At 67.8% G+C, this 113,507-nt stretch carries 106 protein-coding genes and 2 pseudogenes (2 of these 108 only partly in view); 56 read left to right on the forward strand and 52 right to left on the reverse strand.

Features of this window, described 5'->3' with window-relative positions; all coding sequences use genetic code 11:
* Both CKW34_RS11540 and CKW34_RS24295 read left to right on the forward strand, forming a co-directional pair.
* On the forward strand, window positions 1-482 hold the 3' end of the coding sequence (locus tag CKW34_RS11540) for a vWA domain-containing protein (protein ID WP_059383555.1). Its footprint begins 757 nt before the window's first position; only the last 482 of its 1,239 coding nucleotides appear in the window; the start codon falls outside the window, past its left edge; the stop codon is at window positions 480-482.
* A 299-nt stretch (window positions 483-781) separates the two neighbouring features.
* The gene (locus CKW34_RS24295) at window positions 782-1,018 is read left to right on the forward strand and encodes a hypothetical protein (protein ID WP_145964793.1); all 237 of its coding nucleotides are present in this window, start codon (window positions 782-784) and stop codon (window positions 1,016-1,018) included.
* Window positions 1,019-1,252: 234 nt separating this feature from the next.
* Here the strand turns inward: CKW34_RS24295 and CKW34_RS11550 are convergent, their stop codons facing one another.
* Window positions 1,253-1,648 (reverse strand): VOC family protein, encoded by a 396-nt coding sequence (locus CKW34_RS11550; protein ID WP_059383553.1) that lies wholly within the window; start codon window positions 1,646-1,648, stop codon window positions 1,253-1,255.
* Between the two features lie 154 nt (window positions 1,649-1,802).
* On the opposite strand from CKW34_RS11550, the gene CKW34_RS11555 reads away from it, so the two are divergent.
* Window positions 1,803-3,392: an alkaline phosphatase D family protein gene (locus CKW34_RS11555; RefSeq protein ID WP_059383552.1), complete on the forward strand. Its 1,590-nt coding sequence runs from the start codon at window positions 1,803-1,805 to the stop codon at window positions 3,390-3,392.
* A gap of 22 nt (window positions 3,393-3,414) precedes the next feature.
* Window positions 3,415-3,552 carry a hypothetical protein gene (locus CKW34_RS24300; protein WP_155418960.1) on the forward strand — a complete coding sequence of 46 codons (138 nt, stop codon included), beginning with the start codon at window positions 3,415-3,417 and terminating at the stop codon, window positions 3,550-3,552.
* A gap of 16 nt (window positions 3,553-3,568) precedes the next feature.
* On the opposite strand, the gene CKW34_RS11560 is transcribed toward CKW34_RS24300, so the two are convergent.
* Window positions 3,569-5,104: a Mur ligase family protein gene (locus tag CKW34_RS11560; RefSeq protein WP_080968348.1), complete on the reverse strand. Its 1,536-nt coding sequence runs from the start codon at window positions 5,102-5,104 to the stop codon at window positions 3,569-3,571.
* A 110-nt stretch (window positions 5,105-5,214) separates the two neighbouring features.
* Here CKW34_RS11560 and CKW34_RS11565 point away from each other — a divergent pair, with 110 nt between their 5' ends.
* A complete protein-coding gene (locus CKW34_RS11565; protein WP_059383551.1) occupies window positions 5,215-6,723 on the forward strand; it encodes a protein adenylyltransferase SelO in 1,509 nt (502 codons plus the stop codon).
* 296 nt (window positions 6,724-7,019) lie between these two features.
* Here CKW34_RS11565 and CKW34_RS11570 read toward each other — a convergent pair whose 3' ends face one another.
* Window positions 7,020-7,313 carry a type II toxin-antitoxin system Phd/YefM family antitoxin gene (locus tag CKW34_RS11570; protein WP_231921885.1) on the reverse strand — a complete coding sequence of 98 codons (294 nt, stop codon included), beginning with the start codon at window positions 7,311-7,313 and terminating at the stop codon, window positions 7,020-7,022.
* Window positions 7,285-8,085 carry a pyridoxamine 5'-phosphate oxidase family protein gene (locus CKW34_RS11575; RefSeq protein ID WP_231921887.1) on the reverse strand — a complete coding sequence of 267 codons (801 nt, stop codon included), beginning with the start codon at window positions 8,083-8,085 and terminating at the stop codon, window positions 7,285-7,287. The genes CKW34_RS11570 and CKW34_RS11575 overlap by 29 nt, the downstream gene beginning before the upstream one ends.
* 146 nt (window positions 8,086-8,231) lie before the next feature.
* Between CKW34_RS11575 and CKW34_RS11580 the strand changes: the two genes are divergently transcribed.
* Window positions 8,232-9,500, forward strand: a complete 1,269-nt coding sequence (locus CKW34_RS11580) for an NAD(P)/FAD-dependent oxidoreductase (RefSeq protein ID WP_064059930.1) — start codon at window positions 8,232-8,234, stop codon at window positions 9,498-9,500.
* A 52-nt stretch (window positions 9,501-9,552) separates the two neighbouring features.
* On the forward strand, window positions 9,553-9,948 hold the full coding sequence (locus CKW34_RS11585) for a tautomerase family protein (RefSeq protein ID WP_059383549.1): 396 nt from the start codon (window positions 9,553-9,555) through the stop codon (window positions 9,946-9,948).
* A gap of 9 nt (window positions 9,949-9,957) precedes the next feature.
* On the opposite strand, the gene CKW34_RS11590 is transcribed toward CKW34_RS11585, so the two are convergent.
* The 4 genes from CKW34_RS11590 to CKW34_RS11605 form a co-directional block, all read right to left on the reverse strand.
* A complete protein-coding gene (locus CKW34_RS11590) occupies window positions 9,958-11,106 on the reverse strand; it encodes a glycoside hydrolase 5 family protein (RefSeq protein ID WP_059383548.1) in 1,149 nt (382 codons plus the stop codon).
* 76 nt (window positions 11,107-11,182) lie between these two features.
* Window positions 11,183-15,337 (reverse strand): TIGR02680 family protein, encoded by a 4,155-nt coding sequence (locus CKW34_RS11595; protein WP_059383547.1) that lies wholly within the window; start codon window positions 15,335-15,337, stop codon window positions 11,183-11,185.
* Window positions 15,334-16,728, reverse strand: a complete 1,395-nt coding sequence (locus CKW34_RS11600; protein ID WP_059383546.1) for a TIGR02678 family protein — start codon at window positions 16,726-16,728, stop codon at window positions 15,334-15,336. The genes CKW34_RS11595 and CKW34_RS11600 overlap by 4 nt, the downstream gene beginning before the upstream one ends.
* Window positions 16,725-18,215 (reverse strand): TIGR02677 family protein, encoded by a 1,491-nt coding sequence (locus CKW34_RS11605; RefSeq protein ID WP_059383545.1) that lies wholly within the window; start codon window positions 18,213-18,215, stop codon window positions 16,725-16,727. Before CKW34_RS11605 ends, CKW34_RS11600 begins: the two co-directional genes overlap by 4 nt.
* A 219-nt stretch (window positions 18,216-18,434) precedes the next feature.
* Here CKW34_RS11605 and CKW34_RS11610 point away from each other — a divergent pair, with 219 nt between their 5' ends.
* Window positions 18,435-19,763 (forward strand): PucR family transcriptional regulator, encoded by a 1,329-nt coding sequence (locus tag CKW34_RS11610; RefSeq protein WP_059383544.1) that lies wholly within the window; start codon window positions 18,435-18,437, stop codon window positions 19,761-19,763.
* Window positions 19,764-19,770: 7 nt separating this feature from the next.
* On the opposite strand, the gene CKW34_RS11615 is transcribed toward CKW34_RS11610, so the two are convergent.
* Complete coding sequence (locus CKW34_RS11615; RefSeq protein WP_231921889.1) at window positions 19,771-20,793, reverse strand: alpha/beta hydrolase; 1,023 nt, start codon at window positions 20,791-20,793, stop codon at window positions 19,771-19,773.
* A 522-nt stretch (window positions 20,794-21,315) separates the two neighbouring features.
* Here CKW34_RS11615 and CKW34_RS11620 point away from each other — a divergent pair.
* A complete protein-coding gene (locus CKW34_RS11620; RefSeq protein ID WP_059383543.1) occupies window positions 21,316-21,669 on the forward strand; it encodes a Zn-ribbon domain-containing OB-fold protein in 354 nt (117 codons plus the stop codon).
* Between the two features lie 10 nt (window positions 21,670-21,679).
* On the opposite strand, the gene CKW34_RS11625 is transcribed toward CKW34_RS11620, so the two are convergent.
* Window positions 21,680-22,090, reverse strand: a complete 411-nt coding sequence (locus CKW34_RS11625) for a RidA family protein (protein ID WP_059383542.1) — start codon at window positions 22,088-22,090, stop codon at window positions 21,680-21,682.
* A gap of 80 nt (window positions 22,091-22,170) precedes the next feature.
* On the opposite strand from CKW34_RS11625, the gene CKW34_RS11630 reads away from it, so the two are divergent.
* On the forward strand, window positions 22,171-22,542 hold the full coding sequence (locus CKW34_RS11630; RefSeq protein WP_016692746.1) for a winged helix-turn-helix transcriptional regulator: 372 nt from the start codon (window positions 22,171-22,173) through the stop codon (window positions 22,540-22,542).
* Window positions 22,543-22,547: 5 nt separating this feature from the next.
* Here CKW34_RS11630 and CKW34_RS11635 read toward each other — a convergent pair whose 3' ends face one another.
* The 5 genes from CKW34_RS11635 to CKW34_RS11655 all read right to left on the reverse strand — a co-directional run bounded on the left by CKW34_RS11635 (window position 22,548) and on the right by CKW34_RS11655 (window position 25,235).
* On the reverse strand, window positions 22,548-22,844 hold the full coding sequence (locus CKW34_RS11635; protein WP_080968346.1) for a nucleotidyltransferase family protein: 297 nt from the start codon (window positions 22,842-22,844) through the stop codon (window positions 22,548-22,550).
* Entirely contained in the window at window positions 22,808-23,071 is a 264-nt protein-coding gene (locus CKW34_RS11640) for a GlsB/YeaQ/YmgE family stress response membrane protein (RefSeq protein ID WP_059383541.1), read from the reverse strand. The genes CKW34_RS11635 and CKW34_RS11640 overlap by 37 nt, the downstream gene beginning before the upstream one ends.
* A gap of 107 nt (window positions 23,072-23,178) precedes the next feature.
* Window positions 23,179-23,553 (reverse strand): WhiB family transcriptional regulator, encoded by a 375-nt coding sequence (locus CKW34_RS24845; protein ID WP_331717192.1) that lies wholly within the window; start codon window positions 23,551-23,553, stop codon window positions 23,179-23,181.
* Window positions 23,554-23,585: 32 nt separating this feature from the next.
* Window positions 23,586-24,359: an SDR family NAD(P)-dependent oxidoreductase gene (locus tag CKW34_RS11650; protein ID WP_059383540.1), complete on the reverse strand. Its 774-nt coding sequence runs from the start codon at window positions 24,357-24,359 to the stop codon at window positions 23,586-23,588.
* Between the two features lie 21 nt (window positions 24,360-24,380).
* Complete coding sequence (locus tag CKW34_RS11655; protein WP_231921891.1) at window positions 24,381-25,235, reverse strand: sugar phosphate isomerase/epimerase family protein; 855 nt, start codon at window positions 25,233-25,235, stop codon at window positions 24,381-24,383.
* A 152-nt stretch (window positions 25,236-25,387) separates the two neighbouring features.
* Between CKW34_RS11655 and CKW34_RS11660 the strand changes: the two genes are divergently transcribed.
* The 6 genes from CKW34_RS11660 (at window position 25,388) to CKW34_RS11685 (ending at window position 31,533) form a co-directional block, all read left to right on the forward strand.
* Window positions 25,388-26,788, forward strand: a complete 1,401-nt coding sequence (locus CKW34_RS11660; protein ID WP_059383539.1) for an MFS transporter — start codon at window positions 25,388-25,390, stop codon at window positions 26,786-26,788.
* Window positions 26,785-27,678: a transketolase gene (locus CKW34_RS11665; RefSeq protein WP_059383538.1), complete on the forward strand. Its 894-nt coding sequence runs from the start codon at window positions 26,785-26,787 to the stop codon at window positions 27,676-27,678. The genes CKW34_RS11660 and CKW34_RS11665 overlap by 4 nt, the downstream gene beginning before the upstream one ends.
* Window positions 27,675-28,664 (forward strand): transketolase family protein, encoded by a 990-nt coding sequence (locus CKW34_RS11670; RefSeq protein WP_016692754.1) that lies wholly within the window; start codon window positions 27,675-27,677, stop codon window positions 28,662-28,664. The genes CKW34_RS11665 and CKW34_RS11670 overlap by 4 nt, the downstream gene beginning before the upstream one ends.
* Before the next feature lie 101 nt (window positions 28,665-28,765).
* Window positions 28,766-29,422, forward strand: coding sequence for a GntR family transcriptional regulator (locus tag CKW34_RS11675; RefSeq protein WP_016692755.1), 657 nt, complete (start codon window positions 28,766-28,768; stop codon window positions 29,420-29,422).
* A gap of 51 nt (window positions 29,423-29,473) precedes the next feature.
* A complete protein-coding gene (locus CKW34_RS11680) occupies window positions 29,474-29,950 on the forward strand; it encodes an SRPBCC family protein (protein WP_051033005.1) in 477 nt (158 codons plus the stop codon).
* Between the two features lie 113 nt (window positions 29,951-30,063).
* The gene (locus CKW34_RS11685; RefSeq protein WP_037190433.1) at window positions 30,064-31,533 is read left to right on the forward strand and encodes an FAD-dependent monooxygenase; all 1,470 of its coding nucleotides are present in this window, start codon (window positions 30,064-30,066) and stop codon (window positions 31,531-31,533) included.
* A gap of 130 nt (window positions 31,534-31,663) precedes the next feature.
* Here CKW34_RS11685 and CKW34_RS11690 read toward each other — a convergent pair whose 3' ends face one another.
* The 4 genes from CKW34_RS11690 to CKW34_RS11705 form a co-directional block, all read right to left on the reverse strand.
* Window positions 31,664-33,151, reverse strand: a complete 1,488-nt coding sequence (locus CKW34_RS11690; RefSeq protein ID WP_051033003.1) for an NAD-dependent succinate-semialdehyde dehydrogenase — start codon at window positions 33,149-33,151, stop codon at window positions 31,664-31,666.
* Complete coding sequence (locus tag CKW34_RS11695; RefSeq protein ID WP_231921892.1) at window positions 33,148-36,153, reverse strand: FAD-binding and (Fe-S)-binding domain-containing protein; 3,006 nt, start codon at window positions 36,151-36,153, stop codon at window positions 33,148-33,150. The genes CKW34_RS11690 and CKW34_RS11695 overlap by 4 nt, the downstream gene beginning before the upstream one ends.
* A 189-nt stretch (window positions 36,154-36,342) precedes the next feature.
* Window positions 36,343-37,848: a PucR family transcriptional regulator gene (locus CKW34_RS11700; protein ID WP_059383584.1), complete on the reverse strand. Its 1,506-nt coding sequence runs from the start codon at window positions 37,846-37,848 to the stop codon at window positions 36,343-36,345.
* A 187-nt stretch (window positions 37,849-38,035) separates the two neighbouring features.
* Window positions 38,036-39,238 (reverse strand): IS110 family RNA-guided transposase, encoded by a 1,203-nt coding sequence (locus CKW34_RS11705; RefSeq protein ID WP_059383537.1) that lies wholly within the window; start codon window positions 39,236-39,238, stop codon window positions 38,036-38,038.
* 248 nt (window positions 39,239-39,486) lie between these two features.
* Here CKW34_RS11705 and gabT point away from each other — a divergent pair, with 248 nt between their 5' ends.
* Together gabT and CKW34_RS11715 are read left to right on the forward strand one after the other, a co-directional pair.
* Window positions 39,487-40,872 (forward strand): 4-aminobutyrate--2-oxoglutarate transaminase, encoded by a 1,386-nt coding sequence (gabT, locus tag CKW34_RS11710; protein ID WP_016694783.1) that lies wholly within the window; start codon window positions 39,487-39,489, stop codon window positions 40,870-40,872.
* Window positions 40,869-42,314 carry an NAD-dependent succinate-semialdehyde dehydrogenase gene (locus CKW34_RS11715; protein WP_016694784.1) on the forward strand — a complete coding sequence of 482 codons (1,446 nt, stop codon included), beginning with the start codon at window positions 40,869-40,871 and terminating at the stop codon, window positions 42,312-42,314. The genes gabT and CKW34_RS11715 overlap by 4 nt, the downstream gene beginning before the upstream one ends.
* Before the next feature lie 75 nt (window positions 42,315-42,389).
* On the opposite strand, the gene CKW34_RS11720 is transcribed toward CKW34_RS11715, so the two are convergent.
* Complete coding sequence (locus CKW34_RS11720) at window positions 42,390-43,868, reverse strand: aldehyde dehydrogenase family protein (RefSeq protein WP_059383536.1); 1,479 nt, start codon at window positions 43,866-43,868, stop codon at window positions 42,390-42,392.
* 333 nt (window positions 43,869-44,201) lie between these two features.
* Complete coding sequence (locus tag CKW34_RS11730) at window positions 44,202-45,119, reverse strand: LysR substrate-binding domain-containing protein (protein WP_306303679.1); 918 nt, start codon at window positions 45,117-45,119, stop codon at window positions 44,202-44,204.
* A gap of 87 nt (window positions 45,120-45,206) precedes the next feature.
* Between CKW34_RS11730 and mqo the strand changes: the two genes are divergently transcribed.
* A complete protein-coding gene (gene mqo, locus CKW34_RS11735) occupies window positions 45,207-46,712 on the forward strand; it encodes a malate dehydrogenase (quinone) (RefSeq protein WP_059383534.1) in 1,506 nt (501 codons plus the stop codon).
* 9 nt (window positions 46,713-46,721) lie between these two features.
* On the opposite strand, the gene CKW34_RS11740 is transcribed toward mqo, so the two are convergent.
* Both CKW34_RS11740 and CKW34_RS11745 read right to left on the reverse strand, forming a co-directional pair.
* Complete coding sequence (locus CKW34_RS11740) at window positions 46,722-47,798, reverse strand: alkene reductase (RefSeq protein ID WP_059383533.1); 1,077 nt, start codon at window positions 47,796-47,798, stop codon at window positions 46,722-46,724.
* 81 nt (window positions 47,799-47,879) lie between these two features.
* The gene (locus tag CKW34_RS11745; RefSeq protein WP_059383532.1) at window positions 47,880-48,842 is read right to left on the reverse strand and encodes a helix-turn-helix transcriptional regulator; all 963 of its coding nucleotides are present in this window, start codon (window positions 48,840-48,842) and stop codon (window positions 47,880-47,882) included.
* Window positions 48,843-48,942: 100 nt separating this feature from the next.
* On the opposite strand from CKW34_RS11745, the gene CKW34_RS11750 reads away from it, so the two are divergent.
* Window positions 48,943-49,491: a DinB family protein gene (locus CKW34_RS11750; protein WP_174479656.1), complete on the forward strand. Its 549-nt coding sequence runs from the start codon at window positions 48,943-48,945 to the stop codon at window positions 49,489-49,491.
* Window positions 49,492-49,504: 13 nt separating this feature from the next.
* Here CKW34_RS11750 and CKW34_RS11755 read toward each other — a convergent pair whose 3' ends face one another.
* Window positions 49,505-51,103, reverse strand: a complete 1,599-nt coding sequence (locus CKW34_RS11755) for a helix-turn-helix transcriptional regulator (RefSeq protein ID WP_174479655.1) — start codon at window positions 51,101-51,103, stop codon at window positions 49,505-49,507.
* Between the two features lie 19 nt (window positions 51,104-51,122).
* Window positions 51,123-52,049, reverse strand: a pseudogene (locus CKW34_RS11760) (Hsp70 family protein); the annotation flags it as partial.
* Window positions 52,050-52,265: 216 nt separating this feature from the next.
* On the opposite strand from CKW34_RS11760, the gene CKW34_RS11765 reads away from it, so the two are divergent.
* Window positions 52,266-53,072 carry a crotonase/enoyl-CoA hydratase family protein gene (locus CKW34_RS11765; RefSeq protein ID WP_059383530.1) on the forward strand — a complete coding sequence of 269 codons (807 nt, stop codon included), beginning with the start codon at window positions 52,266-52,268 and terminating at the stop codon, window positions 53,070-53,072.
* Between the two features lie 6 nt (window positions 53,073-53,078).
* Here the strand turns inward: CKW34_RS11765 and CKW34_RS11770 are convergent, their stop codons facing one another.
* From CKW34_RS11770 to gvpJ, 3 genes are read right to left on the reverse strand one after another with little or no spacing between them, the layout of a single operon-like run.
* Entirely contained in the window at window positions 53,079-53,282 is a 204-nt protein-coding gene (locus CKW34_RS11770; protein ID WP_016694796.1) for a zinc-ribbon domain-containing protein, read from the reverse strand.
* 32 nt (window positions 53,283-53,314) lie between these two features.
* Window positions 53,315-53,938, reverse strand: coding sequence for a maleylpyruvate isomerase N-terminal domain-containing protein (locus CKW34_RS11775; RefSeq protein WP_174479654.1), 624 nt, complete (start codon window positions 53,936-53,938; stop codon window positions 53,315-53,317).
* Between the two features lie 22 nt (window positions 53,939-53,960).
* Entirely contained in the window at window positions 53,961-54,335 is a 375-nt protein-coding gene (gvpJ, locus tag CKW34_RS11780; protein ID WP_059383529.1) for a gas vesicle protein GvpJ, read from the reverse strand.
* A gap of 225 nt (window positions 54,336-54,560) precedes the next feature.
* Between gvpJ and CKW34_RS24535 the strand changes: the two genes are divergently transcribed.
* Window positions 54,561-54,914 (forward strand): DUF6191 domain-containing protein, encoded by a 354-nt coding sequence (locus CKW34_RS24535; protein ID WP_095092022.1) that lies wholly within the window; start codon window positions 54,561-54,563, stop codon window positions 54,912-54,914.
* Here CKW34_RS24535 and CKW34_RS11790 read toward each other — a convergent pair.
* The 3 genes from CKW34_RS11790 to CKW34_RS11800 all read right to left on the reverse strand — a co-directional run bounded on the left by CKW34_RS11790 (window position 54,888) and on the right by CKW34_RS11800 (window position 58,482).
* Window positions 54,888-56,294 carry a cytochrome P450 gene (locus CKW34_RS11790; protein WP_059383527.1) on the reverse strand — a complete coding sequence of 469 codons (1,407 nt, stop codon included), beginning with the start codon at window positions 56,292-56,294 and terminating at the stop codon, window positions 54,888-54,890. The two genes, CKW34_RS24535 and CKW34_RS11790, sit on opposite strands and share 27 nt — an antisense overlap.
* A 64-nt stretch (window positions 56,295-56,358) precedes the next feature.
* Window positions 56,359-57,129 carry an 8-oxoguanine DNA glycosylase OGG fold protein gene (locus CKW34_RS11795; protein WP_059383526.1) on the reverse strand — a complete coding sequence of 257 codons (771 nt, stop codon included), beginning with the start codon at window positions 57,127-57,129 and terminating at the stop codon, window positions 56,359-56,361.
* A 162-nt stretch (window positions 57,130-57,291) separates the two neighbouring features.
* Window positions 57,292-58,482: an aromatic ring-hydroxylating oxygenase subunit alpha gene (locus CKW34_RS11800; RefSeq protein WP_059383525.1), complete on the reverse strand. Its 1,191-nt coding sequence runs from the start codon at window positions 58,480-58,482 to the stop codon at window positions 57,292-57,294.
* A gap of 155 nt (window positions 58,483-58,637) precedes the next feature.
* Between CKW34_RS11800 and CKW34_RS11805 the strand changes: the two genes are divergently transcribed.
* The gene (locus tag CKW34_RS11805) at window positions 58,638-58,907 is read left to right on the forward strand and encodes a TetR/AcrR family transcriptional regulator (protein WP_059383524.1); all 270 of its coding nucleotides are present in this window, start codon (window positions 58,638-58,640) and stop codon (window positions 58,905-58,907) included.
* 11 nt (window positions 58,908-58,918) lie between these two features.
* Here the strand turns inward: CKW34_RS11805 and CKW34_RS11810 are convergent, their stop codons facing one another.
* Window positions 58,919-59,176, reverse strand: a complete 258-nt coding sequence (locus CKW34_RS11810) for a hypothetical protein (RefSeq protein ID WP_080968344.1) — start codon at window positions 59,174-59,176, stop codon at window positions 58,919-58,921.
* Between the two features lie 146 nt (window positions 59,177-59,322).
* Window positions 59,323-60,123 (reverse strand): HugZ family pyridoxamine 5'-phosphate oxidase, encoded by an 801-nt coding sequence (locus CKW34_RS11820; RefSeq protein ID WP_016694803.1) that lies wholly within the window; start codon window positions 60,121-60,123, stop codon window positions 59,323-59,325.
* 148 nt (window positions 60,124-60,271) lie between these two features.
* On the opposite strand from CKW34_RS11820, the gene CKW34_RS11825 reads away from it, so the two are divergent.
* On the forward strand, window positions 60,272-60,721 hold the full coding sequence (locus tag CKW34_RS11825; protein ID WP_026061701.1) for a cupin domain-containing protein: 450 nt from the start codon (window positions 60,272-60,274) through the stop codon (window positions 60,719-60,721).
* A gap of 562 nt (window positions 60,722-61,283) precedes the next feature.
* Window positions 61,284-63,542: an NADP-dependent isocitrate dehydrogenase gene (locus CKW34_RS11830; RefSeq protein ID WP_059383522.1), complete on the forward strand. Its 2,259-nt coding sequence runs from the start codon at window positions 61,284-61,286 to the stop codon at window positions 63,540-63,542.
* A gap of 169 nt (window positions 63,543-63,711) precedes the next feature.
* On the opposite strand, the gene CKW34_RS11835 is transcribed toward CKW34_RS11830, so the two are convergent.
* The 3 genes from CKW34_RS11835 to CKW34_RS11845 all read right to left on the reverse strand — a co-directional run bounded on the left by CKW34_RS11835 (window position 63,712) and on the right by CKW34_RS11845 (window position 66,801).
* Window positions 63,712-64,296: a PadR family transcriptional regulator gene (locus CKW34_RS11835; RefSeq protein WP_059383521.1), complete on the reverse strand. Its 585-nt coding sequence runs from the start codon at window positions 64,294-64,296 to the stop codon at window positions 63,712-63,714.
* A gap of 19 nt (window positions 64,297-64,315) precedes the next feature.
* A complete protein-coding gene (locus tag CKW34_RS11840; protein WP_059383520.1) occupies window positions 64,316-65,305 on the reverse strand; it encodes an NAD(P)H-dependent flavin oxidoreductase in 990 nt (329 codons plus the stop codon).
* Between the two features lie 212 nt (window positions 65,306-65,517).
* Complete coding sequence (locus tag CKW34_RS11845) at window positions 65,518-66,801, reverse strand: TetR/AcrR family transcriptional regulator (protein WP_064059864.1); 1,284 nt, start codon at window positions 66,799-66,801, stop codon at window positions 65,518-65,520.
* 324 nt (window positions 66,802-67,125) lie between these two features.
* On the opposite strand from CKW34_RS11845, the gene CKW34_RS11850 reads away from it, so the two are divergent.
* From CKW34_RS11850 to CKW34_RS11915, 14 genes are all read left to right on the forward strand, one after another.
* Window positions 67,126-67,350: a hypothetical protein gene (locus CKW34_RS11850; protein ID WP_059383518.1), complete on the forward strand. Its 225-nt coding sequence runs from the start codon at window positions 67,126-67,128 to the stop codon at window positions 67,348-67,350.
* A gap of 169 nt (window positions 67,351-67,519) precedes the next feature.
* Window positions 67,520-68,332: an MlaE family ABC transporter permease gene (locus CKW34_RS11855; protein WP_016696353.1), complete on the forward strand. Its 813-nt coding sequence runs from the start codon at window positions 67,520-67,522 to the stop codon at window positions 68,330-68,332.
* Window positions 68,329-69,183 carry an MlaE family ABC transporter permease gene (locus CKW34_RS11860; RefSeq protein WP_059383517.1) on the forward strand — a complete coding sequence of 285 codons (855 nt, stop codon included), beginning with the start codon at window positions 68,329-68,331 and terminating at the stop codon, window positions 69,181-69,183. The genes CKW34_RS11855 and CKW34_RS11860 overlap by 4 nt, the downstream gene beginning before the upstream one ends.
* A 3-nt stretch (window positions 69,184-69,186) precedes the next feature.
* Complete coding sequence (locus CKW34_RS11865) at window positions 69,187-70,461, forward strand: MlaD family protein (protein ID WP_064059860.1); 1,275 nt, start codon at window positions 69,187-69,189, stop codon at window positions 70,459-70,461.
* A complete protein-coding gene (locus tag CKW34_RS11870) occupies window positions 70,458-71,531 on the forward strand; it encodes an MlaD family protein (RefSeq protein WP_059383515.1) in 1,074 nt (357 codons plus the stop codon). Before CKW34_RS11865 ends, CKW34_RS11870 begins: the two co-directional genes overlap by 4 nt.
* On the forward strand, window positions 71,528-71,752 hold the full coding sequence (locus CKW34_RS11875) for a hypothetical protein (protein WP_143533332.1): 225 nt from the start codon (window positions 71,528-71,530) through the stop codon (window positions 71,750-71,752). The genes CKW34_RS11870 and CKW34_RS11875 overlap by 4 nt, the downstream gene beginning before the upstream one ends.
* Window positions 71,752-72,801, forward strand: a complete 1,050-nt coding sequence (locus CKW34_RS11880) for an MCE family protein (RefSeq protein ID WP_059383513.1) — start codon at window positions 71,752-71,754, stop codon at window positions 72,799-72,801. The genes CKW34_RS11875 and CKW34_RS11880 overlap by 1 nt, the downstream gene beginning before the upstream one ends.
* Window positions 72,792-73,916, forward strand: a complete 1,125-nt coding sequence (locus CKW34_RS11885) for an MCE family protein (protein ID WP_059383512.1) — start codon at window positions 72,792-72,794, stop codon at window positions 73,914-73,916. The genes CKW34_RS11880 and CKW34_RS11885 overlap by 10 nt, the downstream gene beginning before the upstream one ends.
* The gene (locus CKW34_RS11890) at window positions 73,913-75,007 is read left to right on the forward strand and encodes an MlaD family protein (RefSeq protein ID WP_157742105.1); all 1,095 of its coding nucleotides are present in this window, start codon (window positions 73,913-73,915) and stop codon (window positions 75,005-75,007) included. Before CKW34_RS11885 ends, CKW34_RS11890 begins: the two co-directional genes overlap by 4 nt.
* The gene (locus CKW34_RS11895; RefSeq protein WP_059383510.1) at window positions 75,004-76,221 is read left to right on the forward strand and encodes an MlaD family protein; all 1,218 of its coding nucleotides are present in this window, start codon (window positions 75,004-75,006) and stop codon (window positions 76,219-76,221) included. The genes CKW34_RS11890 and CKW34_RS11895 overlap by 4 nt, the downstream gene beginning before the upstream one ends.
* A complete protein-coding gene (locus CKW34_RS11900; RefSeq protein WP_059383509.1) occupies window positions 76,208-76,762 on the forward strand; it encodes a hypothetical protein in 555 nt (184 codons plus the stop codon). The genes CKW34_RS11895 and CKW34_RS11900 overlap by 14 nt, the downstream gene beginning before the upstream one ends.
* A 23-nt stretch (window positions 76,763-76,785) precedes the next feature.
* A complete protein-coding gene (locus CKW34_RS11905; RefSeq protein WP_059383508.1) occupies window positions 76,786-77,691 on the forward strand; it encodes an oxygenase MpaB family protein in 906 nt (301 codons plus the stop codon).
* Between the two features lie 7 nt (window positions 77,692-77,698).
* Window positions 77,699-78,418, forward strand: a complete 720-nt coding sequence (locus CKW34_RS11910; RefSeq protein WP_059383507.1) for an oxygenase MpaB family protein — start codon at window positions 77,699-77,701, stop codon at window positions 78,416-78,418.
* Between the two features lie 65 nt (window positions 78,419-78,483).
* Complete coding sequence (locus tag CKW34_RS11915) at window positions 78,484-79,527, forward strand: ABC transporter ATP-binding protein (protein ID WP_064059861.1); 1,044 nt, start codon at window positions 78,484-78,486, stop codon at window positions 79,525-79,527.
* Here CKW34_RS11915 and CKW34_RS11920 read toward each other — a convergent pair.
* A complete protein-coding gene (locus tag CKW34_RS11920) occupies window positions 79,524-80,588 on the reverse strand; it encodes a helix-turn-helix transcriptional regulator (RefSeq protein ID WP_059383506.1) in 1,065 nt (354 codons plus the stop codon). The genes CKW34_RS11915 and CKW34_RS11920 overlap by 4 nt on opposite strands.
* A gap of 88 nt (window positions 80,589-80,676) precedes the next feature.
* Between CKW34_RS11920 and CKW34_RS11925 the strand changes: the two genes are divergently transcribed.
* From CKW34_RS11925 to CKW34_RS11935, 3 genes and pseudogenes are all read left to right on the forward strand, one after another.
* The gene (locus tag CKW34_RS11925; protein WP_059383505.1) at window positions 80,677-81,135 is read left to right on the forward strand and encodes a cupin domain-containing protein; all 459 of its coding nucleotides are present in this window, start codon (window positions 80,677-80,679) and stop codon (window positions 81,133-81,135) included.
* A complete protein-coding gene (locus tag CKW34_RS11930) occupies window positions 81,132-81,536 on the forward strand; it encodes a DUF1304 domain-containing protein (protein WP_059383504.1) in 405 nt (134 codons plus the stop codon). The genes CKW34_RS11925 and CKW34_RS11930 overlap by 4 nt, the downstream gene beginning before the upstream one ends.
* A gap of 69 nt (window positions 81,537-81,605) precedes the next feature.
* Window positions 81,606-82,172 (forward strand): annotated as a pseudogene (locus tag CKW34_RS11935) (2-phosphosulfolactate phosphatase); the annotation flags it as partial.
* 266 nt (window positions 82,173-82,438) lie between these two features.
* Here CKW34_RS11935 and CKW34_RS11940 read toward each other — a convergent pair.
* Window positions 82,439-83,419 (reverse strand): pirin family protein, encoded by a 981-nt coding sequence (locus CKW34_RS11940; protein WP_059383503.1) that lies wholly within the window; start codon window positions 83,417-83,419, stop codon window positions 82,439-82,441.
* A gap of 140 nt (window positions 83,420-83,559) precedes the next feature.
* Between CKW34_RS11940 and CKW34_RS11945 the strand changes: the two genes are divergently transcribed.
* The 8 genes from CKW34_RS11945 to CKW34_RS11980 all read left to right on the forward strand — a co-directional run bounded on the left by CKW34_RS11945 (window position 83,560) and on the right by CKW34_RS11980 (window position 93,862).
* A complete protein-coding gene (locus CKW34_RS11945; protein WP_059383502.1) occupies window positions 83,560-84,399 on the forward strand; it encodes a MerR family transcriptional regulator in 840 nt (279 codons plus the stop codon).
* Window positions 84,396-85,232 (forward strand): hypothetical protein, encoded by an 837-nt coding sequence (locus CKW34_RS11950; protein WP_059383501.1) that lies wholly within the window; start codon window positions 84,396-84,398, stop codon window positions 85,230-85,232. The genes CKW34_RS11945 and CKW34_RS11950 overlap by 4 nt, the downstream gene beginning before the upstream one ends.
* A gap of 137 nt (window positions 85,233-85,369) precedes the next feature.
* A complete protein-coding gene (locus tag CKW34_RS11955; RefSeq protein ID WP_370670866.1) occupies window positions 85,370-86,581 on the forward strand; it encodes a hypothetical protein in 1,212 nt (403 codons plus the stop codon).
* A 90-nt stretch (window positions 86,582-86,671) separates the two neighbouring features.
* On the forward strand, window positions 86,672-87,985 hold the full coding sequence (locus CKW34_RS11960) for a PucR family transcriptional regulator (RefSeq protein ID WP_059383500.1): 1,314 nt from the start codon (window positions 86,672-86,674) through the stop codon (window positions 87,983-87,985).
* Window positions 87,986-88,116: 131 nt separating this feature from the next.
* Window positions 88,117-89,580, forward strand: coding sequence for a class I adenylate-forming enzyme family protein (locus CKW34_RS11965; RefSeq protein WP_059383499.1), 1,464 nt, complete (start codon window positions 88,117-88,119; stop codon window positions 89,578-89,580).
* A gap of 72 nt (window positions 89,581-89,652) precedes the next feature.
* The gene (locus CKW34_RS11970) at window positions 89,653-91,470 is read left to right on the forward strand and encodes a DUF3556 domain-containing protein (RefSeq protein WP_059383498.1); all 1,818 of its coding nucleotides are present in this window, start codon (window positions 89,653-89,655) and stop codon (window positions 91,468-91,470) included.
* Window positions 91,467-92,882, forward strand: coding sequence for a phytoene desaturase family protein (locus CKW34_RS11975; RefSeq protein WP_059383497.1), 1,416 nt, complete (start codon window positions 91,467-91,469; stop codon window positions 92,880-92,882). The genes CKW34_RS11970 and CKW34_RS11975 overlap by 4 nt, the downstream gene beginning before the upstream one ends.
* A 116-nt stretch (window positions 92,883-92,998) precedes the next feature.
* Window positions 92,999-93,862: an oxygenase MpaB family protein gene (locus CKW34_RS11980; RefSeq protein ID WP_059383496.1), complete on the forward strand. Its 864-nt coding sequence runs from the start codon at window positions 92,999-93,001 to the stop codon at window positions 93,860-93,862.
* 7 nt (window positions 93,863-93,869) lie between these two features.
* On the opposite strand, the gene CKW34_RS11985 is transcribed toward CKW34_RS11980, so the two are convergent.
* Window positions 93,870-95,177 (reverse strand): alpha-hydroxy-acid oxidizing protein, encoded by a 1,308-nt coding sequence (locus tag CKW34_RS11985; RefSeq protein ID WP_059383495.1) that lies wholly within the window; start codon window positions 95,175-95,177, stop codon window positions 93,870-93,872.
* A gap of 129 nt (window positions 95,178-95,306) precedes the next feature.
* Between CKW34_RS11985 and CKW34_RS11990 the strand changes: the two genes are divergently transcribed.
* The 4 genes from CKW34_RS11990 (at window position 95,307) to CKW34_RS12005 (ending at window position 99,266) form a co-directional block, all read left to right on the forward strand.
* On the forward strand, window positions 95,307-95,972 hold the full coding sequence (locus tag CKW34_RS11990; RefSeq protein ID WP_059383494.1) for a class I SAM-dependent methyltransferase: 666 nt from the start codon (window positions 95,307-95,309) through the stop codon (window positions 95,970-95,972).
* A 100-nt stretch (window positions 95,973-96,072) separates the two neighbouring features.
* Window positions 96,073-97,122 (forward strand): ribosome small subunit-dependent GTPase A, encoded by a 1,050-nt coding sequence (gene rsgA, locus CKW34_RS11995; protein ID WP_059383493.1) that lies wholly within the window; start codon window positions 96,073-96,075, stop codon window positions 97,120-97,122.
* A gap of 727 nt (window positions 97,123-97,849) precedes the next feature.
* Window positions 97,850-98,656: a glycoside hydrolase family 19 protein gene (locus CKW34_RS12000; protein WP_059383492.1), complete on the forward strand. Its 807-nt coding sequence runs from the start codon at window positions 97,850-97,852 to the stop codon at window positions 98,654-98,656.
* A 58-nt stretch (window positions 98,657-98,714) separates the two neighbouring features.
* Window positions 98,715-99,266 carry a dihydrofolate reductase family protein gene (locus CKW34_RS12005; RefSeq protein WP_059383580.1) on the forward strand — a complete coding sequence of 184 codons (552 nt, stop codon included), beginning with the start codon at window positions 98,715-98,717 and terminating at the stop codon, window positions 99,264-99,266.
* A gap of 18 nt (window positions 99,267-99,284) precedes the next feature.
* Here the strand turns inward: CKW34_RS12005 and CKW34_RS12010 are convergent, their stop codons facing one another.
* Window positions 99,285-100,133 carry an alpha/beta fold hydrolase gene (locus tag CKW34_RS12010; protein ID WP_059383491.1) on the reverse strand — a complete coding sequence of 283 codons (849 nt, stop codon included), beginning with the start codon at window positions 100,131-100,133 and terminating at the stop codon, window positions 99,285-99,287.
* Between the two features lie 12 nt (window positions 100,134-100,145).
* Complete coding sequence (locus CKW34_RS12015) at window positions 100,146-100,850, reverse strand: DUF899 domain-containing protein (protein WP_059383490.1); 705 nt, start codon at window positions 100,848-100,850, stop codon at window positions 100,146-100,148.
* Window positions 100,851-100,987: 137 nt separating this feature from the next.
* Between CKW34_RS12015 and CKW34_RS12020 the strand changes: the two genes are divergently transcribed.
* Together CKW34_RS12020 and CKW34_RS12025 are read left to right on the forward strand one after the other, a co-directional pair.
* Window positions 100,988-102,760 carry a dynamin family protein gene (locus CKW34_RS12020; RefSeq protein WP_229580664.1) on the forward strand — a complete coding sequence of 591 codons (1,773 nt, stop codon included), beginning with the start codon at window positions 100,988-100,990 and terminating at the stop codon, window positions 102,758-102,760.
* A complete protein-coding gene (locus CKW34_RS12025; protein ID WP_059383488.1) occupies window positions 102,757-104,199 on the forward strand; it encodes a GTPase in 1,443 nt (480 codons plus the stop codon). Before CKW34_RS12020 ends, CKW34_RS12025 begins: the two co-directional genes overlap by 4 nt.
* Window positions 104,200-104,212: 13 nt before the next feature.
* On the opposite strand, the gene CKW34_RS12030 is transcribed toward CKW34_RS12025, so the two are convergent.
* From CKW34_RS12030 to CKW34_RS12080, 11 genes are all read right to left on the reverse strand, one after another.
* A complete protein-coding gene (locus CKW34_RS12030) occupies window positions 104,213-104,563 on the reverse strand; it encodes a hypothetical protein (RefSeq protein ID WP_059383487.1) in 351 nt (116 codons plus the stop codon).
* Between the two features lie 89 nt (window positions 104,564-104,652).
* Window positions 104,653-105,198: an RNA polymerase sigma factor gene (locus CKW34_RS12035; protein WP_059383486.1), complete on the reverse strand. Its 546-nt coding sequence runs from the start codon at window positions 105,196-105,198 to the stop codon at window positions 104,653-104,655.
* 105 nt (window positions 105,199-105,303) lie between these two features.
* Window positions 105,304-106,596 carry a DUF7373 family lipoprotein gene (locus CKW34_RS12040; RefSeq protein WP_059383485.1) on the reverse strand — a complete coding sequence of 431 codons (1,293 nt, stop codon included), beginning with the start codon at window positions 106,594-106,596 and terminating at the stop codon, window positions 105,304-105,306.
* 43 nt (window positions 106,597-106,639) lie between these two features.
* Window positions 106,640-108,466, reverse strand: coding sequence for an Hsp70 family protein (locus tag CKW34_RS12045; RefSeq protein WP_059383484.1), 1,827 nt, complete (start codon window positions 108,464-108,466; stop codon window positions 106,640-106,642).
* Window positions 108,467-108,569: 103 nt separating this feature from the next.
* On the reverse strand, window positions 108,570-108,887 hold the full coding sequence (gene grpE / locus CKW34_RS12050) for a nucleotide exchange factor GrpE (RefSeq protein WP_059383483.1): 318 nt from the start codon (window positions 108,885-108,887) through the stop codon (window positions 108,570-108,572).
* A gap of 41 nt (window positions 108,888-108,928) precedes the next feature.
* On the reverse strand, window positions 108,929-109,684 hold the full coding sequence (locus CKW34_RS12055; RefSeq protein WP_059383482.1) for a VCBS repeat-containing protein: 756 nt from the start codon (window positions 109,682-109,684) through the stop codon (window positions 108,929-108,931).
* Between the two features lie 220 nt (window positions 109,685-109,904).
* Window positions 109,905-110,840 (reverse strand): energy-coupling factor ABC transporter permease, encoded by a 936-nt coding sequence (locus CKW34_RS12060; protein WP_059383481.1) that lies wholly within the window; start codon window positions 110,838-110,840, stop codon window positions 109,905-109,907.
* Window positions 110,827-111,558, reverse strand: a complete 732-nt coding sequence (locus CKW34_RS12065) for an urease accessory protein UreD (RefSeq protein ID WP_059383480.1) — start codon at window positions 111,556-111,558, stop codon at window positions 110,827-110,829. The genes CKW34_RS12060 and CKW34_RS12065 overlap by 14 nt, the downstream gene beginning before the upstream one ends.
* A 2-nt stretch (window positions 111,559-111,560) precedes the next feature.
* Window positions 111,561-112,343 (reverse strand): urease accessory protein UreG, encoded by a 783-nt coding sequence (ureG, locus tag CKW34_RS12070; protein ID WP_059383479.1) that lies wholly within the window; start codon window positions 112,341-112,343, stop codon window positions 111,561-111,563.
* Window positions 112,336-113,031, reverse strand: a complete 696-nt coding sequence (locus tag CKW34_RS12075) for an urease accessory protein UreF (protein ID WP_059383478.1) — start codon at window positions 113,029-113,031, stop codon at window positions 112,336-112,338. Before CKW34_RS12075 ends, ureG begins: the two co-directional genes overlap by 8 nt.
* On the reverse strand, window positions 113,031-113,507 hold the end of the coding sequence (locus CKW34_RS12080; RefSeq protein WP_059383477.1) for an urease subunit alpha. It continues 1,224 nt past the right edge of the window; the window shows 477 of its 1,701 coding nt (coding positions 1,225-1,701); its start codon lies off the right edge, out of view — the gene reads right to left on this strand; its stop codon occupies window positions 113,031-113,033. The genes CKW34_RS12075 and CKW34_RS12080 overlap by 1 nt, the downstream gene beginning before the upstream one ends.

The raw sequence follows: 113,507 nt of genomic DNA on the forward strand, positions 1-113,507 counted from the left end.
GCTCTGCTGCCGTGCCCGGAGCGGTGCTGCCGAGCCTGCGGCGAACCCCGCCGCGGGTCGGTGTCATCGTCGACACCTCCGGGTCGGTGAGCGACGCGGATCTGGGCAGTGCACTGCTCGAGGTCGCCGCTATCGCGCGGGCCGTGGGAGGGCGTCGTGACCTGGTCACGGTGCTGTCCTGTGACGCGGCCGCGCGGATCGTGCACCCGCTGTGTCAGGCCGAGGACATTCCGCTGGTCGGAGGCGGTGGCACGGATCTGCGCGCCGGATTCGCCCGGATGCTGCGTCTTCGGCCCCGGCCGGATGTAATGGTGGTGCTCACCGACGGGGAAACCCCCTGGCCCAGCAGCCGTCCGGGGTGCCGGACGATCGTCGGCCTGTTCCCCCGCATTGCGACCCGCAGCGAATCGAACCCCGACTTCGTTCCGGACAGTCCGCCGGAATGGGCGCATGTGGTGGAGATCGGCACACCTGCGATCTGAAGGGCACCGGAACGAAGCCATGAGGAAGGAGACGTGGGGCGCTCGCCGGTGCTCTTGGGCGGGAAGGCCATCGAGGCCGCGTGGTTGTCGGATGGTTGGGCCGCGGAATTTACCCGGGCGCAGCGCGCTGCGTTGAAGCAGTGTCAGCGATCAGATCGATTCTACGAGCGGATTCAGCGGATCCTCCGGTACCGATGCGAGCTACTGCCCGGCCCAGGTCGCTCCCTTCGTGTGGGCCGGATCAGTCATTCCGACTACTTTGGTGTTGTCCTGCCGGTTCTGGAAGCAGAGGTGATCTGATGTCCAACTTCAGTGGTCGCCTGTGGGACGATAGAGGCTTTCATCCGCCTGAGACTCAGCGTCCGGAGCCGCAGGCAGTCGGCCGGTTGATCAACAACCTCGGTCTGAGTCGATCCTCGAAGTCGGATCAAGAGAAGGCGATCAAGCGCTGGCTCGCGTCGAATCGTCCGAGTCCACGCTTGAAGAAGTCGCTGGTCCGTGCCGGTTACGAGGCTTTGCTTGCCGAATCCGTCTGACTTCTCCAGCTTCGAATGCTTCTGGTGCTCGGGGCAGTCATTTCCACTTACGTCGGACCCGCCAACGGTTACTGCCCGTGCGAGCCAGTGGAGCCGGAGATCGACGAAGTGTTCGAGATGAGCGAGCGGCAACTGAAGGACGCCATTCGGTGGGCAACGTCGATCTACCGTCCGTGGAGATGATGTTGCACGGCACGCGCTCGCGCTGACTCGCCACCAGGCGTGCAGGGTGGATCAGCTCGGCGGCGCGAAGAATTCGAGCGCGATGTTGTCGGGATCGCGGAACGACAGCCCGGAACCGTACGAGGCGTTCTTGATGTCCCCGTGTCGGATACCCAGACTGTCGAGCCGGTCGCGCCACTTCCCGAGCTCGTCGGCGGTGCAACCGAACGCGATGTGGTCGAGCCCGGTGTTCCGTTCGTCGAAGGACGTCTGCGCCGGCGAACCGGGGTGGGTGTGCAGCCCGAACAACGTGCCACCGTCGAGTGCGAAGACCGCGTGGTGGAAGGTGCCCGATTCGTCGTCCTCGTCGAGGACGGGCATGGCGTCGAAGAGGTTCGAGTACCAGGCCGTGCTTGCAGCCAGATCCGAGATGGTGACGACGACGTGGGTGAGTGCGGGAAAAACCATGACAGTCTCCTCCGTTCGAGGCCCCTCCTCATCGTAGACCTCGAGGCGGTGCTGCCGACCCTTGTCGGCGTATCCCCAAATGTTTCCGAGTGTTCTTCCTACGTTCGGTAACGTAGTCCGTGCGAAGGAGATTCGGCCACTACCTTCCGTGGCCATGCCTTTGTCACGTAGATCGTTCCTTTCGGCCGGACTCGGAATCACTGTCGTCACCGCAGCCACCTCCGTCGGTGTCACCGGATACGCGCGCGCCGACGCGCCGGGAGCGAAGGGCGACCCCTTCCTGCTGGGTGTTGCCTCGGGCGACCCGGTGCCGGACGGATTCGTGATCTGGACCCGCCTTGCCCTCGACCCGCTCGCCGAGGACGGACTCGGCGGCATGCCCAACCGGAATGTTCCGGTGCAATGGGAGGTCGCGGAGGACGAGAAGATGACCCGCGTCGTCGCACGCGGCACCGAACACGCCGTCCCCGACAGCGCCCACTCCGTGCACGTCGAACTGTTCGGGCTGCGTCCCGGTCGCGAGTACTTCTACCGGTTCCGTACCGGCGACCACATGAGTGCGGTGGGGCGGGCACTGACGACACCGTCGCCCACCGAGACCGCGGCGGCTCTCACGATGGCGTTCGCGAGCTGTGCGCAGTACGAACACGGCTGGTTCACCGCCTACCGGCACATGGCGGAGGACAACCCGGATCTCGTTCTGCACCTGGGGGATTACCAATACGAGTACACCAGCGGCGGTTACACCAGCGACACCGGTCTCGTCCGCTCGCTCGACGGACCCGAGACGGTCACCCTGGCGAACTACCGGCAACGTCACGCCCAGTACAAAGCCGATACCGATCTGCAGGCCGCGCACGCGATCGCACCGTGGCTGGTGGTGTGGGACGACCACGAGGTCGACAACAACTGGGCCGGAACGATTCCGGAGAACACCGACGCCACTCAGGGCAACGACACCACCGAGAACTTCCTCGCCCGCCGCGCCGCCGCCTTCCAGGCCTACTACGAGAACATGCCGCTGCGACCCTCGTCGGCACCGGCGGGGCACGACATGAAGATCTTCCGGCGGATCCGGTGGGGGACTCTCGCGAACTTCCACATGCTCGACACCCGTCAGTACCGCGACGACCAGGCCGCCGGCGATGGGTGGAAGAAGAACGTCGCCGAACGTCACGACGAGGCACGAACACTCACCGGAACCGAACAGGAACAGTGGCTGCTCGACGGTTTCCGCACCTCCACCGCACAGTGGGACTTCCTCGGCCAGCAGGTGTTCTTCGCCGAACAGGACAAGGACCCGAGCCCCGACACCGATGAGGTGAGAATGGACGGCTGGGGCGGGTACGCGGCCTCGCGGCGGCGGATCACACAGGGCTGGGTGGATTCGCCGGTACGCAACGCCGTCGTGCTCACCGGCGACGTGCACCGGCACTGGGCCAACGACATCAAGGTCGACTTCACCGATCCCGACGCGCCGGTAGTGGGTTCGGAACTGGTGTGCACGTCGATCACGTCGAACGGCAACGGAACCGGCGCGACGCAGGTCGACCACATGCCGGCGAACCCGCACCTGAAGTTCCACAACGACCGGCGCGGTTACGTGCGTACCACGATCACCCCGGACGCCGTGCACGCCGACTTCCGGGTGCTCGACACGGTCACCGAACCGGACGCGCCGGTGTCGACGGTGGCGTCGTTCGTCATCGTGTCCGGTCAGCCGGGTCTGCAGCCGCGTTCGTAACATCCTGGACGGTCGGTACTCGGTGACCGTCGCCGGTGGCCGCACCAGCACGATCATCAATCCCGGTGCGGGTGTGAGCCTGCTCGTCTCCGTCCCGAACACCGGCGCCATGAGAGTTCCGAGCTGGGGCACCAGCGGCTACATGTGGCTGCAGCCGTAGCCACCGGGCGGATGACTCAGGGGCGGGGGACGCGCGAGACGGACCGGTGTTGCGCACGGTGCAGTGCGCGCCGCAGTTCGTCCCGGTCGTCGAACACCTGCACCGTGTCCCCGGAGACCAGGCGTGGCTCGCATCCGCGTCCGGCCACGACGACGACGTCTCCGGGGCCGGTGTGGGCGACGGCGATATCGAACGCGCGACGTCGGTCGGCCTCGACGACGACGCGGGCGCTGCGCGCTGCGAAGGCACCTTCGGCGACCGCATCCCTGAGCACACGCGGGTCCTCCGAGAGGGGACTGTCGTCGGTCACGACCACCACGTCGGCGTAGGTCGCGGCGGTGTGCCCGAGCGGAAATCGCTTGCCGGGATCGCGTTCTCCGGTCGCGCTGATCACGAGGACCAGTCGCCGCTCGGGGGCGAGCGACCGGAGGAAGGGCAACAGTTCGCGTTGCCCGGACGTGTTGTGCATGTAGTCCACGAGCGCGAGAACACCCTCACCGGCGTCGACGCGTTCGAGCCGGCCGGGCACACCCGCGAGGGTCTCCAGACCCGCTGCGGCCTGCAGGACGTCGCCGTCGACGGCGGCCACCGAGGTGAGCGCCGTCAGCGCATTGGCCACCTGGTGTGGTCCGAGCAGCGACAGTCGCACCGGCGCACTCCCGGCCGGCGTGTGCACGGTGAAGCAGGTGCCGTGGAGATCGCACCGGATCGAGTCCGCGTACACGTCGGCGCGGGCATCGCAGGTCGAGTGCGTCCACAGCGGCACGTCGACGGAGGCCGCCAGACGTCGCCCGTACTCGTCGTCGATGTTCACCACGGCCGTCTGCGTGCGGTCGGCGGTGAACAGTGCCGCCTTGGCAGCGAAGTACTGCTCCATCGTGTGGTGGAAGTCGAGGTGGTCGGGCCCGAGATTGGTGAAGGCGACGGTACGGAACCGCACACCGTCGACGCGGCCCTGACTGATGCCGTGCGAGGACACCTCGAGCGTCACCGCCTGCACGCCCTGGTCACGGAACTCGGCAAGCGTGCGGTGCACGACCGAGGCCTCGGGAGTGGTACGGGTCGCGGGTCGTGTGCCGGCCGGACCGCGCACGACGACCCCGCCGATCATGCCGGTCACCACGCCGGTGGCCGCGAGTGCGGTGTCGAGGAGATAGGTCGCGCTCGTCTTGCCGTTGGTGCCGGTGATGCCGTGGACCTGCAGGTCGTGGGAGGGATGCCCGAGGATCCACGACGCCAACGGGCCGACCACGTCGCGCGGTCGATCGACCACGAAGGCGGGCAGCAGGCGCGACGGCCGGTCGCTGAGCACCGCGACCGCGCCATGGGTGGCGGCTTCGGCTTCGAAGTCCAGGCCGTGGGCGTGGTGTCCGGGTAGCGCTACGTACAGATCGCCGGGGCGCACCGTCCGGGAATCGTCGCTGATGCCGGTGATCACATGGTCGTGCCGGTCCGCTGGTCCGGATCGCAGGACATCGCGGAGGTGCTCGGCGACGTCGCGGACCTGGATCCGCCGGATGGGACGGCGAGGATCGTCCGGGTCGGTGTGCACGGGGGCGGATACCCGGTCCGGGACGGAATGATGCGCCGCCGGTGACCGGGCTCCACCGGCGTGCTCCTCGCCCGCGACATGCGTCGGTCTCACACGGTGACCCTCGAAGGATGACTGCGATTCCGGATTTCCCCGTCGGCACGAACACCACGATATCCGGTCTCGGCAGTTCCTTCGCCGACGAATTGAGCGGATTGTCGGTGCCGTGGCAGGGCGCCGAGGCCCCCGACCCGGAACTGCTCGCGCTCAACGAGGACCTCGCGGTGTCGCTGGGACTGGACGTGGCGGCGTTGCGCAGCGCCGACGGCGTCGCCGTCCTGGCCGGCGCGGAGGTGCCGGCGGGTGCCAAGCCGGTCGCGATGGCCTATGCCGGACATCAGTTCGGCGGATACGCTCCGCTGCTCGGCGACGGTCGGGCGTTGTTGCTCGGTGAACTCGTCGACGCGGACGGTGGCCGCGTCGATCTGCATCTCAAGGGTTCGGGTCCCACTCCCTTCTCCCGGGGTGGGGACGGCTTCGCGGTCGTCGGGCCGATGCTGCGCGAGTATCTGGTGAGCGAGGCCATGCACGCGCTCGGCATTCCGACCACCCGTTCGTTGTCGGTGGTGGCGACCGGTCGGCCGGTCTACCGCGAGGGCGCCGAACCCGGCGCGGTGCTGGCGCGTGTCGCAGCCAGCCACCTCCGGGTAGGGACCTTCGAGTTCGCGGCGCGGCAGGGCGAGGTCGTGCGCGCACTGGCGGACCACGCGATCGCCCGGCACTATCCGGATCTGCTCGACCTGCCGGAGACCGGTGAGAACAACCGCTACCTCGGCTTGTTCACCGCCGTGGTCGAGGCGCAGGCGTCGCTGGTGGCGCAGTGGATGCTCGTCGGTTTCGTCCACGGGGTGATGAACACCGACAACACCACGATCTCGGGGCAGACCATCGACTATGGTCCGTGCGCCTTCGTCGACGCCTTCGATCCGGCGGCGGTGTTCAGTTCCATCGACCACAGCGGGCGCTATGCGTTCGGCAACCAGCCCGCCGTCCTGAAGTGGAATCTGGCGCGTTTCGCCGAAACCCTGCTCAGACTCGTCGATTCGACTCCGGATGCGGCGATCGCCGCGGTCACCGCTGTTCTGGACAGTTTCGACACCCGCTACGAGCGTCACTACCGGTCCGGTCTGGCCGCCAAACTCGGTCTCCCGGAGGACTCTCTCGATCAGGAACTGGTCGACGATCTGTTGACGCTGCTGGAAGAGCACCGCGCCGACTGGACGGTGACCTTCCGTGCCCTCGCCGACGAACTGCGCGGCAATCCGGCACCCCTCGACGGACTCGTGCCGCGTGAGCGCTCGGCGCCGTGGCTCGAACGCTGGCACGCGGCTGCCGCGAGCGACGCCCGTGGAGCGGGGGAGCGGGCGGATGCGATGGACCGCGTCAACCCGCTGTACATCCCGCGCAATCATCATGTCGACGCCGCGCTGAAGGCGGCGACCGGCGGCGACCTCGAGCCGTTCGCGAAGCTGCTCGAGGTCGTCACACATCCCTTCGAGGCGCGTGCCGAGTGGAACGAATACGTCTCGCCCGCACCGCGTTCGTTCGCCGAGTCCTTCCGGACCTTCTGCGGCACCTGACCGCCCGATACTGACGAATCGAGACCGGTGTTGTTCGCGAGTTCCCAACGGATTTCGCGAACAATACCGGTCTCGGTCGATTCTGGACCAGTCGGGTGCGGGTCGGATCGCGCGGCCGGTTACGCACGAACTCGACTCCGGTCGGGTACTTACAGGTGGCGAGTTCGCGTCGGAGGCGGCCGCGGGATCGGCGAGCTGGACGACCGCTTTCACCGCCTCGCGGCGAGACTTCCGGCATCTGCACCGCCCGGCCGCAGTGCTCGGCGGCGGTGTGCAGATGTACGGGATGGAGACGGTCAACGGGCGCGACGCCGTTTCTTGCGCTTCTTCTTGTTCTTCGCGCGCCGGCGAGCAGCCAGCGGCTGCCGCCGGCCCGTCGACGCGGCGGCCTCGAGCGAACGTTGCATCTCCCGGCGCAGGCTGTCCATTAGTTCGGGGGAGCGGAGCAGGAAGGTTGCCTCCTGCAGCGCCGCATAGCGGTCCTTGGAGATCAGGACGCCCGTGCCGCGTTTGCCGACGATCTCGACGGCGACGGTCTCGTCGTTGACCTCCCGGACCAGCTCACCGAGCCGCTTGCGTGCGGCTTTCACGGACACGGACGTTGATGGCACTCGCGGCGACTCCGATCTGTTCCTTCGACGCGGGCATCCTTTCATCACCGATGTCGGATTCGGGGGCGGACACGACGGAAAGCCCCTTCGATGTCACAACGGACAGCCCGTTCGATGTCACAGAAATGCGCGCACGGAGCGTGGCAACGCGGTCGAGGACCCGGTGATCGGTGACGGGATCGGATCGTCGGCGACGGTCCGCAACGGCACCACTCCCGCCCACAACGGAGTGGTCTTCACCGTCCCCGGCGTCCTCTCCCGGTCCGGCCGCCCGGACCTTTACGCTCACCTCGGTGAGCGGCACTTCCAGGACCGTGGTGGCGGCCAGTTCCTTCGGTGTCGGCGACCGGACCTCGTCCCACCGACCGGGAATCAGATGCTCCGTCACCACCTTCAATGCGTGTTCCTTCTCGCCCGGCGCGACCGGTGTGGCCACACCGAACAACACCGCACTGCGGTAGTTCATGCTGTGGTCGGAGGCCGACCGGGCGAAGACGAGCCCGTCGAGATGCGTCACCGCGACCGACACCTCGATCCCGGACCGCGCGTCGAGAAACATGCCGGCGCCGGTCGAGCCGTGCAGCAGTAACCGGTCCCCGTCGCGGCCCATCGCCATCGGCAGCACCACAGGCGATCCTTCGCGGACGAAACCCACGTGCGCGATGCGGGCCTCGTCGAGAAGCCGGTGCAGCACCGCCGGATCGTCGGTGCCGCGTTCGGGTTTGCGGGTCAGGCGCGTGCGGTCGCTCATGGCACCGATCGAAGCAGTGCCGCCGCGGCCGGTCAACCGGATTCCGAATCGAGTAGTGCGCTACTCGCGACCCTCGGCGATCGCCACCACAGACTTCGTGTACAGGCACGGAGTGCGACAGTCGACCGGACGACGGAGATGACGAGATGGACAAGATCGGGGACCATGCAATCGTTCTGGGCGCGAGCGTCGGTGGTCTGCTCGCGGCCCGTGCGCCGGCAGAGTCCTACGACGCGGTGACGGTCGTCGAACGCGACGTCCTCCCGTCCGGTGCAGAGAACCGTCGCTTCCGCGACCGTCGAGCCACCTACGTGCCGAGTCGGCCGCTGCTCGAACACCATGTCCGGCGACGCGTGCGCGCCATCCCGAACATCACCCTCCTCGACGGACACAACGTCGGCGCCCTGACGACGACACCCGACCGCCGCCGGGGCACCGGGGTCCAGGTGGGCAGCCGCGACGGTGTTCGGATCATGACGGCGGATCTGGTGGTCGACGCGATGGGACGGGGCGCCCGCACCCCGGCGGGTCTAGAGAAACTCGGCTACCGACGACCGGTCGAAGAGCACGTCGTCGTCCACGTCGTGTACCGCAGCCGGCTGCTACGACTCGCGCCGGGCACACCGATGGAGAAGATGGTGTTGATCGGTGTTGTGTCGGGACGTCCGGCGGGCATGGCGCTGTTCGGCTACAAGAACGATATGTGGCTGTTCACGGTCGCTGCGAGGGCCGGTCGCGAACCGCCACCGAGCCTGGGCGGCATGATCTTCGCCGTGGAGGCGTACGCACCCGACCACGTGGTGGCCGCGCTCCGGACCGCCGAACCCCTCGACGAGGACGACCTGTCCCGCAGGTTCTTCCGGGCCGCGAAGAAACTGATCGGTGTTGCGTGGCAGCTCGCGATCGGCTCCGACCTCGCGCTGCCCGAAGTCGAAGGACCCCGCAGCGTGCAGACGCGACTCGGCAACGCGTACGTGGCGCGGGTCCTGGCCGCGGCCGAGAACGATCCCGTGGTCGTCGACCGTTTCCTTCGGGTCAGCAGCCTGATGGATCCGCCCGGACATCTGATGCATCCCGCGCTCGTGGGCCGGGTGTGCGTGGGCAACCTGCGGCGACACCGGAGAATCGCCGGCATGCCTGCTGGGGCCGCCGATCGTCGGACGACATTCGTGCCCGCACACCGATGTCGCGGACGACGACCTCGACGATCACATGGCCCACGTCCTCGCCGGCATCGACGGCATGTTCTTCGGCCGTGTGGCCTACGAACTGCTCGCCCAGCACTGGCCCGCCACGGAACACTCGATCAGAGCGGTCGAGGCACGGCAGGCACGGCTGATGAACGCATTGCCGAACTACGTGCGCTCCCGATCCGCGACGGCGACCGATTGGGGACCGGCGCGGCGGATCGGTGACGACCTGCCCCACGAGGTTGCACAGGGGTTCTCCGACGGGTAGAAGTGTCGGATGCCCAGCACGCTCATCGAGGTTCGCACCCGCCACGACCGCGAGGTCGAGACCGGCATGATCGACGCCGTCCACGACGCGCTCGTCGCCGCCTTCCGGATTCCGGAGGCCGACAAGCACATCCGGCTCGTGGTTCATGAACCCGAACGCTTCGCGGTGCCGCCGACCCTGACATCGCCCGAGCTCTACACCCTCGTGATCGTCGACTGCTTCGCCGGGCGCAGCGTGGACGCCAAGCGGCGCCTCTACCGCGAGATCACCGAGCAGCTCGGCGCGTTCGCGATTCCTGCCGACCACGTGACCGTGATCGTGCGCGACATCCCGACCGAGAGCTGGGGGATCCGCGCCGGGCAGGCCGCGTGCGATGTGGATCTCGGATTCACCGTCGATGTGTGAGGACTGCTCTTACGGAGAGAACTGCGCGTTCGGGAGGGTGGAGGGTTCGAGGGATCCGAGGTTCTCGACCATATCCCACAACGGGTCGTCGAAGCCGATGTCGTAGGTACAGTCGGCTTCCCGCGGGTCGGGCACGAACGCCCACAACAGTGCACCTGCGGTGCCGGCGGCGCGTTGGCCCTCGATCTTTGTGGTGATGTGGTCGGCGCGGTCACCGAGCGACCCGCAGGACCCGGCGAGCTCACCGATCTCCGCCACGAGCAACGGCTTTCCGACGGCTGCGGCTTGCGCGACCCGCCGGGCGAGACCGTTCCACTGATCGCCGGGCAACAGCAGGCCGTCGGCGCCGTAGTCGTGGTACTGCACGGCATCGACATAGGGGGAGGCGCTGACGAACTGGTACTCGTCACCTTGGGTGCCGCACTGACCGCCCCCGGTGTAACCGGCCGTGATCAGGGTGTGTGGGTCGACGGCGCGCAGTTCGGCTCCGGCCGTGTCGAAGAAGGCGCGCAGCACCTGCGCGGCGCCGGGCTCGCACGACCGGGTCCACCACTGGCACGCGGCGTCGATGCACGAACTGGTCTCCGGCTCCCCGACCAGCTCCCACGCTGCGAGGGACGGGGAGTTCCGGTAACGGGCGACGGCGGTGTGCATCCAGTCCCGGTAGCTCATCACCACCCGCTCGTGACCCGGGGTGAATTCGGTCCACCCGTCGACGTACCACTGCCGGCTCTTGAAGACCTCGTCCTCGCACGCGCCGTCCTGGGGTGCCAGAACCGGCAGCAGCATCTGATCATGCGCTTCGGCTGCCGCGAAGACCGCGTCCATCGGTCCGAAGTCGAGTTGCCCGGTGAACCGGTTGACGGCCAGCGCCTGGAAGAGGTTGAAGCGGGTGAGCGAATTCGGCGGCAGCGCACCGAAATAGGCGTCGAGGTCGACCATTGCTCCGCATCCCCAGTTCGCCGACCAGTCGGTGGCGAGCTGGTAGGCGTTGAACCCGGTCGGCCACCAGGCCCGACCGTCGAGCGCGAAACCGTCCGGCGACGCGGTCACCCGTGCACCGGGCGCCGGTGCCGCCGCCGCGAGGCTCGTGCCCAGCAGCAACCCGACCACGGTCGCGGCGCCGACGATGAGTCTGGATACCCGAAGCCTCGTCATCTTCCGGATCGTAGGACCGCGACGCAGATGAGAGCCCCGATCGGGGCGGAACACGCCGCAGTGACCGTCGTCACGATCAGACGAACTCGAGCGCTCCCTCCACCGGGTGCGTGACCCGCCGGGTCCGCGGAGATCCGAGCGCGCTCTCCAGATCCGACCCGTCGTGCTCGGCGAGCAGTTCGCCACCCGACCACACCAGCAGCGTGGTGGCGACGGTGTGCTCGGCCACCGAATGTGACAGATCGTAGTGCGCACAACCCGGCACGCCGGCGTAGGTGATCCACAGGTCGAAACCGGTCATGAACAGATCGAGGTCGAATTGCACGGACAGACCGAGCAATTCGCTGCGGCCGGTGTCGTCGACGCCGGCGAAGGCCTCGTCCAGGGCGAGCAGACGCGGCGCGTGCGGGTCGGCCGAGTCGAGCATCACGTGCGCGGCAGCGAACAACGGCAGGTGCAGAGAGACGGACTGCTCGCCACCGGACAGCGCCGAATGTCGCGCCGGGGTGAGCCGGTCCTCGCTGCCGTCCGCACCGACGAGACTGAACGAGAACACCCGCCACCGGCGATAATCCAGCGTCGCGGCGAGGATCTCCGGGTACGACCGTTCCGGATGCGCGGCCCGCTCCGCGCGGATCCGCGACGCGAAATGCGCACGGATCCCCGCCAGATCCTCCGGCGCCAGCATCGACGCGTCGCGGTCGAGGAGCTTGCACACCGCGCGGGCCGGCTCGTCGAGATGGTCGGCGAGCACCCAGTGCACCCCGATGGTGTTGCCCGAGGACATGTGCCGTTGCCGCATCTCGGTGCCCATCCGGGCGATGAGGTCGCGGGCGTCGACGGTGCGCTCGTGGATCTGCTGCGCGAGACCGGTGAGCAGGGCGTCCTCGAGGATGCGCCGTTCGGAGTCGGTGAGCAGGGTTTCCTGTTCCTGCCGCGCCCGGGCGATGCGCTGCGCGAACGCCGCGACGGACGTGTAGCCCTGTTCGTCCTGAACCTGCACGACGGTGATGCCGTCGGCGGCGTCCCAGTGCAGCCGGTAGTCGCGGCCCCGGGCGAGTTCGGCGTCGAACTCCTGCAGCGCGGAGGTCAGTGCCGAGGCCGTGGACTTGCGGGTCGACTCGGAGGCCGTGACCGATTCCGTGGCGGCGTCGAGGGCCCGGAACAGTGCGAGCACCTCGGCGGGCAGCACGTCGACCGCGTCGTCGGGGGACTGCCGGATCCGATAGGCCAGCTGATCGGCGTCGAGCCACGCGGCCGCGCTGGACGGCCACACGTGCTCGCTCTCCACCCCGAGCAGGGTCAGCAGGTCGCGGCGGGCGAAGGGTGCCAGGGCGTCGGCGTCGGCGCGGGCCTCGGTGAGCGCCGACCGCAGCGTCTGCTCGGCGCCCGTGTGGGCGGCCTCGGCCTTGCCGATCCGTTCCAGCGCCGACTCGTGGGCCTTGCGTGCGGTCCGCTCGGCGGCCTTCGCCGCCTCGATCCGGCGCCGGGCCTCGTCGAGCTGGGCATCGATCCGGTCGGCGCTCGCCCCGATCGACTCGCGCAGCGTCTCGAGCTTCTGCTGCTCGTTGGCCAACGTCTCGGAGTTCTCCGCCGCGAGTTCGGCCGCGTTCTCGGCAGAAACCCGCGCCTCGTCGAGCCGAACATCGGTGTCGCGGAGTCGATCACTGCAGGTGACCTGCTCGCGCAGGGCGCGCTGCAGAGCCTGGCCCTGCGAACGGAAGTGCCGCACGGCTGCGTCGAGACTGTCGAGTTCCGTCGCGGTGAGCGGCGCCCGGTGCCGGCCGCCGGTCGACCGCAGATGCTGTTCCTTGGTGGCGACCGCAGCGATCGCCTGATCCAGGTCGCGGTCGGCGGCGGCCGCGGATTCGGATGCGGTCCGCAACGCGCCGGCGCATTCGGTGACCTTGCGCAACGCCGCGAGAACGGATCCGGTGCGCGGCAACGACTTCACGGCGTCGTCGAGAGCGGTGAGCCGGTCGCCGATCTCACGATTCTGTTCGCGCAGCGACTCCACGTCGGCGCGGCACTCGGCGATGGTGGTCTCGAGTTCGACGATGCGACGCTGCCGACGCCGGGCACGAGCGGTGGCCCCGATGAACTCGGCCTGTTCCTTGACGTGGCGACCGAACTGCACTCCCTGCCGGAACCGGCCGTGCGCATCGACCGACACCCGCGCGTCCGGACCGGGATCGGTGGCCCACGCGATCGACGACAGCACCGCGGCGACCCGTTCCTCGGGCACGGCCGTGTCGGGTTCGGGAACGAGTACATCCGCGAGCGTGGGGCCGCTCGGCCGGTGTTCGGGCGCCAACGGCACCAGCAATTGCTCCGACTCGATGTCCGGCAGGTCGCCGTCGGTGATCCATCCGTCGAGCAGGTTCGCGGCCTGCAATGCCGCTTCGATACCGGCGGCGTCCTGTGCCGACACGTCGTCGCGGAACCGGACGAGCTGCCACAGCGGGGCGCCGGCGAGATCGTCACGGTTGCCGGTGCGGGCCGGGAACACCGGGGGAGCGTCGTCGCGTTCGGCGGCGACGGCGGCGCGTTCGGTCTCGAGTTCGGTGATGCGGTTGCCGAGCGACTCGATCTCCGAGCCGCACACGCGACGCCGGAACCGCAGGTCGTCGAGCACCGGACCGGTGTGCTCGGCGAACACCGCCGCCGGGGACGGCGCATCGTCCTGACCGACGGTGCCGAAGGCGGTGTCGAGCGCTTCGAAGACCGGAGAGGACAGACCCACGGCCGCGAAGGTCTCGGCGCGATCGGACCACCACCGGCCCAGCTCGGCGGCGACCTCGCTGCGGGACAGCTCGACCATGGTCTCGGCGGCCTCCACCGCGGCCGAGGCGGTGTCGCGTTGCGCGCGGGCACGCACCGCGGCGGCCTCGGCCCGCGACCGCGCGGCGGCCGCACCGTCGAGCTGGGACAGTGCGCTGCGCACCGCGCGCACGTCGGCGTCACGTTCCTCGGCGAGCGCGTCGATCGCGGCGTTGAGCTGCTCGGTCCGTTCGATGCCATCGAGACCGGTCCACGTGATGCCGGCGTCCTCGGCGGCCGCACTCAGCCCGTCCTCGGTGCGACGACGCGCCGCCGTCGCCGTCTCCAGCGCGTCGCGGGCACTGTCGTGATCGCGGAGCCGGTCGGCCACGACGGCCTGGGCGCGGTTCGCCTGCTCGGCCTGCGCGGCGGTGGTGCGCTCGAGGTTCTTCACCGCCGAGGCGAGGTCGTCGAGTTGCTGTTTGCCCTCGTAGGCGCTGGAGCGGTGCAGTGCCTCGAGGGTGGTGCGTGCTTGTTCGTGGTCGCGTTCGGCGACCAGGAGCTGTTCCTCGGAGGCCGTGCGTGCGGCGGCGGCTTCGGTGCGGGCCTCGGCCGCCGCACGCAGCGACCGGACCGCGGTGTCCACCACACCGAGACGGGTGGCGACCTTGTCGACGGCGGTGCGGGCCTGCTGGCGGATGTACTTCGAATACACCTTGACGAACTGTTGTGCCGCGTCGTCGGCGGCCGCGAGGGATTCGAGGGTGCGCTCGACCTCCTCGATCGCGGAGAACGAGCGGGCGGCCTCGACGATGAGATCGTCGTCGAGGGGGCGAAGTCCGTCGGTCAGCGCCTGCGACAGGCCCTTCGGATCGAGGTTCTTGGCGAGCTGGGGGCGGCGCAGCGTGAGGATCAGGTTGATCAGCTGGTCGTAGCGTTGCGCGCCCAGCCCGAACATGCGCGCGTCGATCGCCGCCCGGTAGTCGACCGGACGATCGGTGATCGCGTCGGCCCCGATCTGGTCGACCAGTTGCTTGCGGGTGAGCGGCCGGTCCTCGTCGTCGAGCAGCGAGAAGTCCACTCCCACACGGCCGTCGACGACGAAATGCCAACGGGTGACCTTGTCGTTGCCGCGGGTGGCACGCATCCCGATACCGACGGTGACGGCCTCCGGGTCATCGGCGCGGCCGCGGCAGAACTCCATCCACACGTACGAGTGGGCGCTGTCCTGCCCGCGGTACAGCAGGTTCGAGCGCATGGTGCGCTCCTCGCCGGCGAACGGATTCAGGCGTCGCGGTTCGATCCGGCCGTCGAGCACGAACGGGAACAGCACCTCGAGCGCCTTGGTCTTGCCCGACCCATTCGGTCCGCGCAGCACCAGTCGTCCGTCGGCGAACGAGAACTCCTGGTCGCGGTAGTCCCACAGGTTGATGATCCCGGCACGCGTGGGGCGGAATCGGGCGCTGCTCATGAGATCTCCGTCGGGGTCGTATCGGGGGCGGGGGCTGTCGGTGGGGTGGTCTCGGGGAACAGGTCGATCTCCGGATCCCGTTCGCGCACACTGACCGTCACGCCGCGGAAGCGGGCGATGGCGGGCAGGACCAACACTCCGCCCGGTACGCGGGCCACCAGGCGCAGCCTGTCGAGCATGTCCACCGCGGCCTCGGCCAGTCCCGCGGGGTCGGCCTGCCACTGCGCGGCGAAGGTCCGGCCGTAGATGTCGACGAGACGACCGACCGTGCCCGCCAGCCACGAATCCTCGAGCAAGGGATGCTCGAGCGGGGCACGAGCGTCGTCGTCCTGCTCCTGCTCGTCGGGGATCGTAATGTCGGACGTCGCGAGAGGGGTGAACACCGTCGATCGCGGGATCGCGGAATCGACCGCCGCGACGAGGACGTCCTGCGTTTCTGCGGGCACCGGCATCCGTGGCGGGACAGGGGCGTCGGGATCGAGGACGCGATCGCACATCTCCCCGGCCAGCAGCAGCGCGACCTGCGCGACCGTCCCCGTGTTCGGGAACCGCATATCCGACAACCGTCCCGAGGTGTCCACCAGCGCAACGCCTTCGGCGCGACGCTCACAGACCAGGCCGGTGAGCAGCTCCACCTCGTCGGTGGTGCGCGGCAACGCCAACTGCAGCGCTTCGTCGTTGTCGAGATCGTCCGCGTACACCACGGGACGCTGCACCAGTGCGCGTCGAACCCGCCTCCGGACCTCCGCCGTATCCGAGTGCGGGGCACCGGCATTGCCGAGCAGACCGCGCACCGATTCGAGGTGCTGCAACGCCCGCGGTGGCCGGAACAGGGCGTGCACGACCGCGCGGTCGACGTCGTAGAGCGCCTCACCGCTGTCGGGATCGCTCGCCCACCTGCCGGCGTCACCGTCAGCGAGGGTGATCGCGCCGCGCACGCCGAGCCAGGTCACGGCATCGACGAAGGCATCGCGGTCGGCGGCACGTTCGGTGTCGAGCTCGACACCGTCCACCCGGCTCGCCTCGGAGGCGACGTGCTCGGCGAGTTCGGACAGCGTGATCTGCCCGGCGCCGCGACCGAGCGCCGCGATCGCCAACGCGAGATAGGCATAGCGGCGCCGGTCGAACGGCCGGCCGGTGTGCGTCGACGTGCCCGCCCCCGCGTCGAGGCGATCGGCGACGGTGAACAGCCGCGCGGTGGTCTCGGTGACCTCGAGCCGGTACCCGAAGGTGGCGAGCAGATCCTCGCGCAGCTCGGTGGTCCAGCGGCGCACCGTCGCCAGCGCCGACCGGTCGGGAAAGGTCGCGGTGACGAGATGGTGGGCGAGCACCAGTCGCGCGGCGCGCTGATACGAATCCAGCTCGATGGACGGAATCGAACGCGCCCTCATCGAACCTCCACCGACAGACCGTCGAGATACAGGCGCCCGCGCGCGGTGTGCACCACCGTCGACTCGCCGCTCGGTCGGAGGGTGAGCTTGACGCCGTTCTGCGTACCGGAGGAGGCATCGTCGCTGCGCACCCGCCCGCTCACGGGCACCCGGGCCGACAGTGCGGCGTCGAGCAGGCTCAACAGCACCTCCGCTTCCGGTTCGCTCAGCTTCCGTTCGCGCACACCTCCGGCGGCGAGGGAGCGCGCCGCTTCGGCCCGGCGACGCTGCTTCTCGAGCTGCGCCTCGCGCAGCCGCCGTACCCCGGCGTCGTTGCGCTGGATCCGCCCCGGCGCTCCCGCTGCGGGGCGCCGGCCGGTCTCGGCGAGGGTGCGGGCGATCTCCACGGGAGGCGCTTCCCACCACGACCGGGTGACCGGCACGATGTCGGCATCGGGATGGGCGACGGAGAAGTGTCGGGGCCGGCCCAGGTCGAACACCGCATCGAACAGCGCGTGCGCGGCCTCCTCGGACGGCGCGGCAGCGAACCAGCCCGCGAGATGCCGCAACTGCGACTCGCGGCTGACACCCCCACGACGCTGCTCGGTGAGCCGGCGCAGCAGCCCGAGCACCGCGGAGATCGCGTTGATGGTCGCGCCGCGCAGGCGTTCGGATTCGCTCGGTTCGGAACCCACACCGACGAACCAATGTTCGATGCCCCACCAGCGCTGCGCCCAGTCCGCTTCGCGTTCCTCGAACGAGAGCAGCACCCGCTCGTCGTGCCGGGCCGCCGCCGCGGTGAGCTTCTGGACTCCGGTGGCCTGCACCCGGTCGAGCGCCGCGGAGAGCTTCGGGGCGTAACGGGCCAGGTCGGTGCTGAACTCGCGCATGTGGGTGAGCAGCGCGTCCTTGTGGGCGAGAAAGGTCTCCGGGGTGACCTCGGTGGTGCGCACCAGCTCGCCGAGGACGAGATAGAAACGGGCGGCGCGCTCGGCCATGTCCGACAACGTCGCGTCGAGGCGGCTCAACTTCCGGTAGACCAGCTCGCCGTCGCCGGCGGCGTTCGCGTCGGCGAGATCGTTCAGGTCGGCGAGCAGATCGGGAAGGGCCAGACGCGACAGCGAGACGTCCTCCCCGCGGGAGGACAGCACGTCCTCCACGGCGCGGAACACCCGGTAGCCCGCCTGCCCGAACTGATAGACGTAGTGACGGTTGCGGTACTCGGCGAGCGTCGCCGCCCGGGACCCGTCGTAGCTGCGTTCGAGCACACCCCACGCGTGCAGCTGCTCGAGCAGCGCCGGGATCTCGGAGGAATCGGGCACGTCGTCGCCGCTCGCCCCGGGCAGCCGGGTGAGGACGTTCTCGACGTCGCCGGCGTGCAACAGCACCGAGTAGTTGCCGCGCGCATGATCGAATGCGCGCAGAACCCACAGGTAGTGCACCCTTTTCTCGGCCGTCGCGAACGAGAACAGGCGCAGGCGGTCGTCCCGCACCAACGCGTCCTCCATCGCGCCGAACCGTGCTCGGCCTGATTCACTCACCGTGACAGGTTAGGCGGCGCAACCGACGGGTCCGGACAACACCCGGCGTGAGTGTCGGCACGATCGTTGCCCGATGGACGCCCCGATCCGCGGTGGCGGCCCGCCCCGAGCCGTTACGGTCGAGGCGGTGCGCTCGGCAAGGGCAGTGCACCCGCACAGACGCCGTAGCCTCCGGAATCGGACACGATGAATCCTCACGAGATCGGACAGGACACCCACAGAGTGGGCGATCCCGGACCCGCCACGCGTGCACTGATCGAGGCGGTCGCCGACCTGTCGACGACGCGGCACGCCGAGATCACGCAGTACATGACCGAGCGGATCTCGTCCGAGATCGAGGCGATGTCCACCGACCGCCACACCCGCCGCTCGCTCGCCCAGGCCGCGGAGGAGGGCGTCGCAGCCATCACCCGGTTCCTGCGGGACGACCTTGCCGAGATCGAGATCCCCGCGGCGTCCTATTCACTGGTGCGCATGCTGGCCCGGCAGGGATTCCCGGTCTCGGTGGTCGACCGCAGCAACCGGCTCGCGCAGGACAGCATCATGCGCTGGTGCCTCGAGGTGCTGGCGGGACTCAGCGACGACGCCGCGGCAGTGATGCAGGCGGGCGTGGAGATCCTGATGAAACTCTCCGCCGGGATCGACGGGGTGTCGCAGAAGTTGCTCGGGGTCTACGAGGCCGAGCGCGACACCTGGCTGCTCAACCGCAACGCCTCCCGGACCGCCCGCATCCAGGACATCCTGGCCGGACGACCGATCGAGGTGGGGGACGCCGAGCGCACCCTCGGCTACCGGCTGGGCCAGCACCACCTCGGGGTGATCGTCTGGACGGACGACATCGAAGTGGTCGGCGGGGACCGGTCCGGCACCGAATGGAACGGCCTCGAGCAGGCAGTGACGGCCTTGGCCGAACATCTCGGGCGGGGAGGTCGGGTGCTGTTCGAGCAGTTCGACGAGTACACCGCCTGGGCATGGATCCCGCTCGGCACGGTCGATCGCATCGACCCGAGCGGACTGTCCGGGATCGTCGCGGCATGGCAGCGACCCGTCGGTGTCGCCGTCGGCGCGCCGCAGGAGGGGATCGACGGTTTCGTCCGCACCCATCGGCAGGCGGCGCAGGCGCGGGAGGTGGCTCTGACATCGGCTCTGCCGGGTCCGCGTCTCGTCTCGATCGACGAGGTCGGCGCGGTCGCGTTGATGTGCACGAATCTCGAGTGGGCCCGCGGCTGGGTGGGGGATGTGCTCGGCCGGCTCGCCGCCGACGATCCCGCTGCCGCGCAACTGCGGCACACGCTGCGGGAATTCCTTTCCAGCGGAGGGAGTTTCGTCGCCACCGCGGAAAAGCTCCATCTGCACCGGAATTCGGTCGCCTACCGGATCAGCAAGGCGGAGGAGCAGATCGGGCACAGTGTCCGCGAGTGTCGGCTCGACCTCGAGAACGCGCTGGCGCTGTGCCACTGGCTCGGCGCCGCCGTGCTCGCGCCCGATTCGGCAGGTCCACCTTCGCCCGGGTGACGGCCCGTTATCGGGAGCCGGGCACGGCGCTGCGAACGAACCGTCCGATCTCGCCGATCGCGCGGACTCCTTCGGGTAGCAGATCCGCGGCGGCCTGGAAGACGTGCACCTGCCGGTCCCAGACCTGCAGCTCGCACGCGATACCGGCGTCGGCGAGGCGGTCGGCCATCGACTCCGCGTCCACCAGGAACAATTCGTGCGAGCCGACCTGGATGAGCGTGGGCGGCATGCCCGACAGATCCGCGTCGGCGGGGCAGATCCGTCCCGACTCCTGGCGATGTCCTGCAAGGCCGGCCAGCGCCTCGAGTGCGTTGCCGGGCAGCAGCGCGCAGTGTGCGGCGTTGGAGTGGCCGAGTTTGCGGGCCGGATCCAGTTCGGTGAGCGGGGACAGGGCAACGATCGCTCCCGGCACCGGGATGCCCCGGTCGCGCAACGCCAACGACACCATGAAGGCCAGATAGCCGCCGGCGGAATCACCGGCGATCACGACCTGCTCGGGTCGGTAACCGGCGGCGAGCAGGAAGAGGTAGCCCTCGACACCGTCGTCTACGGCGTCGTCGATCGAGTGCTCGGGCAGCATCCGGTAGTCGACCATGAGCACGGGGGTGCGGCCGGCATCGGAGATCCGCGAGACGAGGCGGAGGTGGCTGCGCATCCCGCCGCACAGGAAGCCGCCGCCGTGCAGGTAGAGCATCACGCGATCGAATCCCGTCCGCGGGCCTTCCACCCAGGAACCTGTGCAGTTCGGCAACCGGACGGGAGCGCACACCGTCCCGTCGATCGCCGGAAGCAGCGCCCCGGCGGCGTCCAGCAGACCCGTCGGCCAGGGCAGCGCCGTCGAGCGGCTCCACAGCCCGAGCAGCGGACGCACCGACATCCGCATCGCCTGCGCCAGTACTCTGGACTGACGGCTCGAACCCGGGAAGTCGCGCCTTCGGACCGGAGTCGAGCGATCGGGGGAGTGCGGCGGCCGAGGCGTCGGCAGATCGCGCAGAACGAGGGGTGCGCGCGCGTCGCGTGCGGTCGTCACGGGGAAGAGCTCCTCACAACCGGTGGGGTGTCTGCGACCGGTCGATCCGCGAAGGGGAGACGGTCGAACAGCGGCGAGTCGACCCGGCGAAGCGGGTGCCGCTGTCTTCCACGTTAAGGACGAACGTCCCTCGATTCACCGGTGCGTCTGCACACTGTTTCGGTTGTGGTTCGGGCTGAGCGCACAGTGTCCGAGGGTGGCACCGGGTGCCGGTGCGAGCTGGATCACGTCTGATCGGGGCAGATCTGCAGGTCAGGAGCTTGTTTCGGGCACTTGTCCAAGTGGCATTCGGTGGCCCGCACGGCCCGAACGGCCCGGTCGACCGACCCGGCATTGTGCGCTGCGACCAGCGAACCCCCACGATCTGTGTGCTCGCGTACCGATGGAAAAGGTCCCGGGTCGACCTACCTTCGAATAGGGGGCCGATGATCGGAGCCACGTCATCGGCCCGTCGGGGGTCCGCCCCCTTCTACGACGGATCGCTTCGTGGCTCGGACATTCTCCGTTGACGGAAGGACCGCGATGGCGCCCCACGCGACGCAGAACTGCATGACGATCCTGCGCTGCGGAAGCTGCACGACACTTCACGCTCCCGAGACAGCGCGCTGCTCCTCCTGCGGCGGCGCGAACCTCGAGTCCGCCCACTGCTCCGGCACCGGCTCGATCGTGTCCTGGAAGGTCGTCGAACCGCTCGACGTCGGCGCGCAGGACGACAGCGCGGTCACCCTCGCGATCGTCGAACTCGACGACGGGCCGTGGCTCTACTCGAAGATCGAAGGATCGTTCCCGGACTGCGCCGAGGCTCGGGTACGGGTCGCGTTCCGGTCCACTGCGTGCGACGACGGATTTCCCGTCTTCGGGGTCTGCGCGGCCTGATCTACGACGCTCATCCCTCGAGAACTGCGGTGGCTTCGATCTCCACGAGCACGGCGGGTTCATAGAGCGCCGCGACACCGATCAGCGATGCCGGTGGCATCGGATCGGGCAGATCGATCTCCTGCGCGACGGCCTGCACACCGGCCGTGAACTGTCCGATCTTCCCGGGATGCCAGTCGGTGACGTAGAACGTCAGGCGCACGACATCGCGGAAGGTCGCACCGGCTCCGTCCAAGCCTCGTGCGATGTTGCGCAGCGCTTGGGTCACCTGACCGGCCAGCTCGGTAGGAATCGGTGAGCCGTCCGGCATGTGTGCGACCTGTCCGGCGAGATGGACCTGTCGCGTGCCGGTGGAGACTGCGACGTGGTGGTAGGGAGCGTTCGGCAGCGTGCCTTCGGGGCTGAACAGGGTGACGGACACGGAATTCTCCTGGGGTCGGAACCAAGTGGTATCCGATTTATACTTGGTGTCCGAAAGTCACTTCAACGAAACCAGGTTTCATGTCGGATACCGCTGACCACGATCTGCTCGCCGTCGCCGCCCACCGGGAACTGTTGGGGCAGATCCTCGACAAGTGGTCCCTGAGCGTGCTCACCGAACTGTGCGAGGCTCCGCGCCGCTTCAACGAGCTGCGGCGCGCCGTTCCCGAGGTCACGCAGAAATCCCTGACTACCACGCTGCGCAGACTCGAACGCAATGGAATCGTCGAACGCCGGGTGGTGAACACCCGTCCTGTCGCGGTCGAATACCGCATCACGCCACTGGGGAAGACGGTGCGCGAACCGATCGACGCCCTGCTGCTGTGGGCGTCGACGAATCTTCCTCGCATCGAGGAAGCGCGACGCAGATTCGACGAGGAGCCCGACGAATGAGCGTGTCAGCCCTCGGGCCACGGAACGACGATCGATCGAGGCCGTTCTGCCTGCCACCGGCGGGCTTTCGCTTCGTACACCTCGCGAGGCGCCAGCACCGGATTCGGGCGGAGCACCATCCCGAACAAGTCGTCGAAACCGTGCGGAGCGAAGACCCGTAGCCCTGATCCGGGATCGCGGGCGATGCCGAAACAACACGTTGTGGATGCGAAATGGTCGATGGCCGCGTAGCTCAGGTCGGCGTCGTCGAAGTAGAAGAGGTCGTCTACGCCTGACGCGACCGCGACTTCCAGGCCGACCACGCGGCGGTCACGATGATCGCGCCGGCGAGGGAACCGATGATCCCGCTGGGGCGCAGTTCGAGTCCGTCACCTGCGAGAAGGCTGATGAGCAGACCGCCGATGAACGAACCCCCGACGCCCGCGACGAACGCGAGAGTCCAGTCGATCCCGGTCCCGGACCTGCCCACGATGAGCTGTGCCGCCGCGCCGACGAGCAGCCCGAACAGAATGATTCCGATGATCAACATTGAGCGAGTATAAGCCGAGATCGACACGGCGACAGTCTTTCCGCGATATGAATGGAGCGGCGAACACTGCATTTCGCCAGGGGAACGGCACTCGGCGGGAATTCACCCTACAGATTCATCCCGAGGACGTGAGTCGTCCGATCACGGTCTCCGGTCGGTCTTCTCCCGCGGCGATCCGATTCGGAGGTGCCGCCCCAGATCCCGTGACGTTCGCGGGTTTCCAGAGCGTAGTCGCGGCAGGGGATGCGGACGGGACACGATGTGCAGATCTGTTTCGCCGTCCGCTCACGGCGCTGCCGCACCCCGCGCGATTCGTCGTCCGACGGGAAGAAGATCGAGGATCGACGAGACGGCAGTCGGCGCGCGACTGCCACGGCTGCAGTTCCGCGTCCGGGCTGCCGAATGGGGCGAAGAAAGGCGTTGTTGTCATGGTTCTCGTCCGGCGACCGAAGTGAAAACGGTGCCGTCCGGTGTCCGACCACGACGGTGCATGAGCGGACACCGGACGGGGTGGTCAGTGCATGTGGCTGCCGCCGTTGATGTCGACGGTCGTGCCGGTCAGGTAGGCCGCGTCCTCCGACGACAGGAACGTGATGACCGAGGCCACCTCACGGGTGGTGGCGGTGCGTCCGAGCGGAACGTCGCGGCAGATGGCGGCCTCCTGCTCCGGAGTGCTGCCGACGCGGATGCTGGTGTCGACCGCGCCGGGGGTGACGGCGTTGACGGTGACGCCGCTGTCGCCGAGCTCCCGGGCGAGCGACTTGGTGAACCCGAGGACGGCGGCCTTCGCCGACGAGTAGGGGACCTTGCCGAAGACACCGCCGCCACGCTGGGCGGAGACCGACGACATGTTCACGATGCGTCCCCATCCGTTCTCGATCATGCCCGGCAGGAATGCCCGGGTGACGAGGTAGGTGCCGGTGGCGTTGACGGCCATCACCTTGTTCCACAGTTCGAGGCTCGTCTCGAGGAACGGCACCGGCGAGGTGATGCCGGCGATGTTCGCGACAGCTCCGACGGGCGGGAGGTTGTCCGCGGCGACTTCCGCGGCGACGGCATCGTGCGCTGCCTGCACCGACGCCTCGTCGGCCACGTCGATCTCGTGTCCGAAGGACGGGACGGAGTATTCGCTGCCGATCTCGGCGGCGACCTTGGCGGATTTCTCACCGTCCAGATCGAGGACGACGACGGCCCAGCCGTCCTCCGCGTAGCGGCGGGCGGTGGCGAGGCCGATGCCGCGCTCGGAGGTGGCTCCGGTGACGACTGCGGTGCGTCGGATCGAGGACATCGGTTTCTCCTTGAGGTTGGTTCAGGGGATGAGAGTGGTGACGAATCGAGCTGCCCGAGAGGCGCTTTCGGGTCGCTCGGGGTCGGTGATGTCGCGGGTCTCGAGTTCGAGGGCGAAGTGCCCGGTGTACCCGCGGGCGTCGAGGGCGGCGAGGCCGCCGGCGAAGTCGGCGTGCCCGTTGCCGATGCTGAGGTTGATGTTTCCGGGCACTGCGTCCCGGAGGTGGACGTGCGTGATGCGCGAGGCGAACAGGTCGACGAAATCGACGGGATCTCCGCCCGACGCGACGATGTGGCTGAAGTCCATCACCACGCCGATTCCGGGGGGCAGTCGTGCTGTCAGCCGGGCAGCGCGAGCGATGTCGCAGCACAGTCGGTGGACGTGGAGGGATTCGGTCCACAGGCCCACCCCGAAGTCCCGGGCTCGGACGTGTGCGCGCTCGAGTTGTGCCGCGACGGTGTCGAGGTCTTCGTCGAGGGACCGTATCGGCCGGTCGTCGAGGTGCCCGCACGGCAGCACCAGGGAGCGCGCCCCGATGCGGGAGGTGAGGGTCAGCAACCGGTCGAGATGGTGCTCCCGCCGTTTCTGTTCTTCGGAGGTCAACGGCGCGTCGAGGTCGCCGATGTCGCCGTTGACGCTACGGACGCGCAGGCCCGAGATTGCCACCTCGTCGACGACACGGTCGACGGCGTCCGCGTCGAGCACGAACGGAACGTGATCGCAGACTCCGGGTAGGGCGCCGAGATCGATCTCGGTGAAGCCCAGGCCGGCGATGGTTCGTAGCGCTGTGGGCAGGTCTAGGTGGCGGAAGCTGATCGTCGAGCAGCCGAGCCGATCGGGGAACACGAGAACCTCCTGGAAGGTGATGGGGACCACGCTAACCGTGCCGACTGTCAACAGTCAACCGTTGCCTACTGACAGTTGACAGGGTGGGGTGTCCGCGCTCACACTGAGTTCACTGTTGACAGTCGACATCTTCTTTCCCCGTCGCACCAGCGGCCGTATCCTCGGTCCGCAAGGAGAAATTCATGAGCACAGAAGCGCTCGAGATGCGAGGTCCCGTCGAGGGCACCAAGGACGCCAAACGCGTCGCGATCGGTTCCTCTGTCGGCGCCGTCATCGAGACCTACGACTTCATCGGCTTCGGCACCGCTGCAGCGTTGTATTTCGGGACAGCCTTCTTCCCCAGCGGTGATCCCGTCATCGGCACTCTCGCCGCCTTCGCCACCCTCGGCGTCGGATTCGCTGCACGACCTCTCGGGGGGATCCTCGGTGGTCACCTCGGAGACAAGGTGGGGCGCAAGCCGGTCCTCGTCGCCTCACTGATCGTCATGGGGCTGGCCACCTTCGCCATCGGCCTGCTTCCGACCTACGGCCAGGTCGGTCTCGTCGCACCGGCGCTGCTGGTGACCGTCCGCATCATCCAGGGACTCGCCTTCGGCGCAGAGTGGGGCGGAGCGATCCTGATGAGTTACGAACACGCGCCGTGGAAATCGAAGGGCCGCTATACCGGCATCGTCCAAGCGGGATTCCCCGTCGGGCTGCTGTTGGCCAACCTCGTATTCCTGTTCAGCGTCCACCTCGGTGGCGACTGGGCGTGGCGGGTGCCGTTCCTCGCGAGCATCGTCCTCGTCGTCGTCGGGCTGATCATCCGGTCCAAGGTGCCCGAGTCCCCGGTCTTCGAGGACGTCAAGGACAGTGGCGAAATCGCTGCCTCCCCGATCCTGGACTCCGTCAAGAAGGACTGGCGCGACATCCTCCGCGGCATCGGCCTGCGCGTGGCCGAAACCGCCGGCTACGCCGTCTCGATCACCTACATGATCTCCTACCTGCACGAGAACGACCTCGCCGGGAAATCGGAAACCCTGTTGGCGCTGTGTGTGGCCTCGGCGATCGGCATCTTCGCCACGATCGGCTGGGCGAGTCTGACCGACCGTATCGGCCGTCGCCCGGTGTATCTCGGAGTCTGCGCGTTCGCCGCCCTCTTCGGGGTCCCGATGTTCCTCCTGGTCAACACCGGCACGTTCGTGCTGATCCTCGCCACCGTCGTGATCGCCTACGCCGTCTGCCAGAACGCCCTTGCCGGAGCGCAGGGTGCCTGGTTCCCCGAACTGTTCCAAGCAGCGCGCCGCGCCTCGGGCGCATCGCTGGCCTACCAGATCTCGGCGATGGTCTCCGGGTTCACCCCGTTCATCACCGCGCTGCTCTACTTCGCCTTCGGCTGGATCGGCCCGGCCCTGCTCTTCAGCTTCTACGGCCTCGTCGGTCTCGTCTGCGCCCTCGTCACCCGTGAGACCTGGGGACGGACCGAGCGTCGTCTCGCCGATCAGGCCGGCCGGTCGAACTCACACCCTTCCGATAGCCCCGGCGGCCCCCTGTCCGGTGGGACCGCCGCGGCATCGAGCACCAAGGAAAAGGAACTTCTGTGACCACCACAGCGCATCCCCGTCCCGACGTCGCTCTGCCTCGGAACGAGCGACTCGCCGCCATCGACGAATTCGCCTATCGCCTCCGGCACAACGTGATCGACATGGGCCAGGAACAAGGTCAGGGCTACGTCGGCCAGGCGCTCGGCGCCGCGGACATCCTCGCCACCGTCTACGGAGACCATCTGCGCTTCCGCGCCGACGACCCGCACTGGGACGGCCGCGACCGGTTCCTCCTGTCGACCGGCCACTATGCCATCGGCCTGTACGCGGCGCTCGCGGAAGCGGGGATCATCTCCCGCGACGAGTTGCTCACCTACGGCTCGGACGACTCGCGCCTGCCGATGTCGGGCATGTCGACCTATACCCCCGGTATGGAGATCTCCGGCGGCTCGCTCGGCCACGGCCTTCCGATCGCCGTCGGCATGGCACTGGGTCTGCGTCACCAGGGTTCGCCGGCACGGATCTTCAACTTCCTGTCCGATGGCGAACTCGACGAAGGGTCGACCTGGGAAGCGGCCATGAGCGCGCACCACCACCGACTCGGCAACCTCATCGCGATGGTCGACATCAACGCACTGCAGGCCGACGGTGCCACCAGCGGAGTGCTGAGCACGGAACCGGTCCACGACAAGTGGACGGCCTGCGGGTGGCGCACCTACCGGGTCGACGGCAACGACACCGGTGCGCTGCTCGACGCCTTCGATGCGGCCATCGCCGAGGCCGCCCCGGCCGGATCCCCGGCGATCGTCCTGTGCGACACCCGTGTAGGCAAGGGCGTTCCGTTGCTCGAAACCCGCGAGAAGGCGCACTTCATGCGCATCGACGAAGACGAATGGCAGATCTGCCGCGACCAGCTGACCGCCGGCCACAACCGCGAGGACGTCCGATGACCACCACCGCCCCCAAGCTCAAGACCTCGGCGATGATCGCCTCCTTCGTCGATCCGGGTCAGCGGACCACCGCCGCACCGTTCGGCCACGCGCTGGTCGCGGCTGCCCAGGAGGACGACCGGATCGTCGGCCTGTCCGCGGATCTCGCGAAGTACACCGACATGCACGTCTTCGCCGAGGCGTTCCCGGACCGGTTCTTCCAGATGGGCATGGCCGAACAGCTGCTCCTCGGTGCCGCGGCGGGCATGGCCGAGACCGGCCTGATCCCGTTCGCGTCGACCTACTCGGTGTTCGCCGCGCGCCGCGCGTACGACTTCCTGTGCCTGGACATCGCCGAGCCGAATCTCAACGTCAACATCGTCGGCGGGCTTCCCGGCCTGACCACCGGATACGGCCCCAGTCACCAGGCCACCGAGGACATCGCCATCTTCCGCGGCATGCCCAACCTGACGATCGTCGATCCGTGCGACTCGATCGACATCGAACAGGCCGTGCCGCAGCTCGCCGCGAGTGACGGCCCCACCTATCTCCGCTTGCTGCGCGGCAAGGTCGCCACGGTCCTCGACGAGTACGACTACCGCTTCGAACTCGGCAAGGCGAAGGTGCTGCGCGGCGGGAACGACGTCGTCTTCGTCACCAGCGGCCTGATGACCATACGCGCGTTGCAGGCGGCGGACGTGCTGGCAACCCACCACGTGGATGTCGGGGTGGTGCACACGCCCACGATCAAACCGTTCGACGCAGCCACGGTCCTGGCGGAGATCGACACCGACCGACTGGCGGTCACCCTCGAGAACCACACCGTCGTAGGTGGGCTCTTCGAGACCGTCGCTGCCGCAGTCGTCGGGGCGGGACTGGGGAAGAGGGTCGTCCCCATCGGCCTGCCCGACCGGTTCCTCGATGCCGGCGCGCTACCCACCCTGCACGACCGGTACGGCTTGAGCACCGACCGGGTGGTCGCGCGGGTGCTCGACGAGCTCGGCTGACCGACACGCTGTACGGGTCCCGCACCGGAGCCGGTGCGGGACCCGTATCATTGTCGACAGACTGTTGTCGACAGTCGGCCGCTGACACCTGGAGGCAACTCATGGCTGCTCAACCCGCTGCGCTGCTGGGGCTCGAGAGGACCAGCCTGCGTCAGCAGGCCGTCACCGCCCTGCGCACCGCGATCACGAGCGGCGCGCTCGCCCCGAGCAGCCCCCTCGTCGAAACCGAGCTGTCCGAGATGCTCCAGATCAGCCGGGGAACCCTGCGCGAGGCGATGCGGCAGCTGCAGCAGGAAGGTCTGATCTCTGCCGGTGCCCGCGGTCGCCTCTACGTTCGGCACCTCGACGCCAAGGAGATCCGCGACATCTTCGCCGTGCGCGCGGCCCTGGAAGCGTTGGCCGTCCGCGACCTCGCGGAGCGGGACGACCGGGCCTCGGTGATCCCGGCCCTGCGCGAAGCTCTCGAGGCCATGGCGCATGCCGAGAACGACCTCGAGGCACGCATCGAGTCCGACCTGAACTTCCACCGACTGCTCTGCCGTCTGACCGGCAACGAAACGCTCATGCACTCGTGGCAGTCGCTCGAGGGATCGATCCGCATGTCCATCATGTTCGCCGGTCTGGAGAAGGCGGTCGGAAACATGGACGTCGGGCGCCACAGTGCCATCGTCGACGCCATCGAAACCGGTGACTCCGACAAGGCTGCGTCCACGGTGCGTTCGCACATGGCGTGGGCCGCAAGCAATCTCGTGTCCTGATCCGTACTCGTCAGGGTGTCGCTGCCGGTTCCGGAGGTCTCGTCGGGCAGGATGGTGGCCATGCAGACCACACCTCTGACCTTCGAGTCCTCCGTCGTCGTTTCCGCCACCCCCGACGAGGTGTACGCCCTCGTCTCCGATGTCACCCGCACCGGTGAATGGTCACCCGTCTGCGCGGAATGCTGGTGGGACGAAGGGCAGGGCCCCGAGGTCGGTTCCTTCTTCACCGGCCGGAACGTCACCCCCGAACGCACCTGGGAGACCCGCTCGGAGGTCGTCGTCGCCTCTCCGGGCCGTGAATTCGCGTGGTCGGTCGGTCCCGGCCTCGTGCGCTGGAGCTACGTCATCAAGCCCGCGGACGCCGGCACGGAACTGACGGAGACCTGGGAGTTCACCGAAGCAGGGCAGAAGTTCTTCCACGAGAAGTTCGGGGCGGAGGCACCTGCCCAGATCGCCGCGCGGGAGCAGGCCGCCCGCAGCGGAATTCCGGCGACCCTGGACGCGATCAAGCGCATCATCGAGGGCTGACCCGGGCGCTCGTCGTCCCGTCCCGTTTCCACGTTATCGCGCAGGTGGGGGCTTGTCGCAAGCCCCCACCCGGGGCTCATACTGCCCGTCCGGTGTCGTGGAGAGGGGCGGACATGCACGAGGTCGTAGTGGTCGGCTGCGGGCCGACGGGAATGATGCTGGCGGGGGAGTTGCGCCTGGCCGGCGCGGGCGTCGTCGTACTCGAACGTCGCGAATCGCAGGAACTCGCAGGGTCGCGGGGTGGCGGTATCCATGCCCGCACCATCGAACTGCTCGATCAACGAGGAATCGCCGAGCGATTCCTCGCCGAGGGGCGGACGGTGAACACCGCGACCTTCGGGGGCACCAGGCTCGACGTGGGCCGTCTGCCCACCCGCCATCCGTACACGCTCGCGTTGTTCCAGAACCACATCGAACGGCTGCTGCTGCAGTGGATCGAGGAACTCGGCGTGCCGATCCGGCGGAACATCGAGGTCGTCGGTGCCCATGCGGACGAGGACAGCGTCCGACTTCGGCTCGCATCGGGGGAGTCGGTGCAGGCTCGATACGTGGTGGGCGCCGACGGCGGTCGCAGTGTCGTGCGCCGCGAGGCCGGGATCGGATTCGAAGGGCCGGATGCGACACGCAGCAGCCTGATCGCCGAAGTGCGGGTCACCGAGGAACTCCCCACCGACGCCAAGATCGACGAACGCGGCGTCCACGGTCTGTACCCGATGGGGGAGGGCCGAGTGCGGGTCGTGGTGACCGAAGCCGAACTGGGACCTTCCACGCCGCCGACGCTCGACGACCTGCGACGAGAACTGGTCCACGTGTTCGGCACCGATTTCGGTGTGCACGATCCCACCTGGCTCTCACGGTTCACCGACGCGACCAGACAGGCGACGACCTATCGTGCGGGCCGGATCCTGCTCGCGGGCGACGCCGCACACGTGCATTCACCCACCGGCGGACTGGGTATCGGCCTAGGCATCCAGGATGCCGTCAATCTCGGCTGGAAACTCGGGCAGGTCGTGCGAGGGGACTCGGGGGAGGGCCTGCTCGACACCTACCACGCCGAACGGCACCCGGCCGGCGCGCGGGCGCTGAAATTCACGATGGCCCAATCTCTTTTCCAGAAGGCCGATCCGCGCCAGGAGGCCCTGCGCGATCTGATCGACGAGGTCCTCCGCGTCGACGACGCCGGAGCGCCGATCGCGGCGTTGATCTCCGGTCTCGACGTCGCCTATGACCTCGGTGAGGGGCACCCGCTGCTGGGACGACGTATGCCGGATCTCGACGTCATTGCCGAGGAGAAGTCGGTGCGCGTGTTCGGACTCATGCACCGGGCTCGTCCGCTTCTGTTGCAATTCGACGGCCCGCCACTCGATTCCAGGAATATTCCCGACTGCGTCGACCTCGTGCGGGTGCGCTACGACGGCGTCTGGGAGTTGCCGTTGCTCGGTGAGGTGGACGCGCCGTCGGCCGTGCTCGTGCGCCCGGACGGGCACGTGGCCTGGGTGGGGGAGGGCTCGACGGACGGTCTCGACGACGCGCTCGCGAAGTGGTGCGGCACTGCGGCCGTCCGAACAGGAACCGTTGCGTGAGCAGGGAATTCCTGACCTACACGGGTAGGCCGTATAGACCTTGCGCGCCGAACCGGGCTTCGCGCGCGTTGCAGCGGCGGCAAGACACGGTTCGGCGCGCAAGGATCGGCGGCACAGCGCGTTCGATGCGTCACCTACGGGGGACCGCGACGTACTTGACCTCGAGGAACTCGTCGATGCCGATGGTGCTTCCCTCACGTCCGAGACCCGACGCCTTGATACCGCCGAACGGTGCCGCGGGGTTGGACACGATGCCGGTGTTCAGCCCGACCATGCCGACCTCGAGCGCTTCGCTGACACGAAAACTGCGGTCGACGTCCTGGGTGAAGATGTATCCGGCCAGTCCCCAGGGCGTGTTGTTGGCGATCTCGACGACCTCGTCCTCGGTATCGAAGACGACGATGGGCGCGACCGGCCCGAAGATCTCCTCGCTCATCAACGCGGCGTCCTTCGACACGTCGGCGAGGACGGTGGGTGGGTAGAAGTAGCCGGGTCCCTCGGGCCGGCTGCCGCCACACACGACGCGTGCTCCACGTTCGACGGCATCGGCGACGAGACGCTCCACCTTCGTCAGAGCCTTCTCCTCGACCAGCGGACCGACCTGGGTGCCCTCGACCAGGCCGTCCCCGACGGCCAGGGCATCCATACGGGCAGCAAGCTTCTCCGCGAACCGATCGGCGACCGCGCGCTGCGCGAAGATGCGGTTCGCGGCGGTGCACGCCTCACCCATGTTGCGCATCTTCGCGGCGAGCGCGCCGTCGACGGCCCGGTCGAGATCCGCGTCCTCGAACACGATGAACGGGGCATTTCCTCCCAGTTCCATCGAACTCCGCATCACGTGCTGGGATGCCTGTTCGAGCAATCGGATGCCCACCGCGGTCGACCCGGTGAAACTGACCTTGCGTGCGATACCGCTGGACATCCAGGCCGAGACGACCTCCCCGGGCGCGGTGGTGGGCACGACGTTCAGCACACCCTTCGGCACACCGGCCTCGACGAGCACGTCGACCAGGGCCAGCGAGGTCAACGGCGTCAGCTCCGAGGGTTTGAAGACGATGGTGCACCCGGCCGCGATGGCGGGTCCGATCTTGCGGGTACCCATGGCCAGCGGGAAGTTCCACGGTGTGACGAGGACGCAGGGTCCCACCGGCTCCTTGGACACCAGGATGCGGGTCGCGCCGTCGCCGGTGCTGGTCACATCGCCGCCGATGCGGACGGCTTCCTCGGAGAACCACCGGAAGAACTCCGCAGCGTAGTCCACCTCGCCCTTCGCCTCGGCGAAGGGTTTGCCCATCTCGGTGGTCATGATGGTCGCGAACTCGTCCTGCCGCTCCATGATGAGCTCGTAGGCCCGGCGAAGGATCACGCTGCGTTCGCGCGGAGCGGTCTTCGCCCAGTGCTTCTGCACGCGGGCGCAGGTTTCGATGGCACGCCGGGCGTCGTCGGCGTTGCCGTTCGCGACGGTCGCGACGACCTCCTCGGTCGCCGGGGCGACGACCTCGAATCGTTCACCGGAGCTCGATTCGACCCACTCACCGTCGATGAACAATCCTGTGCTGACGCGGGACACTGCGTCGGAGACGCCCACCCGTGTTCCGACAATCGTTGCATCGGTCATGCGCTTTCCTCCTCGGAGATGGTGTTGTTCATCGACATTCGCGGCCCGGGATCGAGCAGTTCTGCGAGATGTTGCCCCGGGGCGGAGACATCGATCTGCGCGACCTGCATCGCGCACGAGAAGCCGTCGGTGACCACCGCGGAGTCGTCGCCGGCCGCGCGCAGTGCCGGGGCGAGGGAGGTCTCGGCGACCCTCATGCTGATGTCGTGGTGTTGTTTCTCGAATCCGAAGTTTCCTGCCACGCCGCAGCATCCGACTGCGTCGCGGACGTCGTCGACTCCCGCTGCGGTCAGGATCCGGCGATGGCTTCCGGCGCCGAACACGGAGTACTCGTGGCAATGGGTCTGCAGCACCATCTCGTTCGGTAGCGGCTGTGCAGGGGTGGGTGTCCAGCCGTTGCGCACCATGGTGTCCAGGTAGGACGCGAAGCTGTGGACCCGTGCGGCGACGCGACGCGCAGCCTCGGTGGGCACCAGCTCGGGCAGGTCCTTGCGCAGGGCGGCGGCGCAACTCGGCTCGACGACGACGATCGGCCGGTCGGTGCCGTCGTCGAGTGTGCGGGCGGCGTGGGAGAGTTTCTTCTTCGCGGTGTCGAGCTGGCCGGTGGAGATCCACGTCAGTCCGCAGCACGCGTCCGCGGAGCAGCTCACCTGCTTATCCGCCGAGGCGAGCACGCGGGCGGCGGCACCGGCGACCTCAGGCCGCAACCCGCGAGTGAAGGTGTCGACGAACAGCACCACCGGCGTCGAACCGGACCGGCCGCTCAGCGCGTCGCTCACGGCCTTCTTCCAGGCCCGCCGGGAGACGAAGGGCGGAAGTACCCGGTCGGGGGAGATGCCGCCGAGAGCGGCGGCGCGCTTCGCGAGAGAAGTGCGCAGGACCGCGTTGACCAGCGGTGCTGCCAACCCCGTGATGCGGAGCCAGCGTGGCAGCCACCCCAGCGAATAGTGCGATACCGGTCGTCGTGTGCCGTCGTAGTAGTGCGAGAAGAACTCGGACTTGTAGGTGGCCATGTCGACGCCGGCCGGGCAGTCGGTCGAGCAGGCCTTGCACGACAGGCACAGATCGAGTGCCTCACGCACCTGTTCGGACTTCCACCCTTGTTCGATCGTGCGGGCGCCGCGCACCATCTCCTGCAGGACCCGGGCCCGGCCGCGAGTGGAGTCCTTCTCGTCGCGGGTCGCGCGGTAGCTCGGGCACATCACGCCACCGGCGTCGGCCCGGCACCGTCCGACGCCGATGCAGCCCTGGACGGCGTGCACCCACGGGTCGGGGGTGTGTTGCGGCCGCGCGCCGTCGGGACGGACCGCCTCGATCGGGTGCAGGTCGTAGTGGGTACGCCAGGTGCGTTCGGGAACGCCCGCCAACGCCAGATCGTCATCGATCCGTGCCGGGTCGGTCAGCGATCCCGGGTTCAGGATGCCTTGCGGGTCCCAGATCGTGCGGAAGGCGCGGAATGCGCTCATCATCCGCGCGGAGTACATCACCGGCAGCAGTTCCGAGCGGGCACGGCCGTCGCCGTGTTCTCCGGAGAGCGATCCGCCGTGACGGACCACCAGCCGCGCGGCCTCGTGCGTGAACTCGCGGAAGACCTTCCGGCCCTCCTCGGTGCGCAGGTCGTAGGTGATGCGGATGTGCATGCAGCCGGCGCCGAAGTGCCCGTACATCACCCCCTGCAGACCGTGCCGGTCGAGCAGTGCGCGGAAGTCCTGCAGGTAATCGGCGAGGTTCTCCGGCGCGACGGCGGAATCCTCCCAGCCCGGCCAGGATTCGCCGCCGGATGCCAGGCGGGACGAGAGTCCGGCGCCGTCCTCACGCACCCGCCACAGGGAAGCGCGCTCGGTGGTGTCGGCCGCGATGCGGCCGTCGACGAGACGGCCGTTGCGGCGAAGTTTGTCGAGCAGTGCGTCGGCGGCCGCGGCCACGGAGTCCGGGTCGTCACCGTCCAGGTCGACGTAGAGCCACGCGTTTCCGGCGGGGAGACCGAGGACGGAATTCTCGCCCCGACGGAACCGCATGGTCTCGACGATCGCCGCGTCGACACCCTCGACCGCCGCAGGAGAAAATTCCAGGATGGTTCCGATGTCGCGGGCCGCGTCGACGACGTCGTCGTAGCCGAGGCAGACCAGCAACGCGCTGGACGGGCGGGGAACCAACTCGACGCGGGCCCCGACGATCACCGCGCACGTTCCCTCGGATCCGACGAGCGCACGGGCGACATCGAACCGCTTCTCCGGCAACAGATTGTCCAGGTGATACCCCGAGACCTGCCGTTGGATCCTCCCGAGCTCGGTGCGGAACTCGAACAGGTGCTCGCCCGCCAACGCGGTGAGCTCGGCGTCGAGCTGCTGCGCGCGAGCCGCAGCGGCCGCGTCGTCGGGATCGGTGGCACGCAGGCCTCGCTGCGCCGCGGTGAGCCGGAACCCGTCGGCGGTGACGAGGTCGATCTCGTGGACGTGATCGGACATGCGGCCGTAGCGCACCGAGTGATTGCCGCAGGCGTCGTTGCCCAGCGCGCCACCGACCGTGGCCCGGTTCTTCGACGAGGGATCGGGGGCGAAGGTCATCCGACCCGAGGACGCGTCCTCGACTGCCCGCGAAAGGGTCGCGAGCACGACGCCCGGTTCGACGTCGGCGACACCGGACGTCTCGTCGATGTCGAGGATGCGGTTCATGTGCCGGGAGAAGTCGAGGATCACACCGGAGCCGACGGCATTGCCCGCCATCGACGTCCCGCCCCCTCGGCTGACCAACGGAATCCCGGTGTCGCCGCAGGCGGTCACCACCGCCACGACGTCGTCCACCGACCGAGGAAAGACCACGGCCGACGGCCGCACCCGGTAGTTGGAGGCGTCGTAGGAGTACTCGGCCAGTCGACGCGTCGAGGTGTCGATCGGGACGCCCAGTGCGTGGAGTCTGTCGGTGAGGAGTCGAACTCGGACGTTCTCGTCGGTCGAGGAAGCTCCGCCGTCCTGTCCTATGGTGAGCTGGTCGTCGTTCATCGCGTGCGCCGCGTCAGGAACGGGGACCGCAGAGAATGTGGGCGCGTCGGATCAAGGAACACTATCGGCCGCCTCCCAGTTTGTAGGATTGTCGACAATCCTGTATGCACGGAGCGTACAAAGCGGCGACGCCGAACGCAACGCACACCGCCTGCGCATCCTCATCCGCAATCGTGCTTCTTCGGGCCCTTAGCTGGTCGGTGCGTCGGCGATGAGCACCGCGAGCAGCAATTCCGCCCGTACCCGCGCGTCCCCGAGGTCGACGTCGAGCAACTGCTCGATCTTCGCGATGCGCCCGCGCAGCGTGTGCCTGTGGACGTCGAGTGCCGCCGCTGCCGATTCCCAATGTCCGTTGGCTTCGAGAAACGCGCGTAGTGACGGGACGAGTTGCGCGCCGCGCTCACGGTCGTACGCGGCGAGGACGGTCACGGTCGACGCGGCGACGGATTCGAGCACGGACCGTACCTGGGGAGAGGCGAGGAGGGCGGTGCCGTGGGTGGCATCGAACTCCGCGATACGACAGGTGGCGTCGGTGGTGCGCAGTGCATGCTCGGCCTGCTCGAGTCCTTGTCGGACCTCGGCGATCCGATGGGCGGGGCTGAGGCCGGTGCGCAGGGGGCGGGCGTGCTTCGTCGGTAGGTCGGCGAGCATCGCCGTGACGTCGGAGATGCTGTCGTCGCCGCGCAACAGCACGGTGAGTTCGTCCCCCTCCTCGCGGCTGTAGAGCGGCCGCCGGCGGGCATCGAGAACGACGTCGAGATGCCGACGCACCTCGGACGAATGCGGTGTGCTCAGCCGCAGGACGCGGACGCGGTTGCGTCGACCGACAGCGTCGGCTAGGTACTCCAGTGCATCGCCCGCGTCCAGGAGACCCGCGGCGAGTAGGTCGAAGACCTTGGACCCGAGGTCGTTTCGTTCGTTCCGCAGACGCCGGGGCTTGTCGAGTTCGAGGGTCACCAGGGAGACAGCGTGACCGATCAGTACGAGTTCGACGTTCTGGAGGGGTCGGTCCGCTTGGACCGCCAGGTATCCGTTCACGATGCCGCCGTGGACGACCGGCTGAACCGTCACCGTCCTCCCCGGGCGAATCAAGGTGACCGACCCGGTGCCGTCCCGCCGCGCCTCGGCGATCGGCTCGGTGAGGTCCGGCGCCGGCATCGGATGAGCGATCACGGCATCGTCGCGCTCGGCCACGTACACGACCGAGGCGGAGGTCGAGACGGCCAGTTCGCGCACGATGGCGGTCACGCCCCCGCGCAGTGCGGCCCGTGTGATGCGGACCTGGGTGTCGGCTGCTCGGCGAACCAGCTCGTACTCCTGCTCGGCGAGTCGCGTCGTCACCGCACGGCTGACCGCCGCGAACGGGGTCGTGTAGGGCACTTCGAGCAGCGCCAATCCTGCCGCATCGGCGGCCTCGAGTACCGACGGAGGGATTTGTTCGTGCGACAGGCCGGTTCCGAAGCCGAGTGCGGCAATCCCGGCCTCTGCGAGTCGCCGGACGTAGTCGCCACCCTCCTCGTCGCGCAGGCCGAGGCCGGTGGTCAGGACCAGTTCGCCTCCGGACAACCATGGTCGCGGGTCGACGAGTTCGGTGGGCTGGACGAAATCGATCAGTCGCTCCTGCCCGGACCGTCCGGCCCGCAGTGCCAGCCCGAGTCCTGGTTGTCGTAGTAACCAGGCGATGCCCACGCTCATGACCGTCATCCTATGGCGGTGGACGAATCGGCGTATTTCCTCGGAGCAGGTTGTACGAAATGGATATGGAGCCGTTCCGTCCCCGCTTCGATACTCGAAGCACCACCTGCTCCGCACCGCACCGTCGACGGCGACGCTGCGATCCCGCGCCGAGCGAATGATCGAGAAAGGACTCTCAATGATCCTGTCAAGCCGCCACCGCGGTAACCGGCACAGTCGGTTGCCAGGTGCGGTGGTCGCGGAGCAGCGCGTAGAGAACATCCACGCGCCGCCGAGCCAGGCAGATCGTGGCCTGGACGGGACGCTTACCTTCGGCACGTTTGCGCTGATAGTAGACGCCAGAGGCGGGATCGCAACGGACCGCGGTCAACGCCGACATGTACATCACCCGGCGCAGGCGCCTGCTGTAGCGCTGAGGGGTGTGCAGACGCCCGGTGCGTTTACCCGAATCCCTGGGTCGCGGCGCCAACCCGGTCCAGGCAGCGAGCTGATCGGCCGACCCGATCAGGGCGGGGTCACCTACTGCGGCAAGGAATTCGGCGCCGAGCCGGAATCCCATACCCGGCAAGCTCAGGATCACCTCGGCCAGAGGGTGCCGGCGAAATCGGGCCTCGATCTCCGCGTCCACGGCCCTGATACGTGCGTCGAGATCGATCACCGCCTGCGCCAATTCGGCGACCAGCTCGGCAGCGACATCCTCCCCCGGCAACCGCACGGTCTGCGCCTTCGCAGCGGTGACCGCGGCCCGGGCGATCGATTCGGCGTGGCGCACCCCGGCCCCGGTGAGCATCGCGGCCAGCCGGGCCGCACCGACGCGGCGGATCGCTTTCGGTCTCTGGTAGCGAGCCAGCAGCACCACCCAGCCCCGGTCCGAGGAGATCTGCGCGACGCGTTCGAGCCCGGGGCAGATCGCGACGAGTTGTTGACGCAGCCGGTTGATGGTCCGGGTACGGTCGGCGACCAGATCGGTGCGGTGGCCGGTGAGCATCTGCAGCTCACGGATCAACTCGTCGTCGGGACGCAGAACGGGCAGGTCCGAACGCATCCGGGACTGATCGGCGATCACCCGGGCGTCGCGGGCATCGGTCTTGGCTTCGCCGCCGCGGTAGACCGACGATGCCTGCCACACCGAACGTCCGGACAGGTAGCGCACCGGTTTCCCGGCGTCGGCCAGCACAGTCAGCAACAAGGTGACGTAGGCGGTGGTCAGATCCACCGTCCACGACACCGTCTCGCCGAGTGCGTCGATCTCGGTGATCACCGCACGGATCGTTGCTTCGTCGTTGTCGCATCGCCGCGACAGCACCACCGTCCCGGAAGCGTCGAGCACGCATATCCAGTGGTGTTCTTTGCCGACGTCGACTCCTGCCCACAGTTGCGAACCGGTCATCGGATTTCCTCGTTTTCGCTTGTGTTCCGGCCTGGCCCCGATGGACGCCTCCGCCGGCATTTCCTTAAACAAGCGATCATTCGCAGATCTCAATCAGCGGTCCGAGGTGTCCAAGCGGGTCGGGTGGCCAGTCCTTTCAAGCCCCCCTCGAGAGTGGGCAAACCTTATGCAGCCTCGCCCGGCCCGCCCGGGTTACAGCTCAACGTAACTCTCACGAAGTAACTGCACCTACGAACTTAAGGACCCTCATGTCCGAGATGGAGTACCGACTTCCCCAGCAGCGTCGCCTCGTGACCGAGTTACCCGGCCCGCGCTCGGTCGCTCTGACCGAACGCCGCCGCAACGCAGTCGGCGCGGGCGTCGCCTCGTCCGTGCCCGTCTACGCCGCCGACGTCGACGGCGGTGTCGTCGTCGACGTCGACGGCAACTCGCTGATCGACCTCGGTTCCGGTATCGCCGTCACCAGCGTCGGCGGTTCGGATCCCGCCGTGGTGGCCGCGGTGAGCGAGCAGGTCGCGCACTTCACGCACACCTGCTTCATGGTCACCCCTTACGAGGGCTACATCGCCGTCGCCGAGAAGCTCGCCGAGCTCACCCCGGGTGATCACTCGAAGCGCACGGTGCTGTTCAACAGCGGCGCCGAGGCGGTGGAGAACGCCGTGAAGATCGCGCGGGTCGCGACCGGTCGCAGCGCCGTGGTGGTGTTCGACCACGCCTACCACGGCCGCACCAACCTGACCATGGCGCTGACCGCGAAGAACCAGCCCTACAAGGAGGGCTTCGGGCCGTTCGCACCCGACATCTACCGGGTCGCGGCGTCCTATCCGTTCCGCGAGGGCCTGAACCACGACGGCACCGAGGTCAGCGGTGAGCAGGCCGCCCGCCGCGCCATCTCGCAGATCGACAAGCAGATCGGCGCGCACAACGTCGCCGCGATCGTCATCGAGCCGATTCAGGGCGAGGGCGGATTCATCGTGCCCGCCAAGGGTTTCCTGCCCACCCTCGTGGACTGGGCGAAGGCCAACGGCATCGTGTTCGTCGCCGACGAGGTGCAGACCGGCTTCGCGCGCACCGGCGACTGGTTCGCCAGCAACGACGAGAACATCGTCCCCGACCTGATGACCCTGGCCAAGGGCATCGCCGGTGGCATGCCGCTGGCAGCGGTGACCGGTCGCGCCGATCTCATCGACGCCGTGCACGGCGGCGGCCTCGGCGGCACCTACGGCGGCAACCCCGTCGCCTGTGCCGCGGCGCTGGCCACCCTGGACCGGATGGCCGAGCTGGACCTGTGCGGCCGGGCCCGCCGCATCGAGCAGATCGCCACCGAGCGACTGCGTGCGCTGGCGGCCGACGTCGAGATCATCGGTGAGGTCCGTGGCCGCGGCGCGATGCTGGCCGTCGAATTCGTGCAGCCCGGCACCCGTGAACCCGACCCCGAGGCGACCAAGGCCATCGCCGCCAAGGCACTCGAGCAGGGCGTCATCATCCTGACCTGCGGCACCTACGGCAACGTCATCCGCCTGCTGCCGCCGCTGGTGATCTCCGACGAACTGCTCGAAGACGGTCTCGACGTCCTCACCGCCGCCGTCCGCGAGGTCGCCGGCGCCACGTCCCTTGCAGGAGCAACCCGATGAACCACACCCTTCCCGCCGGTGCTCCGACCCGGCTCTGGCTCGGTGGCAAGCTCGCCGATGCCTCGACCGGCGCGACGTTCCCGGTGACCGATCCGGCCACCGGTGCGGTGCTCGCCGAGGTCGCCGACGCCTCGCCGGCCGACGGCCTGCAGGCTCTCCAGCTCGCGGCCGCGGCACAGGCCGAGTGGGCCGCCACCGCCCCGCGCACGCGTGGTGAGATCCTGCGCACCGCATTCGAACTCGTGCAGGCCCGCGCCGACGACTTCGCCCGCGTGATCACCCTCGAGATGGGCAAGACCCTGGCCGAGGCGCGGGGGGAGGTGAACTACGGGGCCGAGTTCCTGCGCTGGTTCGCCGAGGAGGCCGTGCGGATCGGTGGTCGAACCGCCACCGCCCCGGCCGGCAACGGACGCATCCTCGTCACCAAGGAAGCGGTCGGTCCCGTGCTGGCCATCACCCCGTGGAACTTCCCGCTGGCCATGGCCACCCGCAAGATCGGTCCCGCCCTTGCGGCGGGCTGCCCGATCATCGTCAAGCCCGCGGCGGAAACCCCGCTGACGATGCTGTTGCTCGGCCAGGTCTTCGCCGACGCCGGTCTGCCGGCCGGCGTGCTGTCCATCCTGCCGACCTCCGATGCTGCGGCGCTGACCGAGCCGTTGATCACCGATTCGCGGACGCGCAAGATCACCTTCACCGGCTCGACGGGGGTCGGCAAGCACCTGGTCCGGCAGTCCGCCGACCGGCTGCTGCGCACCTCGATGGAACTCGGCGGCAACGCCCCGTTCCTGGTGTTCGACGGCGCCGATATCGACGCGGCCGTCGACGGGGCGATGGCGGCGAAGATGCGCAACGGGGGAGAGGCCTGCACCGCAGCCAACCGATTCCATGTCGCGCGTTCGGTGGCCGAGGAGTTCACCGACAAGCTCACCGCACGCATCGCTGCACTGCAGACCGGCCACGGTCTCGACGAGGGCACCGACCTCGGGCCGCTGATCACCGACCGGCAACGCGCCACGGTCGACGAACTCGTCCGCGACGCGGTCGAGCGAGGAGCCCGCGTCCGCACCGGCGGGCAGATCCCCGACGGGACGGGCAGTTTCTATCCGCCGACAGTGCTCGACCGGGTGCCGGCCGACGCCCGGCTGTTGAAGGAGGAGATCTTCGGTCCGGTCGCGGCGGTCACGATCTTCGACACCGAGGACGAGGCGATCGCCGCCGCGAACGACACCGAATACGGTCTGGCCGCCTACTTCTACACCCGCGACCTCGATCGGGCGATGCGCGTCGCGTCGGCGCTGAAGACCGGGATGGTCGGCGTGAACCGGGGTGTCATCTCCGACGTTGCCGCACCGTTCGGCGGTGTCAAGGAATCGGGCTTCGGCCGGGAGGGCGCCGCCGAAGGTATCGAGGAGTATCTCGACACCAAGTACATCGCCCTGTGATCGTCTGCCGTCTGCACCCTGAGTCTGCGCAGGGTGCAGACGGCAGCGTGTTGTATCGGAGGCGCTGTTGCGTGCCTACACCAGCCGCGTCACGCCGATGGTGTGATCGGTGGTGAACTCCTCGATCGCCCACTCGCCGTTGAATCGTCCGAGACCGGAGTTGCGTTCGCCACCGAATGCCACGTGCGCCTCGTCCTGAACGGTCATCTCGTTGATGAACGTCATGCCTGCCTCGACCCGATGCGCGAATTGCAGTCCGCGGTCGAGGTTCTGCGTGAAGACCGCGCTGGACAGACCGAATTCGTGGTCGTTGGCCAGTTCGAGGGCGTGTGCTTCGTCATCGGCGCGTAGGACCGCGACCATCGGGCCGAAGATCTCCTCGCGGGCGATCTCCATGTCGGGTGTGACGTCGACGAACACGTGCGGAGGCACGACCCGGCCGTCGATCTTCCCGCCGAGTGCAACGCGTGCTCCGGCGTGCCGGGCCTGCTCGATCTTCTCCTCGAGGCCCTTCAACTGCGAATCGTTGACGACGGGCCCGACCAAAGTGCCGTCTGCGGAGGGATCGCCGTAGGGCACGGTCTGCGCGGCTCGGGTGAACCGTTCGACGAAATCGTCGTACACCGGCGCCTGCACGATGATGCGGTTCACGGCCATGCAGATCTGTCCGGAATGCAGGAACGACCCGGTCACCGCTGCCTCGACGGCCGCGTCGAGATCGGCGTCGTCGAGGACCACCAGGGGTGCGTTGCCGCCCAATTCGAGTGCCACCTTCTTGAGGTGCTCACCGCCGGTGGCGACCGCACCGACCTGCTTGCCGACCGGTGTCGAGCCGGTGAAGGAGATCAACCGCGGGACGGGATGCTCGACGAAAGCGTCGCCGATCTCCGAACCGGAGCCGATCACCACCGACAACACTCCCGCCGGTAGGCCTGCTTCCTCGAAGATCCGGGCGATCAACAGGCCGCCCGTCACCGGAGTGTCCGAGGCCGGCTTGATCACCACGGCATTGCCCAACGCCAATGCCGGTGCCACCGATCGCTGCGACAGGTGCAGCGGGAAATTCCACGGGCTGATCACCCCGACCACTCCGATGGGCTTGCGGTACACCCGCATCTCACGGTTCGGGGTGTTCGAATCGAAGATCGATCCGTGGACCCGGGACGGGAACGACGCCGCCTCCTGAGTGATGCCGATGGCCAGGGAGACTTCGGTATCGGCCTTGATCCGCGTCGAGCCGGACTCGGCGACCAGCCAGTCGATGATCTCGGCTCGGCGTTGTTCGAGGATCTGCGCGGCGCGACGCAGGACCGCGGCGCGGTCGGCGGGACCAGTCGCGGCCCACTCGGCCTGTGCTGCCCGGGCGGAGGTGTAGGCGGCGTCGACGTCCTCGGCGGAGGCGAGGCGGATCGTGGCAACCACGCTGTCGTCGAACGGGTTGGTGTCGGTCAGGACGCGGTCGGAGCGTCCCTCGCGCCACTGCCCATCGATGAACTGGGAAGCGACCGGCTGCCCGGCGAACGTGGCGGTGGAACCGAGATCTGTTGCTGTCATGGAGAACTCCTCGACGGTAGGTAGGTCAGAGAAAAGCGACGTCGGGCTCGCAGGTCGATGCGTTTACCGAATCGCCGAATGTGGTGTTGATCTGTTCGAACAAATAGGCTCCACCGGCCGGTCTGGATGCCGGAGTCAGCACGATGTCCTCGTATCCGAGAACTGCCGACAGCGGCGTCGGGTAACACTCGTTGCAGACGATCGCATCTGTGTGGCATACCCGGCCGGCGACCATTCGAACCCGGAGCTTGCGCCTGGTCGGGACCGGCGACGCAGGAGATGGCGCACGGCTCGCGAAGCTGTGCGCCACGTCTGGCGTTCGATGGACGATGCCTACGAATCGAGCCGGCGATCGTCGAATCTGTCGGCGTGTCCGGCGATGTGAGCGTGCAGTCGCGCGACCGCCGGTGAAGGCGTCCTCGTCCCCGTCGTCAATCCGATGGTGCGATTCGCGATGCCGACGACCGGGACGGTGACGATTCCGGGGACCGGAGTTTCCGAGCGAGGCAACAGTGCAACCCCGAGGCCCTGGGCGACCAGTGCCCGGATCGTTTCGAACTCGCTGATCTCGAACGCGATGTACGGTTCGAATCCTGCTTCAGCGCAAACAGATTCGAGTTCTCTCCGGATGTGGTAGTCGGGAGGGTTGGCGATGAAGTGATCGTCCGCGAGGTCGCGCAGGTCGAGGCGGGCGCGGCCGGCGAGTCGATGGCTGCTCGGGAGGTGGAGCAACAGCCGCTGCTGGGCGAGCACGGTGACCGGCAGATCCTCCGGTGGAGGAATGATGACGGCGAGGTCGAGTCGTCCGTCGCGAACCATGTCGGCGAGCGCTTCGCCGTGCGCCTGGACCAGGTGCAACCGGACACCGGGGGCGAGACGGTGGAATTCGGCCAGCAGTGACGGGATGCTCACCGGCCCGAGGGTGAGCGGGAACCCGAAGCGGACGACGCCGTGATCGGGATCGGCGTGCTCACGCACCGTGGTGATCGCACCGTCGAGTTCCCGGACCAGATGCCGGGTGCGTTCGTGCAACTCCCGCCCGGCCGACGTCAACACGACCCCTCGTCCGGATTGCTGGAACAACGCCACACCCACTGCTTTCTCGAGTGCCCGGATGCGGCGACTGACCGAGGACTGGGGCACGTCGAGCAGATCCGCCGCGCGCGTGATGTGGCCTTCGCGCGCTGCGGCGTCGAAGGCGACGAGCAGTGGGGCGATCGTTGCGGTCTCGGGCGTCACATACCAATCCACATATGCATGGTAATGCCTGCAAGATCTCATTGGACGGATGAATCGGGAAGAGGCACGCTGAAGATCGACAACGGCGAAAGCAGGTGAATGATGGTGAATCGGAAGCACTCTGCCGACGGACCACGGCACGGCGACCACGAGTACGACACCGTCCTGATCGGCGGCGGCATCATGTCGGCAACACTGGGTGCACTGCTGACTCGGCTCGAACCCGATCGGTCGATCCTCGTCCTGGAACGACTCGACGAGGTCGCGGCCGAGAGCAGCGCCCCGTGGAACAACGCCGGCACCGGCCACGCCGGCCTCTGCGAACTGAACTACATGCCCGATCCTGAGGATTCGACCCGGGCCGAGGAGATCGGCCGACAGTTCCGGATCTCACGGCAGTTCTGGGAGTCCCTCGACGAGCCGGACGAGACGACGTTCGTGAACGCGACACCGCACATGAACGTCGTCTTCGGCGAACGCGATGTGGACTATCTACGTCGGCGGCGTGCCACCCTGCAACGCTCGCCGCTGTTCTCCGCCATGGAGTACAGCGAGAACCCCGACACGATCGCCCGATGGGCACCGCTGGTGATGGCAGGTCGCTCGGGGTCCGAACCGGTCGCCGCCACGCGCTACGAGGCAGGCACCGACGTCGACTTCGGTGCCCTGACCCACCGACTGCTGTCGGACGCGCGTCGTCGTGGCGTCGAGCTTCGTACCGGGCACGAGGTCACACGACTGCGCCGCACCACCGACGGGAGGTGGACGGTCTCGGGACGCACGACGACGGGACGGTTTTCGGTCCGATCCCGGTTCGTGTTCGTCGGCGCCGGCGGGTACGCCCTGAAACTCTTGCAGAAGGCCCGGATCCCGGAGGTGCGAGGTTTTGCCGTCTTTCCCATCGGCGCGCAGTTCCTCCGCACCGGTAATCCCGACGTGGTGTCCCAGCATGCGGCGAAGGTCTACAGCCAGGCCGACGTGGGCGCACCACCGATGTCCGTGCCGCATCTCGACAAGCGGGTCGTCGATGGCCGTGAGTGGTTGATGTTCGGCCCGTACGCCACGTTCAGCACCAGGTTGCTCAAACACGGCCGGCTCACCGATCTGTTCACCACCCTGCGCCTGCACAACATCGCCCCGTTGGTGGCGGTGGGCCTGCATAATCTGTCGCTGGTGCGCTATCTCCTCGGCCAGCTGCTCGCGTCCCGTGTCCGGAAATTCCGGCAGCTGCAGCGATTCTGTCCCGAGGCACGGGAGTGCGACTGGGAGTTGATCGACGCGGGGCAACGAGCCCAGCTCGTCAAACTCGATCGTCGCAGGATCGGGGTCCTGACCTTCGGCACCGAGGTCGTGGCGAGCGCGGACGGCAGCATCGCCGGGTTGCTCGGGGCGTCGCCCGGCGCCTCGATCGCTCCATCGGCGATGGTCGAGCTGCTGAGCACGTGTTTCCCGGATGACGTGGCGCGGTGGCGACCGGTGCTCGAACGGATGATGCCCGACCTGTCTCGGGAGACCGAAACGACCTCGCGCGCCGAACCGGTCCTCGCCCGCGCTACAGCAGCGGCGAGAAACGGTTCGGCGCGCGAGGATCCGAGCGCCTCGTAGGATTTACGCTCAGGCGGTCTGCAGGAACGGGTAGTCGGTGTAGCCCTCGGCTCCGGACGCGTAGAACAGCTCCGGACGCGGTGCGTTCTCCGGCTGCCCGTCCCGCCAGCGCTCGGCCAGGTCGGGATTGGCGATCAGCGCGCGGCCGACGGCCACGGCGTCGGCGTGCGAATCGTCGATCAGCTGCACGGCCTCGTCGCGGGTGGTCGGCGAGCCGAAGCCGCTGTTGGCGATCACCTTGCCGCCGAAACGCTTCCGGAGTTCCTGGACCAGATCGCCGGTCGGCTCCTTGTGCAGGACCGACAGATATGCCAGGCCCAGGGGCTGCAGGGCGTCGACCAGAGCGCCGTAGACGGCACGCACATCGTCGCGATCGGTCTCGACGGCGTCCTGGATGTTGTGTTCGGGGGAGATCCGCAGCCCGACACGTCCGGCGCCGACCGCCTCCGACACGGCCTTCACGACCTCGACGACGAGGCGGATCCGGTTCTCCACCGAACCGCCGTACTGGTCGTCCCGCACGTTCGATGCGGGGGAGAGGAATTCGTGCAGCAGGTAGCCGTTGGCGCTGTGGACCTCGACGCCGTCGAGTCCGGCATCGATCGCGCGGCGGGCCGAGGCGACGAAGTCGTCGACGACGGAGGGGATCTCGTCGATGGTCAGCGCGTGGGGCACGGGGTAGGGCTGCTTACCCTGCTCGGTGTGCACCTGGCCGTCGATCGCGATCGCGCTCGGCCCGACGACACGCCGGCCACCGTTGACGTCAGGATGCGTGACGCGGCCGCCGTGCATCAACTGCAGCACGATGCGTCCGTCGCGCTCGTGCACGGCATCCGCGACGCGACGCCAGCCGGCGACCTGCTCGTCGGTGACGATGCCGGGCTGACCGACGAAGGCCTGCGATTCGAAGTTCACATAGGTTCCCTCGGCGATGATGAGTCCGGCGCTCGCCCGCTGACGGTAGTGCTCGACGATCAGATCTCCGGGTACACCGGCCGAACCACCACGCAGGCGGGTCAGCGGGGCCATGACGATACGGTTCGCGAGTTCGAGGTCTCCGAGGGCGACAGGTGTGAACAGATCCATGGGTGGCGCAACCACGCCCACCCCCGACGGCATTCCGGTGCCCGGCCGATTGTGGGATGGGTCATAGCGCCGGGTGGATGGTCACTCCGAGTGTTCGACGGCGGTGACCAGCCGATTCGACCAGTTCTCCAGGTGCTCGACGAACTCCGGTGGCGACGCACCGAGCAGCCGTCCTCCGGACATGCCCACGGCGAAGACCGCCCAGTCCATGCTGTCGGCGTCCACCTCGATCCGGCACCGTTCGGAGTCGATCGCGATCACCTCGGCCCACTGACCGATCCGGCGCCGCACCTCGTGCTCCGGCGCCTCGAGTTCCGCACTGACCTTCACCTGGGAGCGGCTGCGGATGCCGCGTTCGACGAAGGCCGCGGCATTGCCGCCGGGCAGCTCGCGCTGCCGGAATCGCATCCCGGTGGCGGTGGTCTCGGCCATGCGGTCGAGCCGGAAGCTGCGCCAGTCACCACGGTCGAGGTCGTAGCCGACGAGATACCAGCGTCGCCCGAGGGAGACGAGCTGCCGAGGTTCGACGCGCCGGCTCGTCGTGGTGCCGTCGGCCGCGGTGTACTCGAAGACGATGCGTTCATCGTCGCGGCACGCGCGCGCGACGGTGACGAGTTGCTGTGAATCGGTCGCGCGGGTCGCCCAGGGGATGTCGGCGGAGACCGTCGCTGCATCGAGCGCCTCCACCTGGCGTCGCAGCCGCGGTGGCATCACCTGGATGACCTTGGCCAGCGCCCGCACGGAGATCTCGGCGATCCCGGTGATCGAGGTCTGGGCCGCGGTGAGTAGGCCGACGGCGAGCGCGACCGCTTCGTCGTCGTCGAGAGCCAGTGGTGGCAACGATGCGCCCGGCGCGAGCTGGTACCCGCCGCCGACCCCACGATCGGACCGCACCGGATATCCGAGATCGCGGAGCCGTTCGATGTCGCGGCGGAGGGTGCGCAGCGAGACGCCCATCCGGTCGGCGAGTTCGGCGCCGAGCCAGTAGCGGTGGGTCTGCAACAGCGACAGAAGCCGCAGGGTGCGGGAGCTCGTGTCGGACATGACCTCATTCTTCCGCACCTGCGGACCTATAAGTGACAGGAACTGGCACCAATGGCTCGTAGCGTAGTTCTTGCCGGATCACGACGACGAGGAGCACCCGATGACCGAGACCACCACCACCCGGAACGCCACCCCGACCCTCGACCAGGAACGCCGCGATCTGCTGTCGAGCCTCGCCCACGCGCGGCACTTCCTGCGGTTCACGGCCCGCGATCTCACCACCGAACAGGCGTCGCAACGAACGACGGTGAGCGCCTTGACGATCGGCGGTCTCATCAAGCACGTCACCGAGGTCGAGCGGGGATGGGCGGATTTCCTCGTGGTCGGAGCCGACTACATGGAGAAGGATTTCACCGAGTGGACCGAAGAGGATTTCGCCGAACACGACAAGGTCTTCCAGCTGCAGCCCGGTGAGACCCTCGAAGGAGCGCTGCGCGCCTACGACGAGGTCGCCGCCCGGACCGACGAGCTGGTACGCACGCTGCCGTCGTTGGACGTCGTCCACGAACTTCCCAAGGCACCGTGGAACACCGAGGACGCCTGGTCGGTGCGTCGCGCGCTGCTGCACATCGTCGCCGAGACGACGCAGCACGCCGGCCACGCCGACATCATCCGCGAGTCCCTCGACGGATCGAAGTCGATGGGGTGAACCGGAGGTCGCGCTAGCGCCGGCCGGTGTCGCGCATCAACTCGGCGAGCTCCGTGCGGTCGGAGACGTCGAGTTTGGTGCACGCCCGGTAGATGTGCCCCTCGACGGTGCGGACCGACACCACGAGCCGGTCGGCGATCTGCCGGTTGGACAGCCCGGCGGTGACCATGGCGGCGATCTCCCGTTCCCGGCTGGTCAGGGGGAGCGGGCGAGCCGCCTCGTCCAGCGCCGGCGACGAGGCGTGATCGCATCGCACAGCCAGGGCCGCGGCCGCGGCGGCGGCTTCGACGGATCGTCGGGTGTCGCCGTGGTCGCGGTAGGCGATGGCGGCGAGGGCGTGGGCATCGGCCGCGTCGGCGAGGGCCCCGAGCGCCTCGAAGGTTTCCGCGGTCGCGGTCAGTCCCCGGCCGTCCGCCTCCGCGGAAGCAGTGGCGTGGGCGGCCATGGCGGCGACGAGACGTCCGTCGCACTGCTCGGTCAGTGCCGAGAGTCGTTCCGCGGTGGTGCGATCCCCGAACCGGGTGGCGGTGTGCAAGGCGATCGCCTCGACGGCGAACTGATCGTGTCGTGCCGAGATCTGCGCCGCCTCCCGGGCCGAGGTGATCGCGTTCGTGGTCTCGCCGCGCGCCGCGGCGAGCCATGCCTCTGCGATCCGGAGTTGCGGCTCGAAGACGGCGACGTGCCGGCCGCTGCGCGAGGTCGCCTGGGCCAGAGCGGCATCCGCGTCGTTGACACGCCCGAGTACGGCGTAGCCGTGTGTGAGGGCGAGGTACGCCGGCACGTTCCAGGAGACGGTGGCAGCCCGGTCGTCCACCTGGAGCGCGGCGACGGCCTGTTCGAGGCGGTGCACGGCGTGCACGAACCGCCCGCGCGCGGTGTCGACGACGCCGAGCAGGATGTTCGCCAGGCCCCACGCGAGATACTGGCCTATGGACGTGACGGTCCCGTGGACGTCGGCGGGACCGCGCACTGCGCTTTCCCGATAGGTCTCGGCCCGACGCTCGGCCTCGTCGAGGCTCCCGGTGAGGAGCAGGGCGAGGACCTCGCCCAGTCCGGCGGGATAACGCAGCAGGCCGTCGACCTGATCGGCGACCGCTGCGCAGCGCGCCGCCATGGCTGGGACCTCGTGACCACGTCCCATCACCGCGAGGGCCAGTCCGCCGCCGAAGAACGCCCACTCGACGGCCCAGGGAAGCGCGGTTTCGGTGGCGAGGACGCGATGGGCGAGGGTGAGTGCATCGCGGGGACGCCCTTCGTACACCGCGCATCCGCAGTCGATCGCGTCGACCACCGACCCCAGATGGGGCCGCGTCACCAATTCGCGGAGGGTCGCGAGCACCTGCTGGGCCTCGGCGGCGTTACCCATCCCCCAGAACAGATTGGAGATGCGGGTCGCGCCCCATCGCACGAGCTCGCTCTCGTCGAGGGTGCGGGGATCGAACGAGGCGAGCACGGACTCCACCTCACTGATTCCACCCAGCCACACCAGTGCGCGGGCGAGGAGATCCGCGGCCGAGAACGTCCCCGTGGCATCGAACGCCGCGCGTGCGAAACGTTCGGCGAGCGGTGCGTCGCCCAGGGCGATCGCATCGTGGGCCGCGGTCTCGAGCAATTCGGGGTCGACGGACCGGCTGCGGGGCGAACTGTGCCGTCTCGGTGAGCTCGAGCGGCGCCGCGAACTCCGCCGTCTCGGCGACCTTCGCGGTGTCCGGGCGGGCGAGGAGCGCCGCGCCTTCCGCTGCGACGAGTTCGGGCTGCGGGGGCACGATCACCGGAATATCGAGCCACGATTCCATCACGGCGGTGACCAGCGGAATGTTCGCTCCGCCCCCGATGAGCACCGCGGCGTCGGGAGTGCGGCCCGAACGGCGGATCACGTCGAGGGTGAGGCGGGCCGAGGCCTTCACGGGTCCGTCGATGAGCGAATCGAAGCTGTCCTGCGAGAGCAGCAGCAGACCGCCCTCGCCGGGCATGCACACCGCATCCTTCGAGGACAGCTGTTCCTTCGCGTCGCGGCACCGGGCGGTGAGTGCCCGCTGTGCCGCCATGTCGGCCGGTTCGGTGAAGCGCTGCAGTTCGACGTGGTGGTCGTAGATCAGGCGGTCGACGAGGTCGCCGCTGATCCCCTCCGAGCGTGCCGTGCTCAACGCGATGCGGGTGCCCCGGTCGACAACCGTGACGGTGAGGCCCGAGCTGCCGAGGTCGTAGAACACGAGCGTCTCGTGGTCGCCGAGATCTCCTGTGGTTTCCAGCATTTCGAGCGCCGCGGTCACTTCCGGGACGAGCCGGAAGTTGTCGATGTCCAGGCGGCTCATCGCACCCTGGACGAAATCGGCCTGCGTCTCGTTCTGGTAGGCGACGCCGATGGCGCGCACCTGCTCGATCTCGTCGGTCTCGGCGAGCATCGTCTCGATGGACTCCGCGGCCAGCTCGGCCGGCCGGTCGAGCAGGGCGGGCATCGAGCGGGATCCGAAGACGGGGCTGTCGAGGCTCCCGGTGTCACGTCGCGCAAAGCGCACCGCGCTGGCACCGACCGAGACGCCGAGAACTGTAGTCATGACGCCGACTATAACGGTTCGGTCACGGTCTGCACGCCGGAGGCGGGCGGTGCCCGGATGGCGGCGCGTCTCCGGACGGCAGCCGAGGACGTTCGTCGCGGCCTCTCGCATGTTCACCGTCGGCGGCGAAATCCTTGCTGTACAGTCGGCTTCGCGATCGCGGGCAGGATTTTCCGGACGTCCCGATCCCCACTGATATCGAGGAGGTTCGGGCGGATGAGCGAGCAGAGAGTGCGGATCGAGATCGACGAGTTCGGTGTCGCAACCGTGACCTTGGACCGCGCCGAGAAGCACAACGCGCTCGACCCGGCGATGTTCGATGCGATCGTCGATGCCACCGAGCAGCTCGCGACCGACCGCACGGTACGCGCCGTCGTGCTCCACGGCGCCGGCAAGAGCTTCTGCTCCGGCCTCGACATCACCGGTCTCGGTAACCGCGACGGCAGTGGCCCGCGGGATCTGCTCGCCCGCGCGGACGGGCACATCGCCAATCAGGCCCAACGTGTGGCCTACGGTTGGTCCCGCGTCCCGGCCCCGGTGATCGCCGCGATCACCGGCAACTGCTTCGGCGGCGGCCTGCAGATCGCGCTCGGCGCCGACATCCGCTTCGCGACGCCCGACGCGCGGCTGTCGATCATGGAGGTCAAGTGGGGCCTCGTCCCCGACATGGGCATCACCCAGAGCCTGCCGCGACTCGTGGGCCTCGATGTGGCGAAGGAACTCACCTTCACGGGGCGCATCCTCACGGGCACCGAGGCCGACGCACTCGGTCTCGTCACCCATGTCTCGGACGACCCGCTCGCCGCGGCGCAGGAACTGGCCCACGAGATCGCCGGCAAGTCGCCGCACGCCGTGCAGGCGGCCAAGCGCCTGTACGAGGAGACGTGGACCGGCTCCGATCCGGAGTCCGCGCTGATGCTCGAGAGCACGCTGCAGGTCGAGCTGATGGGGTCGCCCAATCAGATCGAGGCGGTCACGGCGGGGATGACCGAGCGTGCTCCTGCCTTCGCCGATCCCGACTGACCGGACTCAGATCTCCACGGCGGTCCCGCAGATCCCGCACTGCTCCAACTGTCGGCGGCCCCACCGCGCGACCGGCACGAAGAACAGCGTGAACTGCTTGGACTCCCGGATCCGGAGCCACTGCGTCGTGTTGTGGCAGCGCGGACACGTCCGGTTCTGCCCCGGACCGAGGTTCTGTCGCTTGGTGCCGAAGCCGAAGAGAAGGAACATCGTCCGAGCATAGAGCGACGACGCGTGGTCCTTCAGTGCATGACGGGAAGGATCGTCGGGTCGGCGCGACCCGACGCCGCCTCGACGAAGGTGAGCGGATCGGGCACCGCGGCGAGGACGTCCCGTGTCCGTTCGAGGGCCATCGACTCGGGCCGTGGTCCGCCGACCGCGTCGATCACGTCGAGCCAGTGGATGGTGGTCTCCAGGATTGCCATGTCGAGGAACGCGCCGAGCGCGACCGACTCCAGGAACGGGTGTGCGATCACGGACGCACGGCTCAATCCGGTGATCCGGTCGAAGGCGGCGGGGAAGTCGGATTCGAAGTGGGTCGCGACTGCCGTGCGCTCGACATCGGCCGCCAGTCGGCGCACCGTCTCGGCCATCCGCTCGTGCCTCGGTTCGGCCTCGGCCGGATCGGTGTTGAGCATCCGGAGCATCTCCGCGGCGCTGGTCACCTTCGCCTCACCGTCCTCCGACGGCGCGGCGAGCATCTCGATCATCACGTCCGGCGTGATGTGCACGTAGACGTCCCGGACCGTCCACCCCGGTAGCCGAGTTTCGGTCGTCCACTGCTCGTCGGACAGTTCGGCGGCGCGAGAACCCCACATGCGCCACAGCCGGATCATCAGCGCTCGGTCCTGTTCGAAGTCCGCCACAACACCTCCCCAGTTCGGATATTCATCGCTGCTTCCTCTTGCGTCGCGGAGCTTCCTGTCGCTTCTCCGCCACGTCGTCGAAGAACCCGAGCACCTTCTCGGCCGCGGAGTCGAGGGCGCTGTGGGTCTTGTACTTGGCAGCGCTCTCCACGGCCTTGCCGCTGACGTCGCCGACGATCTCGGGCACACCTTTCGGCTGGGTCTGCGAGATCTCGAGTCTGTCGACGGCCTGGGCGAACCGCAGGTAGGTATCGACGCTTGCGACCACGATGCGGGCGTCGATGGTCACGATCTCGATGCCGACGAGAGAGACGCGTACGAACGCGTCGATGACGAGACCCTTGTCCAGGATGGTGTCGATGACGTCCGCCAATCCGGACGAATTCGGTCGGGCCATCGTTCCGCCGCCACTCCGGCCGCCGGCGGGTTCGGTCGATGTCATGGTGCTGCTCCTCGTGCGTGAACGGAATTGGCGCACAGCGATTCCGGATCACACGAGTGGATCCGGGCGAGGAGGACGAAGTCTCCGGGCGACGCGGGCGTCACTTCTCCATCATGACGCCTTCCCGGCGGCGCGACCAGGACCGCGAAGGCATCATGGTTGCAGGAGAAGGGACTGCCGGTGGGAGCTCTGCTGGTCGCGGTGACCGTGATCGCCGTCTTCGTCGTGATCGACCGGGTAGGACTGTGGGCCGAACGGCGAGGGTGGGTGTACTGGCGCAAGCGCCGGAACGGTCGGGGAGGTGACGCCGGAGGCAGCGTCCTCGGGGTGATGGACGAACTCTTCTCGCCCGGTCGGAGACACACGATCGAGGAGATCGCGAGCAAGAAGAACGGCCGGATCGACATCGCCGTCGGGGACGACGAATGGGTCGATCTCGACAGCGGCCGGGTGCGTCTGTCGACGACCCGGCCACCGTCCGCCGTGCGCGAGGAGCGACGCGACGATTCAGAGGCGGGAGAGCCTCACGCGTAGGCCACGAGGCTTCAACGTGATTGCCTCGTGGACGTCGAGTTCGTAGCCGGGTTCCGGAGCGAAGTCGTACCGCCGGATCAGCGACGCGAGCGTGAGCACCGCTTCGTGCAGCGCGAACTGCCGACCGATGCACGCGCGGATGCCGGTGCCCCACGGTTTGAAGATGTGCGCCGGACGCTTCCGCACGGCCTCGGGTTCGAACCGGTCCGGGTCGAACCGCTCGGGGTCGTCGCCCCACAGCGGGTCGCGGTGCAGCTGCGGCAGCAGCACGAACACCCACGAACCTTTCGGCAGGACACGACCCCCGAGGGTGGTCTCACCGCGCACCTTGCGGAAATAGCCCGGGGCGGCCGGCCACAATCGCAGCGTCTCGTCCACCACTCGCCGCACATACCGCAGCTTGGCGACCTGCTCATACCCGATCCGGCCGTCGGCACCGACGACCTGGGCGATCTCGGCCCGCGCCTTCGCCACCACCTCGGGATGTCGGCTCAGGAAGTGGACCGCGAACCCCAGAGTGGCCGCGGTGGTCTCGTTGCCCGCGACCAGGAAGGTCAGCACCTGATTGCGGATCGATTCGCGATCGAGCTGCTCACCGGTGTCGGGATCGGCGGTGTGCATCATCAGGTCCAGCAGATCGCCGTGCTGCTCACCGGAGCGCATCCGCTCCTCTACGATGCGATCGACCGTCTCCTGCATCAGCGCGATGTCGCGTTCGTGCTGCTCACGGGCGCTGCGGCCGAACAGGGCGCGCAGGATCGGGATGTCGTTCGACGAGCGGTTGATGTACTCGAGCGCCCGGCTCATCGCCGCGATGAACGGATCCGGTTCGGTGCGGCCGAACGAGTCGAAGTCGTAGCTGAAGCCGCACCGGCCGATGACGTCGAAGGTGAGCGACGTCATGCTCTTCGGCACGTCCACATACTCGCCGCCGGCCGCGGCGGCGTCCCAGCTGTCGACCAGCCGGTCGACGACCGTGAGCATCGAGTCGTGATAGCCGCGCATCGCGGCCTGGCCGAATCCCGGGCCGAGGATGTTGTGGGCTTTGCTCCAGTTCGGTTCGGAGTTGAACGCGGTGAACAGCCCGTCGCCGGCGATGACACGAAGCTTGCGCAGCGGCTTGCCGAGGAACTTCGCCCACTTCTCCTCGTCGTTGACCTCGCGCACCAGCTCGGCGCCGGAGACCACGATCAATCGGTGCCGGAGGATCTTGCGTTCGAAGATTCCACCTAGTTCCTGAGCCATCTGCATCTCACGCTGAACCGGTTTGGCCACATCGATACTGAGCAGATCACCCACCAGCGGAAGTCTCCATCGCGGCTGTGGAATCGGCTGTGCGCCGGTCGTCCTGGTGATGCTCGTCGTAGTCGGTGACCCCATCCTGCGAGTGTGCATCAGCCCCGACGGGACGATTCGGGCGGCCTCATCGCGACGCCCGGGTCGATCAGAACAATCGCGGAGTCGCGTGCGACCCGTCCCGGACTTCACAGATACGGGCGTGCCAACGGTCGACGAGCCACATCTCGACCATCTCCGGACGCGTGGCAATCAACGACGCCCACATGTTTAGGAGTTCGACGTACCGGTGATAGCGCCGCAGCGTGAAGTCGGCGACCGACGGATCCTCGAGCCACCCTTCGTGGATGAGCGTCGACACCGCGTGCTGATCGAGAAGCTGCGCCGGGCCCGCCTCGGTCCGCACCTCGACCGCCCACAGATAGGTCGCCAGCAGCGGTACGCCGACGCCGGGAGTGTCCGGCCATCCGGACCAGGTCTGCCGCGCGGTGTCGGGTAGAGACTTGGTCTTCGCGCAGTAGTCGAGGACTCCCTTGATCTTGGTGAACCGGTCCCGGTCCTTCGGGGCGTGTGTGTCGCGGACGTCCGGAAAACGTCGGGCGCCGCGTCGTCGCGGATGCGCGCTGCGCCAGGCTGCGCACAGGAACAACAGCCCCAGGCCGGCGTGGTCGGCTTCGATCAGTTCACTGTCCGATCGGAGGTCGTTGCGTTGGACGATCGCGTCGCCGTCGTCGATGATCCGTCCGTCGAGATTCCGTCCCCGGAGGCGGATCTCGTGCCCGGCGCGTTCGAGGTGGCTGTTCCACCATTTCAGGTCGACGGTGACGCCCTCGTCGAGCACCTGCAGGTCGAACGAGCGCGCCCGACACCACTCGGAGCATGCTTGCGGAGGCTCGAACCCCTGGTCGTACGGATGCATTCTGTGGACATTGCCACGAGTGACCGGCGATTCCGGGGCAGGACACGCGCTGACTGTCGACATGTTGCCGTGTCGTCACACGAGGTGAGCGCTGGTCGGATCCGGTGCTGACGGATCACCCGAGCCGAAACGGGAGGAGGGCATGGCGACGGGCAACGAGGGTCATTTCAGGTCGATCCCCACCCTCTCGGACATCACCCTGATCATGTGCTGCACGCCTATCTCGTTGCGCCCGATGAGCATGTGCTCATGTTGGCCGCGGCGCACTCCTTCGCCGCACTGGGGGAGCATCGCGAAGTCCTCATCCCTTACGGCAGCATGAACCTGCGCGAAAATGCCGGAGTACAGCTCCACCTGCTCCGGACTCTCCGCGGGGTACTTCGCCATCCAACTGTGCCGCACGACGCAGGTGGTGGCCGACCTGCCGGGCAAGATGTCGATGACCTCCACCCCCACAGGACTGTTGGCCAGAATCAGGTTGGGATAGACCCAATAGATGATGCCCATGTGCGCGATCGGGTCATCCCAGGTGTCGTCCTGCTCCTTGCCCTCGAGGTCCCGAACCCAATTGAACGGGAAGCCGATCCGGTGATGCGGACCGAACTCGTCGTACACATGGGTATTCGCGATGGTGTTCTGTCCGATGACGCTGTCCCCGTGAACGAACGGAAAATGATAGCCCTCGGCGAATGCTTCGAGTGCACCCTTCCAGCTGACGTCCGCTTCCAGGTATCGCTCGTCGTGATACTGAAAATTCCGGTAGTCCCACCGTGCAAGCTCGTTGCCGAATTCACCCAGATGAGAGTCCAGATCCAGTGGTACATCAGCGTCGAGGACACCCCAGACGAACCCGTGACGCTCCTCGCTGGGTAGTTCCACGAGGCCGTAGTCGTTCCGATCGATGTCGTCGAACCCCGCCTTGCCGGGGACTCCCCGAAGTCTTCCCTTGTTGTCGTAGACCCATGCGTGGTACGGACACGTGAACCGGCGACTGTTCCCGGCCCCGCACGCCGGCATTGCTCCGCGATGGCGGCAGTAGTTCAAGAAGACATGAGCCTGCCCGTCATGGTCACGGGTGATCAGCAACGAGTCGTCGAGCACCGTGCGTACCACGTAGTCGTCGTTGTTCGGGATCTGCGCCGACGCCGACAACGGCAGAGGTGTCTCCCTCAGGAGTCGAGTGCGTTCGAACTCCGCAAACTTGTCGTCTCGGTAGTACGCCAGCGGCACACGGAGTGTCGACTCGGCCATGTCCGTGGTGTCGGACAGCGCCAGATTCAGGGCCCTTCGGGTGAGTTCGGCCCCGTAGGGGCTGGTGGTCGGTGCTGGGGTCGCATTCTCGACGGTGGCCATGCCAGGTCCTTTCGCTACCGATGTCAGCAAGGGTGACAGTACATGAAACGTGTTCTATGTCCAGCCGTATTGTCCGGTACGTCCCGGTCGAACGAGCACTGTCGCATTCGGCACGGGACAATGAGTGAGTGCGTACCCATGGATGGGCCGGTTTGATGCCCCCTGCCGATGACAACGAAGCGTCGAAACGCATCATCATCGCTGCCGGAGAGCTCATGGATTCGGGCGCGACCGACGTGAACATCCGTCAGGTTGCGCAGAAACTCGGCATCGCTCGCCAGACCGTCTACAGGTACTTTCCGAACAGTCAGGCCCTCTTGGCCGCGACTGCGCAACACGCCACCGACGAGTTCCTCGGCGACCTGGCGCGTTCTCTGAAGGTCTCACCGAGCCGTCACACGCGATCGTCGAAGCGATCGCTCTGACCTTCGAACGTCTACGCAAGCATCGCCGCTTCGGTCTGCTGTTCGCCCGGCCCGAGAACGCGAAGTTCACCGCCGAAGTGACCGCCGCCCGGTCCATCGCCATAGGACGCGTGATCGTGGATCACCTCGCCATCGATTGGGCAGCACACGGATGGACGGACGCCGACATGAACGAACTGGTCGAGATCATGCTCCGGTTCGTTCAATCGCTCCTCGTCGACCCTGGTGATCCTCTCCGTTCCCCGGCCGAGCTGCGCGCGTTTCTGCATCGTTGGGTCGGAACCGCCATCGAGGCGAAGGCCTTGCCGTCTGGAACGCGGCCCCCGTCGGGTACGCATTGTTCGCGCTGATCACCGAGAAGGAATCCGACCTTGCCACGGCAGCAGCGATGCTCGATCCACAGCACTGACCATGCTTACGGTGATTGCGCCGCGCGAGCCAGAGCGACTGTTGCTGCGCGCAATTCGTCGGCGGAGTCGAGCGGCGACAGATAGCCGGCGCGCGTCATGGCTCGCCCACGCGGCGTGGTGACATCGAGGTCGAGGCCGTATCGGTCGGCTCCGACACAGGTTGCCGCTGTCGCATCCGGGAACCCGCCGAGCTTCCGGGCCATCGCCAGCAGCGCGTCGGCGTGATCGTCGTTGAGATGCGCGATCGCACGAGCCGCCGACGGGGTCACAGGATCCGGCAACGCTTCGGCATAGTCCTCGGCGGTGGCCGAATCCATCCGTCCGTACCCACCGACCCAGCGCACGCGCTGAACCCGAAGAACCCAGAGCGTGAAGTCGCTGAAATCGATGTACACGCGGGCCGCAGGGACAGCTGCCAGGTGTGCTTCGCGCGCGGCGGCCAGTTCCTCACCTTCGGGACGCTCGACGTACCCGGCGAGAGTGATGCGGGTGCCGGCGAGCGGGTCGGACTGCGGGTCGGGCGCGACGATCGCGATGCTCGCGCGTGGGTCGCGCGCAAGATTGCGGCCGTGCTCTGCCATGTGCGACACGCACAACACCGGTGAGCCGCCGACCAGTCCGTACGTCACGAAGGAGGCCCAGGGGTCTCCTTCCTTCGTGAGGGTCGCGAGAGTGCCGGTGTTCGTCGACGCCGCGACCGTCCGCGCTTCCTCGGCGGCAGTGGGTCGGGTCGCGTTGACGATCTCCGCCAACGGCGGCGGCACGGTGGGAGCGTCGCCGGGGTCTCCGTGATCCGAGTTCGTCATTCACGAGACGCTACCGACACGCCGGCTTCCGAGCGAGCCGTCATGGATGGGCATGATGGGCCGCGGCGGAGCGGCAAGCAGAGGACGGGTTCATCGAGTGCACGAGTTGTCCTGCAGCAGTGTCGTGTAGGCGGTAGCGTCCGTGCGCATGAAGCGCTCCGTGCAGGGTGTACTCGCGGCGACGGCATGTGCAGCAACGATGGCGGTGCCCGGGTGGGCGCACGCCACCCCGAGCGAGGGCATCTCAGGAGTCACTCGGGTGGACATCGAGGTGCCACCGCGACTGCTGCCGTTCGTACCGGACGGTGTGCACGCCGTGGCCCGGGAGATCACCATCGAACCGGGCGGTAGCACCGGTTGGCACTATCACGATGGTCCCGTGCTCGGCATCGTGCGGGCCGGCACGTTGACGCATCCCGAAGGAGACTGCGAGCCTGTCGTGTTCGAGACCGGTGATTTCATCAACGAACCCTCGGGTCGGGACCACCTGCACGTGGGCCGGAATCTCGGCGCGGAGCCGGTGATCCTCGACGTGGTGTACCTCGTGCCGATCGGGTCGCCGCTGTTCGAGGATGTTCCGGCGCCCGCCTGCGATTGATGTCGGAGCAGTGGCGGGCTCCTGCCGGTAACAGCTCGAGTCGAGTCGTCGGCGAGAAATGTGAAGTTTTTCATCGGGACGCAGGCGTGCGGCTCCCTCTAGGGTCCGCGGTCGTCTCCCCGCAGAGCGACGATCGACGAATCTCGACGGAACGATCGTCCCTGACGACAGCATCTGCAGGCGTCGGCGTTCGACCGCGATCGGACGGCCGAGGGATCGAATTCCGGTTCGACATCGGGATCGCTTGTGACAGCAGTCTTCCCACTGCTTGCGAAGACTTCTTTCCTGACGGCGATGCTGTGCGCTGATCGCACCCGCGTCACGACAGGTCGAGGGGCCATCGAATCGGTGGCGCGCCGGACTGCGGCGTTGTCGGTCGCGAGCGGACATGGGGTCGACGGTCGGGCGCCCGTCGGGCCGTCGAAGCCTGTCGGCGGAGTTCGAGTTACCGGCGAGTAAATATCGTTCTCGAGTTCTCGCACGTAGCCTGATACCCGATGCAATCCCGCACGCGGAGCATTTCGTGAGGCGGACCGAACCGACGTAGGGAGTCGAGACAAGAATGAGCGCCGACAAGCAGTCGACCATTATCTATACGTTGACCGACGAGGCGCCGTTGCTTGCGACCTACGCCTTCCTGCCGATCGTGCGTACCTTCGCTGGGGCCGCGGGCATCGAGGTCGAGACCAGCGACATCTCGGTGCCTGCGCGGATCCTGGCCGAGTTCCCCGAGCACCTCACGGAAGAGCAGCGCGTCCCGGACAACCTGGCCGAGCTGGGTCGTCTGACGCAACTGCCCGAGACCAACATCATCAAACTGCCCAACATCAGTGCGTCCGTACCGCAGCTCCTGGCTGCCATCAAGGAACTGCAGAGCAAGGGCTACCAGGTCCCGGATTTCCCGGACGCCCCGAAGACGGACGAAGAGCGTGCCATCCGGGAGCGCTACGGCAAGATTCTCGGCAGTGCGGTCAACCCTGTCCTGCGTGAGGGCAACTCCGATCGGCGCGCACCCCGGGCGGTGAAGGAGTACGCCCGTAAGCACCCGCACAGCATGGGCGAGTGGTCGATGGCCTCGCGCAGCCACGTCGCGCACATGCGGCACGGCGACTTCTACCACGGCGAGAAGTCGATGACGCTGGACCGGGCGCGCAAGGTCCGGATGGAGCTGGTGACCGAGGGTGGCGAGACGATCGTCCTCAAGCCCGAGGTGGAGCTCGGTGAGGGCGACATCATGGACAGCATGTTCATGAGCAAGAAGGCGTTGCTCGAGTTCTACGAGGAGCAGATGGAGGATGCGCGCAAGACGGGCGTGATGTTCTCCCTCCACGTCAAGGCGACGATGATGAAGGTCTCGCACCCCATCGTCTTCGGCCATGCGGTGAAGACCTTCTACAAGGACGCCTTCGCCAAGCATCAGAAGCTGTTCGACGAGCTGGGCGTCAACGTCAACAACGGTCTCGGCGACCTGTACGACAAGATCGAGACGCTGCCCAGCACGCAGCGCGACGAAATCAAGCAGGACCTGCACAACTGCCATGAGCACCGTCCCGAATTGGCCATGGTCGATTCCGCACGCGGCATCTCCAACTTCCATTCCCCCAGCGATGTCATCGTGGATGCCTCGATGCCCGCAATGATTCGCTCGGGCGGCAAGATGTACGGCGCCGACGGACGGCCCAAGGACGTCAAGGCGGTCATGCCGGAGTCCACTTTCGCGCGCATCTACCAGGAGATCATCAACTTCTGTAAGACCAACGGCGCGTTCGACCCGACGACCATGGGTACCGTTCCCAACGTCGGTCTCATGGCGCAGAAGGCCGAGGAGTACGGCTCGCACGACAAGACCTTCGAAGTTCCGGAGGAGGGCGAGGCCAACTTCGTCGATGTCGAGACCGGTGAGGTGCTGCTCACCCAGCACGTCGAGGCGGGTGACATCTGGCGCATGTGCACCGTCAAGGACGCGCCGATCCGCGACTGGGTCAAGCTCGCGGTCACCCGGGCACGCAACTCCGGTATGCCGGTCCTGTTCTGGCTCGACCCGTACCGCCCCCACGAGAACGAGTTGATCAAGAAGGTCGAGCTGTACCTGCAGGATCATGACACCGAGGGCCTCGACATCCACATCATGTCGCAGGTGCGCTCGATGCGGTACACGCTGGAGCGACTGATCCGCGGAATGGACACCATTGCCGCGACCGGCAACATCCTGCGTGACTACCTCACCGACCTGTTCCCCATCCTCGAACTCGGTACGAGCGCCAAGATGCTGTCGATCGTGCCGCTGATGGCGGGCGGCGGCCTCTACGAGACGGGTGCCGGCGGGTCGGCGCCCAAGCACGTCAAGCAGTTGGTGGAGGAGAACCACCTGCGCTGGGATTCGCTCGGTGAGTTCCTGGCGTTGGCCGTAAGCCTGGAGGACCTCGGCATCAAGACCGGCAACGAGCGCGCCAAGATCGTGGCGAACGCGCTCGATGCAGCGACCGGCAAGCTGCTGGAGACGAACAAGAGCCCGTCTCGCAAGGTCGGCGAGCTCGACAACCGGGGCAGCCAGTTCTACCTCGCGATGTACTGGGCACAGGAACTTGCCGGGCAGACCGAGGATCCGGAACTCGCAGAACAGTTCGCCCCGCTGGCCGAAGCGCTGGCCAGGGACGAGGAGACGATCGTGCGGGAGCTGAACGAGGTGCAGGGCGCGCCGGTCGACATCGGTGGCTACTACCGGCCGGACAAGGACAAGACCGTGGCCGTGATGCGGCCGAGCCGGACCCTGACCACCGCGCTGACGGCAGTCGACCCTGAGGCCGGAAACGCCCCGTGACGGGTAGGCCTGCGTCCTTGTAGGTAAGTCCGCTGCTCCACGGCCGGTGTAACCGCGGGTCGTCGAGCGGCCCCAGAATGCACGGGCAGAGGGAGGTCGACCGGCTCCGAATGAAGGGCCGGTCGACCTCCTCGCGTAGTGCGCCTCGGCGCGGTTCTCGTGTTCCGGCCTACGTGACCGTTCCGCTGCGGTCAGCGGTGGAATCCGGCGTCGCGTCGAGCCGGTCGATCGTGTCGAGCGCCTCGTCCAGCCAGGTCAGCCAGGTCTCCTCGAGGAGGATGCCGAGGCGGAGCACGAGGTGCTGCAGGGTGCTCCGCGCGTCGCCCCGAGCCTCGGCGAAGTCGCGTTGCTCGATGGCGCGATACTGCTCGAGCATCGCCGCGCGATACGCCCGTTGATGTTCCAGCGCGGGACGCGCGGCGTCGGGATCGTCGAGCGCCGCGGCCGCGCGCAGGCGCACGGAGACACCGGAGCGCACCACGTCCGGATCCTCGATCTCGGAGATCCAGCCGCGCAGCAGTCGGCGACCATCGGGTGTGATGGTGAAACGTCGAGGCTGACCGCGGCCGGGTTTTCCGTCCGTCGGGACTTCGCGGATCAGGTCGCCCGCCCGCATCCGATCCAGTTCGCGGTAGATCTGCTGGTGGGTCGCGGGCCAGAAGTACCCGATCGACCGGTCGAAGCGCCGCGCCAGTTCCAGTCCGGTGCTGTCGCGCTCGACCAGCGCGGTGAGGATGGCGAACCTGAGAGACACCGCGTCAGCCTAGGTCACACTATCCGGCGTCGATCATGGCGACTCGGCGTCGTTCGAGGGACGTCCACGCCTGCTCGTAATCGTCGCGGAGTCGTTGGACGAGCTCGCGGGCGGGGACGACGGACTCGATCGCGCCGAGGCCCTGGCCGGCGCCCCAGATGTCGCGCCAGGCCTTGGCGTCGGTGTTGCCACCGGACCCGAAGTTCATGGCGGACGGATCGGACTCGGGGAGGTCGTCGGGGTCGAGTCCGGCGGCGACGATGCTTCCCCGCAGGTAGTTGCCGTGCACGCCGGTGAACAGGTTGCTGTAGACGATGTCCTTGGCGGTGCTGTCGACGATCATGTTCTTGTAGTCGTCGGCGCTGCGGGCCTCCTCGGTGGCGAGGAAGGCCGTGCCGGCGTATGCGAGGTCGGCGCCGGCGGCCTGGGCAGCGAGGATCGAGCGGCCGTGGGCGATGGATCCCGACAGCAGCAGGGGGCCGTCGAACCACCGGCGGATCTCTTGGAGCAATGCGAACGGTGACTGCGTGCCGGCGTGGCCGCCTGCGCCCGCGGCGACGGCGACGATGCCGTCCGCGCCCTTGTCGATCGCCTTGTGCGCGAACTCGTTCGAGATCACGTCGTGGAGGACGATGCCGCCGTAGGAGTGAACAGCCTCGTTGACCTCCTCGCGGGCACCGAGCGAGGTGATCACAATGGGGACCCGATGCTCGACGATCACCTCGAGGTCCTGCTCGAGCCGCTCGTTGGAGCGGTGCACGATCTGGTTGACGGCGAACGGCGCGACGTACTCCTCGGGGTGGCGTGCCGCGTAGTCGGCGTTGCTCTCGGTGATCTGCTGCAGCCAGTCGACGAGCATCGACTGAGGACGCGCGTTGAGTGCCGGGAACGACCCGACGACTCCGGCCTGGCACTGGGCGGACACCAGTTCCGGCCCTGACGCGATGAACATCGGGGAAGCGACCAGGGGCACGCTCAGCGGGCCGGACAGGATCGGTGGCAGCGTCATGATGTGTTCCTTCTTCGTCTCCGGAGGGTCCCTCTGCCGCCAGACTATGTGCAACAAGGTGCAAAAAACAATGGGTCGACGTCACCTAGCTTGGAACAGAGGGTTTTCGGGGATCACAGCTGTGTGCACCCAGTGGCACTACGGGCGTCAGCGGGTGATCTCGCGCAGTGTGCAACGAGCGGCACCACTCAGTGCGTATTGAGCGTGATCGCTCAGTGCGCGGACCCGATCGTCGGCGTGCACGGGGCGTCCTCGCCGTGGCCGAGGCGCTGACCGGACCGGCTCAGCAGCACCGCGAGCATGCACCGGTGGATGTTCTCCGCTTGCTGCTGTGCCGCGGACGTGCCCAGCAGGACCCCGAGATCCGGCACCAGGTTGATCGCGGCGTACATGAGGAAGCGGGCATCCGCGGCGGACAGACCGTCGCAGATCGCCTGTAGGTAGGACGACCACTGCTCCACATTGGCGCGCTGACGCAACCGCAGATCGGCGCGCGAGGCGTCCGGAACGTTGACGAGCTCGGCGAAGTACACCGACATCAGTTCCCGCTGGGAGAACGACAGGTCGACGTAGATCGAGACCAGCGATCGCAACGCGTCCTCCGGATCGGACGCTGCGGCCGTCCCGGCGGCCACGGCTGTCTCGAGTCGGTCGGCCGCTCGGTGGAAGGCCGCAGCGAGGATGTCGGACTTCGACACGAAATAACGGTAGATCCCGGAGGCGGGGAGGCCGACCGTGGCAGCGATGTCCTCGACCGCGACCTCGTTGTAGCCCCGTTGGTGGAACAGCCCGACCGCCGAACGCAGCAGGTTTTCCCGCATGTTGTCCTGGCCCGGGCGATCCGCGGCGGCGACTCGCTCGGGCGCGGCGGGAGCGGGGGAGAAGCGGGTCTCGGCGAGCGCGGTGCACGCATCGAGCACTAGTTGTTCCATGTACCGCGGAGGCAGCGTCAGATTGTGCACGGTGATGCTGCCGATGGTGCTGAGCATGGCCGCGACGAGCACGAACGCGTCCTCGTCGGACAGATCCGGCCGGATCTGGTGCAGTGGGCGACGGATGCGGGCATTGACCGCCCAGGAGCGTTCGCGGATGGCGGGGCGGTCCTCCTTCCGGAGATATCTGCGCTCCCATCGGTAGATCCCGGCCGACCGACGCTGCTCGACCGTCACCGCGATGATCGCGGACATCTGGGCACGGAGGGTCTCCCGTGGATCGCGCGCGGGGTCGTCGGGCACGGAATCGAGGGCGCCCTCGAGCGAATCGATCAGCATGAGCGCCGAATTCAGGAACAGGGCGTACTTGCCCGGAAAGTGCCGGTAGAGCGCGGACTTCGTGACACCGACCTCCGTCGCGATGTCCTCGACGCTCACACCGTGGTAGCCGCGCTCGGCGAAGGCGACGGCAGCTGCGGCGGCGATTCGCGCACGACGATCCTTCGGGCGGGTTCGTCGTCCGGTGTCGGGGGACGTCTTGCCGACCACGCGTGTTCGCCTCACTGATTCTGGATGTCGTTCGCGGAGGATCGGTGTCGCTCCGTCGGGGAAATTCTCGACCCGTTCTGCGAGCAGCGTACACACCGGCGGGGCATCGATCCATCCGAGCGGCCGGTTCCTTGTTGCCATCGGGGCCGTCCGAACGATGTCCGCGCGACGTCGATCGGGTCTTCGGAGACCTTCGGAATGACCGTTCACAAATTTCGGATGTTCCTGATAACCTCCCCGGCGGTCGTGCCGGCGGACCGGTTCGATCGATCCTGATCCGGCCCGGGCCGGGACCGTCGTTCTCCACTCGTTCTTCCATCCATCGAGGAGGGCTCTGCCATGCTTGCCATCGCCCGCAGGATCCTGTCCTACGAGATGACCGTCGCCGAGTTCATCGGACTCGTCATCCTCGTCGCAATCCCGTACGGCCTGGTCGGGGTGATCTGGACCCTCACCCACACCTCACATCTCGGTGCCATGGACGGGGTGGATCTGGTGATCTCGTTCCTCGGATCGATCGTGTGCTGGCCGGTCCTCATCTTCTCCGACGTGTGCATGACGTGAACGTCGGAATGGTTGTTCACTTAGCTCTTGTCCGGCACAGGACGGGTGTGGCACACTTCACGCGCTCGGACCGTGACGCGCTCCGCCACCGGCCGGACAGTTCCACTCGGCGCCGACGGGCGGTTTCCGGCGCCGACATCCAGGGGGGTTCGATGAAGGGAACCGGTAGATGACCTACGAGTTGCCGAACTCGCGTGGTCCCATCAGGGACGTCGCGACGGAAGGTGGCTATCTCATCGGCTTCGCCGTCCAATCGCTCGTGGTCCTCGCGGCCGCGGTGCTCAGACGGCGACTTTCGTTGCACGAGACGGTCACTCAGACACTCTTCATCGGGAGGGTATGTACCGGGCCGTCCCTGCTGCTCATGGTCCCGGTGGGGGTGTTCATCGCGGTGTCCGTCGGCGAACTCGCCGGCCGCATCGGAGCCGGCGGCTACTCGGGTGCCGTCGTCGCGTTCATCATCGTCGGACAGGCCTCGGCCCTGGTCTGCGCGCTCATGCTCGCCGGCGTCGCCGGCTCCGCCATCTGCACCGATCTCGGGTCCCGCAAGATCCGCGAGGAGATCGACGCGATGGAGGTGATGGGTCTCGACATCCTCGAGCGCCTCGTCGCCCCCCGGCTCGTCGGAGCGGTCATCGTCTCGTTGGCGCTGTGCTCGATGGTCACGGTCGGTGGTGTCGCCGCATGCTGGCTCTACCACATCTACGTGCAGCATCTGCCCGCCGGCACGTTCATGGCGACCTTCGCCGAGTACGGCCGACCGGCCGATTTCGTCATGGCCCTCGTGAAGTCCGCGGTGTTCGGCCTGCTCGCGGCGCTGGTCGCCACGTTCAAGGGGTTGCACACCAAGGGCGGCCCGCGCGGGGTGGCCGACGCGGTGAACGAAGCCGTCGTCATCGCCTTCGCGCTCGTCTTCATCGTCAACACCGCTCTGTCGGCGCTGTACACGGTGATCGTCCCGGCAGTGGGTGAGTTCCGATGAGCACCGATGTCCGATTGCAGGCCACCCGGCTGGCGCAGCCGATCCGGCAGACCGGCGACAATCTCGCGACGCTCGGGATGCACGTCACCTTCTACTGCCGCACCATTGCGTCGATCCCTTACGCGCTCACCCGATTCCGCAAGCACGTCATCGCGCAGATCAGCGAGGTCAGCTTCGGTACCCAGTCACTGCTCTCCGGTGGTGGCACGATCGGCATCGTCTTCGCGATGTCGCTCGCCGCGGCCATGATGCTCGGCGTCGAGACCCAGCGCGGCCTCGAACTCGTCGGGATGACCACGATGTCGGGCATGCTCTCCGCGGTGGCCAACACCCGCGAGCTGGCACCGGTCGTCGTCGCCATCGCCCTGTCGGCGAAGGTGGGCGTCGGCTTCACCGCCCAGATCGGGGCAATGCGCATCTCCGACGAGATCGACGCGCTCGACTCGATGGCCATCAAGTCGATCCCGTTCCTGGCCGCCACCCGCACCATCGCCGCGATGGTGTGTGTCATCCCGATCTACATGATCGGACTGCTGGCCAGCTACCTGTCCACCCGACTGGTCGTGGTGGTGTTCAACGGCGCGTCCGCCGGCACCTACGACTACTTCTTCCACCTCGTGCTCACCCCGCAGGACCTGCTGTATTCGGGCATCAAGGCCATGGCCTTCGCGATGGTGGTCAGCCTGGTGCACTGCGCCTACGGCTACTACGCCTCGGGTGGTCCCGCAGGCGTCGGTGCCGCCGCGGGCCGGGCGCTGCGCACGGCGATCCTGTCCATCGGTGTGCTCGACGTGCTGCTGACCTTCGCGCTGTGGGGACTGGTTCCCGAAATTCCTGGTATGGGGGTGTGATTCGTGGACCGTCCCAGTTCACGCGAACGACTGAATTATCTGGTCCGGGGTGCTGTGGCCTTCGCCGTGGCCCTCGGCGTCGCGGCGGTGATGGTGCTGCGCGGTACCGGCGCGCTCGATCGGACCGAGGACGTCTTCGTCGAGGTGCCCTCCGCAGTCGGCCTGGTCAACGCCGGAGCACCGGTCCGGTATCTCGGCGTCGACATCGGCCGGATCGCCTCGATCGAGGCCGGCGCCACCGAATCGCGGGTGCGACTGGCCGTCGACATCGATGCCTCCCGCACGATCCCGTCCGACGTCCTGGCGCGCGTGGTGCCCCGCACCTTCTTCGGCGACATCTACGTCGAGTTGGTGACCGATCCGACCGAAGAGAATGCCGCGCGCGGCAGTTCCGCGCGTACCGAGGCGGTCGCCCTCGCCGACGTCGACTCGATCGCCGTCGACACCGGCCCCGAGGCCGTCGCGATGTACGACGTGTTCACCCGGATGTCGAGTGTGCTCGAGCAGATGCAGCCGCAGGAGATGGCCAAGGCCCTCGACGCGCTCGGGCGCGCCCTGGACGGCAACGGTGAGACCATCGGACGCACCATCGACCGGCTCGCCGCGACCACCGACCAGCTCACTCCGTCGCTGAACGAGTTCATCGACGCGACACCGCAATTCGTCACGGTCATGGAATCGCTCCAGACCGCGACCCCGGACATGGTGGGCATGCTGTCCGCCGCGACCGAGGTCTCCCGTGCCATCGTCGAACACCGCGGCGACCTGGCAGACACGATGGGAGCGGCGACTCTGCTCGCCGCCTCCGTCGACGGATTCACCGGCCCCCGACTGGACACGATGATCACGGTCACCGACTCGATCGGCACGATCCTCGCGACCACCGGCGCCGACCCGGACGGCCTCTACGCCACCCTCGCGAACGCGGAGACCTTCGGCGCCGCCGGTGCCCGGGTCTTCGGCAGCGGCCGGTTCGACATCACCGCCGTCCCGACCTTCGCCGGCCCGCTGCCCTACACCGCTGCGGACTGCCCCAGTTACGGGTCCCTCACCGGCGCGAACTGCAACAGTCCCGGCAACGGCTCCTACAGTGCCGCCGAGCCGGTGATCAACGCGGCCGCCGAGGCCGGCCCCCTGCAACTTCTCGAACAGCAATTGCGCGGCGAGCCCGCCGCGGCGCCGGCGGAACAGGACACGGCGGAGCCGACCGGACCGCACGCCGCGGTGACGGCACTGCTCGCCCCCCTCTTCCGCGGAAGCGAGGTACGGATTCCGTGAAACTGACACGACTCCAGGTCTCGACCCTGGTCGGCTACTGCACCATCGGCGTCGTCTGCAGCACCCTCGTCTACAACGCGCTGGCCGTGCCGGTGCGGGGTGCCAGCGACAACTACGTCCTCGAGTTCACCGATGTCGAAGGGCTCAACCCCGGCAACCCCGTGACCCTGTCCGGCGTGCGGGTGGGCCGGGTCGACGCGGTCGACGTCGCCGACACCGACGACGGTCGCGCGCTCGCCCGCGTCACCGTGGAGGTCGAACGCGGACGCACCCTCCCGAAGGACGTCGAGGCGTCCGTCCGGTACGGCGACATGCTCGGCGCCCGCTATGTGGCGCTCACCCTGCCCGAGTCGGGAGTCGCCGCCGGATCCGACGGCACCGAGGCGGGGGTGCCCGCCGAATCCGACGGCGCCGAGGTGCTCGAACCGGGAGGCGTGGTGCCCGTCTCGCAGACCACCCCACCCATCGACCTCACCGCGCTGATGAACGGCTTCCGGCCCCTGTTCGAGTCGTTGCCCCCGCAGGAGGTGAATGTCCTCGCCCGGAACGTGGTCGACACCTTCAACGGCCGAGGCGACGCGGTCGCCCGGTTCCTCGACCGGGTGGCGGTGCTGTCGACGCAGCTCGGCGACCGCGAACACATCCTCGGCGAGGTCGCGACGAACATGAACCGCATCCTCGGTTCGCTCGACAACCGGCACGACGAACTGCGCGACCTCACCGACGGGCTGGCCGCGCTCGGCGCCTCGGTGGTGGGGGACGGGCAGCAACTGGCCGCCTTCCTCGACACCGGTGCGCAGAGCGTGTCCGCACTGGCGGACACCATCGCCGACTCGCAGGGCGCCTTCACCCGCAGCCTGCAGCAGTTCGGCGCCGTCACCGACCAGTGGATCGCGTCGACACCCGAGTTCGAGCGCATGCTCGCCGGCCTGCCCGCCTTCGCCGACAACATCAACCACACGGGGCAGTACGGCAGCTTCATCAGTCTCTATCTCTGCAATTTCAGCCTGAAAGCAGGCGACGCGGAAGTGAACATCTTCGGCCCGACCCATTCGCCGGTGTGCTCATGATGACCCTCACCCGATTCATCGATCTGCTCGTGCGTTTCGTCACCGCACTCGGTGGCCGCATCGGCCGGGTGCCCCGGTTCGCGGCCTGGACGGTCGTCGTCGTGGTGGCGGTCGCCGGTGTCTCGCTCGTCGCGGTGGGCATCGCCTACATCGACGATCTCGTCCACGTCCTCCGAGGCGACGCAGCCTCGGCAGCCGGGGGAGGGGCACTCACCCGATGATGTTCCTCGTCAAGCTCATCGACGTCTTCGTCGGCGCCCTCGAGTTCCTGTTCGGTGGTGGCCGACGGCAGAACACCACCCACATGCCGCTCGTGCTCGGCACCATCGGAATCTTCGTCCTCGTCGTCGGACTCGGTGCGGCCGTGGGACTTCCGCGGGTGTGGTACCAGGTGCGCACCGAGCCGTACACGGCCGAGTTCGCCAACGCCGCCGGACTCGCCACCGGCGATCCGGTCTACGTCGCGGGCGTGCCGGCCGGGCGCGTGGAGGGCATCCGGCTCGCCGGTACCCACGTCGACGTCGACTTCCGCCTCGACAAGCAGCGCGCCGTGGGCAACACCTCCACCGCATCGGTCCGGCTCGAAACCGTCCTCGGCAAGCGGTATCTCGATCTCCGTCCCGTCGGGGTCGACGACGGAGCGAACCGGATCCCGCTGGCCCGCACCACCGTTCCCTACTCGCTCGACGAGATCGGAGCCGGCGCCGACGCGGTCGCCGAGGACCTCGACCTCGACGCGATGACCGAGATGATGAGCACCCTGTCGCAGGTGCTGCCGCGGGAGAGCGACGAGCTCGACCGTGCCCTCACCGGTATCAGCGCCGCCTCGACCGCGTTCTCCCGGCACGGCGAACAGTTCGACCAGCTCCTCGACACCGCCCGGAAGCTGTCGGAGATGGCGGTCGACCAGCAGGACACCCTGGTGCAGAACGCGGTCGACGCCCGCACCCTCGTGCAGACCCTCGTCGTCCGCAAGGACACACTCACCCGGCTCGTCGAGAACCTGCGGGTCGTCATCGCGACCATGTCGGAGACGCTCACCGCCAACCGCGGCGACGCCGACCGCCTCGTCGCCAACCTGGTGGAGGTCTCCGGGACCCTCCAGCGCAACGCCGACCGGATCGGCATGCTCATGGACCGCCTACCCCCGGCCCTGCGCACCGTCACCGATGCCACGGGCAACGGCTCGTGGGCGGACGTCGTCACCCCCGCCACGGTCCTTCCCGACAATCTTCTCTGCGCGATCGGAGTGATGCAGGAATGCCGGTGACCTCGACACCGACGAGAACCTCGCGACGGAAGAAGATCGTCGCGGCGACCCTTGTCCTACTCCTTCTGATCGCGTTGCCCGCGTGGTACGTCTTCGGCCGCACCGACCGCAGTCACACCGTCCACGCCGACTTCGAATACGTCAACGGCATCTACGTGGGCAGTACCGTCGCCGTGCTCGGCGTGGAGGTCGGCACCGTCACCGACATCGAACCGCAGGGAACGTCCGTGCGAGTGACGATGACCGTCCCCGACGAGGTGACCCTCCCCGAGGACGTCTCCGCCTACGTGATGAGCCCCGCGATCATCAGCGAACGCTACGTCGAACTGGGGCCCGCCTACGACGGCGGTCCCACCTTCGCCGACGGCGGGGTGATCCCGAAGGACCGCAGCCACTCGCCGATCGACATCGACAACATGCTCGACAGCCTGTCCACGATCATCGAGACGATGGGACCGGACAACGCCGACCTCGGCGCCGTCCTCACCAGCGGAGCCGATGTGTGGGAGGGGCGCGGCGCGGCCTTCCACGACGCCATCGCCGATCTCGCCGCCGCCACGGGCGTCGTCGGGGCATCCAGTGAGGACTTCGCACTGCTCGTCGAGAACCTCTCGGCACTGCTGCGCGCCCTCGACGAACGGTCGGTGGGTCTCGACAGCATGGTCACCGATCTCAGCGCGCTCGCCGCGGTCTGGGAGGAGAGCGATCTCGACGTCACCGAGCCGTTGCAGCAACTGCAGGTCGTGTTCGACGAGGTCGACATCTTCGTCGCGCAGCACCAGGAGAGCTTCGGTGCGATCTCCGACAACCTGAAGGTCATCGGCGACACCCTCGGGGAGAACCCTCAGGGTCTGGCCGAGTTCATGGACCTCGTCCCGCTGATGATGGAGAACCTGACCGACACGATCGGCCCCGACGGTCGCGGCCGCATCCGTCTGAACATCTCCACCGCGCTGACGCAGTTCGCGGTCGCGGCCCCGCTGTGCGCGGAACATCCGCTCCCGCTCTGCACGGGAGCCGGCTTCACCAACCCGATCTCCTTCCCGATCAGCGCCTCGGATCCGCTCGGCATCGTCAGCGCGGTCACCGGTGGACAACCAGGAGGCAACCCGTGAGCTCAGCTTCTGCAGCATCGCCGCGTCGCTCCGTGACGTGGGGCCTGGCCCTCGTCGGTGCCGCTCTCACCTGCGCGACGGTGGTGTCCGGATGCGGCTACGGTATCCAGGATCTTCCCGTCGGACGCTCCATCGGCGGTGGCGACTTCGAGGTCACCGTGCAACTGCCGTCCGCGGACGGCCTGGTCCTCGGCGCCGACGTGCGCTACGGCCAGCAGATCGTCGGCCGCGTCGCCGGACTCGACACCGCACCCGGTGGCGCCGACGTGCGGGTCTCGCTCGAGGAAGACCTCGAGGTCCCGTCCGATGTCCTCGTCTCCGTCGAGATCCCGTCCGCGTTGGGCAGCCCGTACCTGCGGCTCGTCCCGCCACCGAACCCGAGTTCGTCGTTGCTCGCCGACGGTGACGTCGTATCGGAGCAGAACGTCGACCTCGGTCCCCGGGTGGAGACGATGCTCGCCGCGCTCGGCAATGTCGTCAGCGGCAGCGGACTGACCCAACTCGAGACCGTCGTGCGCGAACTCAACGTCGCATTCACCGGCCGATCCGGGAGCGTCCAGGCCCTCGCCGACACCGCGACCGAGATGATGACCCGCGCGATCGACGAACAGACCTCCTTCGACCAGGCCATGACGCTCGCCGCCGACGTCACCCGACGGATGGTCGAGGAGGAGGAGATGTTCGACCGCTATCTCGTCGAAACCGCCGGCGCCGTCGATGTCCTGGTGGCCCAACGCGAGAGTATGGCTTCCCTGCTCGACGCCACCACGCGCCTGGCGGCGAACGTCAACGAGTTGACTGCCGCGACCCCCGACGGGGCCGGGGGGCTGCTGCGCGACGCCGACACGATCACCGCCACGCTCGCGTCGTTCAACGACCGCATCGGCACCACCCTCGCCAACATGAACGCCTTCATGGCCGCCTTCGACAGTTCCGTCCGCGGCGACTACCTGGTATTCGACGGTGCCCTGGAGATCCCGGAGAGCCTCGACACGATCTTCACCCGCGGGTATTTCACCGGTGACTTCACCGGATTCGACGACGCGTCCGCACCGGCCTCGCTGGAAGAACTGCTCGGAGGGGAGCGATGAAGAAGATCGTCGTCGTTCAGCTGGTCCTGTTCGTCATCACCGCGCTGACCGTGGTGCCCTACGGCATCTACTACATCGTCGGACCCACCGGTGTCGGCGACCGCATCAACCTCCACGCCACGGTCGACAACGCCCTCGGTGTCGGCGAGGGCACCGTCGTGACCTATCGCGGTGTCCAGGCGGGCATGGTCACCGGTATCGGATTCGACCCCGAGACCCGGCGTGCCCGCCTCGATTTCGCACTCGACGGTGACACCCGTATCCCCGTCGACTCCTACGCCAAGATCACCCAGGGCACCATGGCCGGCATGCTCAACGTCGACATCTTCCCGCGTGTCGACCACGGCCCCTATCTCACCGACGGCGACGAGATCACGATGCCCGCCGAGGAGCAGCCCACCCAGATCTCCGAAACCCTCGCCCACACCGCCGATCTGCTCGAAACCATCGACCCCGCGGTGATCTCGACAGTCGGTCAGGAGCTCGGCAGCGCGTTCGAAGGACTCGGACCCGACCTGGCCCGTCTCGTCACCGACGCCGACCGGATCTCCGCGCAGCTCGCCGAGGACGCGCCCGCCCTCGCCGAACTGCTCGATCGCGCAGCCGGATTGACGGGCACCATGGCCGAGAACTCCACCGAGTTCGTCGACGGGATGGCGTCGGCGCGGACCGTCGCCGAATCATTGCAGGCCAACGAGGATCGCATCGCCTCGATGATGGCCACCGGCCCCGACGCGATGCGCCGTGCCGACGAGGCCATCGGCGCGAACCAGGAGTCGTTCTCCGCGGTGCTCGCCAACCTCGGCGCGGTCGGTCCGGTGATCTCCGACCGGTCCGCGGCGCTGCGCACCGGTCTGGACGCGATTCCCCGCGGCCTAGCGGCACTCGAATCGATCGTGCACGGCGACCGCGCGGACTTCGCCCTGATCGCCACGCAGGGACCGGCCTGCTACTACGACAATCCCCGTCGCGCGCTCGGCGACACGTCCCCGATCGAACCGAACCTCGACTACTACTGCCCACCGGGGCAGGACCTCGAGCAACGCGGCTCCCGCAACGCACCCCGCCCCAACGATCTCGGGCTCGGAGGCACCACCCCGGGCACGGTGATCGGACCGCCTGTCGTCGCCGATCCGATCCTCATCCCGAGCGGCACCGAACTGCTCTATTTCTGGAAGAGCCTGCTGGAAGGCAACACTCATGGCACACGATGACACCGGTACGGCAGTCCTCGACAAGACTCCGGTCGCAGAGTCCGCGACCGTCGAACGACGCTCGTCGAAGCCCCGCGGGCTGGTGGTCGCGCTGGTCCTCTCGATCAACGCTCTGCTCGTGATGCTGGCAGCGCTCGTCGTGGTCCTCGTCGATTACCGCACCGACGAGCAGGCAGAGCAGGAGGCGGTGGCACTGGCGCGCGAGTACGCCGTGGTGATGTCGACCTTCGACTACCAGAACCTCGATGCCAACCGTGAACGGATCGCGGAGATGTCCACGCCGGCCTTTGCCGAACGCTACGGATCGATGGTCGACGCGCTGCGTGAACTCGTCACCGAGGGGCAGGGCAGCGCTGAAGCGCAGGCGCTGCACGCGGCCACCGAGCACACCGACGGCGACACCGCCACGGTGCTCGTCTTCGCCGACCAGAACGCCACGAACGTCTCGACACCCGACGGGGGCACCTCGCGTTTCCGAATGGTGTTCTCCCTGGTCCGCATCGACGACCGCTGGCTCGTCGACAACGTCGAAACACTCTGACCCACACCACGAGGAGACACGCGATGCCCACTCCCTATCTCGACGACCTGGACCGGGAACCGGTACTGAGCTCGCGCCGGACCCGCATCACCATCACCAGCGGCCCCAACCGATGGAGTCGCAAGCAGCACAAGGTGTCCGACGCCGTCGACTTCTGGTCCTTTGCCGGGGCCGCCGCGAACGTCATCATGCAGCTCGGCTGGCCCGAGGTGGCGTACGGCGTCATGGAGAGCAAGGTCGAATCCGGTTCGCTGGTCAAGCACCCGTGGAAGCGGGCCCGCACCACCGCCACCTACCTGGCTGTGGCGATCCTCGGCAACGACGAGGACCGCAAGGCCTACCGCGAGGCCGTCAACGGTGCCCATCGGTTCGTGCGATCCGACGAGAACAGCCCGGTCAAGTACAACGCGTTCAACCGCGAACTGCAGCTGTGGGTCGCTGCCTGCCTGTACATCGGCATCGAGGACATGTACCAGTTGCTGCGCGGCAAGCTCGACGACGAGCAGCTCGAGGAGTTCTACTGCACCGGTTCCACCCTCGGCACAACCCTGCAGGTCACCGAGGACATGTGGCCCGCGACGCGGGCCGATTTCGACAGGTACTGGAACATCGCCTGCGAGCGGGTCGTCTTCGACGAGACCACCAAGGCGTATTTGATGGACCTGGTCGATCTGAAGATGATCAACTGGCCGATGCGCCTGATGTTCCGGAATCTCCTGCGTTTCCTCACCATCGGGAGCCTGCCCCCGATCTTCCGGGAAGCGCTCGACCTGGAATGGAGCGAAGCCGACCGCCGACGCTACGAGCACTTGTTCGTGTTCGTCTCGTTCGTCAATCGGTTTATCCCGCGTTTCCTGCGGCACGGCGGAAGCGAAGCGCTCGTCGCCGATCTGCGTCGCCGCGTCAAGTCCGGTCGCAATCTGATCTGACAGGCGCATGACCGTTCCAGACACCGACATCGACCCGGATGGGTTGTTGCGGCGCTACCTGCACGACCGGCGTTTCCTGCTCGCCCTGCCGCGGGCGGTGGCGCTGCAGATGCTGCATCCGGCGATCGCGGCGGGCATGGACCACTCGCGGACGCCGCGCCGGCTCTGGTTGCACAAACGCCGGACGGTGCCGGTGCTCGTCCGTGCCGCCTACGACGACCGTCACATCCGCCCGATCGTCCGGTTCGCGCACGAGGACGTGAAGGGAACGGACGACCTCGGCCGCCGGTACCACGCGCTCGACCCGGATGTCTTCTTCTTCCAGCACGCCACCTACGTCGACACGCTCGTGACGATGATCGACGTCTTCGTCCGTCGCCTCGAGGTGGGGGAGAAGGAGGCGCTCTACCTGGACAGTTGCGCGTGGTACCGGCGTTACGGCATCTCCGATCGGCGGATGCCGCAGGACTGGGCGGAGTTCACGGACTATTTCGACGACACCTGCGCCTCGGTCCTGGCCCGCACACCCAGCGGCGACCGCTACCGCGACCAGATCTTGCAGCCCCGCGACTGGGTGCAGCGTGGGATCCCGGCCCGGGTCGTCCGCGCGCTGCTGCACCCGGCCGCGCGCACGCTGTGGGAGGTCGACGTCGGCGCCGCCCATCGACGCGCACTCACGGCGTATGCGACGTACCGGCGCCTGCGTCGAGGACCGATCACGCGGTAACCGCACCGCGGATCGACAGAACGGATCATCACCCGGCACCGCGTCGGGTCCATCAGGAGGTAAGTGTGGGAGTCGAGGTTTCCGTCGAGGGGCTGACCAAGTCCTTCGGCTCGCAACGTATCTGGCAGGACGTGACGTTGACGTTGCCGGCCGGTGAGGTCAGTGCGCTGCTCGGTCCGTCGGGTACCGGTAAGTCGGTGTTCCTCAAGTCGTTGATCGGTCTGTTGCGCCCGGAGGAGGGCTCGATCGTCATCGACGGCACCGATATCCTGCAGTGCTCGAGCAAGGAGCTCTACGAGATCCGCAAGCTGTTCGGGGTGTTGTTCCAGGACGGGGCGTTGTTCGGGTCGATGAACCTCTACGACAATGTCGCCTTCCCGCTGCGCGAGCACACCAAGAAGACCGAATCGGAGATCCGGCAGATCGTGATGAGCAAGCTCGAGCTCGTCGGTCTGCTCGGCGCCGAGGACAAGCTGCCCGGTGAGATCTCCGGGGGGATGCGCAAGCGTGCCGGCCTGGCCCGCGCGTTGGTGCTCGATCCGGAGATCATCCTGGTCGACGAGCCGGATTCGGGTCTCGATCCGGTGCGCACCACCTACATTTCGCAGACGTTGATCGACATCAACGCCGAGATCGATGCGACGATCCTGATCGTGTCGCACAACATCAATCTGGCGCGCACGGTGCCGGACAACATCGGCATGTTGTTCCGTCGGCAGTTGGTGATGTTCGGTCCGCGTGAGGTGTTGTTGACCTCGGACGAGCCGGTGGTCAAGCAGTTCCTCAACGGCACGATGATCGGTCCGATCGGGATGTCGGAGGAGAAGGACGAGGCGACGATGGCGCACGAGCAGGCGCTCGTCGATGCCGGTCATCATGCCGGTGGTGTGGACGATATCGAGGGGATCGTGCCGCAGATGCAGGCCACGCCAGGGATGCCGGAGCGGCAGGCGGTGGCGCGTCGGCAGGAGCGGGTGCGCTCGATCCTGCACACCCTGCCCCCGGCCGCCCGGAGCGCCATCCTCGAGGACATGGATTCTCAGCGTCGAACCACGGCGTTCACGGGGTCCGACGCGCCCACCGAACTGATTCCGGTGGTGCTGCGTTAGATAGGGGACGACAGCGACGGCCGGGGCATCTGCCGGCCGGCCAACCGAGCGACGAGTTCCGCGCGACTACCCGCTCCCGTCTTCGCATAGACGGATTTGAGGTGGTCGTGCACCGTGTTCGGCGTGATGCCCCGGTGCCGAGCGATCTCGGCCGTCGACAGTCCGCTCAGCACGTCGGTGCACACCTCGCACTCGCGTGCGGTCAGCGCGTACGCGGCGAACAGCACCTCTGTGAGCTCACTGTCGGCCGCGGGTTCGATGGTGACCGCCGTGCGGGATTCGTCGCCGTCGGTGCTCAACGGCGCTGCACGGACGACGATCCAGCCTCCACCCTCGTTGCGGATACGCGCCCGGAACACTCCGGTCGAACTCGCCCGAGCCCCGAACGTTGCCGCCCGCAACAGCAGTGCCAACCGCACGGGACCGGCGAGCCGTTCCTCCCATGCCCGCGCCGCGACCGTCGATGCGACCGGCTCACCCGCTGGATCCGTCACGATCACGGCCGGTCCCGGATCGGCTCCGGGGCGTGCACGCAGGGTGTGGACGGCGGCCGCCCGGGTCGCGGCCGCCAGCGCCGGCGCGACCATCGTCAGGATCTCCAGCTCCCGATCCGTGAAGTCCGGTCCCGATCGGACGAAACCGGCCGATCCCCAACACAACCCGTCCACCGTGAAGACGACCCGCACCTCACGGTCGAGTCCGAGTGGGCGCCACACCGCAGCGTGCCGGAGGCTGTGGGCGAGTTCGGTCGACGGTAGATCCGAGGCCCGCACCACCGTTCGTCCACTGCGGGCGATGTCTGCGAACGTCGCGGGATCGTGTCCACCGCATTCCGATTCGGCGAGTAGTGGCTCGTACTCACCGGGAATGCGGTTGCGCCCACTCGTCATCGAACCGAACGCCAGGGTCAGGGGATCGAACAGCGCCCAGCACGTCAGCTCGCTGCGTACGGTGCGATCGACCAGTTCGATGGCACGCTGGTGCAGTGCGGTGACGCCGGCGCCGGTGCCCGCGAACTCCAGGATCTCGCGGCGTAGCCGCTCCGCCCGCACTTCGAGCATGAGCCCAGTATGCGCCGGATCCGGGAGACGGGAGCATCCCCGATTCAGGGGATGGTTCGGCTGCTTCTGAGTCCCTAGCGTCGCAGTTGTGTCCACGATTCATCTCGAACGGGCCGGTACCGGCAGGCGATTGTCGATGCCGGACGCCGTCGTCACCGTCCTGTCGTCCGGTGAACACACCGGCGACGCCTACGAGCTCATGCTGGTCGAGGCCCCCTGCGGCAGCCCACCGCCCCTGCACTCCGAGCCTTGGCCCAAGACCTTCCACCTGCTGCGCGGCCGGATCCTCGTTCTGCTCGACGGTGAGGGCTGCGAACTCGCCACCGGTGACACGCTCACCATCGAGGCGGGAACGATGAACAGCTTCTCGGTCCTCACCGACGATGCGGTCTTTCTCCTCGTCTGTCCCGGGACCGGGATGAGCGGCTTCTTCACCGATGTCGACGCCTTGGGGAAGCAGTACCTGCCCGAGGACGCGCTGATGAGCAGGTTCGGGCAGATCGCCACCCGTTACGGCATCCGATTCGCCGAGGAGGTCTTGCCATGATCGTCGTTGCGCAACTCGCGGCCCTCGCCGCCGCCGCGGTGCACCTGCTGGCCTTCGTGTGGGAGACGATCCTCTTCCGCCGTCCGAGCATCCACCGGGACGTGTTCCGCATCCCGACCGAGGACGTCCGGCCGGTGCGGATGTGGGCGTTCAACGTCGGCTTCTACAACCTCTTTCTCGGCTCCGGAGCGCTCGCCGGGGTGATCCTGTGGTGGACCGGCCACGAGGCGCCGGGCCGCACGCTCGTCGTCTACACGTGCACATTCATGTTCCTGGCCGGGATCGCACTGTTCGCCTCGGATCGGATGGCGATGAGCCGTCCGCGGGGAGCCGGGGTGGTGGGGTCGCTCTGTCAGAGCGTGCCGTCGCTGGTCGCGCTCGTGGCGCTGGCGCTGGCGTAGAAGCGGCGCGGCCGACGATTTGGTGTTCTCGACCTCGCTCAGCGCGGTCGGGAACACCGGATTCGTGGCATGTGTGAGGGTAGGGGCGTGAACCCCGCGCACCAGCAGTCGCATGCTTCTGTTCGCTTCGAGTGGGGCCTGTCCGGAGCGGTTGCTCTCGGGGCCTCCGACATCTCGGTCGTGGTGGACGTGCTGTCGTTCACTACGACGCTGTCGGTCGCCGCGGATCGTGGAATCGAGGTGTTGCCGTACTGGGCGAGAGACGATTCGGCCGCCGAGTACGCCGCGCGACATGATGCCGTCCTGGCGGTCGGGCGTAGCCGAGCGGAGGCGGGGGAGGTGAGCCTGTCTCCGCGCACCGTTCGCGACGCCGACAACCTGCATCGCCTCGTTCTGCCCTCGCCGAACGGGTCGTCGATCGCATACTTGCCGGCTACGTCGTCGACTGTCGTCGTCGGAGCGTGCCTGCGCAATGCCACTGCGGTGGCAGCATGGATCGCGGAAGTGCTGTCGGAGGGTGCGACCGTGGCAGTGATCGCCGCCGGCGAGAAGTGGCCCGACGGGTCTCTGCGACCGTGCGTCGAAGATCTGTGGGGTGCGGGCGCGGTGCTTGCCGACGTGTTGGTTCGGCGTCCGGAACTGACCGCGTCGACCGAGGCCGAGATGGCAGTGGCCGCCTGGCATGCAGTTTCGAGGCAATGTGAACTCGTCATTGGAAGCATGCGCATCCGGTCGGGAGCTGATCGACATGGGATACGAATCCGATGTCGCCGTGGCAGCGGAGGTCGATCGGAGTGCGACCGTGCCCGTGCTCGTCGGCGATCGCTTCGTGGACCACAGGGGATAGACGATTCGGGTGGCTTCGACCTCGCTTTCCGGGGTCGAAACCACCCGAATCGCAACTATCGGTCCAGGTCTTTCTCGTCCGAGCCGCGCACGGCGGGAATGGAACCGAATCGCCCGGCCTGGAAGTCCTCCATCGCCTCGATGATCTCGGCCCGGGTGTTCATGACGAACGGACCGGCCATGACGACGCGTTCACGAATCGGCTTGCCGCCGAGCACGAACACCTCGAGGGCGTCGGTGCGCGAATCCTGCGTCGCGGCAGCAGAGATCGTCAGGCTCTCGCCCCTGCCGAAGACGGCCGTCTGTCCGGTGCGGATCGGACGGTGTTCCGGTCCGACCGCGCCATCGCCCGCGAGCACGTATGCCAGCGCGTTGAATTCGGGGTTCCACGGCAGGGTGACGCTCGCTCCCGGTGCCACGGTGGCGTGCAGCAGGGTGATCGGCGTGTGCGTCGAACCGGGGCCGCGGTGCCCGTCGAGCTCTCCGGCGATCACCCGGATGAGCGCGCCGCCGTCGGCCGAGGACAGCAGGGCGACCTCGCCGCCGCCGATGTCCTGGTACCGCGGTGCGACGAACTTCTCGGCCTTGGGCAGGTTCACCCACAACTGCACGCCGTGGAACAGTCCACCGCTGACCACGAGGTGTTCCGGTGGTGCTTCGATGTGCAGGATGCCGCTGCCGGCGGTCATCCACTGGGTGTCGCCGCCGCCGATGGTGCCGCCGCCTCCGTGGGAGTCGCGGTGCTGCATGATGCCGTCGATCATGTAGGTGACGGTCTCGAAGCCGCGGTGCGGATGCCAGGGCGTGCCTTTCGGTTCGCCGGGTGCGTAGTTCACTTCGCCCATCTGATCCATGTGGATGAACGGGTCGAGGTACTTCGTCTCGATGCCCGCGAACGCACGGCGGACGGGGAAGCCTTCGCCTTCGAAGCCACGCGGAGCGGTGGTCACCGACAGGACAGGACGCGAGAGCGCGTCGGGTGCGGGCTCTTCGACGCGGGGAAGAGCGAGAATGTTGTCGATGGTTACGGCGGGCACGGTAACCCCTCTCGGTCATGTAGTTGATTTGTCAACTACCTTACTGCACTCAACCGCCGTCCTCCCCGGGTTGTTCCCACCCGAGGTGCGCCGCATCCACGACTTGACCCTGACGCAGCGTCAGGGTCGATGCTGAAACCATGAGGATCAGCGACTTGGCCCAGGCCGCAGGAACCACCGTTCGCGCCGTCCGGCATTACCACCGGCTCGGGCTCATGCCCGAACCCCCACGGACACCCAACGGATACCGGGACTACGAACTGGCCGACCTGGTGCGGCTGCTGCGTATCCGCTGGCTCGCCCAGTCGGGTGTTCCACTGGGTTCGGTGGCGACCGTCCTCGGTGGCCACGTCACCGACAGCGACGACCACGACGCCGAGTCCGACCTCACCGCAGATCTCGAGTCGCTGCTCGAGGCGGCAGATACTCAGATCCGGACGCTGCAGGTCAAACGTGAGGCACTCGCCGCGATTCTCGAGCGTCACCGCGCCGGCGACCGGCTCTCGCCCTTGCCGGCACCGATCGTCGACGCGTTCGATGAACTCATCGACGGCGAGGACGACCCGCACACCCGGACGTTGTTCGTGCGCGAACGCGACAGCTGGGAGATGCTCGCCCTCACCGGGCAGGCATCACCGGAGTATCTCGACGCCATGCGAACCCTGCTCGACGACCCCGAACAACGGCACGCCATGGTCGCCGTCTACCGACGCTTCGGTGCGCTCGCCGGGCAGGATTCCACCGCGGCGGCCGACGAGATCACCGCCGTCATCGACGGCATGACCGCGCTGCTCGACGACATCCCGATCATGGTGGAGGTGCTCGGTTCGTGGGCGGCCGAGGCGGCAACGGCTCTCGACTCGAACACCGAAGTGCTCGCCGAGTTCCTTCCGGACCCGGCACAGCAGGCCGTTGCAATCGGGTTCGTCCGGCGCGTCGCTGCACAGTCGGGACCGCAACAGGACGGAGTGCGGGCATGACCGAGCGCACCGTCCGGCTCGCCCACCGAACCGCCCTCGTCCTCACCGTGGTGGTGGCCTGTACCAACGCGGTCCTCGCCGCGTTCGGTGTCCTCACCCCGACGACCGCGCTGAAGTTCTGGCTCGGATTCGAGCTACCTCTCGGGATCCTGGTGCTGATCGTCGGAGCATTGCGCGTCCGAGTTCTGCGCCGATCCGGAACACCGCGGGCGGGGGTGCTCGACGAACTCGTCGGCCGCGTGCCCGCGACCCTGATCCGCGCAGAGTTGAGAAGCTACCGCGCACTGTGGTTCCTGATACGACGGCGTCGCGTCGGCGCCGGACCTGAGGTGACGACGATCGGCTACACCCGCGGCACGATGAGCGTGCCGATCGCGTGGCTCGTGGCATCGGGCATCGAGATCGCGGTGGTCCACATACTCGTGCCCTGGGAATGGCTGCGCTGGACGTTGCTGATCGTGTCGGTGTACTCGCTTCTTCCCCTCGTGGGGTGGCTCGCGGATCGTGTCGTCAACCCGCATCTTCTGACGCGGGACGGCCTGGTTCTGCGCTCCGGACATCAGGTCGTGGCCCATATCGACGCCGACAACCTGCAGCAATGCATCCCGTGCCATCGCTTCCAGCCGACGGAGACGGGCGTGGACGGCGAGGTGCTGTTCCTGCCCGGACCCGACGGCACCAACCTCGACCTCATCCTCGCGGAACCCGTCGAGGCCCTGCTGCCGGCCTTCTTCGAACACCGCCGCCGTCCGGCACTCGTGAGTCGGTTCGCGCTCCACGTCGACGATCCCACAGCGGCGCGCCGAGTGCTCGACGCCGCCCTCCTCGCCTGACGCGAGGGTGAAATCGACGATTTCGTCCACCGAATCCGTTCCACAGGTGGTGACCTGCGTTTATCGTGTATGCGACGAACGGAGTCCCCGTGTCCCGCAATTCATCCCGAGCCCTCCGCGCTCGCCTCGTCGCCGCGATCGCGTTCCTGTGCGCGAGCATCACGGTCACCGTGCCCCCGGCCGCCGGCGCCGAACCGGCCTTGTGCGCGTGGCGGTTCATGTCGAACGAGACGGTGCTCAACGTGGCGTTCCCCGACGTCAACGCCACCTACTGGGTGCTGCCCTATGCGCTGGGCCCGGGCGACTCGATCGAGGTGTCCGGCACCTATCCGGCCGCGCGGTACTTCTCGCTCAACACCTACGGCACGAACTTCGACACCGTCGACACGCTGCGTGACGACATGATCGTGCCGGATCCGGGCAGCGGGAACCCGTTCGCGGATGCAACGGCGCGGAATCTTCCTCCGGCGCAGCAGAAGTGGCACGCCACCGTGGTACCCGGTCCCTCGGATCACGCGCGCAACGAGATCCGCGGGATTCCGGAGGGACAGAGCACCCCGGTGGGCTTCCTGATCATCCGTGTGTACGTGCCCGACGACGCCGCATCCGTCAGCGGCGGCGTGCCGTTGCCCGAGGTGACCATGCACCTCGGTGGGGCGACGATGCTCAGGCAACCGTGCGAGCAGCCGTTCGACCCGAGTTCCTACACCGGCCCCGTCGCACAGCTCGCGCAGGCAGGATTCGACCAGGTCATCGCCGGTGCGGCGAGCGGTGCGTTCCCCGGTGGCACACCCGAGACGGTATTCGTGAACCCGGCGAGTTCGTCGGGTCTGTTCCCCAACGGCGACAACAAGTATCTCGGGACGGCGTTGACCTATCAGCCGGGGCGGATCGTCGTGGTGCGGGGCAAGGCGCCGCTGTTCCCCGACACCCGTGCGGGAGTACCGGTCACGGATCCCGATCAGCAGGTGCGTTACTGGTCGATGTGCCAGAACGATCTGGTTTCGCCGTATCCGGTGGTGGCGTGTGCCGGCGACTTCGAGACGGCGCTCGACGCGTCGGGCTACTACACCTATGCGGTCGCTGCGCCGTCCGACCTTCCCTCGGTCGCAGATCCGACCGTCACCGTGCTGCCGTGGGGCGACACCACGGTGCCGAAGAAGGTGCTGTTCCTGCGCTACATGCTGCCGTCGCCGGCCTTCTACCCGCAGTCGATCCAGGCGTCGCAGGCGACCGGTGCCGATCCCGCTACGGTGATGGGTCCGTACTATCCCGAGGCCGTGTACTGCTCCGCGGCGACATTCGTCGCCGGAGGCTATGCGGCATGCCAGGACGAAGCAGTGGGCTGACTCTCCCGTTTTTCTGTTTCTCTGAATCGACCCCTCGACAGTGGTGTGGTGACCGCACACTGCGCGAAAGTTTTCTGGTAGACGGATGCAATGAGTGATGACGCCCGACGCAGGACTCCGTCGAAGGCCGCGCGTGCCGCCGACGTGCAGGAACTCGTGGTGGTGGTCGGCGAGCGGTTGCAACGGCGGTCCGACGAGATCGTCGCGAGTATGGACGCGGCTATCGAGTCGGCCGTCGAGAATCTCGGCGAGTCCGAACTGACCGACATGTTGCGGGCGAGCGTAGAAGGCAACGTCGCCACCATCCTGCACATGATCAGCAACGACATCCCGCTCGATCGCATCCAGCCGATCACCGCTGCGACGGAGTATGCGGTGAGGCTCGCGCGGCACGGCGTTCCTGCGGCGGCGCTGCGCCGGGCCTACCACATCGGCTCCGACGACCTGTTCAACCAGATGTTCGCGGAGATCCAGCAGCTCGATTGTGCCCCCGACCTGAAACTCGAACTGCTCCACCATTTCGCCGGGTGGATGCACAAGTACGTGGACTGGATGACGCGCGTCGTGCTCGACGTACACGAAGAAGAACAGCGGGTGCTGGTCCAGCAGTCCGAGAACGTGACGTCGGCGCTGGTGGAGCAGGTGTTGAGCGGCGGCGCCTTCGATACCGAGGACTTCGCGACGAAGACGGGCTACCGGCTCGACGGAACCCACCTCGGTGCGATCGCGTGGATCGAAGGTCCTGCCCAGGGCGCAGACCAGACGCCCACCCTCGCGGCGGCAGCGGAGCCACTCACCGCCGCGGCCGGTGGGGGAGGGTCACCCTTGTTCGTTCCGGTGGATCGGCGCACGGCCTGGTTGTGGACGGCGACGGCGGGTGGTGCGGTCGTCGACGTGCCACGCCTTCGGGCGGCTGTGCAGGCCGTCCCCGGGCTGCGTGTGGCATTCGGGAAGCCGGGGGTCGAGGTCGCGGGGTTCCGGCGGAGCCATGAGCAGGCCGAGGCTGTGCGGATCGTCGCGAGCACTGCGACCGTTCCGCACAGCCGAGCGGTGTACTACGGCGAGGATGGCATGTCCGCGACTGCGGTGTTGGCACGTGACCTCGCGACGACCAGGCGATTCGTCGCCGATACGCTGGGCCGACTCGCGATCGACAGCCCTACCGCGGAGCGTCTGCGGGACACGACGCGGGTGTTCCTGCGGACGGGCGGAAGCTATGTGCAGACCTCCGAGGAACTCGTCCTCCACCGGAACACCGTGAAGTACCGACTGCAGAAGGCGGAGGACGAACGGGGACGGCCGATCTCCGAGAACCGATTGGATCTCGAGCTGGCTCTGCACGTCTGTCATGTGCTCGGACGACCCGTTCTGCTGCCCAAGGAGAAGCGCTCGTCCGGTCGCTGAGCCGATTTTTTGTGCAGAATCGACAACGGCAGCGTGGAAGTTGGTTTTGCGGGGACGTGTCCTGGTTCGGTCCGACCGCATAGTGTCGTGCATCACAACCGATACGTGCTCGTCGGACCGAGGAGCTGTAGATGCCCGTCTCCCGCTTTCCCTTTCTCCCCTGGAACGTCCCCACCGAGGATCGCTCTCGCACTGCGGTCCGGGACGACAGGTTCGAACTCACCTACGCCCAGCTCGACGACCGAACCCGCGCTGTCGCAGCGCAGTTCGCGCGACACGGCGTCGGCGCGGGAGACATCGTCGCGATCATGCTGCCGAACCGCGTCGAACTGCTCGTCGCGATGCTCGCGGCGTGGCGTCTCGGTGCTGCCGCGACACCCGTCAATCCGGCGTTCACGGAATCGGAAGCGTCCTATCAGATCTCGGACTCCGGCGCTGTTCTCGTGGTCAACGCCTCGGTCGACGCACCCGACGGAGGTCGACCCAGCATCGCGGCGGACGATCTCGCCGGTGAGGGCGACGGACCCGAACCCGTGGCCCTGCGCGGCGACGAACTGGGCCTGGTCATCTACACCAGCGGGTCCACCGGCCGACCGAAGGGCGTGATGCTCGATCACGACAACGCCGAGGCCATGTCGTCGACGATGGCGCAGCACTTCCGTCTCACCGCCGAAGACCACTGCATGCTCGTCCTGCCGCTGTTCCACGTCAACGCGATCATGGTGAGCGCACTGGCGGTCTGGCGCTCGCACGGACAGCTCAGTGTGATCGGATCGTTCTCCGCGAGTCGATTCTTCGACCACGTGGAAAAGGTCCGCCCCACATACTTTTCCGCTGTACCCGCAATCTACGCGATGCTCGCCGCGCTGCCCGACACCGTCCGCCCCGACACCTCGTCGCTGCGGTTCGTGGTGTGCGGCGCGGCTCCGGTCTCGAAGGAACTGCTGCAGCGGTGCCACGACCGTTTCGGGTTCGTCATGGTCGAGGGATACGGACTCACCGAGGCGACCTGCGCATCCGCCTGCAATCCCGTCGACGGCGTCCGCAAGCTCGGAACCGTTGGGCCGGCCCTACCCGGGCAGCGGATCGCGATCATGTCGCCGGACGGTGAACTGTTGGCGCCCGGCGAGACAGGGGAAGTGGTCATCGCGGGACCCACCGTCATGCGCGGCTACCTGGATCGCCCCGACGCGACCGCCGAGACCGTCCGTGACGGCTGGCTCCACACCGGAGACATCGGGATCCTGGACGAGGACGGCTATCTGCGCATCGTCGACCGCGTCAAGGACATGATCATCCGCGGCGGCGAGAACATCTACCCCAAGGAGATAGAAACCGTCCTGACCTCGATCGACGACGTCCTCGAAGCCGCGGTCGTCGGGCGGCCCGACCCGGTCCTCGGTGAAGTTCCCGTCGCCTACGTGGTGCTGTACCCGGATGCGGCGACGACCGCCGAGGATCTCCTCGAACACTGCCGACGGCACTTGATGCGCGCGAAGGTGCCCGAGCGGATCGACATCCTCGAGGCACTACCGAAGAACCCAGTCGGCAAGATCGACAAACCCTCGCTCAGGCGAACGCTGCAACACGCCTGACCCCATCCCTCGTCCTACCTCGACGCGAGCGCCCCTCGCGGTGATGAACCCTGCCCACCTTCAGGAGTCGCAATGGGATTCAAAACGGCAGACATGCCACCGGTCGACCCGGCCACCTACGACGACATGCCCTTCATGGAGCGCATGCGGGTGCTGGCGACCCACTGGGCCGAATACGGTTTCGGCAGCCCCAAGCAGATGCACATGCTCTACGTCTACAAGTTGATCTTCTACGTTCTCGGCGGGATGGCGGTCGTCGGACTCACCACCCCCGGACTGGGCTTCACCGACCTCGCAGGCTGGTGGGGCGAGCCGATCGTCTACCAGAAGCTGATGGTGTGGACCATCCTGTTCGAGATCACCGGCTACGCCTCGTCCTCCGGCCCGCTGGCGTTCAAGTTCAAGCCTTTCACCGGTGGCTGGCGCTACTGGACCCGCCGCGGCACCCTGCGGCTCCCACCCTGGCCCAAGGTGGTGCCGTTCACCCGCGGTGACCACCGCACCGTCGTCGACGTCGCGATCTACTTCGCGCTCTTGGCCACCCTGCTGTTCCTGTTGCTCGGGCCCGGCGTGACGACCTCCGCCCTTCCGGGAAGCGAGGTCGGGTTGCTCCCGCAGTGGGCGCTGCTGACCTACGTTGGCCTCATCGTCGTCATGGGCCTGCGCGACCGGGTGGTCTTTCTGGCCGCACGCTCGGAACAGTACGTCGCCGTCATGTTCTTCTTCGGCATCTTCAGCAACCACGTCGACATGATCCTGGCCGCCAAGATCGCGCTGGTCACCGTGTGGTTCGGCGCGGGCGTATCCAAGTTCGGCCACCACTTCACCAACGTGATCCCGCCGATGCTCAGCAACACTCCGTGGATCACCTCGAAGCGGTTCAAGCGCTCGCTCTACCGCAACTTCCCCCAGGACCTGCGTCCGTCGAAGGTCAGCTGGTTCCTCGCCCACGTCTGCGGCACCGTCGTCGAACTCGTCGTCCCACTGGTGCTGCTGTTCTCCACGAATACGACGATCACCTGGCTCGCCATCATCGGCATGGTCATGTTCCACATCTTCATCACCTCGACCTTCCCGCTGGCGGTCCCGCTCGAATGGAACGTCTTCTACATGTTCGCGGCGGTCTGGCTCTTCGGTGGATTCCCCGCCGGCGCCGGCTACGGAGTGGGCGACGTGAGCTCTGTCTGGATCCTCGCGCCGATCCTCGTCGCCTTCCTGCTGTTCCCGATCCTCGGCAACCTGCGCCCCGACCTCGTCTCCTTCCTGCCGTCGATGCGTCAGTACGCCGGCAACTGGGCGTCGGCCCTGTGGGCCTTCCGTGGTGACGAGGCGGAGAACAAGCTCAACGAGAACCTGACCAAGTTCAACGAGAACCAGATCGACCAGTTGAGCGGGGCGTTCGGCAAGGAGGTCGTCGAGATCTTCATGCAGAAGGCCGTCGCATGGCGCACCATGCACAGCCAGGGCCGCGGATTGATGTCGCTGATGATGCGGCACCTCGACAAGCTCGAGAACTACCGCATCCGCGAAGGCGAGTTCACCTGCACGACCCTGGTGGGCTGGCAGTTCGGTGACGGTCACCTGCACAACGAGCAGACCATCAGCGCGGTGCAGGAACGGTGCCGGTTCGAACCGGGAGAATGTGTCATCGTGTGGATCGAATCCCAACCGATCCATCGGAAGACGCTGGATTACAAGGTGATCGACGCGGCGCTCGGTGTCGTCGAACGCGGTCACTATCACATCGAGGACGCGGTCTCGGCGCAGCCGTGGCTGCCCGACGGTCCGATCCCGCATACTGTCACCTGGCGGATGGCCGGTTACGAACCGGCCGGGACGGCCTACCTCCACCCGCAGGTCCGGTCCGATCGTGTCAAGGTTGGAGCATGACCGACGCGGTGATAGTCGGCAGCGGGCCCAACGGGCTCGCTGCCGCCGTCGTCCTCTCCTCCGAGGGCGTACGGGTACGAGTGCTCGAGGCAGCCGAGACGATCGGTGGCGGCACGCGCAGCAGCGAACTGACCCTGCCGGGCCTGCTCCACGACGAATGCAGCGGCTTCCACCCGCTGGCCGTGGACACACCCTTCAGCCGGAAGTACGACCTCGCGGAACACGGACTGACCTGGTCGTGGCCCGAGGTGCAGTACACCCACCCGCTCGACGGCGGACGTGGTGGCGCGGCCTACCGATCCGTGGACGACACCGCCACGGAACTCGGGACCGACGGGACCAGGTGGCGCCGGATCTTCGGCGCACTGACCGAACGATTCGGCGGCATCACCGAGGACTTCCTGCGCCCGATGCTGCACGTACCCGTCCATCCGGTGCTGCTCGCCGGATTCGGGATGTTCGCCGCGATGCCCGCCGACGTGCTCGCACGCGCCTGGTCCACACCCGAGGCGCGCGCCCTCTTCGGTGGCGTGGCGGCCCACGCCCTGCGGCCCTTCGGCTCGCCGATGTCGTCGGCCATCGGCATCGCGCTGGGCACGGCCGCGCATGCCTACGGGTGGCCGGTCGCGCAAGGAGGATCGCGCGCCATCGCTGCAGCGATGGCCTCGCTGATCGAGAAGAACGGCGGCACCGTCGAAACCGGGGTGCGCGTGGAGTCCCTCGACGAACTCGGCAACCCCGATCTGGTGCTCCTCGACACCTCACCCGCCGACGCCGTGCGGATTGTCGGCGACAGGCTGCCTCGCCGCACCGCCCGCGCCTACCGTCGGTACAAGCACGGGCCCGGGGCGTTCAAGGTCGAGTACGCCGTCGAGGGCACCGTGCCCTGGCAGCACGAACCGTCCCGTCGCGCCGGCACCGTCCACGTCTGTGGTTCGTACGCCGAGACGGCGGCGGCCGAACGTCAGGTCAACCGGGGGATCATGCCCGATCGCCCCTACGTGCTGGTCGGCCAGCAGTTCCTCGCGGACCCGTCGCGCTCCGCGGGGAATCTGAACCCGCTCTACGCCTACGCGCACGTCCCGCACGGGTACACCGGCGACGCGACCGAACCGATCACCGCCCAGATCGAACGGTTCGCCCCGGGCTTCCGCGACACGATCCGTGCCGTGCACGTGCGGACGACGACCGAGATGTCCGCCCACAACGCGAACTACGTGGGCGGCGACATCGTCACCGGAGCCAACAGTGCGGTGCAGCTCGTGCTCCGGCCCCGCCCGGCCCTGGACCCGTATGCGACCGGCGTTCCCGGCGTGTACCTGTGCTCGGCGGCGACTCCGCCGGGTGCCGGGGCACACGGCATGTGCGGGTACCACGCCGCCCGGTCGGCGTTGGCGTACCTGAAGACATGAGGTGATCTTCCGGGGTGAATGTGGGGTGAAGGGCCTGAGCGGCGCCGCGAAACTTTGCACACGGAAATAACATTCTCCCGATATGCACTTCCCTCGGTGCTGAAGGAGCCCCACCCGTGACCGCAACCACCCCTCACCCTGCCCAGAACGCGCCGCGAGAAGACGACGGCTACTTCGGCCCCGGCTCCGTCTCGTGGAAGGTGTACGCCGACCCGTCCTCTCGCGTCGCCGGCATGGCGGGTCTGCTGCTGCAGGCGCTCAACCCCGGCATGATGCGGCTGTTCGAGCACGCGTCGGCCGCGTACGTCGATCCGAAGGGCCGGGACGAGCGCACCGGACGCTATCTCGACACGGTCATGTTCGGCGACAAGGCCCACGCCGATGCCGCCGCAGCCTCGGTGCGCCGCATGCACGCGCACGCGGTCTGGGACGACCCGCACACCGGCACCACGCTGCGCGCCGACGAGCCCGCATGGATCGACTGGACGCACAATGCCCTCGCGTTCGCGCTGCTGCGCGGTGCGGAGGCCTTCGGCCTCGACCTGACCCCGGCGGAGCAGGACAAGTTCGTCGTCGAACAGCACATCGCCGCAGAACTCGTCGGCGCGGACCCGGCCCGCCTACCCGCGACCCGTGCCGACCTCGAGGCCTACGTCGACGAGCAGCGCCACTGGCTGTCGCTGTCGCTCGCCGCAGCCGAGGTGACGCACGCGCTCCGCAAGCCGAACCTGTGGGGGAATCCGGTGAAGGTGTTCACCTTCGTCGTCGTGCAGGACGGCATGCTGTCGCTCCTGCCGGAGTGGGCGCGTCTGATGTACGGCATCGAGGGGCGCCCGATGAACCTCCGCGCCGCGGCGCGCACCACCAAGCGGCTCATCGGCATCGCTCGTAAGAACGAGTCGTACGACAAGATGGTCGCCGAGATCACCACGCGCATCGACGAGACTCCCTACCGCAAGGTGCGTGCGCGCAAGGCCTGACCCTGTCTCAGAAGGAGGGATTCGGCCGGACGAACCGTTCGTCGATATCGGCGATCGATCGGGCGCCGGTCAACGCCATGGTGAGGTCGAACTCGGCGATCACGTTGCGGACCACCTCCTCGACGCCCTGCTGACCCGCGATCGCCAATCCGTACATGTAGGGCCGGCCGAGCAGCACGGCGTCCGCGCCGAGCGCGAGCGCGACGAAGACGTCGGCACCGCTTCGGATCCCGCTGTCCAGCAGCACGGTCGGCTCCCGGCCGATCGCGGCACGGATGTCGAGCAGGGCATCGAGCGAGGCGATCGATCCGTCGACCTGGCGTCCACCGTGGTTCGACACGACGATCGCGTCGACGCCGAGATCCACGGCGCGACGCGCATCGTCGGGATGCAGAATTCCCTTGAGCACAATGGGAAGTCGCGTCCGATCCCGCAACGTCGCCAGATGCTCCCAGCTCAGTCCCGGATTGGAGTAGATGTCGAGGAAGGTCTCCGCGGCGGCGCGCGGCACGGGGGAGCGGAGGTTGTCGAGGAATCGGCCCGGATGGTTGCGGGTCATCGACAGCAGTGTGCGGAGCGCGCCGAGCGTGACGTCGGGTCGCTCCGTCACCATCTCGCGGGCGGCGTCGATCCGCTGCCGGACGATGTCGAGGAAGCGGGGATCCGAGGTGTACTGGGCGATGCCCTCGCCGCGTGCGAACGGCAGCGACCCGAGATTCAGGTCTTGCGGACGCCATCCCAGCATCGTCGTGTCGAGGGTGACGACGACGGCCTCGGCGCCGGCTGCTTCGGCGCGTCGCAGCAGGCTGTCGACGAGATCCTCGTCGGAACTCCAGTACAGCTGGAACCAGCGGGACGCAGAGCTCATTGCGGCAGCGCAGTCCTCCATGGAATTGCAGCCCTGATTGGAGAAGATGTACGGCACGCCGGTCGCGGCGGCTGCCCGCGCGATCGCCAGGTCGCTGTCGGCGGCCATCAACGCTCCCGCCCCGATCGGGGCCAGCAGCAGCGGCGAGGAGAGCGACGTGCCCGCCACGGTCGTATGCAGGTCGCGTTCGGTGACACCGTGGGCCATGCGCGGGACGATCGCCCATCGATCGAACGCGCGCCGATTGTTGCGCATCGTGCGTCCCTCGCCGGCACCGCCCGCGACATACGCCCAGGCCCGCTTCGAACTCGCACGCCGCGCGGCACGTTCGAGGTCGCCGAAGGACGTCGGAACGGCCGGGCGCCGGCCCAGCGCTCCGTTGCGGTACACGACCCCCTGACGTTCCCGGCCGGGACCGGCGGGTGCAGATGCAGCAGTTTCGGTCACGAGTGAGTTCCCCTCTCGAGCGGTGGCGCTTGTCGATCCTTCCTCACGAACCCGGTCGAGTGAACCGGTTACGGGTGTCGAATTCGGAATCGGTGCGGCGGATCCGGCGGCGGGCGTACCGTCGGATCCATGACCGAGGACGGCCAGGTTGCACCGTGGGACGACATCTACCGGGGCGTCGCCGAAGGGCTTTCGGGACCCGTACCGTGGAACATCGGCGAACCCCAACCCGAGATCGCCCGATTGATCGACGAGGGCGGATTCCGCAGCGACGTGCTCGACGCAGGCTGCGGACATGCCGAGACCTCCCTCCACCTGGCGGCACAGGGGTACACGGTGGTGGGTCTCGATCTGTCGCCCACAGCCATCGAGGCCGCTCGAGCCGCGGCGTCGGAGCGGGGTCTGACGACCGCGACCTTCCAGGTCGCCGATATCACTTCGTTCACGGGTTTCGACGGCCGGTTCGCGACGATCGTCGACAGCACCCTGTTCCATTCGCTGCCCGTGGACCGGCGCCGCGCCTACCTGAGCGCGGTCACCCGTGCCGCTGCACCGAGTGCGTCCTTCTTCGTCCTTGCCTTCTCGAAGGGCGCCTTCCCCGAAGAGGGGCAGGGTCCCAATCCGGTGACGGACGACGAGTTGCGCGACGCGGTCGCCGAGTTCTGGACCGTCGACGACGTGCGGCCGGCGTTCATCCACGCGTTTCTCGGCGACGAGGATGCTGCCGCGTGGCAGCGTGACGACAAAGGCCGCTCGATGCTCCCGGCCTGGTTGCTGTCGGCTCACCGCGGTTGAGGGTGCACGCGGAAATTCGATCGCATTGTCGGAGTTCGAAGTTCACCATCGGATCTGTCGGAGCGGACCACCCGCGCCTCGTCATGATCCAGGAGTCACCGTGCACCCCGATGTCCCACCCGGAATCGATCCGCCGGTCGAGTACGGCTGGTCCGAACAGATCGCGGAACGGTTCGCGGACAATGACATCCAGGGAACTCCCGGCCGGATCGTGCGGGTCGGTCGCGGTCACGGTGACGCCGTGACCTCCGCCGGTCCGCTGCGGGTGCGGACGGCGGGCCACCATGTCTGCACCGGCGACTGGGTGATCGTGCGCGAACCGGCCACGGAAGGCGACACGATCGGCACCGTCTGTGCGGTGCTGCCGCGTACCGGCGCGATTCGTCGTGCCGACGCGTCGGGACGTTCGGAAGAGCAGGTTCTCGCCGCCAACGTCGACACCGTCGTGGTGACGGTCGCATCCGACACCCTCGATCTCGGTCGCATGGAACGTCTGCTGGCGCTGGCCTGGGACAGCGGCGCGCAACCGGTAGTCGCCCTGACGAAGGTCGACCTCGCCACCGAAGCGGTATTCGAGCAGGTCGCCGTGCTCGCACCCGGAGCGAGCGTGGTCGAGGTCTGCGCGCCGGACCGATCCGGGTTGAGCGAACTGCGCGCGCTGCTCCACGGCACCGTCGTGTTCGTCGGAGCGTCCTGCGCCGGGAAATCGACGCTGGTCAACGCGCTGTGCGGTCGCGACGTCCAGGCGACGGCACCGGTGCGGCAGGGGGACGGCAAGGGTCGCCACACCACGACCGATCGGGAGATGTTCCCTCTGGGTGGCGGCGTGACCCTCATCGATACGCCGGGCCTGCGGGGCGTCGGGATGTGGGACGCCGGCGCCGGCATCGCTTCCGCCTTTCCCGAGATCGACGATCTTGCGCAGTACTGCCGCTTCACGGACTGTGCGCACGAGTCCGAACCGGGATGCGCGGTGCGTGCCGCTGTCGACTGCGGCGACCTCGATGCCCGGCGAGTGGAGAGTCATCGCAAGCTGCGGCGTGAGAACGAGTGGATCGCGGCCCGGTCCGATGCCCGATTGCGGCACGAGCGGACCCGCGAGATCAAGGTGATGAGCCGGGCGATCCGGGCGTACTACCGCGACCGCTGAGGGTTCTCGACGCGGCATACAGGGCGGTCGGTGCCCCTCAGTGCAGTTCGCGCGATGAACCGGGGCTCGCTACCGCAACACGCCGCGTCGCCCCCGTTTCGGTGCGCTGATCATGGAAGACCCCGACCGAATGGTCGGGGTCTTCCACCTGCGTGAACATACCGGTCGGTACTTCCGGTTCGGGTCCGTTGCACCGTGAACGCGGATGGACTCCTCGGCTCGCGGCAGCGCGTTATCGAGGTGTGTCGTCGGACACGAAATGATTACGACCCGGCTCGGGGGTGTACACCTTCTCGGTCGAATCGAACCGGTCTGTTCTCGAGGGGGCGACCCATCGCGGCCTCGATTCGATCATCTGTGGGGCGAACCTTCGGCGCGTGCGGTCGTGTCATCGAAGGTGTTGCTACGCAGGGGATTCGGTGAGAGCACGTCGATCCTCCGTGGACGAGGGGCAGGATCGGCCAGGTGCCGTTGCGGAAGGTTCTCGCTGGGCCGGCTGAATGCGAGGGCCGCAATGATCGACTTTCGAGTATGGCGTGGCTCACTTGCTTCGGTTCAGATGGCGTCGGCCACTATCGCTTGAAAACCTCTCGACCTGCGACGTTACCTGGTTGTGACCTAATGGTCGCGTGTTGGCCCTCCGTGGGGTGGTAACGATCCCGCCGGTGATGCCCGCGGCCCCGTTCAAAGGCCGAACCCAGCTTCGGCGAATCTTGGAGCACGACCCTTGTCCGTTTCATCATCGCGCCGTTTCCGTGCCGCGGTCGCCACCGCGGCCGTCCTCACCGCCGCGCTCGGCGTCGGCACCTCCGCCGCCCACGCCGACACCGCACCCACCACCCCCACCCAGACCCGTTTGCAGGAGCCCCGCGACCTGCTCCGGGCGCTCGACTTCGACTCCCTGGCCGCCGACGGTTGGACCGTCACGGACGATGAAGAGGAGACCGACTCGGCAAAGGAGACCGAGGTGGTCGAGCTTGTCGCTGAGACGACCCCTGCGCCGCCCGCCGTCACACCCGAGGAGCTGGCTCGCATCGTGCCGGGTATCCCGGCCGAGAAGGTCGAGCAGTTCATTGCGCCGCTGAACGAGGCGATGACGCGCAATGGCATCGACAACCCGGTCCGTCAGGCGGCGTTCATCGCCCAGCTGGCCGTCGAATCGGACTCCTTCCGTACCTTCGAGGAGTACGCGTCCGGACGCGCCTACGAGGGTCGGGCCGACCTCGGCAACACCCATCCCGGCGACGGTGAGCGCTACAAGGGTCGCGGCGCGATCCAGATCACAGGCCGCCACAACTACGAGAAGGTCAGCGAGCACACCGGCGTCGACTTCGTCGCGCACCCCGAGCTGCTCGCTGCGCCGGAGAACGCCTTCACCACCGCGGCCTGGTACTGGACGTCGCGCAACCTCAACGAGGTCGCGGACACCGCCGGGATCGTTCGTGTGTCCGAGCTCGTCAACGGCGGTCACCACGCCCTCGGTCGCCGCATCGACGACTTCAAGCGTGGCCTGGACGTGCTGCTCCAGCCGTAGTTCCACACGGTCGCACTCGGCTCGATGAGTTCGGGTCGTGCCGGCGGTCTATCGGATCATGAGAACACTGATCTACGACTTCGGCGTGTCCCTCGACGGCTACATCAACGACCGCGACGGCAATATCGACTGGACCGACCCCGACGACGATCTGCACCGGTTCCACAACGACCGGTTCCGTCAGCTCGAGCTTTCGCTGCACGGCCGGCGGATGTACGTGCTGATGGCCGAGTACTGGCCTCACCTGCCCGAGGACGCCTCGCCCATCGAACGCGACTTCGCCGAACTGTGGACAACCACGCCCAAGGTCGTCTTCTCCCGCACCCTCACCGAGGTCCACTGGAACAGTCGCCTCGTCAGCGACGACGCCGTGGAGGAGGTGCGCAGGCTCAAGGCCGAGGGAGACGGCGTCATGGAGGTCGGTGGGGCGAACCTCGCCGCGTCGCTGATCCCGCACGGTCTCATCGACGAGTACCAGGTGTTCGTCTCACCCGTCCTGCTCGGTGGAGGGACACCGATGTTCCCGCCCCTCGAGAAGCGCGTGGATCTGCGCCTGGTCGAGACACGACAGTTCACGACCGCCGTGATGCTCCGCTATCTCGCCGACTGAAAGTCCGCCGGCCGCCGCTCAGAAGAGCTCCGGCGTCACCGGCGGGACGTCGTCGAGGAACGCCGTCACCATCGGCACCAGCACGTCCGCTTCTCCCGAGATGCCGAGGTGTGACATCGCGGGGAGGATCACCAGGCGTGCCCGGGGAACCTTCTGGAGCGTCCCCGTCGCGGCCGCCTCCTCGTCCCCGCCACCGAGCAACCGGAACATCGCCACCGCATGTTCGGGTTCCACGCCGTCCGCGTCACCGACGATCACCATCGCGTTCGCGATGATCGACCGCATCTGCTCGTCGGTGATCTGCTGGTCCTCGATGTTGAGGACCTTCATCTTGTCGATGTAGGCGGAGAACGCCGCGAGATCGGGCGTGTGCTCCGTGAACACCTTCTCGATCGAGGAACCGGCGAGCACCTCGGCATCGAGATGTCCGATGCCCTCGAGCGCCGACGGATACCAACCGTCCTGCCGGTAGGTGGCCGACAGTGTGACGAGCTTTCCGACGAGGTCCGGATGCCGGAGCACCAACTGCAACGCCACCCCGCCGCCCTGCGAATAACCCATCACGTCCGCGCGCTCGACCTCGAGAGCCCGCAGCAACTCCGCCGCATCGTCGCCGAACTGTTCGTAGGACATCGGACGATCGGTGTCCGGGGTGTGACCGTGCCCCTGCTGATCGAAGACGATCACCGGGCGTCGTCGGGCGAAGGCGGTCACCCAGGACGGCATCGACTCGGTGCTCATGAACGCGCCGGGAATCAACAGCAGGGGCAGCGGAGCGGACCCGTCGAGTTCGCCGTGCACCTCGAAGTACAGGCTCAGACCGTTGATGGGCAGATGTCCGCTGCGCGAGGGTGTCGAGTCCGCCATGTCACCCGGCCCTCACTGCGCGCCGGTGCCGGGACCGTAGAGCCGCGCCACATCGGGGGAATCGAGCCACCCCGAATAGGTCGGCGACTGCGGCCAGCCCTCGGGCGAATCCTGCCATTCCTCCTGACGACCCCACGGAAGAAGGTCGATCAGGGCGAAGGTGTAGCTGAGCTGTTCGGTGCCGCGGCCGGTGGTGTGCCAGGTGCGGTAGACCTTGTCGCCGTTGCGCAGGAAGACATTGACCGCGAACCCTCCGCCGGGAGGCGCGTCGACATCGGCGCCGAACGAACTCTCCGATGATGAGTACCACTCCATCGTGTTGCCCACTTTCGCCTTGTAGGCGAGGGCTTCGTCGATCGGTCCGTTGGTGACGACGACCATGCGCGCGTCGTAGTTGTCGAGGATGCCGAGCCGGGTCCACTGCGTCGTGAGACTCGTGCATCCACCGCACTGCCATTCGGCGCCGTCGGACCACATGTGGTGATAGGCGATGAGCTGAGACCTGCCCTGGAACACATCGGCGAGCCGGACTGGGCCGTCGGCGCCGATCAGCATGTAGTCGGGCAGTTCGATCATCGGCAGCCTGCGGCGCTGCGCTGCGATCGCGTCGAGTTCGCGCGTGGCGGCTTTCTCTCGTCGACGGAGGTCATCGAGTGCCGAACGCCATGTCTGCTCGTCGACGATCGGGGGAAGGGCGCGGGCGGTCTGCTGGGTCATGACGTCTCCCGGAGTCGGACGGATCCGTTCACGAATGTTGACCGGGGCAGGAACCGGAAATCATCGTGGACGCGGCCACGAGTCCGAACGGCGGAGCGGAACGTGGCCCCGTACCACCCGGTATGTAGTGTCGTCGCGTGTCTGCTGATCCGTCTGTGGCCGAACTGATCGACGGTGCGTGCAAGGTGCTGCGCGCTTACAAGCACGACGAGGTCGCCGATCGCGCCGAACGCAAACTCGCCGCCACCGGCCGGTCCTCGTCGATCGTGGTGGTGGGGGAGATCAAGCGCGGTAAGAGTCTGCTGGTCAGCGCTCTCATCGACCGCGACGGCGCCGCTCTCGACGATGTCGAGCACTCGACCGCCGTCGCAACCCGATTCGTCACCGCCACCGACGACTTCCCGGAGGGCACTGCCGAATTGGTGTTCCCCGACGGGAGTCGCCGCGTCGACCGCGCCGAGCTGGGGGAGTGGATCACCACCGGCGGCCGCCATGTCCAGGACCCGACCGTCGAGACGTTGCCGGTCGCAGCGATCGTGCCGATCGCCTCCGAGAAGCTCACGAACGCGTCGGTCGTCGACACTCCCGGCATCGGCGGCCTCGACCCCCGGCATGCCGCGATGGCGGCCCGCTCCGCAGACCGGGCCGCCGTGCTCGTGCTGGTGTGCGAGGCGTCGACCCCGCTGACCGAACCGGAGATGCGGTTCCTGCGCGAGAGCGCCGCCGGTGTGGAGAACGTGCTGGTAGTGGTCACCAAGACCGACAAGAACCTCACTCGCTGGGAACAGATCGTCGCGGAGAATCGCCGCGCCATCGCAGAACATGTCGGCCGAGACATCCCCGTCGTGGCGGTGTCGAGTGTTCGCTCCCTGGCCGCGACCGCCCTGCCGCCCTCCCCGGTGCGCGAGCGCAGCCTCGCCTGCTCCGGGGTCCCCGGGCTGTGGGCGATGCTCGACGAGCGGGTCGCCGCCGCCCGGCACCGCCCCGAAGCCGACGCGCTGCGCGTCGCCCTCGACGGGCTGCGCCGCATCGAAACGCACATCGCCGACGAACTCTCCGTCGTGCGTGACGGCGAATCCGCCATCCCGGACCTGACCGCCGAGATGGAACGCCTGAAAGGTCTCAAGGACGAGGCGCAGCAGTGGGAGCAGCACCTGCAGCGCGACCTCACCCTCGCACGGCAACGGGCCGTCACCCGCCTCGACGAGGAGATCACCCGCGTGCGGGAGGACTGGACGACGCGCATCAACAAGTCGTCGATGCAGGTGCTGCGGCGGTCCCCACAGGTGTTCACCGCGCAGATCCAGGCCGACCTGCTCGACGCAATGGCCACCACCGCCCAGGTGTTCCTCGACGACCTCGAGAAGATCGTCGCCGACCTGTTCGACGACCCGCAACAATGGGAGCACATCCGCGAGATCACCCTCGAGGCGCTGCAGACCGATCCCTTGGTGACGGGGGAAGTGGGCTCGAAACGCCAAGGGCTGCTGGATCCGAGCGTGCTGACGATGGGCATGATCGGCACCACCATGCTCGGTGCGGTCATCGGGGCCGGAGCCATCGCCGGCGTCGCCTGGGTGGCGATCAATCTCGGGTTCAAGGCGATGCGCACCGGCAAGACGAACCTGCTGACCTGGCTGCGCGAAACCCTCGCGACCGTGCGGACGGTCACCACCCGCATGCTCGAGGCCGCGATGGCCACCACCCGCCCGGAGATCGTGCTGCGTCGTCGCAAGCACCTGCAGGACCGGATCACCGAGTTGCAGAAGCGCATCGACGAAGCCAAGCGCGCCGCGCAGGCGGACGCTGCGACCCGCACCGCGAACATCGAACGACTGGAGAAGAACCTGCGCATCACCCGCGCCCGCATCACCCCGATCGAGACGACGCTGACGGGGGATGCCGCATGAGCGCCCCGCACACTCCACCGCAGACCGGGGCCCCCGATCCGGTGCACCAGCGCATCGACGCGGCACTGCACCAGCTCGCCGCGCTCGGCGGTGATCTCGTATCGCATGCCAACCGCATCGGTGCGATTCTGTGGTCGCCGCCGCGCATCGTGGTCGTCGGACGCCTCAAGGCCGGCAAATCCACCCTGGTCAACGCGCTGATCGGCGCTCCGGTCGCCGAGACGGCAGCGCTCGAGGCCACCAATGTCGTCACCGTCTACGAGAACGGTGCGCCCTCCCGCGCCGACGTGGTGTTCACCGACGGCGCGCGCCGACCCGTGCCGCTGGCGCTCGGTACCACCGTCGAGGTCGGGGTCCCGCCGGAGCAGGTCGCGTACGTTCACCGCTGTCTGCCTTCTCACGCGCTGAGCACGATCACTCTCGTCGACACCCCCGGGCTGGCGACGCTCACGGTCGCCAACGCCACCGCGACCGAGCGGGCGTTGATCGACGGGTTCGAGCAGACCCGCTCGGCGTCCGTCGATGCCGACGCGGCGGTCTTCCTGTTCGACTCGATGCCGCGCACCGACGAGGTCGAATTTCTGCAGCGCCTCGGCTTCACTCCGCTGAACACCCTCGGAGTGCTTTCGCGCGCAGACGGTTTCGGTCGTGGAGTGTTGGGCAATCGGGATCCGCTCGGACACGCCGCCGAACACGCGAACGTCCTTGCGCGGCGGCTGGCGGGACAGGTCGGCACGGTGGTTCCTGTCGCCGGGTTGCTTGCACAGACCTCCCATACCGGCGCGTTCACCGACTCCGACGCCCGCGCTCTGGCCGACCTCGCCCCGCTGGCGCCGCTGGAGTTGTTCGATCTGCTCGACGCCGACTCCGCCGCACTGCCGGTCCCGCGCGAGCAGGTGTGGCGCCTGCTCGAATTGATCGGTGAGTACGGGCTCGTGCACGCCCGCGCGCATGCCACCGGTGGTGCGCACCAGGTCAACCAGTGGCTGTCCGGAGTCTCCGGCATCCATCCGCTGCGCGCGGTGCTCGAGCAGTCGCTGCGCCGGTTCGCAGTGCTGCACCGCGCCGGGCGGATCCTCGCCGAACTCGACTCCCTCGTCTATTCACATCCGGCGCGCGACGCCATCCGGCAGATCGTCTCGGCGCTGCGCACGGATCCGGCGCTGGTACCGGTGGAGTTGTTGCGGGCGTTGCGGTCTCTGCTGCAGGCCGACCCGACCGCGCCCGTGGTCGACGAACTGGTCCAGGTGTTGCGCGGCGGTACGATCGCCGAGGCGTCGGGGCTGGAGCCGACGGCGTCACCCGAGCAGATCCGGGCGGCGGCGCAACAGAGACTCGTCGCGGTGCAGGCACAGACGGTGTCGACGCGGTCGGCTGCGGAGGACACTGCGTTGACGGCGCTGACACACGCCTACACGGTGATCGCCCGCGGATACTGACCCGGTCGGCGGGTCACATGCCGGGATCGGGCTCGTCGAAGGTGTCGGTGAAGCCGGTCGGGGCGGCCTCGTCGTCGGGGGAAGGCTCGTCGTCGTCGACGAGGACGGGGTCGGTTCCACCTGCGCTGACGAGGTCGGCGTAGGCATCGGGGTCGAGGTCGAGAGAGTCGGCGGTGACCACTTCGGGGTCGATCTCGTCGTCGTCCGGGATCAGTGAGATATCGACCGCGGCAGTGCCGGGGTCGGTGGCGATGTCGAGCGCGCGCTCCCAGACCTGATCGGGCAGTTCCGGTAGGTCGGCGAGCACATCGATACCGAGCAGCTCACCCAGTGAGGGCAGCGGATCGGTCTCATCGCTTGTCATGGGCTCTTCCTTCTTCCCCCGTTGTCCATCGTCGTCAGGTTGGAGTCGTGCGGGCCCCGGAATGTTCCTGCCACGTCCCAATCTACCGGTCAGGGCTCGAGACCGACGGCATCGAGGCGGGCCGGGTCGAGGAGTTCGACGAGTTGCGCTCGTCCCCGGTTGATGCGGGTCTTGACCGTCGCGACAGGCACGTTCTGGTGCTCGGCGATCTCGGCGTAGCTCATCTGGGCGTATTCGCGGAGCACCACCGCGACCCGGAACTGTTCCGGGAGCTGAGCGAGGGCGTGACGCACCGCGTCGGTGTCGACGACGCGCTCGGCCGGTCCCGGCACCGTGGAGGTCCGGCCGAGGTCGATCTCGTCGTCGGGGATCTCGCGGCGCTTGCGCACGATCGCCAGCGCGGCGTTGCTCGCGATGCGGTAGAGCCAGGAGCCGAAGCGGGCGGTGCCCCGGAATTTGTCGAGGTTCTGCCAGGCGGCGATCAACGCGTCCTGCAGGGCGTCCTCGGCGTCGTGGCGGTTGCCGGTGATCTGCACGCATACCGCCCACACCTGGGTGCGGGACGGTTCCACCAGTGCGGCGAAAGCGGCCCGGTCGCCGGACCGGCACCGCTCGATCAACTCGGTCTCGTTCATGGCACCCCCATCTGTACGCGGAGTAACCTACCCGGCCGCGTCGCACAGCGGTCCGGTGACCGTCATCGATGTCGTGCACCGACGGTCACCGGACCGCGAGGGAGGTCAGTTCTCGCCCAGACCCATCTCCTCGGCGCGGACGAACTTCACGTACTGCGTCGCGACGCGCTGCGGCACGGTGCGCAGAGTGTCGGAATCGGGGTTCTCGTTGCCGATCGAACGGAATCCGGACAGCTCGGCCATGTAGCGGCCGTAGGTCATCAGGCACGCGGCAGCTCGACCTTCGGCGACATCCCCCGACCAGCAGGTGGTGTTCGGAAGACCCTGCGTCAGCGACGGATCCTCGACGAGATCCGGATAGGTCGCTGCAGTGTGGGCCGCGAACGCGTCCTTCAGGACCTCGGCCTCGTCCGGGCCGGCGGTGCGATAGACGTTGCTGTTGACCTTCGCGACACGGTCGGTGCCGGTCTGCTCGAACACCACCTCGGTGTCGGCCGGCGCGGAGTCGTAGTGCAACCAGCCGTCGGGTCCGTAGACCGCCATGTCGGAGTTACGCGAGTACTCGCTGTCGACGAACCCCACGGCTCGGGCCATGACCTTGTCCAGATCGACCGGCAACGAGGCGATCTCGTCGGTCGGGGTGGCCGGGAACCGGTCGAGCAGTTCGATCTGCTGCTGCACACCGCGGGTCGCGGAATCGGTGAGCCAGTCGGTTCCACCGCTGTCGTCGCCGCTGTAGGTGTAGACGACGAACATGCCGCGTGTGGTGAGCGTGCTCAGGGAGACGGTGTCCAGTTCCGGCCAGGAATACGTGGTGGCCAGTGTGTCGGGCAGGTCCGGCAACGTCGTCGGGGTCTCCGGACCGGTGGCGAACGGGCCGTCCGCGGGCGCGAGCTTGTACTCGTACAGGGCCTGTGCCGCGCCGCCGGCATCCTCGGGGGTGGGGAATCGCCAGACACTGACACCGAACTCGCGACTGTCGTCGTCGGTGCTCCGGAAGCTGGTGAAGGCGTTGATGATCGAGAATTCCTTCAGGATCTCGTTCTCGCTGCCGGAGAAGATGTTGCCCGTGCCGCCGAGGAAGACCCCGTTGGTGGACCCGCCGACGGTGAGCGTCGGGTCGACGGTGTGCGGGTGGACGACGAACTCGGCGAGTCGCTGGCCTTCCACTGCAGGACCGAAGTCCTCGGCCGCCATGCCCAGCGCGACGAAATCGCGCGGCTGGGTGTTGTAGTCGCCGGTATCGAGCGAGTCGAGATCCACGCCGGCAGAAGCCCGTTCGGTCGTGGTGGTCTCGTCGACGACGGTGGCGTCGCTGTCGGACGCGCAACCGGCCACAGTGACGACGGCGGCAGCGGCCATGGCCAGGGCGAGGCGCCCGGTTCGAGAGTTGTGCATGGGAAGAGAACTCCTGAGGAGGAAGGTACGGGAGAAGGGCAGGTCAGGCGTTCCAACCGAGTTCGGTGAGCAGTGCTTCGCCGCGCTCGGTCGTCGTGGAGAACTCGGCGACGAGTCCGGTGGACTTGTCGATGACGGTGAAGTACGAGTTCCCGCCCGGTTGGTGGTCGTAGTCGGCGATCCGCGTACCGTCCGACGAGACGACCCGGGTGTTGTCGTTCTTGGCGTCGCGGAGCCGGATGAAGTTCGAGCGTGCGTACTGATCGTCCCGGTATGCCGACACCGATTCGTAGTCGGTGGGCTTCATACCCAGCGCCTTGCCGAGATTGGAGTTGGGGCTGATCTGGCACCGCACCCGCAGGGCGCCCTCCAAGGAGAAGCCGGACTTCTCGCACGAACTCGACCCGGTGAGCAACTTGGTCGGCAACAGTTCCACCACCTCGTCGGTGCTCTCGCTGCGATAGACCGAATCCGACGTCGCCGCAGGTGGTGCGCCGGTGTCCGACCTGTCGTCGGCCACAGCGGGGGCGACCGCGGCGCCGGCCGATGTTCCGTCGTCGGCTCCGCCACGGGTCAGACCGAAGACCGCCCCGGCGGCGACGAGTACCGCCAGCACGGCACCCCCGGCGATGAGCAGGAGCCGAGACGGTCGTGACCGCTCCACGTCGCGCGCCGGTGCCGGGTTCGGTTGTGCCGCCGGGGTACCCGGGCGCGGAACACCGGCTCGCGGTGCTGCGGGGCGGGGAGTGTCCGGTCGCAGCACCTCGGTGTCGAGGTCGGCGGCGGGTTCGGTGGTGCGTCCGCCGGCGACGAACCCGGCCGCGCCCTTGGCCACGACGGTCTTCGGGTCGTCGAGGGTGGCGATGGACCCGAGTTCGGACAGCCGCCGATGCACGTACGGGATCCGCGAGGAACCGCCGGTCAGATACAGCGCCTGCAGACTCGACCGGTCCACCCCGGCATCGCGCAGCACCTGGGCGGCGAGCTGCACGCCGCGGGTGATCTGCGGTTCGATGAGCTGCTCGAACTCGTCGCGGGTGATGGTGAAGGTCAGATCCGCGCCGTTGCCGGTGACCCGGATCGTCGCGGAGGGATGCTCGGAGAGCAGTTCCTTGGCGCGGCGGATCTGATCGTCGAGGGTGCGGCGGGCATCGAGCCCGTCCGGGGTGCGCAACCACGCCGCGAGATCCGGGTCGTCGTCGCGCAGGCGTTCGTCGACCCAGCGGGCGACGGTGGCGTCGAGGTTCTTGCCGCCGAGGGTGTTGTCGCCGCCGGCCCGGATGACCTCGAAGGTCCACTCGCTCGTCGCGGTGAGTACGGCGATGTCGAGGGTACCGCCACCGAAGTCGAACACTGCGATCGTCGAGCCCTTGACGATCTTCGCGTCGTGCTGACGCGAGTAGTAGAACGCCGCGGCTCGGGGTTCGGAGATCAGCGAGACGCTGCCGCCGAGTCCGGCCAGGGATGCGGCGTGCCGCAGCACATCGAGTTCGCGCTGGGACCAGGCCTCGGGGTGGGTGAGCACGACCTCCGCCGGCGGATGGTTGTTGTGCCGGGGTAGCGCCTGGTTGTAGACGGTGCGCAGGACCGAAGCGATGGTGTGGGCGACGGGGACGTCCTGGCCGCGGACCATCACCGATCCGACCGCGACGTGGGTCTTGGGGTAGGCGACGAACCCGGCCGGGTCCACGGTGGCCTGGTTGATGGCCACGTCGCCGGTGGTGATCGCCCCGGTGTGGTCGACGTACACCGAGGACGGCATGAGGTTGGAGGTGTGGGTCAGCGGCAGTGATTCGACCCGGTCCGGGCCGATCCGGTGCGCCGCCGACGTGTTGGACGTGCCGAAATCGACCGCCAGAACCCAGCTCATCTCGATCGTGCCTCTCGAATGCGAACCCACAAAACCTGCATGGACGGTGCGATGACCGTCGCGGACTCTATAGCGGCGAACGGCCGTCGCCCGTCGGCGGGTGTCACGACGCCCCCGGAGCGGGGCACTGCGCCGGCGGAACCTCCACCCGCACCTCGACGTAGCGCAGGATCTGCCCTTCGTGACACCAGCCGGGCCGGATCATCGCGGCGACCCGGTTCGCCTCCGCCGGTGCTACTGCCGGCGTCACCGCCACCGCACGGTGACGGCTCGGATCGAACCGCGTACCGGGCTCGACGGTCAGACGTTCGACCCCCAGATCGGCGAGTCGTGCGGTCGCGGCGGCGCGCTCCGGCCCCTCCGCTGCGACATCCGCTGCCGCGATCATTTCGTCGATCCGTTCACGGATCTGCGGTGACATCACCTGCTTGCCCTTCGTCTCGGATCGGTCGGAGGTGGGGCTCAGACCAGATCGGAACCGGTGTCGGTCGACTCGGACCCGGTGTCGAAGGCCGAGACGTCGACGTAGTCGTCGGCGATGCCGTCACCGTCGAAGTCGACCGCACCGGTGTGCAGGTCCACCACCACGTCGACCTCGCCGTCGCCGTCCTCGTCGAAGACGGCCAGATCGAGCCGGCCGTCGCCGTCGAGATCACCGGCGGCGGCGTCGATGTAACCGTCACCGTCGCGATCGAACTCGATCAGGTCGGCATTGCCGTCGCCGTCGGAGTCGCTGATCTGCGCATCGGTCCTGCCGTCGCCGTCGTAGTCCACCAGCGACAGGTCGACCCGGCCGTCTCCGTCCGTATCGACGTCGGCGACGCGGGTGCCGTCACCGAGGGTGTACTCGTCGAGCACGACCGGCTCGGTGGAGGCGGAGCCGGAGGTCACGCGCGAGGTGGACTCGGTGTTCTCCGCAGCGGCGCGATCGGAGGCCGAGGAGGCCGACCCGGCGGAGCTCGACGCACCCGAGTTGCTCGCCGAGCCGTAGGACGAGTCCGAGCTCGAGGAGCCGGAGCTGTCGTACCGCTCGTAACGCTCGTAGGACTCATAGCTCGTCGATCCCGACTGGTCGGCCGAGGACGAGCCGTAGGAGGAGTTGCCGTCGTAGGAGGACTGCGAGCCGTACGACGAGTCGGCGCGGTCGCTGGCGGTGGACTGCGACGCGGCACGGTCGGCGTTCGAGGAGCTGCTGCCGGGGAAGGAGTTGGTAGCCATGGTCGGTGCCTCTTTCGGTGTCTCGGTGACTGACACAGGTAAGAGGGACCGGGAGGTGGAAAGGTTCCCGTCGAATCGAAAAAATTTCCGAGTTTTCTGATCGGCGGTGGAAACCCGAGGTCACGGGGCTGCGACAGAGCGGAAGTCGGGCCGGTCGTGGAACGCGGAACGGTGCGGCCGCATCAGCGACCGCACCGCTCGAAGGGTTCCGAGAGGACCGTTACACGCCCTGACGGACCGGCGTGCGGCGGCCCATCGCGGCGAGGGCGGCGCCGAGCACCGCGGTGGCGGCGAGGCCGGCCAGTGCCGCGAGGAATTCGGTTCCGCTGAGCGTGCCGTAGTCGGCCAGGCCGGGAAGACCGGCGAAGGCAGCGTCACCGACCGGCAGCGAATAGGCGCCGACGATGTGCTCGAGACCGTCGGGGTTGCCGGACGCGACGAGCGCCAGCGCGCAGGCGCTGACCACGCCCAGACCGCCGATCGCCGCGAAACCACGTCGGACGGCAACGGGGGTGACGGAGGGCCGTGTGTCCCACGCGGCGACGCCGGGCGCGAACGCCGTCACGGCGCTCAGCACGGCGGCGGTGATGAGGGCTTCACCGAGACCGATGGCCAGGTGGACCGCGGTCAGTTCGCCGATGAACGCTGCTGCGGCACCGGTTCCGACGGTAGCCGTGTACGCGACGCCGAGCACCGCGGCACTCACCGGCACGGACAGACCGGCGCTGATGGCGGCGGTGGTCCGCGTCAGCTTCCCGAGGCCGAGTCGCTCGGCGCCGATGCGGACGGCGGCGGTGACGAGCACAGGCAGCACCGCCATCAGCAGCACGTTCACCCCGAGGGCGTTGATGCCGCCGTCTCCGAACAGCAATGCCTGCACGCCGACCACGGCGGTCATCGCGAGAAGGGCGAGCCGGGGCCCGAGGAGCGCGGTCGCGAGCGCGCCGCCGATGAGATGGCCGCTGACGCCACCGGCGATGGGGTAGTTGACCATCTGGGCGCCGAAGATCATCGCTGCGGTCGTGCCCGCGAGAAGGGTGTCCCGGGTCGTGATGCGCGGGCGCCCGGCGGTGGCGGCCAGGACGACCGCACCGGTGGCGATCGCCGCGGCCGGCGCGGTGGCGCCCATGGGGAGGAAATGGTCAGGGACGTGCATGGGTGAGACTCCCTTCGAGGATGGACGGGTGAACGTGTGTGGAGCGCCAGGAGCGCCAGGTCGACTCGAGCGGCGAGGAGTGGGCGTCGGCGCCGAGGAACCGCAGCAGGCTGCCGGGTCCTTCGAGTTGGACGACACCGTCGCCCTCGGCGCGTCGTCCGTAGGTTGCGATGACGTCGTGCACCCGCGCGGAACCGAGGATCCCGGGTTCGGGGAACGCACCGTGCGCGTACAACTCCTCGACGAAGAGGGGACGACGATCGAGGACCACCGAGGTACGGCTGCGGAGCGCACCTCCGGTTTCTCCGTGGCGCCCGAGGACGAGCGTCTCCCGCATGCTCGTGGCCGCGCCGGAGGCGAGTTCGATCCGAGTGGCGCGGTGCACGCGGGCGCCGGTGGCGATCACGAACGGGTAGGTGTCCCATACGAGGGTGCCGCCCTCGGCGACGGTGATCCGCACGTCCCACCGGGACAGCCGGTTGTCGGCGTCGTAGGCGACGGTGCCACCGATGTCCTGCAGTTCGAGCGTGCATCCGGCGTCGACGTGGACGTCGACGGTCACCGAGTCACCACCGAGCAACAACGCGCCGGCGGCGACGAGGGCGACCCGCGCGTGGTCCGGACCGACCTCGACCGTGCGGGGGACGAGCATGCCCGCCCGCAGGGTCAGGCGTGCGCGGCCCGGTGCGCGGTCGATACGGATCGTGGTGCGGGACATGATCAGTCGTGCGAGTGTGCGACGGCGTGATCGTGGCTGTGCCCGTGCCCGTGCCCGTGCCCGTGCCCGTGCCCGTGCCCATGGCCGTGATCGTGGTCGTCGTCCTCGTCGGCGTGGAAGTGCGGAGCCATCGGACCGGGATCGACAGGGGTGTGCGACCCGGCGCGGTGGGCTGCCAGCATCTCGCGCACCCAGTCACCGAGCGCCTGCACCGATGCGGCGTCGGTCCGGGACAGCGCCAGCACCGGTCCGCCCTCGCGGGCCTTCTCGGCGTCGGCGACCATCTGGGGCACGTCGACACCCACATACGGGGAGAGATCGGTCTTGTTCACCACGAGCAGGTCGGCGCGGCTGATGCCGGGACCACCCTTGCGGGCGACGTCGCCACCACCGGCGACGTCGAGCACGAAGATCTGCGCGTCGACGAGCGCGGGGGAGAAGGTCGCGGTGAGGTTGTCGCCGCCGCTCTCCACCAGCACCACGTCGAGCGGCGCGAAGTCGCGTTCGAGATCCTCGACGGCCAGCAGGTTCATGGTCACGTCGTCGCGGATTGCGGTGTGCGGGCACGCACCGGTCTCCACCGCGCGGATGCGCTCGGGATCGAGCACGCCGGCCGAGCGGAGGAAGCGGGCGTCCTCGTCGGTGTAGATGTCGTTGGTGATCACGCCGAGCTGCAGCTCGGACGCGAGGGTGCGGCAGATGGTCGCGATGAGCGAGCTCTTGCCCGTGCCGACGGGACCGGCGACGCCGAGACGGAGCGAACGGGTGGTGGTGTGTTCAGGCACGGAACAGCCTTTCTGGAGCGGATGCGTGGGCTTCGGCCCACAGTTCGGTCTGGGGGCCACCGGTGGCCGGGATGTCCGCCGGATCGGTGAGGGCGGACAGCTCGGCGATGAGAGGTTCGAGATGAGCGCAGGCCTCGAGTGCCCATCGCGAACCGATGGCCGGGTCGGTGGGGTGCAGTTTGAGGAAGGCCGCGACGATCGCCTGCGCCTCCTCGTACAGCACCAGTCGCGCGGTGTCGATCGCCGGGATGCGCGCGAGCGCCGCGATGGCCCCGACGACCAGTCCCCGCGACGGTCGCGGGGTCCGGGCGTCGAGGTCGTCGAGAACGGTGGAGGGCCACAGGTTCCGGGCCAGTCGCAGGTAACCGCGGGCCAGCAACCGGGACGCGTCGCGTTGGGCCGGGCCCGGAGTGCGCGCCGCCCAGTGGTCCTCGATCTCGTCGATCCGGAGCGCTGGGGCGGTTCCGGCATCGGAGTCCACGGCGTGCCGGGTGACCACGGCGACGCCGGCCTCGACTGCCGCCGAGGTGCGCAACCGTGCGACGAGGAAGCGGCGCACCTCGGTCGGCGACATCCCACCCTGGAGCGCGGGTTCGAGCCCACCCGAGTTGACGTTCCCGCCGACCGGCGCGCGCCCGTCCGCGAGAAGGAGCAGCACCGTGGTGGGGGATAGAGTGTCGGGCAACATCAGAACATCGAATACAGCTGCGCGAGCGGCAGTTCGGTGGCTGGCGCCGGAACGACCCGCTCGCCGTCGATGTCGATGTCGAAGGTGTCGGGGCGGATCTCGATGCACGGCAACACGTCGTTCTGCTTCATGTCGGCCTTGCCGATGTGCCGGGTCGGCCGCAGCGGCAACAGTCTGCGGCGCAACCCGAGTCGTTCTACCAGGCCGTCGTCGAGGGCGGCGGGGGAGACGAACGACACCGACGTGTGCGGAGCGAGCGCATCGCCGAACGCCGGTCGCTGCAGCACCGGTTGCGGCGTCGGGATCGAGGCGTTGGGGTCGCCGAGCGCGGCCCAGGCGATCGATCCGCCCTTGATGACCAGCGACGGCCGGATGCCGAAGAACTTCGGATCCCACAGGACCAGATCGGCCATCTTGTCGACCTCGATCGAACCGAGTTCGTGGTCGACGCCGTGCGCGATCGCAGGGTTGATCGT

The organism is Rhodococcus rhodochrous (assembly GCF_900187265.1).
Taxonomy (GTDB): Bacteria; Actinomycetota; Actinomycetes; order Mycobacteriales; family Mycobacteriaceae; genus Rhodococcus; species Rhodococcus rhodochrous.

What these genes read in the sequence shown, in the direction of transcription:
- CKW34_RS24295 (WP_145964793.1), top strand. Translation starts at nt 782, where the DNA reads ATGTCCAACTTCAGTGGTCGCCTGTGGGACGATAGAGGCTTTCATCCG.
- CKW34_RS11550 (WP_059383553.1), bottom strand. Translation starts at nt 1,648, where the DNA reads ATGGTTTTTCCCGCACTCACCCACGTCGTCGTCACCATCTCGGATCTG.
- CKW34_RS11555 (WP_059383552.1), top strand. Translation starts at nt 1,803, where the DNA reads ATGCCTTTGTCACGTAGATCGTTCCTTTCGGCCGGACTCGGAATCACT.
- CKW34_RS11565 (WP_059383551.1), top strand. Translation starts at nt 5,215, where the DNA reads ATGACTGCGATTCCGGATTTCCCCGTCGGCACGAACACCACGATATCC.
- CKW34_RS11575 (WP_231921887.1), bottom strand. Translation starts at nt 8,085, where the DNA reads ATGAGCGACCGCACGCGCCTGACCCGCAAACCCGAACGCGGCACCGAC.
- CKW34_RS11580 (WP_064059930.1), top strand. Translation starts at nt 8,232, where the DNA reads ATGGACAAGATCGGGGACCATGCAATCGTTCTGGGCGCGAGCGTCGGT.
- CKW34_RS11585 (WP_059383549.1), top strand. Translation starts at nt 9,553, where the DNA reads ATGCCCAGCACGCTCATCGAGGTTCGCACCCGCCACGACCGCGAGGTC.
- CKW34_RS11590 (WP_059383548.1), bottom strand. Translation starts at nt 11,106, where the DNA reads ATGACGAGGCTTCGGGTATCCAGACTCATCGTCGGCGCCGCGACCGTG.
- CKW34_RS11595 (WP_059383547.1), bottom strand. Translation starts at nt 15,337, where the DNA reads ATGAGCAGCGCCCGATTCCGCCCCACGCGTGCCGGGATCATCAACCTG.
- CKW34_RS11600 (WP_059383546.1), bottom strand. Translation starts at nt 16,728, where the DNA reads ATGAGGGCGCGTTCGATTCCGTCCATCGAGCTGGATTCGTATCAGCGC.
- CKW34_RS11605 (WP_059383545.1), bottom strand. Translation starts at nt 18,215, where the DNA reads ATGGAGGACGCGTTGGTGCGGGACGACCGCCTGCGCCTGTTCTCGTTC.
- CKW34_RS11610 (WP_059383544.1), top strand. Translation starts at nt 18,435, where the DNA reads ATGAATCCTCACGAGATCGGACAGGACACCCACAGAGTGGGCGATCCC.
- CKW34_RS11620 (WP_059383543.1), top strand. Translation starts at nt 21,316, where the DNA reads ATGGCGCCCCACGCGACGCAGAACTGCATGACGATCCTGCGCTGCGGA.
- CKW34_RS11630 (WP_016692746.1), top strand. Translation starts at nt 22,171, where the DNA reads ATGTCGGATACCGCTGACCACGATCTGCTCGCCGTCGCCGCCCACCGG.
- CKW34_RS11640 (WP_059383541.1), bottom strand. Translation starts at nt 23,071, where the DNA reads ATGTTGATCATCGGAATCATTCTGTTCGGGCTGCTCGTCGGCGCGGCG.
- CKW34_RS11650 (WP_059383540.1), bottom strand. Translation starts at nt 24,359, where the DNA reads ATGTCCTCGATCCGACGCACCGCAGTCGTCACCGGAGCCACCTCCGAG.
- CKW34_RS11660 (WP_059383539.1), top strand. Translation starts at nt 25,388, where the DNA reads ATGAGCACAGAAGCGCTCGAGATGCGAGGTCCCGTCGAGGGCACCAAG.
- CKW34_RS11670 (WP_016692754.1), top strand. Translation starts at nt 27,675, where the DNA reads ATGACCACCACCGCCCCCAAGCTCAAGACCTCGGCGATGATCGCCTCC.
- CKW34_RS11675 (WP_016692755.1), top strand. Translation starts at nt 28,766, where the DNA reads ATGGCTGCTCAACCCGCTGCGCTGCTGGGGCTCGAGAGGACCAGCCTG.
- CKW34_RS11680 (WP_051033005.1), top strand. Translation starts at nt 29,474, where the DNA reads ATGGTGGCCATGCAGACCACACCTCTGACCTTCGAGTCCTCCGTCGTC.
- CKW34_RS11685 (WP_037190433.1), top strand. Translation starts at nt 30,064, where the DNA reads ATGCACGAGGTCGTAGTGGTCGGCTGCGGGCCGACGGGAATGATGCTG.
- CKW34_RS11690 (WP_051033003.1), bottom strand. Translation starts at nt 33,151, where the DNA reads ATGACCGATGCAACGATTGTCGGAACACGGGTGGGCGTCTCCGACGCA.
- CKW34_RS11695 (WP_231921892.1), bottom strand. Translation starts at nt 36,153, where the DNA reads ATGAACGACGACCAGCTCACCATAGGACAGGACGGCGGAGCTTCCTCG.
- CKW34_RS11700 (WP_059383584.1), bottom strand. Translation starts at nt 37,848, where the DNA reads ATGAGCGTGGGCATCGCCTGGTTACTACGACAACCAGGACTCGGGCTG.
- CKW34_RS11705 (WP_059383537.1), bottom strand. Translation starts at nt 39,238, where the DNA reads ATGACCGGTTCGCAACTGTGGGCAGGAGTCGACGTCGGCAAAGAACAC.
- gabT (WP_016694783.1), top strand. Translation starts at nt 39,487, where the DNA reads ATGTCCGAGATGGAGTACCGACTTCCCCAGCAGCGTCGCCTCGTGACC.
- CKW34_RS11715 (WP_016694784.1), top strand. Translation starts at nt 40,869, where the DNA reads ATGAACCACACCCTTCCCGCCGGTGCTCCGACCCGGCTCTGGCTCGGT.
- CKW34_RS11720 (WP_059383536.1), bottom strand. Translation starts at nt 43,868, where the DNA reads ATGACAGCAACAGATCTCGGTTCCACCGCCACGTTCGCCGGGCAGCCG.
- mqo (WP_059383534.1), top strand. Translation starts at nt 45,207, where the DNA reads ATGATGGTGAATCGGAAGCACTCTGCCGACGGACCACGGCACGGCGAC.
- CKW34_RS11740 (WP_059383533.1), bottom strand. Translation starts at nt 47,798, where the DNA reads ATGGATCTGTTCACACCTGTCGCCCTCGGAGACCTCGAACTCGCGAAC.
- CKW34_RS11745 (WP_059383532.1), bottom strand. Translation starts at nt 48,842, where the DNA reads ATGTCCGACACGAGCTCCCGCACCCTGCGGCTTCTGTCGCTGTTGCAG.
- CKW34_RS11750 (WP_174479656.1), top strand. Translation starts at nt 48,943, where the DNA reads ATGACCGAGACCACCACCACCCGGAACGCCACCCCGACCCTCGACCAG.
- CKW34_RS11765 (WP_059383530.1), top strand. Translation starts at nt 52,266, where the DNA reads ATGAGCGAGCAGAGAGTGCGGATCGAGATCGACGAGTTCGGTGTCGCA.
- CKW34_RS11770 (WP_016694796.1), bottom strand. Translation starts at nt 53,282, where the DNA reads ATGTTCCTTCTCTTCGGCTTCGGCACCAAGCGACAGAACCTCGGTCCG.
- gvpJ (WP_059383529.1), bottom strand. Translation starts at nt 54,335, where the DNA reads ATGGCCCGACCGAATTCGTCCGGATTGGCGGACGTCATCGACACCATC.
- CKW34_RS11790 (WP_059383527.1), bottom strand. Translation starts at nt 56,294, where the DNA reads ATGGGGTCACCGACTACGACGAGCATCACCAGGACGACCGGCGCACAG.
- CKW34_RS11795 (WP_059383526.1), bottom strand. Translation starts at nt 57,129, where the DNA reads ATGCATCCGTACGACCAGGGGTTCGAGCCTCCGCAAGCATGCTCCGAG.
- CKW34_RS11800 (WP_059383525.1), bottom strand. Translation starts at nt 58,482, where the DNA reads ATGGCCACCGTCGAGAATGCGACCCCAGCACCGACCACCAGCCCCTAC.
- CKW34_RS11805 (WP_059383524.1), top strand. Translation starts at nt 58,638, where the DNA reads ATGCCCCCTGCCGATGACAACGAAGCGTCGAAACGCATCATCATCGCT.
- CKW34_RS11810 (WP_080968344.1), bottom strand. Translation starts at nt 59,176, where the DNA reads ATGCAGAAACGCGCGCAGCTCGGCCGGGGAACGGAGAGGATCACCAGG.
- CKW34_RS11820 (WP_016694803.1), bottom strand. Translation starts at nt 60,123, where the DNA reads ATGACGAACTCGGATCACGGAGACCCCGGCGACGCTCCCACCGTGCCG.
- CKW34_RS11825 (WP_026061701.1), top strand. Translation starts at nt 60,272, where the DNA reads ATGAAGCGCTCCGTGCAGGGTGTACTCGCGGCGACGGCATGTGCAGCA.
- CKW34_RS11830 (WP_059383522.1), top strand. Translation starts at nt 61,284, where the DNA reads ATGAGCGCCGACAAGCAGTCGACCATTATCTATACGTTGACCGACGAG.
- CKW34_RS11840 (WP_059383520.1), bottom strand. Translation starts at nt 65,305, where the DNA reads ATGACGCTGCCACCGATCCTGTCCGGCCCGCTGAGCGTGCCCCTGGTC.
- CKW34_RS11850 (WP_059383518.1), top strand. Translation starts at nt 67,126, where the DNA reads ATGCTTGCCATCGCCCGCAGGATCCTGTCCTACGAGATGACCGTCGCC.
- CKW34_RS11855 (WP_016696353.1), top strand. Translation starts at nt 67,520, where the DNA reads ATGACCTACGAGTTGCCGAACTCGCGTGGTCCCATCAGGGACGTCGCG.
- CKW34_RS11860 (WP_059383517.1), top strand. Translation starts at nt 68,329, where the DNA reads ATGAGCACCGATGTCCGATTGCAGGCCACCCGGCTGGCGCAGCCGATC.
- CKW34_RS11875 (WP_143533332.1), top strand. Translation starts at nt 71,528, where the DNA reads ATGATGACCCTCACCCGATTCATCGATCTGCTCGTGCGTTTCGTCACC.
- CKW34_RS11880 (WP_059383513.1), top strand. Translation starts at nt 71,752, where the DNA reads ATGTTCCTCGTCAAGCTCATCGACGTCTTCGTCGGCGCCCTCGAGTTC.
- CKW34_RS11885 (WP_059383512.1), top strand. Translation starts at nt 72,792, where the DNA reads ATGCCGGTGACCTCGACACCGACGAGAACCTCGCGACGGAAGAAGATC.
- CKW34_RS11895 (WP_059383510.1), top strand. Translation starts at nt 75,004, where the DNA reads ATGAAGAAGATCGTCGTCGTTCAGCTGGTCCTGTTCGTCATCACCGCG.
- CKW34_RS11900 (WP_059383509.1), top strand. Translation starts at nt 76,208, where the DNA reads ATGGCACACGATGACACCGGTACGGCAGTCCTCGACAAGACTCCGGTC.
- CKW34_RS11905 (WP_059383508.1), top strand. Translation starts at nt 76,786, where the DNA reads ATGCCCACTCCCTATCTCGACGACCTGGACCGGGAACCGGTACTGAGC.
- CKW34_RS11910 (WP_059383507.1), top strand. Translation starts at nt 77,699, where the DNA reads ATGACCGTTCCAGACACCGACATCGACCCGGATGGGTTGTTGCGGCGC.
- CKW34_RS11920 (WP_059383506.1), bottom strand. Translation starts at nt 80,588, where the DNA reads ATGCTCGAAGTGCGGGCGGAGCGGCTACGCCGCGAGATCCTGGAGTTC.
- CKW34_RS11930 (WP_059383504.1), top strand. Translation starts at nt 81,132, where the DNA reads ATGATCGTCGTTGCGCAACTCGCGGCCCTCGCCGCCGCCGCGGTGCAC.
- CKW34_RS11945 (WP_059383502.1), top strand. Translation starts at nt 83,560, where the DNA reads ATGAGGATCAGCGACTTGGCCCAGGCCGCAGGAACCACCGTTCGCGCC.
- CKW34_RS11950 (WP_059383501.1), top strand. Translation starts at nt 84,396, where the DNA reads ATGACCGAGCGCACCGTCCGGCTCGCCCACCGAACCGCCCTCGTCCTC.
- CKW34_RS11960 (WP_059383500.1), top strand. Translation starts at nt 86,672, where the DNA reads ATGAGTGATGACGCCCGACGCAGGACTCCGTCGAAGGCCGCGCGTGCC.
- CKW34_RS11965 (WP_059383499.1), top strand. Translation starts at nt 88,117, where the DNA reads ATGCCCGTCTCCCGCTTTCCCTTTCTCCCCTGGAACGTCCCCACCGAG.
- CKW34_RS11970 (WP_059383498.1), top strand. Translation starts at nt 89,653, where the DNA reads ATGGGATTCAAAACGGCAGACATGCCACCGGTCGACCCGGCCACCTAC.
- CKW34_RS11975 (WP_059383497.1), top strand. Translation starts at nt 91,467, where the DNA reads ATGACCGACGCGGTGATAGTCGGCAGCGGGCCCAACGGGCTCGCTGCC.
- CKW34_RS11990 (WP_059383494.1), top strand. Translation starts at nt 95,307, where the DNA reads ATGACCGAGGACGGCCAGGTTGCACCGTGGGACGACATCTACCGGGGC.
- CKW34_RS12005 (WP_059383580.1), top strand. Translation starts at nt 98,715, where the DNA reads ATGAGAACACTGATCTACGACTTCGGCGTGTCCCTCGACGGCTACATC.
- CKW34_RS12010 (WP_059383491.1), bottom strand. Translation starts at nt 100,133, where the DNA reads ATGGCGGACTCGACACCCTCGCGCAGCGGACATCTGCCCATCAACGGT.
- CKW34_RS12015 (WP_059383490.1), bottom strand. Translation starts at nt 100,850, where the DNA reads ATGACCCAGCAGACCGCCCGCGCCCTTCCCCCGATCGTCGACGAGCAG.
- CKW34_RS12025 (WP_059383488.1), top strand. Translation starts at nt 102,757, where the DNA reads ATGAGCGCCCCGCACACTCCACCGCAGACCGGGGCCCCCGATCCGGTG.
- CKW34_RS12030 (WP_059383487.1), bottom strand. Translation starts at nt 104,563, where the DNA reads ATGACAAGCGATGAGACCGATCCGCTGCCCTCACTGGGTGAGCTGCTC.
- CKW34_RS12035 (WP_059383486.1), bottom strand. Translation starts at nt 105,198, where the DNA reads ATGAACGAGACCGAGTTGATCGAGCGGTGCCGGTCCGGCGACCGGGCC.
- CKW34_RS12040 (WP_059383485.1), bottom strand. Translation starts at nt 106,596, where the DNA reads ATGCACAACTCTCGAACCGGGCGCCTCGCCCTGGCCATGGCCGCTGCC.
- CKW34_RS12045 (WP_059383484.1), bottom strand. Translation starts at nt 108,466, where the DNA reads ATGAGCTGGGTTCTGGCGGTCGATTTCGGCACGTCCAACACGTCGGCG.
- grpE (WP_059383483.1), bottom strand. Translation starts at nt 108,887, where the DNA reads ATGTCACCGCAGATCCGTGAACGGATCGACGAAATGATCGCGGCAGCG.
- CKW34_RS12055 (WP_059383482.1), bottom strand. Translation starts at nt 109,684, where the DNA reads ATGGCTACCAACTCCTTCCCCGGCAGCAGCTCCTCGAACGCCGACCGT.
- CKW34_RS12060 (WP_059383481.1), bottom strand. Translation starts at nt 110,840, where the DNA reads ATGCACGTCCCTGACCATTTCCTCCCCATGGGCGCCACCGCGCCGGCC.
- CKW34_RS12065 (WP_059383480.1), bottom strand. Translation starts at nt 111,558, where the DNA reads ATGTCCCGCACCACGATCCGTATCGACCGCGCACCGGGCCGCGCACGC.
- CKW34_RS12075 (WP_059383478.1), bottom strand. Translation starts at nt 113,031, where the DNA reads ATGTTGCCCGACACTCTATCCCCCACCACGGTGCTGCTCCTTCTCGCG.